Consider the following 115,343-nt stretch of genomic DNA (forward strand, 5'->3'; position numbering starts at 1 on the left):
CGGACAGCGGCTCAAGCAAAGCGCCCTCTTCAAAGGACATCTCATCCGGCAGACGGAACAGAAAGTCGCTGCGAACCGCCACGTATTCTGCCCAAGCCCCATCCACCGGAGGCGTGGCCATAAATACAACATCCGGACACAGGTTGTAGCGCCCGCTCTTACAATAGGAGCAGCGCCCGCATGTGACACCCGGCTCTACGGCCACACGGTCGCCGACGGCCACGTTTGTCACCTTTTCTCCTGTTTTTACAACAACTCCTGCAAGCTCATGTCCCAGAATCAACGGTTCTTTGACCTCATACCTGCCTATTCGTCCGTGCTCATAGTAATGCACATCCGAACCGCAAATGCCAATGCAATAAACCTGAATCAAGGCCTCATCCGGCTTCGGCTCCGGAATAGGGACCTGCTTCACCCCAATGGATAAAGGGCGATCAAGAACCGCTGCAGACATCATGTTAAGTTGTGACAAACTGCATTCACCTCTAATCTCAAGAAATCGCTTTCTTACTTAGTTTACACGATAAACTATCGCTTCATAAGGCTTTAGAGTGAATTGATTCAAACTTCGGTCAGAACGATCATAATTCGAGAGTACAACTTCCGGAAGAAGGTCACGCCATTCCGCTGGAAACTGAAAATCTGGCGTTCTGCCATAAAAGTTCAGCACGATCAGATAGCTTTCCTTCCCTAAGGTTCTGGAATAAGCGAATATTTCCGGATGCTCCTGAAGTAAAGCCTGATATTTACCGTAGATCAGCACTTCACTGGATTTGCGCAGACGAATCAATGCTTTATAGTAATTCAAAATGGAATCAGGATCCGTTAGCTGCTGCTCCACATTGATCTCGTGATAATTCGGATTGGAGCGGATCCAGGGCACAACGGTTGAGAAGCCGCCATAGAGCGTGTCATCCCACTGCATCGGCGTCCTTGCATTGTCCCGAGCCCGGTAAGCTATTCTGCGCATCGTCTCGGATACGTCCTTCCCGTCAAGAAGCCGCTCTCGATAATAATTGTAAATCTCGACATCCCTGTAATCACTCAGCTCGGCAAACTCCACATTCGTCATCCCGATTTCCTGCCCCTGGTAAATAAACGGCGTTCCCTGCATTAGCATAAAAAAGGTCGCCAGCATCTTGGACGATTCCTTGTGATAATGAACCGGATCGCCAAAGCGGGATACCGAGCGCGGTTGATCATGGTTTTCCAAATACAGGGCATTCCAGCCTACGCCCTCAAGACCGGTCTGCCATTTGTTCATGATGCGCTTCCATTCAGCCAAATCCCAGGTTGCATAATCCCAACGTCCTTCAGGACCAAAATCCAGATTGACGTGCTCAAACTGAAAAATCATGTTCAATGCTCCGCTCGTTTCCCCGATCCAGCGATCTGCTTCAGTTATCGGTATTCCGCTTGCTTCGCCAACCGTCATGATATCGTAGTCTGCAAAAGCTTCCCGTTTAAATTGCTGGAGAAACTCATGGATTCCCTCAATATTCCGGTGACCCGGGTTGGAGTCCACGTAACGGAGATTGTTCGGGTTTGGCATATCCGGTAATCCCGGAAGCTTCTTAATATGGGTAATCGCATCCACCCGAAAACCATCGATCCCTTTATCCAGCCACCAACGGATCATGCGAACCAGGTCATGCCTGACCATTGGATTCTCCATGTTTAAATCGGGCTGCTTTTTGGAATAGAGGTGGAGGTAATACTGCTCCGTATGTGCGTCATACTCCCAAGCGGAACCTGTAAACACCGACTCCCAGTTGTTTGGCTCCGCCCCGTTCCTGGCATCCCGCCAGATATAATAATCACGCTTCGGATTGCCACGGGAGGAACGGGACTCTATAAACCACGGATGCTCGTCCGAGGTATGGTTGATGACAAGATCCATAATAATACGCATGCCCCGCTTATGGATTTCTGTCATCAGCAGATCAAAGTCGGCCATCGACCCGAACTCCGTCATAATGTCCTGATAATCGCTGATATCATAACCGTTGTCGTCGTTAGAGGATCGATAGATGGGACAGATCCAGATGATATCAATCCCTAGATCCTTCAAGTAATCGAGACGGGACATAACCCCTTGCAAATCTCCGATGCCGTCTCCGTTTGAATCCATGAAACTGCGCGGATAAATTTCATAGGCAACGGCTTCCTTCCACCATACTTTATGCATTGTTATATCCCCCGTTTAAATAAAGCTCATAGCGCTAATTCTATTTGGATAAGCTGCTTCGTGGACCCATAATCATGACCTGCCTGCGCGCATCTGGAAAAGACTAGCCCACCTGCCTTTTCCTGCAGGCTGATGCAACATACAGTATTGCCTTATAGGATATCTTATAAGCCTAAGAACCATAGAATGGCTGGACCACGGGGAAACGGGGTCCAGCCATTCTATGGTTTACACTGCGGCTTCCTCCAAGTCCCTATTAGGGACTTGCACCGCTATAACAACGCGCCACTTCCTTGACGCGACTTCGTCCAGTTATCCCTTCACATACTTTCCTGTCAAGGAATGTTCCGCTGTAATCAGCTCAGCAGGGGTTCCCTCAAACACCACCCGGCCTCCTCCGCTGCCGCCCTCCGGTCCAAGGTCTATGATCCAATCCGCCTGGCGGATTACATCCAGATTATGTTCAATGACGATCACCGAGCTGCCGTTATCTACCAGTCGGTTCATCATATCAAGCAAATGTCCGACATCCGACATATGCAGCCCGGTTGTCGGCTCGTCCATAACATAGGTCTTCCCCTGCTTGTGCAGCTCGCTGGCCAACTTGATGCGCTGGCATTCGCCACCGGACAGGGTACTCAGCGGCTGTCCCAGCGTCAGGTAATGCAGGCCCACATCGTCCAGAGTCGCCAGACGCTGCCTGATCTCTTTTTTCTCGAAAAAATCGAGCGCCTTCAGCACCGTCATGTCCAGCACGTCCGTAATCATTTTTCCATGGAGTTTATACTCCAGCACGTCATCCTTAAAGCGCCTGCCGTCACAGGTATCGCACAGAGTCTTGATGCCTTCCATAAATGCCAGGTCGGTGTAAATGAAACCGAGTCCGTGGCAGTCGGGGCATGCCCCTTTTGAATTGAAGCTGAACAAGGACGGACTCTGATGGTTAGCCTTGGCAAACAGCCTTCGGATGTCATCCATAATACCCGTGTAGGTGGCAGGATTGGAACGAATCGAAGTGCTGACGGCGGACTGGTCGATGACAACAGCCTCAGGATGCTGGGACAGGAAAGCATGGTGAATCAGTGAACTTTTGCCGGATCCCGCTACCCCCGTTACCACTGTCAATACGCCTTCCGGAATATCCACGGTTACATTTTTCAAGTTATGCTGATTGGCATCGGTAATTCGCATCTGCCCGGTGGGCATCCGGAACTGTTCTTTCATCGGCATGCAGCGTCTCATATATTGCCCGGTTAACGTTGCCCCCTGACTATGCAGCTGCTCAACCGTACCCTCGAAGACAATTTCCCCTCCCCCGGTACCCGCATTCGGTCCCACGTCCACCACATGGTCGGCAATCCCGATCACATCACGGTCATGTTCCACCACCAGCACCGTATTGCCCTTGTCACGAAGTTTCATCAACATCCCGTTCAGACGGTGCACATCCCTTGGATGCAGACCGACACTCGGCTCATCAAAAATATACATCATATCCGTCAAACTGCTGCCCAGATGCCTGACCATCTTCACCCGCTGCGATTCTCCTCCGGACAGCGTGGTGGTCTCCCTGCTCAGCGTAAGATAGTCCAGTCCCATATCCACCAGGTGCTGCAGACGCTCCGATAAGCTTGCCACCATACCGGTGGCTACCGGAGCCGTAATCCCCATAATGACCTTTCTCAACTCTCCGATCTCCATGGCTGCACACTCGGCGATGTTATACCCATTAATTCTGCAGCTCAATGCTGCTTGGCTCAGCCGTGTTCCTTGGCATAACGGGCAGGTGCCGTGCGCAATAAAGTTCTTCACGTGATTCAAGGTTCTTTCGGACAACTCGCTGCTGTCGCGCTCGATATAGAGCCGATTGAATTTCAGCACAAGACCTTCAAAGTCAGACTCCACCGGTCCTCCCTTGGACGGAAACCTCACCTTACCCTCCTTGCCGTACAGGAGAAGATTCCACTCCGCTTCGGAATAGTCGGCCAGCTTCTTGTCATTATCAAAAAAACCGGACAGCGTGTAATTCTTCAAATACCAGCTATCCACCGAAAAAATGGGAAACCGCACCGCCCCCTCATTCAAGGATTTGGTCGTATCCAGCAGTTTATTGAAATCCAGTTCCACCTTCTTGCCAATTCCCTGACATTCCGGGCACATGCCCTGCGGGTCGTTAAAAGAAAAAACATTGGAGTACCCCACAAACGGCTGCCCCACCCTGGAAAACAACAGACGGAGTATGGCATACAGATCGGTAATCGTCCCCAGCGTTGAGCGCGAATTGCCACCCAGACGCTTCTGGTCAATGACAATGGCCGTAGACAGGTTCTCGATTGCATCAACATCAGGCTGGCTATACCGCGGGAGACGATTGCGGACAAAAGCGGTAAAGGTCTCATTGAGCAGTCTCTGAGCCTCTGAACTGATGGTATCAAACACGATCGAAGATTTGCCTGAACCGGATACCCCGGTAAATACTGTAATCTTCCGTTTTGGGATTTGCAGCGAAACATTCTTCAGATTATTCTCCCGGGCTCCACGAATCCGGATATATTCTTGCGGCATGGCGTTTCCTCCCACATCCCTGTAATACGCTAATTATAGAACGGCAATTATGACATGTACTGTCATAATGGATGAAAGAGTTTATGATTTATCGCGATATTCCCTGGGCAAGGAAATAACAAGAAGGTTGCAGGCTATATTAATGCTATACTTAAATAGTAATGTGTCAGGATTATACAAATCCCATATTGTTCCATTTATGATTTCGATTTGCCAATTCTGAGCTTGTCCATTACAATTACGGAAAATCATTGATTCCAGATTTCATGATTACAGGAGAGTAGTAATGATATGAGCAAAAAAATAGTAGCCATTGATATGGATGATACGATCTGCCATCTGATACCCAAGGCCATTCAGTATCACAATCTGCAGTACAAAAATCCTCAGCTTACGCTGGATCAGATTACCGATTACAACCTGAACGAGATTTGGCATCCAGAATGCTCGGAAGAATTCTTCTTCGGAAAGCCAGGTTTATATGAAGAACTTGAACTTTTTGATGAATATACGATTGACGAAGTCCACAGAATGACACATGATTATGACGTCATTGTTGTAACCGCAGCCCGCCCCTCCTCGGTGCCGGAGAAGTGGAGATGGCTGCAAATGCACATGCCTTTTATTCCATTCGAGAATTTTTTCGTAGCCAAACGCAAGGATTTGGTGGAGTTCGACCTGCTTATTGATGATGGACCCCATAATGCGATTGCCGCGAGAAAAGCCGGAAAACAAACCATTCTGATTCCGCGTCCCTGGAACGCCCGCATTCAGCATGAATTTATTCTGAAGGATTCCTGGAAGGGAATGCATGAATTAGTAGACCAAATTTTATCAGATTCTAACCATCAAGGGGATATGAAATGAATACAGACCGCAATAGCCGGTACCTATCACAGGACGTCCACTTTTTTGCTGCCGCCTTATCGGAAACACTGGTTTCCGTATGGGAGGAAGATCCCGCAAGCGTTTACGTGGAGATTGAACGAGGGTATATTGAATGCTACACACCGGATGTCGTCCGCATCCGCAATGAAGAAACAGGATATCTCACTCACTACAGCCGTGACACCGCTATGTTTCAGCGGATGTAATACGATAAGAGCCGCCTCCCGGGAGGCGGCTCTTTTATTGCCCAGTTATCTTTTCGCTGACAGGACAAGAAACAGGGTGGCGAGCGGCCCCAGCAGCAAAGACAGCAGGAACCAGTTTAATCCCGTTCTGTTTTTTCCTTGGGCCAGCCCGGCATTGATTAATGCCAGTATCCCCCATCCGACATAAAATTCGTTATTCATGGTATTCCCTCCGTCACCGTGTTCTGTTTATCCTGATTATTACGCACGGCAGCATAGATCGTTGCAGCAAATGGAAAGGACAGGGTATGCTCCCTGCCCAAGCGAGCCCTTACTTCTTCCTTGTCGCAATGGCCTCCGCCGTCTGTTTAACGGCCTGATGTCCGAATACGGCAAATGCTCCTGCGAGTATACCCTGAATGATATTTTCTACGCTCCAGCCAATCAGGCCGGCAGTAAACAGGATGGAGACCACAATAACTACGTATACAATGCTCCAGTTCGGAACCTTAGGCGTTTGCTTCAGCACATATCCGATCACCCAGCAGGCAGCAACAACCATGAACAGCCGCGGGTCAATCAATTGAAAAATGACACTCCATTCCATCGTAAACCCACCTTCCCTATTGATCTCCTACATCCTATTCCATCAGTCTATCGACCGGCTTGTATTTATATCCTTATTCTTGTGAGCAAAATAATAGAATCAGGGGATGGCGATTAACGGCAGCGATACACACGGCCCATCATGTTGCATACTCCCAAGACATACAGAAATGGCAGCTTCCGACGGACGGAAGCTGCCATAATCGATGCTTGCTCAATTCAAAAGTCCCCAATTCCAAATCTGCATTCCTGTGCGGTTATATCTTGCTTACCTCGACTTCATCTCCTGCCGCGGCTTCCACCTCGACAGCGGATTGTTCACCTTGCCATAACAGCTGCATCTCTTCGCTTGTGGCAAGCAGATCCGCCAGGCTGCCTTCAGCCTCGATCCTGCCATCCTTCATGACGATGATATGATCTGCCTTCGAGAGAGCCGCCCTGCGGTGCGATACCGCAATACAAGTAACGTCACGCTCCTTGAACAGTCCATCCCACACCAGCTGCTCCGTCTCCACATCGAGCGCGCTGGACAGATCATCAAAGATAAACAGATCCGCACCCGTCATCAGCATACGCGCCGTAGCCGCGCGCTGAATCTGTCCGCCGGACAGCATGACGCCCCTCGGGCCGACAAACGTCTCCAGTCCCTTATCCAGGTTCTCGATGTCCTTCTCCATGACGGCAAGACGAATGGCCCGTTCGAGAGATTCCTCTGCCCGATCCTTTTTCCCCTGCACAATATTCTCTCTTAGAGGATCGCTGAACAGTCGTGGAACCTGTGGTGTATACGCTGCGCGAGGCGGCATGAGGAAGGTGGCCGGATCGACCTCTTCTCCGTTCCAGCGGATCGAGCCCTCCTCTTTTGGCAGCAGTCCGAGCAATGTCCGAACCAGTGTCGATTTGCCAGCCCCGATTCGTCCGGTGACCACCAGAAATTTGCCGCGCTCCAGACGGAGATTAATATCCGATATTCCATTCTCCGAATTCGGATAATGATAGGATAGGTTCCTGACTTCAAGCTCTTTCAGCTTCTCCCCCGGTTCTCTGGTGATGACAGGCAGTTCCGGCGGATCTTCGTTCAGGTACGTTTCCCGAGCCTCAATAATCTGATCTTCCTCACCCGGGCGAAACAGTGACCGCATCCGGTCAAAGGAAACCTTAAGCCGCTTGTGCTGGAACACCATATAACCGAACAATGAAATACTGAAGCCGATATTCGCCAGATATGTCGTAAACAACGCAAAATCTCCGACGGTAAAATGTCCGGCCTGCATTTCAGCAGCGCACATCAACAGAATCAGACCCGTGCAGATGCTTAATACATGCTGGTTCAGGGATCTCATCCACTGTTTAAACAGATTATCCTTCAGCGCTGCCTGACGGCGGTCTTCATTCAGCTTCGTGAAGCGCTCATGAACATGATCTTCGGCCTGTCCCAGCTTCAAAGCTTGAACGGCACCAAAGGTTTCTGCGATGAAACTCGTAATCCGCCCCGTCGCTTCACGGTTCTTCAGCCCGTAGCGGCGGGCCCGGTTACCGGAGAGGTTGTTCAGCAGTGTCACCACCACGAGTGGCAGGACGGCTACCAGCATGATCTTCCAGTTGATGCTTGCCATGACTGCAACGGAGACAATCGCGAACACGAGTCGTCCCCAGAAGTCCACCCACGACTCCGCGTATTCTACAACCTCATCCACGTCATCGCGGAAGCGGCTCATCGCCTCCCCCGGCGATGCCGGCAGATTTCGTCCTGGCCAGCGCATGATGCCTGCCAGCATATTGGTTCGCAGAATAGCCTGAATGTGATAGATATACGTTACCCAGGCGTAGAACGCGGCGAAGAATGTGCCTACGCGGGAGAACCTGACAACCGCAATGAAGATGAGCGGCATGGCAAGCCACACGTAATCGGTGGAGTTCGCCGTTGCCCGATCAAAGAACCACTGCATGCCAAGCCCAATTAACAAAGGCAGTGAGTGAAAGATACACCATAGAATTCCGTTCACGATAAATAAAGATGGCCGGTAGCGAAACAAACGCCCGATAAATCCGGTAATCGTCATGCAAGCTCCTCCTCTCTGCCCGTAATCAGCAGTCTGGCATAATGTGAAGCCGGATCTTGTGCAAGTTCTTCCCTTGAGCCGAATTCCAGAATCCTTCCGTCACCCAGCACCATAATTTTATCCACCTGCTCCAGAGTGGCCAGCCGATGCGCAATAATGATGCCCGTACAACGGCTCATCAGCTGATCCACAGCTACCTGCAGCATTGTTTCCGTTGCGGCATCCAGGCGTGAAGAGGGTTCATCCAGAATCACCAGGCTCGGCTGCGTCAGGAATACCCGGGTTAAAGCGAACAGCTGTGCTTCCCCGGCAGACAGCGAGGATCCGCCTGTTGTCAGATGCGTTTCCAGGCCCTCCGGCTGCGCATCGATCCACTGACGAAGTCCAAGACGCTCCGTCGTTTCCAGAATGAACGCGTCGGATACACCCTTATCAAACAACGTCAGGTTGTCGCGCAGCGACCCATCAAACAGCTGCACGTCCTGCGTTACCATACCGACCCGGCGGTACAGCGCAGGCAGCTTCAGCTTCGTAATATCGGTACCTCCCACGCGGATTACCCCGCTGTCGATGTTGTACAGGCGCAGCAGAATTCGGCTTAGGCTTGACTTCCCGCTTCCGGTGCGCCCGATAATGCCAAGACGTTCACCCGGCTTAACGGTAAAATTAATGTCTTGCAGCACCGGTTTATCTTCGTTGTAGCTGAAGTTAACTCCCTCAAACTCCAATCCGAGCGCACCCTCGGGAAGCTCTTCTTGCTCTCCGTCCACAATCTCGCTCTTGTTGGACAGGAGTTCTCTGGAGCGGAGCATGCCGGATTTTGCCTTTTGAAACTCTTGCACCTGATCGCCCAGCATCTCAATCGGGTCGTTCAGCATCTGTGTATATTGATAGATCAGGAACAGGGTTCCCAGCGTAATCTCGCCAATCAGATAATAACGGACCCCCAGTAACAGCACAGCGGTAACGGCAAGGGCAAACAGAACAACCGTGGTATTCCAGGGAATGACCCGCAGCATCCAGGCTTTTCTCCCTTTCAGGAATACACTGCGCATCAAGCGGTGAAACCGATTCATTACGTACGGTACATTGCCGTTCGCCTGAACGTCCTCAATGCCTGCGATACGCTCTTCAATCAAGCCGAACAGCGAAGCACTGGCTTCCCGTTCGCTTTTGGATGAATTAACGCCCATGTTCCGGATGAACACCATAAACAGAATCGACAGCAGCGTGAAGACCGTCATGACGATGGCGATAGGCAGACTCACCGTGAACATGAACCCCAATATCCCGGCCAACAGCACAAAACTGCCGATGACCTGCACGATAAACATCGCAAAAAAATTCGAGATGCTGGTAACATCACCATCGACCCGCTCAATCATTTCGCCTGGCGTCTTGACGTTATGAAACCGCATATCCAGACGCAGGCAATGCTTCAAAAGATCGCCACGCAGCCGGTTCGTTGCGCGCCACGAAATATCGTTACCCAGATAACTGACAGCCACCGTAATCAGCTGGTTAATGACAGCCACAACCAGGAATAATCCCGCCAGCTGAATCAGGCTGGCCAGAACACCGCCACCAGCTGCCGTATCGATAAACCGTTTAATAATCTGCGGATTCAGCAGCTGCAAGCCCGTCGACGTCAACAGCATAATAAGCAGAAGCAGCAGTCGTCCTTTGACCGGCTTCAAATATCGCAGCAGCCACGACATAGAAACCTTTTCTTTTTTGGGCACAGTGCCCACCCCCATATGCAAGCAAGTATGTACGAACCTCCATCACCCAAAAAAACAAGGCATGGCGGCAGTAAATCATTACCAGTCTACATGAAAACCACAGCCATTCCTAGGTAAAGAATAATTATAATGGGATGTGCGTTTATTCAGGAATGCATGATACATAAGTGTCGCAGCCACGCGAAATTTCCCGGTTGGACATGACTATGAAGAAAGCTCATTTATTTTTTTATTCCTATATAAATCTTCCAAGTCAAGACCCGCTTCAAAAAAAATCGAATCCCATAATTCAGCATACTCGTATATGTATAATAGAGTGACGTGCAACTTTTTGGAGGTGGGCATAATGAATACTGGGATCAGTGGATTAGACGGACTGGATGAAGAGAAGCTATTGGAAATTCGAGAAAATGCCTTAAAGCTCTCAGATATGAAACAAGAGGTGCCCGTGGAAGAACTGTTCTCGGAATCATTTATTCAACGGCATACCAAGTTTTCTTCCATAGATCACTTGCTGAAAGCTGCTGGTTACGAGGGAAGCACGGATGAAGATTTTGACATATTCATACAAGGAAGTACGATTAACCCGTTTATCGTTGAACATACCCCATTTCGAAGCTGGAAGGATTTTCAGGAATTAGCCGTATCCGCCTATATCACGAAATGGCTGGGATTCTAAATAATGTTGGCAGAATATCAGGTCCACACTAAGGTCTAGTTGAGGATCGAAAGAGCAGAAGACCAAAGAAGCCCCTCTAACCGAAGTTAGAGGGGCTTCTGATATATTTTTTAAGGGGTGCTTTTATTATATGCTGCGAATCTTAATGGGAGATTAAATTTTAATTAAGGGGAACTAAAATGTGGCTGGACGATTGGCTCATGGGTTATGGGTTATCGTTGCTGTCTTTGTTTTATTGTCCCATCCCACGGTTGCACCCAGTGCCTCGGCAGTCGCCCGAAGCGGTACATAGGTCACCCCGTTAATCAGCTTGCCATCCTGAATTGGTTTGCCGTTTACAATAACATTCACCTTATCACTCACCTCACCAGCCGCCTCCTTCTTTTGCAACCCGAGATATTTTGCAATGCCGGCAACATGACCTTCGATGAGGGCACCCACGACATCCTCTCTCTTAAGCTTGGCTGCATCCGCGGCAACATCAACAAACAAATTTTCTGTCAGTACCGCAGGCATGTTCGATTCACGGACCATGTGCAGGTTCTTTGCCTTCTGCCCCCTGTCGATTACGTTAAAAGGCTTTAAGGCCGTCATAATCTCGGTATGAAGCACATTTTGCAAAGAGGCTGTTGCAGCCGACGTATGCGTGTACTTATAGGATTCGAAGCCACCGGCTCCTCCTCCTGCATTACAGTGGACGGAAACCAGGATATCTGCCCCAGCCTTGTTGGCCGCCTCGGTCCGCTCCATTAGCGTAGGAAAAACATCCGCAGATCTGGAGAGCAGCACCTGCACGCCATTGTACTCGGCCTCCAGCCGGTTTTTCACGCTCAGGGACACCGCTAGCACGATGTCCTTTTCCAACAGACCATGAGCAGCCGCTCCGGTATCTTTTCCACCGTGGCCTGGATCAATAAATACCTTCTTCATCTCCCTTCACCTCATCTTTCCGAGCCGCAGCCCGTTTCATCTTTTCGACAGCGAAGGCCACGAACAAACTCGAATAATATGAATCGCTTACTATGTAATATATGATATAAAATGCCGAATGATAGGGCGCTCTCTCCTTAACAGGAATAGCCCCCGGATCACCCAGGGGCACAAAAAACACGCCTTGCGGCGCCATTTTTATATCATTCCAGCCAGAAATCAGGATATGATCTCCTTGCAATGAACATGCTGGTGAAGGGAATTGAACCCCCGACCTACGCATTACGAGTGCGTTGCTCTACCCCTGAGCTACACCAGCATATGTGGTTCGAAAACAAGCCTCCACGAACAGCAAAATTATTATAATACTTTAGCAGCAAAATACAAGTCCCAGCCTAGCCCTTGCAATAAGCAAGATTATCCGCCTAATTTTTCCTGCACCGATTGAATCTTTTGCTTGCTGGAGGAGACTTGATCCCTGCGGTCGTCAATCTTGACCGAAGTCGATACGCGCTGGGCTCCGGATAGAAATGGCGCCTCATGCAGAGCTTCAATCGCTCGCCAGATCATATTCAGCTCGCCCTCTATGATGGTGCTCATCGAAGTCAGCTCATATGTAATCCCGTCCTGTTGTTTCAATATACGCTGCATCTCGGCCACATAAGAGCTTAAGCTCGTTGTTGCTGTTCCAATCGGAATCACCGTCACTTCCGCTATAGCCAATACCAAAACCTCCCTCGCAACATCTCATATAAAGAACTCTTCAATCTCCAGACACAGATATCATATCAATTCTGATCACTCATATCAAAGCCCTTGACTCGCTATTCACAATAAAAAATAGTCTGCTCCTTCCACCACAGATCCAGTACGCAACTATCGTATTTTGTCAAAACGATAATATACGTGGTATCTGTGCAGAAAAGGTCGCATTCGGTCACAATCCAGGAAATGTTATGGCCTTTTGACAGTTTCTTAGCTGGCACAATGACCGCTCGTTTGCTATAATTCTTTTTGCGTTCAATTTTAAGAATATGGTTTACAAACACAATATATTGGGTTAAATTAGATAAACAACAACCAAATATAGTGTGTATAGGTGCCGGAACAACCTATAAGGCGGTCCGGCTTAATAGGGAAGCATGGTGTAAATCCATCACGGTCCCGCCACTGTAAGGGCTCTCGGCTATTTATCCTATCTAGGCCGAACCAAATCATGGAATATTCTTCTGGAGGACCTCATCAAGGTCTTGGGGAAGGCTCCGATTTGTCAAAGTCCGAGTCAGGAGACCTGCCTGTACGCAGCCAACACCAACCTACGGGACATTAGGTAAGTGTTCGTTAAACTTGCGTCTGTACATAACATCATGCCCCTTCAAGGGCTTATGTCAAACGTCATTCACGAATCACAGCGCACGGACATTTTCAAGCCTGCGGGTTTTAGAAAATGTTTTTTTGATGTCCTTTTTCATATTTCCCCCTAAGAAAGCGAGGAATTATTCATGCCCCAGCTCGTAGTTAAACCGAACAACCGTCAGCTCGCCTTTGATGAAATACGCCTCTCTGTCTATGCCGACCGCAATCTGAAAGGATTGGACATGCTTGATAAAGAGCGCCTGCTTCGCGGCGTAAATGCTAAACTGCGCGGTGAGCAAGTCACCGGCGAAGAAATCAGCAGCGCCTTCACGATGTCCGCGCTTGAGCTTGTGACAAAAGAAGAGCCGAATTGGAAGTTTGCAGCTGCGCGTTCGTTTCTGACCTCTTTATATAAAAAAGCGGCCACCAACCGCCGATACAAAGCCTACCCGGAAGAGCCTTACGGTGCCTTCTACCCGCTCATCACAGAGCTTGTACAGAAGGGCATCTATCGCGAGGATCTTCTGACCAGCTACACCAAGGAGCAAATCGAAGAGCTCGGCGAATGCATCGATCCAAGCCGCGATCTGCTGTTTGATTACATTGGTCTTTTGACACTGGCTGAGCGTTATTTGGCAACCGACTTTGACGGTCGTGTCATGGAACTTCCGCAAGAACGCTACATGGTAATCGCAATGTTCCTCATGCACAACGAGCCAGCCGACAAACGTATTGACCTTGTAAAAGAAGCCTACTGGGCGATGAGCAACCTGTACATGACAGCTGCCACACCGACCATGTCCAATGCAGGCAAAAAAGTAGCAGGCCAGCTCTCCAGCTGCTTCATTGATACCGTTGACGACTCTCTGGAAGGCATCTTCGATTCCAACACCGATATTGCCCGTCTCAGCAAAATGGGTGGCGGCATTGGCGTGTACCTCGGTAAAGTCCGTGCACGCGGCTCGGATATCCGCGGTCACAAGAACACCAGCTCCGGCGTTATCCCTTGGATTCGCCAATTGAACAACACTGCCGTAAGCGTTGACCAATTGGGAACTCGTAAAGGAGCCATCGCGGTTTATCTGGATGTGTTCCACAAAGATATTCTGTCCTTCCTGGATCTGAAGCTGAACAACGGTGACGAGCGTATGAGAGCCCATGACGTGTTCCATGGCATCTGTCTACCTGACCTGTTTATGGAGGCTGTAGAGGCCCGTGAGGAGTGGAGCCTGTTCTGTCCTCATGAAGTGAAGAAGATCATGGGCTGGAAAGACGAGAACGGCCGTCCGCTTGGCCTGGAAGACTTCTATGATCAAGCTCAAGGCGATGGCGAGTTCCGTCAAAAATATGCACAAGCCGTGGCGAACCCGCAGTTGCCGCGTATTACGGTACAAGCGATCGACATTATGAAACGCGTGATGAAATCCCAGCTTGAAACGGGTACACCGTACATGTTCTACCGCGACACGGTAAACCGTGCGAACCCGAACTCTGCACATGGCATGATTTACTCATCCAACCTGTGCACCGAGATCATGCAGAACCAATCTCCAACCGTTGTCGAGCAAGAAGAGTTGGTAACAACGGATGGTCAAACCCGGATCGTTATTTCCAAAATCCCTGGCGATTTCGTTGTCTGCAACCTGAATTCCATCCACTTGGCTCGCGCTGTACCGGCCGGTGTGCTGGAGCGTCTCGTTCCTATCCAGGTTCGTATGCTGGATAACGTTATCGACATCAACAATATTGAAGTTCTGCAAGCCCAATATACCAACAGCCAATACCGTGCGGTCGGTCTTGGAACCTTCGGCCTGCATCACTTGCTGGCGCTGGAAGGTATCCGCTGGGAGTCCGACGAAGCCGTTGCCTATAATGACAACCTGTATGAACACATCAATTACCTGCTCGTGAAATCCAGCATGGAGCTGGCCAAGGAAAAAGGCCACTATCCGAAATTCAAAGGCTCCGACTGGGAGAGCGGCGAGTACTTCACGTTCCGCGGTTACACCGACGGCGAGCATGAAGGCAAATTCGTAACCACCGAACAGTGGCGTGAGCTGCAACAGGAAGTACAAGCCAATGGTGTCCGTAACGCATGGCTGTTTGCCATCGCACCGAACGGCTCCACATCGATTATCGCCGGTTCCACAGCGAGCATCGATCCATTGTACGAACTTCTGTCTTATGAAGAAAAAACCACCTACAAAGTGGCTAACCCGGCTCCGGATCTGTCTGAAAAAACAATCTGGTACTACAAGACCGCTTTCCTGATCGACCAGCATTGGTCCATCAAAATGGCGGCTGCGCGTCAACGTCACGTTGACCAGGCGCAAAGCTTTAACCTGTATGTTCGCCCTGATATCCGGGCTTCGGAATTCCTGGAGCTGCACCTGCATGCATGGAAAGCCGGCATCAAGTCCACGTATTATGTGCGCAGCCGTGCGTTGACGATTGAAGAGTGTGAGTCGTGCGCAAGCTAAGAGTTTAATGTAAACTATTTCGAACCCGCCCAAACCCTCCCTTCCAAGGGAGGGCCCCAAGGGCTCTGCCCTCTGGACACCCGCAAGGTGTGCAGGGAATGAATTAGGCGCTTCTATGTTACTTTTGGTGGCTAGGAGCGCTTTCTCCCTTCGGGAACGCTGGAATGTAGTGCGGGGACTATGGCGTTACTCGTGCGTTTATTGAGTTACTTCCTGCGTGGACCGCTCTCCCTTTGGGAGTCGCTTCTCATGTTGTGCATGGAATAAGAGCTGCTTCGTGCGTTTATTGAGTTACTTCCTGCGTGGACCGCTCTCCCTTGGGAGTCGCTTCTCATGTTGTGCATGGCATAAGAGCTGCTTCGTGCGTTTATTGAGTTACTTCCTGCTGGGATCGCTCTCCCTTTGGGAGTCGCTTCTCGTGCGGTGCAGGGAGGAAGAGCTGCTTCGTGCGTTTGTTGAGTTACATCCTGCTGGGATCGCTCTCCCTTTGGGAGTCGCTTCTCATGCGGGTGCTACAAGCATCGAACGGCTGTAAGCGGGATTGAATATACTTTCTAATACAAGACTACAAGGGTAAGGGTATCCAAGCGGAAGAGTTTACGTCCGCCTTTGGGAGCCCTTTGATACCATTAAATACATTCAAGCAAAGGGCGGACAACAGCGGCTGGAGAGTGGATACCCGTCCCTTCAACCCGCCCTACTATAGATATGCAAGGAGAGAGAATTGGCATGCAAATGCAAAAGATATTTAACACCGAAGCACCCAACCGCTCCACCCGTGTAATTGAAGGTGAGTGCTCCGGGATCTTGAACTGGAACGACATTCGGATGCCTCATATGTATAAATTGTACAAGGTGCTGCTGCTGAACCACTGGATCGCGGACGAAATCCCGATGTCCAAGGATGCGCAGCAGTTCCCTACACTGGACTCAGAGGAACAGCGCACCTTCAAAATCAACATCTCCCTGCTGGCTGTGCTGGATTCCATGCAGACGATGTTTGTCAGCGATGTGAAGCGTTATTTTACCGACTCGTCACTCGAAGCCATCTCGGCCATCATCGGTCAGCAAGAGGTCGTTCACAATCAATCCTATTCCTACGTGCTCTCTTCCATCGTTTCGGATCAAGAGCAGAAGGAAATCTTCGAATACTGGAAGCATGATCCGGTTCTGCTGGAGCGCAATCAGTTCATTTCAGATATTTATCAGAACTTCCGCGATAATCCGTCGCCGCAAACCTTCTTTGAAGCGATGGTGGCCGACCTGATCCTGGAAGGTATCTTCTTCTATAGCACGTTTGCCTTCTTCTACAACCTGGCTCGCGACCAGAAGATGATGGCAACCAGCCAGATGATCTCTTACATTCAGCGTGACGAGAACCAGCACTGCTACTTCTTCGCCGAAGTATTCAAACAGCTGCTCAAGGATTTCCCAGAGCTGAACTCCCAAGAGAACATCGACTACCTGTACCGCACCATCGACCGTGCTGTTGAGCTCGAGACCAACTGGGCACACTACACGCTCAGCAATGTACGCGGCATCGATCTGAACGAGTTGGGCGACTACATCAAGTACATCGCAAACCGTCGTATTACGATGATGGGTCTGGAAAAAGCTTACCAAGGCGTAGACGTCAACTGCATGCCATGGATCAAGCCTTTCTCGGATGAAGCTCTGAACGCAACCAAAACCGATTTCTTCGAAGCCAAATCCCGTAACTACGGCAAGGTTGGCGACGACAACGGTTTTGACGATCTATAACAGAGTCTTCAAAGTCCTTGGGACACCCGCAAGCTTTGCAATATTCTTAAAAGCGCTTCTAGGCTAATATAGCACTAGGAGCGCTTTTTCCCTTTGGGAATGCTGGAAGATTGACGTAGGGACGATGAAGCCATTGTGTACTGATATTGAGTCTCTGCCTACAGGGGGCCGGTCTTCTATCGGTCGGTTAAACTGAGCTACCTCAACAACATCTCACCACGAGACCATTAGGCAGGTCCCCAAAAAACGAACAAACCTCGGAGTCATTGTCTCCGAAAGTATGATGTGATTTTCTAAGGGGGGAATCGCTTTCTCGCTTAATAAAGAAATTCGCTCACTCAAATAATATTCAATTTATGGATATTTTCTAAATTCCATTAGAAAACTTTATATTCTAATGGGTTGTATTAATCTGTTTTGCTGTTCCGACAACAATGTGTTTTTTCACATAGAATATAAAGAATATTCCTAGGCCAACTTCTAACACACTGGTCAGTATAGGTACAGAGCGAATTCCAAAATAGTATATAAAGACTCCAGTTAGAAACGCCCCCACTTGTATAGAAGCTAAACTACAAGTGTTCCAAAGGCCAAACAATCTTCCTCGTAAATGAGCAGGCACGTCAGTTTGCATTATTTGTCGTTCAAAAGGTACGATAAATGCACCTACAAAAGCGAATAACATTAAACTAATCGCACCTTGATAGAGGTGCTCTGTAAAACCAAAGAGCGTCCAGGTCAGCCCCATCAATATATATACATAACCATACTGGGTTCTTAAACAAGAACTTGTTATTAGCTAACCAGTAGCCTACCAATACTGAGATAATACCTTCAGATATATAGAGTAAACTGATACCATAATGCTTTGTTTCATAGACATTGGATACAAATTGCTCTAACATCAAATTAAATGATCCAATGATTATTCCCCCTGATAGAGCTGCAAGTAGGACAAGTTTTACAAATTTTTGTTCTTTTATTACTTGTATTCCTACAACAAACTCCTTTTTGATGTTCTTGGAACTTACCATTTTCCTATTGTTTTTCATGGTAATTCTACTAATTATAATTGCTGAAACAAAAAATGAAAGCGAGGTAACCATCCAAGCAATATCCAGATCTAAGAAGGAAATTAAGGTTCCACCAGCTGCAGCGCCTAGTAATCTAATAGAACTTGTTATTGTGAAATTAAAGGAGTTAGCTACAATTAAATCATCCTCTTCAATTAAATCAGGTATGATCGTTTGACGTGCAATAGTTGCTAAAGAGTTTAGAAGTCCACCTAAGAACCTTAATAAACAGAATAAAATCCAAGCATACATACCACCTAGTAACGGAACAACGATATATCCTAGAAATAAAATTCCCCGAAATACTTCTGAAAAAACAATCACCTTCTTCGGATTAAATCGATCGACTAAGAAACCAACTAAAAAACTAAACATTAAAGGCGCAAGTCCACTTACAGCCCATAACATCCCTAGTTGAATTCCATTGTCTGTAATTTGATTAAGTAATACAAGCATCGCTATGAAGGAACCCCATGAGGTTAAACCTGTTAGAATGTTCGTATACGTTAAATATTTGTAACTGGGATATTTCCTCCAAATTAATGAAATCTGGTTCGTTTTTTTCAATTTAATCCCCATCCCCTCTCTTTAAGTAGGATTCGAATTCTTGCCAATCTATTTTATTAAGTATCTTAAGGCATTCTAAAGTCATTAACTCTCACAAATTATCATTTCTCCTCCTTCATTTTATGTGGAAATTTTAACAATATATTAAGAAAATGTATATTGAGAAATTATTCTCTGTTGATAGGTCTTATAAAATTCTTAACTTAAATATTGGAATAATATTAAAAAAAATATAAATACATTACGTCTGCCTGAATCCTTGATCCAATGATATTAAAATTGAAAAAATCAAAAAAACTCCTTCAACAAACACAAACCTCCGCGATATTCCTGCCAGGAATATCACGAAGGTTTTTTTAACGCGCTTGGATCGGCTGCATTCCAATCATCATCTTATCATCTTGCTATCTAGCGGGTTACCACTTGGCTGCCCATACCTCGATTTCTACCTGAATGGACGGCATCGCAAGTGCCGGCACGTAGGCCATCGTCATGGCCGGCGCCTTTCCGCCATGGAACTTTTCCCACACCTGATGGAAGTGAACCCAGTCCACCTGCTGTGCTGCCCAAATATTGATTTTGACGATATGATCCGCCGAGAGTGCTTCTGCTGCCAACAGGCGCTGAATGTTCGCCAGGGTATTCTCGACTTGTTCCTTCATATCATCCGGCAATCCCCCCTCCATATCGGTTCCCACCTGCCCGGACAAGACCAGCAGCTCGGCTCCCTTCGGAACCTTGGTAACATGGGTATAAGGCCCGATTGGCGGAGCGATGACAGAGGGATTGTACCGCTGAACTTGGGACTGAGACCGGTGATCCTCTTCATTCAGAATAGCCAGCGTCTGATGGTCCTCCCACTGTCCGTTGATGTTTACATTTTTTCTGGCAATGCCTTCCTGATGGAATCCGGCTTTACACAGCACTTTAATCGATCCCAGGTTATGCGGCATTACCCCCGCCTCAATCCGGTGGAACTTCAATTCCTGAAAAGCATGCTTCACCACCAGCTGAACGGCCTCCGTCATATAACCCTTTCCATTATGGCGTTGGTCCAGGAAATAACCGATCCAGCAGCTCTGCAGATTCCACCGCACCACTTCGGTCAGCATGATCTCCCCGATAACCTCTTCGGTGTCTCGCAGCCCAATCACATAGAGATATCCCTGATCCCCTTTACTTGATTCCAGAGCTTCTTGAATCCGTTCCAGCTGTCCCTGGGGGGTATAGAAGGCTTCTTCTCTTAAACCCGTGAACCGTTGAAAAAAATCCCGATTCTCCACCTCGAGTTTCAGCAGCGCATCCGCATCCGATTCCTCTACTGGCTTTACATAAATCTGTTTTCCTTGCAATAACATGGCGTACCTCTCCTCTACCGGAAAAATGAAAAACACAAAAACACCACAGAGCTCCTGTGGTGTGCATGCCGATCTATGCAGCCACAGGTAAGCGACCTGTGGTGTTTAATTCCACTGCATCCTCATTCGAACAACCGAATGGAAGGATCCTTGATCGCTGAATATCCGATTATGGACATACTTCTCCCGTCCTCGGATAGATCAAAGAAAACAGCGGTGGAGCATCCCATGCCTTTGGACAAAGACGCCAACGATCTTTTTTTCATGTGAACACCCCTCCGTTCCATCTCATGTTGTTCCTATATTCCAATCCTCTATATTCAGAACATACTCGTTCTCATCCTGCATCTTCAACGTAAGTCTATAGTTAACCATAGTTACCCGTGTTCTGCAAGCAGGATCCAATATCAACGGAGCCGCCTCACATGACCGTTCCCTTGGGATTGTCCTTGGACAGCCCTCTGCCCAGCTTAAGGTGCTTCAACTGAGCCACGATGATGACACTGATCACCACCAGCAGGAACCACGAGCTGATTTTGCCGATATGCACCAGACTCCATGTCCGCTCCTGACCCGGATAGGTCCAGGCCCCAAGGAAGGTTGAAATATTCTCCGCAATCCAGATGAAGAATCCAATCAGCAGAAACGACAGCACCAGTGGCATCCGCAGTGTTTTGCCGTCAACGTCAAAGTACACCACCGTTCTGCCGAACACCACGAATAATAGCGCCGTAAGGAGCCAACGGGCATCCCATACATAATGATGGGTGAAGAAATTGGCATAGATCGCGGCGCTCAGCAGTACGGTGAGCACAGGCAGCGGCCAGCCGGTAATACGCAGATTCATTCGCCGCCAAGCCTGACAGATATAACTCGCAACACTTGCATACATAAAGCCGCTGTACAGCGGCACCCCGCCGATTTTACTCCAGGCTTCCTCAGGGTAAGACCACGATCCCATATGGACCTTATACAGCTCCAGCATCAGGCCGATGACGTGAAAGACACAGATCACCTTCAGCTCATCCCACGTCTCCAGCTTACTTACAAGCATCCCGATTTGAGCCAGCACACATATAAGAAGAATAAGATCATAACGCGGGATTCCTGGAATTTCAATGATTTTGCTCAATGCGAGCGCTCCAAATATGATAACCGGAAAAATACAGGACAACGCCTGCTGATAACCGAATACCCATAACTTTCGTATAAAATCCATAAGTCCCTCCTGCATAGCAGCACATTACGTTCACCCTACCACAGACCCTGATTTGAATAAAAGAACAGCATTGTCATAATTGACCCAGGTTATCCTCGATAAAAAGTAAAAGAGAGAGCAGCTCCTTCTGCTGCTCTCTCTCCGTTCAATATCGTTCCAGACTATTTGTATTCGCGTGTCAGCACCCTCATGCAATACAACGCATAATCGTTTAATCGCTTGATTTATTAGAAATCATTTGCCATAGGTCATGCTTTAGCGATCAGATGAATGACCTTCCTCAAATACCCGATACCGGCGTGGTCAGACTGCGACATGCTGAACCGGTTTTTTCTTTTTGACTCGTAACAAAAATGTAAGAGGTATGGCCACGACAGCCACCATCGTCCCGATCAGAAATACGTCATCGATGCCCATCGTGGTGGCAACGCCCTTGGTCGTGGCACCCGCTCCCATATAGTATGAGGTTCTGGATACCACCAGCGCACTGAAAATGCCGATGGACAACGAGGCAAGCCCTTGACGAGCCCAATTCGTTATGGATGACGCATGGCCCGAATATTCACTGGACACCGCACTCATCGCTGCATTCGTTAACGGCATATTACACAGCGCGATACCGAGGCAGCGGATCAATTGCAGCAGTGAAATGTACAGCACCGAAGTATGAGTGCCGATTCCGCTAAAGGCCAGGGTGGCGGCCACAATGATCAGGACACCTGTAATCACCAGCCGGAACGGACCGATCCGATCATAAAATTTGCCGATAATCGGCGAGGCAGCCGCCATGACAATCGCTCCCGGCAGCATGATCAGCCCCGTATCCATTGGAGACAGCTTCAGCACAGTCTGCAAATACAGCGGCACCAGAAGCGTTCCGGTATAAAGCGATATCGTCACAATACAGTTCAGCATTAAGCTGTACCGAAACCGCGGAAACTTGAATACCTTGAGCTGCAGCAGCGGGGATTTGATGCGCAGCTCCCACCTAACAAAGAACAACAGCAGCAATATGCCGGAGAGGAGCAAAGACAGCGTCTTCCAGGAGCCCCATCCCCAGTCATTGCCGTGACTGAACGAGAGCAGGAGCAGGGAACTGCCCAGCACCACGGTCAAGAACCCGAGGAAATCAAACGTCTTTTTCTCCGTCAGTCTGTAGAAGGGTATGAATTTACTTACGATGACGATAGATATCAGGCCAATGGGAATATTCAGAACAAAGATCGATTTCCAGCCAAAATATTGAACCAGCCAACCTCCCAGGGTTGGTCCGATAACGGGTGCCAGCATGGAGGCAAGGCTCCACAGCCCCATCGCATAGGCCTGCCGCTCACGCGGGAATACCTGATAAATAATCGTCATCGTAATCGGGATGATCATCCCCCCGAATACGCCTTGCGTAATCCTGAACGCAATCAGGGTCTGGATATTCCAGGCGACAATGCATAGCAGCGACGATAGGGTAAAACCTATCAAAGCAAAAATGAACAGCCTTTTATAACTGAGCTGGTCCCCCATATAGCCTACGATGGGAGCCACAATTCCGGTTGCGAGCAGGTAGCCGGCCATCAGCCACTGGGTGGTGCTCAGCGTAGCATCGAACTGCTCCATCACAACCGGGAAAGCCACATTAATCGTGGTAATGCTCAGCACGGCCAGAAAATTGCCGAAAAACACAGCGCTCATAATAAGCCAAAATGAAGATTTCTCTTGTGTCTCTTGTGTATTCACATGAAGCCTCCTAAAACAAAATAAACCCGCCCAGGTCTGGTTAACAGAGCGGAGGCGGGATGCGAGAGCATCGACTTGAACGTTATGGAAATAATTTTTTGCCCAGCAATCGCAGCAAAATATACAGATGATCCGCCTCATCCTGATCCATCTGCTTGAAGGATTCCATGACGGCATAATCCCCCTCGCTGCGAGCATCAAGCACAAGCTGCCGGCCAGTCTCCGTAAAATTGACATAGTGGCTTCGTCCGTCGCTCGGATTGGGCGTTCGAGCCACCAGCCCCCGTTGCTCCAACGCATCCACCAAATACGTAATCGTCGCAGCTTTAAGCTCCATATGCTCAGCCAGTCGATTGGGAAGCCATGGCCCCTGCTGCTCAATCAAACTTAAGATCTTATACTGATTCATCGTCAAATCGTTCTTTCTCAGATGACTTAGAAAAGATACGACCCGATGCCTCGTCATTTTATCCGACAACTCACGATACATGTCCATGAGTCTCTCAACGCTTGCTTCTCTTTCGTTCTCCAGAGCAGTTCACCTCGGTTCTTATTTTAGTTCAACAATTCTAAGTTGTAAACACCATTTTCATGATTTTCATTCCTTAACACCCTTTAATATAGATGATATTCACTTAATTACTTAGAAAATTCAAAGTTTATTTCTCATGTTTGAAGTGGATTTCTTCCGAGAAAAAAGGGCGCCTCCGATCCATAAGATCTTACGGCACCCCTTGCTGTTATGTTAGCTATTCCTCATCGTCTGCAAACAATTCGCGAAGCATCGCTCCCCGATTGTTAACAAATTCCTTCGTGATCATATAATGGTCCGTTTCTTCCAGGCTCGATTCCTCCACCCCGTCGGAGGTCAGCTTATATATAATGGAATCCGGATAAGCCATGACGATAGGGGAATGGGTGGAAATAATAAACTGCGAATCCTTCTGCACCAGATCGTAAATCCGCCTCAGCAGCGCTAACTGACGGAACGGGGACAGCGCCGCTTCCGGCTCGTCCATAATATAGAGCCCGTTTCCCCAAAAGCGATGCAAAAAGGTGGCAAAAAACGATTCACCATGTGACTGCTGATGGAGCGATTTGCCGCCGTAGGAATCTTTAATGGGAGGGCCGATGCTCTCTTCGGCATCCAACCGGTCGATATTTGTCGCGACGTTATAATAACTCTCCGCCCGGAAGAAAAACCCGTCACGCGGTTTCCGCGCGCCCCGGACGGTTCGAATATATTCGTGCAGCTTGGAATGGGTCTCCTCGGTCGAGAATGAGAAATTTATCGTCCCCCCTTCCGGATTAAATCCGAGTGCCGTCGCAATCGCTTCCAGCAGCGTCGATTTCCCCATGCCGTTCTCCCCGACGATATAAGTAACCTTCGGATGAAAATCCAGCCCGTCCAAGCCCGCTACAGCCGGCAGATTAAAAGGATATTCATGAAATGAAGGAATCCGCTCCCTCATCAGCTTAACACTTCTCAGATAGGCAAGCATAATCGAACGATCCAACCCTTTCCCTCCTTGGTCTCCATAAGCAATTCCTGGATCTACTATATAACATTCCTGCCTCTGTTCCAATTCGGAGCGCGGTTGCTTGCCGCTACCCTTGCAGCCACAAAAAAAGCGCGCTATCACAGACAACGGATGGGAGCCTGTGACGGCGCGCTTCTTCTATATATGCCAAGCGAACTATTCGCGAACGATAAATTGATAGAGATCCTCGACCTTCTCTTCCGTTAAATCTCCACTGTTATCAAACACCTTGATTGATGCTTGCGGAATATCCCAGTTCACTTCCGGAACAAATTCGACGCGCTTCTTAAAGTCGTCCCAGTGATCAAGCTTCCACTGATCCCGCTCGGTCCGTCTGTCAATGATCCGCTCCTTCTGCAAATCCATATCCTGAAGCGCAACCACAATGACCTTCACATCCACATCCTTCTTCGTTAACCCCGCAGACGTAATAACCTCTTCGATCCATTCGCGGTTTTTGAGCTCGGCGGTAAACGGAGAAATCATGAACACGTTCTGTCCTGCATTCAAGTTCTCGATGCAAATATCCTTGGTTGTATCATACTCCAGATCACGCAGATTCTCTTTATAGAAAGAAGAGTCCCGATCGTTTGGATCATGGCCGTTACTTTCAAGGAACTTTTCAACAAAGCGTCCTCCAACCGTATCACGGTCGAGAAATGCAGCCGGCATGCGGACTGCCAGCTTTTTGGCTACTGTAGTTTTACCTGTACCTGCTACCCCAACAAAAAACACCAACTTTTGCAAAATGATACCCCTCCATATCCTATCTCCCATAACTAAACGCGTTCTGTCCGATAACGGGTTTCTTCAATAAGCTCCTCCATCGCGGAGGCCAGGCGTTCCTGCAGCACTTCCGCTACATCGAATCCGCCTTCCTCGGTACGGGCTACCTGAGCATCCACTGCATACACCCCGCCCAGAATATGCCGGGCACCGATGGATGAAAGCACCGGCTTCAGTGAATAGTCAATCGCCAGCAGATGTGCAAGACTGCCGCCAATGAACATCGGAAGCACAATCTTACCAGCCAAACCTTTTTCCGGAATAAGGTCTAGAAAGGTCTTCAGCACACCCGTGAACGAAGCTTTATAAACCGGACTTGCCACAATCACGGCATCCGCTTCGGCCACAAGACCGTTCGCTTTGACAATATGCTCGCTCTCAAACTTCGTATGAATCAAATCCTCCGGCGGCAGTCCCGCCACGTCGATCCGGCTTACTTGGAAATGGGCAGCAGCGAGCGCTTGCTCCGCTATATCCATAACCGCATTCAAGCGGGATCCGACTGTAGGACTCCCGTTAATGATAACAGCTTTCGCCATAACAATTCACCTCGGCTAACTTATAATGTCATCCTTATCCGTTCCATAAAACAGCTATTAATCTCAGAAAAAAAAGACTTCACATGGTACTGCAAAGTCTTCTGGTGATTGGCTTGCTTGATCCGACTTTAACAGATATAAATCAGGGCAAACTTGTCAGAATTAATATCATCGTATCAATGTGTCCGCGCTTTTGTCAATGCAGCAGGGAACGGTCGGAAAAACAAACCGCAGATGGCAGTAACCAGTGATAACGAATGAGGGAGATAGCCTGCTTGTGGATCCGATTGATGAACATACGTATCGATCGCTCAATGGGCAGATCAGGATGTAACGGTCCCCTTCTCAGGAAGCAGCGGCGAATACATCATAAGCGCATGATTCTCCGTGATCCACTCATCATGAATCAGCTCGCCTTCCCTGCTGAACACCTTGCGCCCGATGACATTATGCCTCGCATATCCGCCCCACGCTTCCTGGGTTATGCGATGATCTCGTTCATAAACTTCATAGCTATAGAGCGGGACGGCGGTGGAGCGCCATTCTCCAATCAGTGCCTCCTCTGACACATGTACCGCCAGCTGGTAGGTGTCGCTGGTTGGATTATAGATCTGAAGGTCCAAATAATTATAGGCACACGTAGCTCCGCTGCCAAACGGTTGGGTCCGATTCGAATCCGGAAAAACATCGTAGCTGTGCCGATGCCGCTCCCTCACTTCAAGCGGGGTGTGCAGGGTCATCCAGTAGATAAGGTTGGAGAGTTGGCACAGCCCTCCGCCCACACCGGCCTTAAAACCTCCATAAAACAAAACCATGCCGTCTACATACCCTTTCCTGCGGGTCGGACGTCCAATGGTCCTCCAATAGGACAGCGTCTCTCCCGGTCGGATCAGAAGTCCGTCCAAATGACGAACGGCAAGACGCAGGTTGATCGCCTTATTATGCTGATACCACATATCAACATTCTTCAACTGGCGTTTTAGCGGAGTTTGGTGCCCGAATACCGAATAGTCCAATGGCGCTGAAGCATGAGTACGCGCGAGTTTACTACTGCTCTTCATCCATTCCCAATAACGCCGGCAGGTAAAATACTGCTTGCCTGCCCATAAGCGGAATTTTGACCGTTTGACGGGTTTCATCAGGTGACCGTCCTCCCTTGGGTCATTCGATTTAAATTTTGGAAATATTTTACCACACTGCAACCAAAAGATCGTGTGAAAATTGGCAGGAGCTCCTCAGGCATACGATCTTTCTCCTATTTCGGCCGTAAACGGCACCCGGGACTGGGCGAATGCATAGAGATAAGTAATGCATCATCAATCCATGTCATTGATATACCAGAGGAGGAATGAAATGAAGCCCCAGCAGCCCATTCCATATGTAGGCTCCAAAACCGAATGCAAGGAGCAGCCGATCGCCTTCCCTCCCCAGCATCAAAACTGCCAGCCTGGTTTAGAGAGCCTGATGTCGCCGCGCCCGATCAGTGAGGACCCCGCCTACCGGGGCAGCGGTAAGCTGGATGGCAAAGTCGCCATTGTAACCGGGGGCGACAGCGGCATCGGCAAAGCGACGGCCATTGCTTTTGCCAAGGAAGGTGCCGATCTGGTCATTCCATACTTATATGAGACCTCGGATGCCGAAGTCACTAAACAACGAATCGAATCGCTTGGCAGACGCTGTCTTCTGATGAAAATCGATCTGCGGTACAAAAAGAACTGCGAGACCGTGGTTAGCGAGACATTAGCCTGCTTTGGCAAGGTGGATGTGCTTGTGAACAACCATGCCGTTCAATATGTACAGCACAGCATTTTGGATATTACGGAAGAACAGCTGTATCACACCTATCAGAGTAATATCTTTCCTTTTTTCTTCATGATTCAAGCCGCCCTGCCTCACATGAAATCCGGAGCCTCTATCATTAATACGGCCTCCATTACCGCTTATGAAGGATTTAAGGAGCTTATCGATTATTCCTCAACCAAAGGCGCCATCGTCTCCCTGACTCGATCCCTGGCCCTTTCGCTAGTGGATCAAGGCATCCGCGTCAATTCCGTCGCTCCGGGCTCAGTATGGACACCGCTCATACCTTCCAGCTTCTCTGCTGACGAGGTTGCCGTATTCGGAACGAATTCACCGATGAAGCGGGCCGCACAGCCCTATGAGTTGGCACCAGCCTATGTCTACCTGGCTTCGTCCATCACCTCCTCTTTTGTCACGGGTCAGGCCATTCACGTAAACGGCGGAGAGATGGTCACCAGCTAGTATGGATTCAGCAGGACGTTCGTGGAAATGAATATCAAGCAGAGGATGTGTATCATGAATACCGGTATTCCCAGACGGTCCGGCCGTATGGACATGGGGTTTTACGCGTTAAACAAGCTGGCAAGCGCCGGCATTGCCGTGTTATTGCTGAGCCTGCTCGACTGGGTGTGGCCTTCCAGCGCTGAAAGGGCCTCGGCATGGTTAGGACTTTACATGCCGCAGGAGCACTGGGTATACGGATATGCGTTGACGGCCTCTCTCGCGGCCGACGCTATCCTCTCGTTCCTGCCCACACTGCATAAAGGCAAACAAGCCGCCGTGTACGGAGCGGTCGGATTTCTGTTCTTCGCCCTGTTTACGGGCGGCAATCCGGAACATCTGTGGATCCGCGCAGCAGCTGGAACGCTTACACTTCTCCTATTCTTGTGGGGGAAGCATGCCTTCTCCAGCCAATCCCTGGCCACCCCTTTCTTTGCGTTGGCCGTCCCCGTGCTGTGCTGGGTGATCTGATCCGTCGTTTTTAACAAGAAGAAGGGCCTTCTGATGAAGGCCCTTTTAGTTCAAAGCATATCAATGACATCCCCGGCGATGACCGATGCGGGATGTCCCCGGTGCCGTGCGGCCCACTCACCGGCACGGCCATGCAGCCACACACCGAGCGCGGCTGCAGACGGACCGGCATAACCTTGCGCCAGCAGGCTGGCAATGATGCCGGTGAGCACGTCCCCGGTACCTCCGGTCGCCATGCCGGAGGTACCGGTTGTGTTGATGTAAGCCTGTCCGTCCGGCGAAGCCACGACGGTACGCGCCCCCTTGAGCACGAGGGTAACCCCGTGCTCGGCAGCAAACCCTGTAGCAGCACCGATCCGGTCCTGCTGCAGCTCCGCGGTCGGCGTGCCCAGCAGCCGGGACATTTCCCCCGGATGCGGAGTCAGCACCGTGGCCGCGGAACGCGGTCTCCAGGCGCTGAAATCGCCGGACGATGACAGCATATTAAGCGCGTCGGCATCCACCACCAGCGGTCCTTCCCACGCTTCCCACAGTCGCCGAAGCCATCTGGAGTCGCCGTCAAAGCGGCCGAGTCCAGGACCTACAGCCAGCACGTCCCGGGTCTTGGCGAGCTCCAGCACCCGCCCAGCGGAGGCTTCGTTCCAGTTGCCTCCACTCTCTTCATCTGTTGCCGGAGCGAGCATGATTTCCGGTGCAGCTCCGCTTAGCGGCAGCACCAGGCTTGCGGGCAGCGCCCAGGTCACGAGGCCGCAGCCCGCGCGAAGGGCCGCACGGGAAGCGAGCAAACCTGCGCCGCTCATCGTGCGGCTGCCGCCTACGGTCAGCACATGACCGTAGGTGCCTTTATGTCCTTCCGCCGTGCGATAACGCGTGACATCCGCATCCAGCTCCGTCCGAAGGACCTGCGGAGTGAGCAGGTGCGTGCGGACGCCCTGCTCCCGGCACAGCGATGCAGGGATGCCGATGGAGCGCACCACCACCCGGCCTGCCGACTCGGCGCCGGGGTACTGCACCAAGCCTCGCTTCAGGAAAGCGAGGCACACCGTCACCGCCGCCGAGATGCACGGCTCATGCCGCGCGCCGGTATCGGCGTCCAGTCCGCTCGGAATATCCGCGGACACGACCGGCAGGCCGCTGTCATTGGCGGCCTGGATCAACGCGGCGTAAGCGCCGCGTGGCGCGCCCGACGCGCCCGTGCCGAGCAGCGCGTCCACGATGCCGGTGAACGCGCCGTAGTCCACGGCGGCACGGCCGTGGACCAGAGCCGGGATGCCGAGCGCTGCCGCGGCATCCCGCTGCACCGCCGCCTCGCCAGTAAGCGAGGACGGCTCGGCGGCGTAGAGCAGCGTGACGCGTACGCCGGCGTCACGCAAGTGCCGGGCGGCGACCACGCCATCGCCGCCGTTATGGCCCTTGCCCACCAGAATGAGCCAGTGCTCCTGCGCAGAAAGCGCGGTGGGCAATCGCACGTCTCCGTCTAGGACAGGCGACGGACGGCTCATCTCCAGGGCAAGATCATTCGCGGCAAAAGGGGGGCCCATAGCAGTCGAATGATCCGTTAAGGCTTCGCCTCGCTCCTGTCCGCTTGCCTGCGCAGGCACGAAGGCAGTTCCGGCTGCTCCGCTCGTTCCGGAAGATGGTAAGCCGTTCCTTCTTCCCCGCTCGATCAGGCATAACTTCAAGACTTCCTCTGCGATCGCCTTGCCCGCATTTTCCATAAGTGCTGCCGCCGGAATACCGATCCTGTGAATCGCATGGTTGTCCAATGCCCTCATCTGTTCAGACGTCACAACATACATCCAAGCTCTCCCCTTTGCTTCGATATTCCTTACACCCTTGCGCCAATGACTGAGGCTGCATCTCCATTACAACTAATAAGCAACGGTAAAACGGGACTTTACAAACTGGGGGTCATCCAGCTCATCGATTATCGCAACGGCGTAATCCTCGGCCGAAATCCGGCTGCTACCGCTCTCATCCGTCACCAGGCGGTCCATGCCAATCCGAAACTGTCCGGTTCGTCTTCCGGGCTCGATGATGGCTGCCGGACTGACATAAGTCCACTCCAAATCACATTCCTTATAGATCTCGTAAGCATCCGCATGCGCGCGGGCGAGCGGTCGGATCTCCTCCGGAAATTCAGGTGTATCCATAAGAGGCACCCCGCTGTCCGCAATAAGACTTCCTGCACCCCCAGCAATCAGCAGACGGGATACGCCGCCGCGTCTCGTTCCCTCCACAATAGTGCGCGCAGCAGCAAGGAGTTCCTCTTCCTGCCCGAATTTGGGACCAAATGCGCTGATCACGGCGTCATGACCTTGAATAGCCTTCTCCAGCGATGAAGGATCCATCACGTCGGCCTCCGCTTTCTTCAACCGTTCATGCTCCGTATCCATCCGATTCGGATTACGCAGCACCGCCGTCACTTCATGACCCCGGCGCAGGGCTTCCTCTGTAATTCGTCTGCCTATCGTTCCACTTGCACCAATGATGGCTATATTCATGTTCATCGCTCCTTAGACTTAAAATTATACTATATCATCCTTCTTCATAAGCGGCATCTATTCTACAGTCCATAGCTTGTCCACCCCCAGCCTTGCTTAGGCAAGACTCTTCTCCTAATTAATTATCCGGTTATGTTCCTCTTCAAACTCCTATTATGCATCTTTACACCCATAATAAAGCCTAAAGACCTATAAAATACGGCAAAAGTAACTCCGATATATACGTAAGTGCTGCATAAATATGAATATAATTCTTTCACAATGACTTTAAGCGCAATCCTTACGTTGCATGCACCTGTCGATTCATGTCGTGTAAGATATCGAAAGGAGAACAACCCTTTATGAAAAAATTTAGTATTCGCTTGCTGACCCTTTGTCTATCCAGCAGTCTCTTGCTGCTTTGCAGTTTCTCCATGTATCCACCCGGCCCGGCCGAAGCCAAAGCCACCCAAAAATCTACCTGGTTCTGGGAAACTCCGCTGATTGAGAATGCTACACCGGAGATTCTGGATTTCGCCTCCGACCAAGGGGTCAATGTACTCTATCTGCAGATGAACCGTGATGTCCGTCCGGAACATTACCGCAAATTCATTCGCCTGGCCGGTCGGCAGGGCATTGAAGTGCATGTCCTTGGCGGTGCGCCGAACTGGGCGCTGGAATCCGAACGCCACCGTCTCGAAACCTTTATCCAGTGGACGGCCGAATATCAGGCTTCTGCTGCCCCGGATGAACGCTTTGCCGGTATTCACGTTGATATCGAGCCCCATGTGCTGGGCGAATGGAAAACCAATTATGATGCGGTCGTGAAGCAATGGCAAAACAACGTTCGCTATCTGGTAAAGGAAGCTCGCTCCTTAAACCTGCCGATTGCGGCAGATATGACCTTCTGGCTGCATACCTACAAGCTGCCCGATCAATCCATGACCCTCAGCAGCTGGATGATCCAGCAGTTTGATCAGATCGTCATTATGGCATACCGGGATTCCGCCCAGAACATTTACAACCTGGCGGCTGCCGAATTAGCCGAAGCCGACAAATATGGTAAGGAAGCGCTGGTCGCCGTTGAGACCAAATCGAGCAATGAAGGCAACTACGTTACCTTCTTCGAAGAAGGAACGGCCTTTATGGAAAAAGAGCTGTCCAAGGTCACTGCATTGGCAGGCGGCCACGCTTCGTTCTCGGGAACCGCTGTTCACGAATACAGATCCTGGAAGGAATTGCATGGCTTAAACCGCTAACATTGCAACGCACTCATCGTTATCATTCGAAAAAAGATGGCGTCTCAAGAGGCTCTTCCTCTGACGCCATCCTTTATGTTCAGTAGAAGGAATGAGTCCCCTCCATCGGGTAGATCCCTGATCAATCTCAAACGGCCAACATGAGAAGCAGTACGTAACCCACTGTCATCTTCGCTCGCTGAAACGGCGCTTTCTTTACCTGCAGTTCCGTGCTCATCCTGACCCCTCCCGCTCTTTCGATGCTACCGTCTTATTCATATACTATATGCGGGACGGTCTCTTATGTTGCCTTGAGGAAAAATTGTTTGCCAAGAAAAAAACGATTAGCCATGCAAACAGTAGAGTACGATTTAGGCTTCCTGCATAAGCAGCATAACCTTGGCTGCAATGCAGCTCATTCACGATCAGGATAGCGCTTCAAGACGTCCTGCAAATATTGTTCTGCTTCCATTACAAGCTGACGTTCTCCCGTGTTCCATTGATCCCGATTTCGATCGACTGCTAAGAAGGCAGCATGAATCCGTTCGTCGCCATATGTCACACGTTGAACCATCCGTTGCCATTCTTGGGCTAAGGTCCTGGCTAAACGGGATTCGATGGGAACCTTTGAGGCCTTATAAGCTGCAGCTTGCAGCGATATTTTTCTGAACGCATTGTAAAAATCCAATGCAGCCTGCTCAGAGTTAAATGCTTTTTGAAATAGCCGCGAGTCTTCCTCCGAAAATTGGTATTCTTTCCAAGCCGACATATCGACCTCATTCAACGAACGCATGAGATGGGCTAACAGCTCCCAGGGAACGTTGTAACCTTCTTTCATCATTTCCTTTGCGACATGCAATCCGTCAAGCTTGGCTTGGATACTCTCTTTCTGTGAATAGAGCACCGATTCCTGGTAATCTAGAATGTTCTCGATATCCTGCTCCTCGGTGCCCACGATCAATTGTTCTTTGATCTTTCTTAAAGAGAAACCGATGGCTCTATAGAACATAATCTGTTCAAGTACATACAACTGTTTATCATAATATACCCTATGCCCCAGCTCATCCCGCTCCGCCTTAAGAATCCCTTCATTATCGTAATACTGAATGGTTCGCGGAGTTATTCCCGACAATTGACTGATTTCTTTTACGGAATATTTTTTTCCCATGAACCCATTCCCTTCCTGTCCCTTACTCGATTTTCGCTAAAAAAGCTTCTATCGTTTCCAGTAACTCTTTAGGGTATTCCCCGTTAATTGCATGCGAGGCATCTTCAAATACGACCATCTCGCTATTAGGGTCTTTCAGGGAATCCATCCCCGTTTGATACGACTTTTCAGCATGATGCATCGTCGATTGTCCAGCTAAAATTCCGAGCACCGGTATCGTCAGCTCAGCTAGTCGTTCCGGCTTGATGGCTTCCGGCATGGGCAGCTTGCTCTTGAATGTCCGCATACCGGTTTCGATTAATTTGGCGGTCGGGTCGCTGTCATCAACTTCAGCCCCGCCGGATATATAGCTGAGCATTTTCTCCCGGATCGGTTTGGGCACCATGGGCACAGACGCCGGAATGGATACAAGTATCATTTTCAGTGGAATGGGGCCAAACACATAGACAGGGTCCAGCAATATGAGCGAGTGAATCTTCTCATGATGCTTGAGCGCCACATTCGCCGCACTCCACCCGCCGAACGACAGCCCTAATAGGTGGATCTCTGATTCCGGCAGCTGGTCCAGCACTTGCTCTAACCAAGCTGCTTGGTCCGCAGCGGTTTCGATCCGTCTGGTTTCTGTGCTTAAACCCGGCTCTCCTATCAAATCAAGGGTATATACAGGCCGGTGTTCTAAAAAGCCGCTTAGATTGGCCTCCCACATGGGTGTAGCAGATCCTTTTCCGGGAAGCAGCAACAAGGGTGTTTTATGCGGTGTATCGCTCTCCCGGAACTTGTAGAGCTGCACCACGCCAAAATCGGTATTAACCTTAATCGATTCAACCGGTTCTGGTAATTGATTCATCGCCTCATCATAAGCCGCCGCGTATTCCTTATGCCCATCCTCTGTAACAAAACCGCTTAACGACCCGTCATCTCTGAATAGAAAGCCTATTACCGTCAGTATAGCTAGTATAGCAATGAGAATGCTACCCAAGATCAACCATCCTTTTTTTCGTTTCAACTCAATCCCCTCCTAAGGTGACTATAGGATATGACGTAACGTTATACGCAACCCCCATGCTCTCCATAGCTGCCTGTTTCAGAATCGGCTTGAATTCCCTTCCTTCTTGTGCAATAGTGAAAGGTAGAATATTGAAGGAGGGATCGGCTTGTCCCTTACGGAATGGATGATTGATATCTTTGGCTCTCTGAACGCGCTGGTGGCTGTGCTTCTGGCCACAGCGGTATTTTCGGGCCTGTACATATACAGTGCATCCCGTCTCTTGGGTGCACGCAAGGATTCGCTTGCCCGTATTCGTCAGTCCTTGTCCATCTACACCAGGCTTGCGGGACCTCTCGGCACGGTAATCAATCGACCGACTCGAACGGCTATCCCGGAGGATCTCCTCATCCGACTGCTTCAGGAATGCAAATCCGCAGACCTGCTGATTCGGGAACTCCACGAACAGATTGATACCTTTCTAAGCGACCGCGATGAATCCCGGCTGACAACACTGCACAAACTGCTGAATCGCGAAATCGACCGGCTGATGAAGGAACGCGATGAGCTGGTTGGACGTCTTGAGAAACCCGGATGGGGGATGGGACTATGGCTGCTTCTGAAACCTGCCGTACCTGCACTGTCACTGGGAGCTGCGATCCTGTGGACTGCGATTCTCGTCCAGGAGCTCCGTCAGTCCTCTGCCTGGACAAACCCCGAGGTATGGTGTTTATGGCTCTCCAGTATGATTGCAACGGTCTCTTTTTACCGTCTGTTGATGGATTCCAGAAGAAGGTCTCATGGCGTTATCTATACCGTACTGCATCTGCTGATTCTCATCTCTGCATTGACTAATTTAATCTGGATTGAGGCCTCTCCTTACGTTCTGGCTACCCAGTGTTTGCTGTATCTGGCAGGTTTCCGGGTTACAGCCACGCGACAGCGGCGCAAGCGTCCCTACGCAGGTCACCCGGAGCTGATGGAGCAATTCCTGCACCCTACCGGAGAATATGATCCTCTAATTGACTCAGCTGGTCTAACTGAACCGGAGACCGTCAACAGCCCTTTGCGGTCAAGATAAAACAGAACGATGCAGCACATCCAGCCCGCGCCGATCAATACGGCCGGGCTGTTATTTATAATTCATGATCTTCAGATCGCAAGATTTTGCGTAAGTACGGATTAATAATCCACTTTCTTGTGCTTATACAAAAAAAAGAACTTCCAATTAGTCATGACATGCGCCTATCGTCTGCATCGGCTAACACTCCGATGTCTGCTCAATAGGCCGCATTTCATTATATCTGCGGAAGTTCTGTTTCTGCTTATCCTTAGGGATCATCTTGTGTTCGTTCTTCGCTGCTGGCCGGGCGCCCGGGCTGGTCCCGACGTCTTCACCGTGCCGGAGGCCGTATTCTCGAAACGCTTGCGCTCCGTTCGTTCCATCTGGACGATTTGACCCTCATGCACTACGATTTGCAGCGAACCGAATTCCATGTCGTTCAGCAGGCCTGCTATGCGTTCGAGCCACATTTCATCCACCTTTAACGGTTTAGCCATGGATACGCCTCCTTACCGGGCAAAGCCCCAAAATATATACTCATCGACACGACCTGAAATGATGGGTTACACTTGCTTGCACTCGTTAATCATTCTTTTCCAACCAACATAGTATGAATTTACATTAGCATGGGTTGGAAAGGACTGTCAATGAGCATTTTTTCGTGTAAACCAATTTTTAAGCAGCAGTGTAACCAGCGCTAATAACAGCAATAATGAGGCGACGGCGAACGATGCCGAAAATTGATACTCGTTATACAAAATTTCGACATGCAGCGGTAAGGTGTTGGTCTCGCCGCGGATATGGCCGGATACAACGGAGACCGCGCCAAACTCGCCCATCGCCCTGGCGTTGCACAGAATAATGCCATACAGCAGCCCCCACTTAATGTTGGGAAGGGTAACCCGCCAGAATATCTGCCAGCCCTTGGCGCCAAGCGTTACGGCTGCCTCCTCCTCCTTCGTCCCCTGCTCCTCCATGAGCGGAATCAGTTCCTTTGCCACAAACGGAAACGTAACGAATAACGTAGCAAGCACAATGCCGGGTACAGCGAATATAATCTTGATATCATGGGCGCCCAGCCATGGGCCGAACCACCCCTGCCGGCCGAATATGAGCACGAAGATCAGCCCCCCGATGACGGGCGATACCGCGAACGGCAAATCCAGCAGCGTGACAAGCAGATTCTTTCCTTTAAAAGGAAACTTCGTTATGGTCCAGGCTGCGATAACGCCAAAAATCGAGTTGAGCGGTACTGCAATTGCCGCTACCAACAATGTCAGCCGAAGTGCGGATAAAGCATCGGGATCGGATAAGGCAGCGATGTATACCTCCCATCCCTTCTTAAACGCCTCAGACATAACGGTAACAAGCGGCAATACGATTAGCCACAGAAGCACAAATCCAGCCAAGCTGATTAATGTCCATTTTACCCACGGTCTCTCCGCTGCTGCCGGAGAGGAGGGCGCGCTGCGTTTCGCTGCAGAAATAGCAGAAGGCACAGTTCCAGCCATTATGTAACCCTCCCCTTAGCGCGCGGTTTTCCGCGACCAATGCTGTAGAATGTTAATGCCCAAGAGCAGTACAAACGAGATGAGCAGCAGAATCAAGGCAACTGCCGTTGCACCGGCGTAATCAAACTGCTCCAGCTTGGTCATGATCAAGAGCGGTGCAATCTCCGTCTTCATAGGCATATTCCCCGATATGAACACCACGGATCCATATTCCCCTATTCCGCGGGCGAAAGCTAATGCAAAACCAGTCAGCAGCGGCGGGATCAGGGTAGGCAGGATTATGGTACGAAAAGTACGCCATCGACCTGCTCCGAGTGTCGCTGCCGCTTCTTCCGTATCCCGCTCCGCATCCTCCAGCACCGGCTGTACCGTCCGTACAACAAACGGTATGCCAATAAACATCAAGGCAAGCGTTATGCCCATGGGCGAGAAAGCCGCCTTGATGCCAAGAGGCTCAAGCAAAGATCCAATCCATCCGTTAGAGGAATAGATCGCAGTCAAGGCAACCCCCGCCACTGCGGTTGGCAGCGCGAAGGGTAAATCGATCAAGGCATCCCACAGTTTTTTACCAGGAAAGTCATACCGCACCAGCACCCATGCCAGCAGCAAACCCAGTAACGTATCGATCAGTGCCGCCATCGCCGCCGTCCCGAGACTCACTCGGTAAGAAGCAAGTACCCTCGGATCACTCGCAACAGACCAGAACTTCTCCCATGTAAGTCCGGTCTGGTTGAGAAGTAATGCAGACAAGGGCACCAGCACTACCAAACTCATATATAACACGGTGAGTCCCATTCCGATTCCAAAACCGGGGAGCACTCTGCGATTACCTCTGCCTTGTCTCTGTACTTGGATCAAAGCCATATCCTCTCATCCCCTTCTGCCTTCGGCTTGATGCCGATCAGCTGCCTGGCACGTAAATCTGATTAAAGATGCCGCCGTCATTGAAATGCTTGGTCTGTGTTTCTTCCCATGTTCCAAATACGTCCTTAAGCGTAAACAATTCGATAGTCGGGAATTTCTCTTTGTACTTGTCGGCTACGCTTGCAAGCGTCGGACGGTAATAGTTCTCAGCCGCAATCGTCTGCCCTTCTTCACTGTACAAATAATTCAAGTAAGCTTCCGCAACTTCACGGGTTCCCCGCTTGTCAACGTTCTTATCCACTACGGCGACCGGCGGTTCTGCCAAAATACTGACCGATGGATTCACGATTTCAAATTTATCCGGCCCGAGCTCGTTGATGGAGAGGTAGGCTTCATTCTCCCAAGCCAGCAGCACATCCCCAATCCCACGCTCAACAAACGTCGTTGTCGCACCACGGGCACCACTGTCGAGCACGGGCACATGGGTAAACAGCTCTTTAACGAATGCCTGCGCTTTCGCTTCATCGTTATTGTTCACTTTCAAGGCATATCCCCACGCCGCGAGATAGTTCCAGCGTGCACCGCCGGAGGTCTGCGGATTCGGCGTAATGACTTCCACGCCGTCCTTGATCAGATCCGGCCAATCCTTGATGCCTTTCGGGTTGCCCTTGCGAACGAGGAATACGATGGTCGAGGTGTAGGGAGCGCTGTTATGCTCAAACTTGCTCTCCCAGCCTTCATTGATCAAGCCTGCCTGACGGATCGCATCGATATCATAACCGAGGGCCAGCGTGACCACATCCGCCTCCAAACCGTCGATGACCGAGCGGCTTTGCTTCCCTGAACCCCCGTGCGATTGCTTGAACGTGACCTTCTGTCCCTGCTCCTTCTCCCAATGGGCTGCGAAGGCTTTGTTGTACTGGTCATATAACTCCCGAGTTGGATCGTAAGAAACATTGAGCAGTTCCACACTTGGCTTGCTGCTTGAACCCGAAGCCGGCGCTTCTCCATCGGCGGTTGCAACTGTCTCTGTTTTCTGTGCACCGCAAGCCGTAAGCGCCGCTGTCAACAGCACTGTCAAACCTACGAGTATCCCTTGCTTCAACACCTTTTTCATATGGATCACTCCCCCTACTAATCTCTACTAAACAGGCCTTATGGCAAAAAAAGACGGAGGAAAGCTCGACAGAACAGAGTCAAACCGGCTTCATGCCGTGCCTGCATTGTCTTCGAGCGTTCCTCCGTCGATACGGTGAGAACAATATAATATAATTCCTACCTGTTTAGTATGTTATGTAGCTATTGTAATAAGTCCTCCCCCAGCTGTCAAACCTTTTTTTCAAAAAATTTCAAGTTCGTCACAACTCGGTCCACAGAACCATTTTTGGTGCCACTAACGCAGTCACTGCGCGATTTTCCATTTACTGATGGTTGTATGAAGCTGTTTCCATCCTTATAATTCAACCCCAAAGGAGATGATCACCATACGAAAGCAATCATGGAAAATAATTTCTGCTCTTTTCCTGAGTATCCTTCTGTTCATGCCCGCATTTGCCCAAACAACAGAGGCAGCTCCGCTGTTAAAGCCGGGCAGCGAGAACGGGGATGTCTGGGACCTTCAATATCGTCTGAAAACACTGGACTTCTACACGCAACCGCTGGATGGCAAATATGGAGCTAACACAAAAGCAGCCGTTACGCGTTTCCAGAAGGAATACGGGGTGCCCGCTGATGGAATTACCGGTGCACAAACCTGGAGACAGCTGAAAAAATATACGTTAAATCAATCCGAGATGGATATCATGGCAAAAGTCATATACAGTGAAGCCCGCGGTGAGCCCTACAAAGGACAAGTTGCTGTGGGAGCCGTTGTTATGAACCGCATTCAATCCGGCGAGTTTCCGAATGATATTCGGGGCGTTGTTTTTCAAAAGGGCGCTTTTACAGCCGTCGATGACGGCCAATACTGGCTAACGCCGGACCGAACCGCTTATCTCGCTGCAATGGATGCCGTCCGCGGATGGGATCCGACGTACGAATCCCTTTATTACTTCAATCCAAAAACAGCGACCAGCCAATGGATCTGGTCCAGACCGCAAGTGGTGCAGATCGGCAATCACATCTTTGCTCATTAATCCACTGAATGATTAAACACCTGAATTGCTGCAAGCATCGCTCTGGCGAATGTGAACGCTGCGATTTGTAATCAGGTTATCAGGTATACAACAAGGGCTGCCACTCGGCAGCCCTTCTCGTCTTGTTCTATTGTTTGTCTGGTGCACAATTCATGCTAGCTTAGCAGCTCTTATGCCTTCGCTTTCTCAACGGGACAGATGCACACCGGACGTGTCACTTCTAATGTATAGCCTGTAGAGACCAGATTGCCAGTATCCGGATCGATCCGGTAACTTGCGATCAGGCCATTGTCCTGATTCGCCGCAAGCAGGAAGCCATCCGGCAGAATATTAAAATGGCGCGGCGTTTTACCGCCGGAAGACACCCAATTGACTGCACGAAGCGTACCGGCTTCCTGATCGATTACATACTGCACGATGCTGTCATGCCCCCGATTGGAAGCGTACAGATAACGACCGCAAGGAGACACCAGCAGATGCGAGGAGGTGTTGCTGTCCATCACAACGTCCTCCGGTAGGGTGGATATATGCTGCAATATTTTCAAATCCCCGAACGTTGCATCGTTGGCATAAGCCGTTACCGTACTGTTGAGCTCATTCGTGCCGTATACCCACTTGCCTGACGGATGAAAGGCAACATGCCGCGGCCCCGAGCCCGGCGGCAGACTGATCTCGCGGTGGGTCACGAGTTTGCCGTCCTCCAGACGGTACAGATTCACATCATCCATGCCCAGATCACTGACTACGATATATTGGTTCAGCGGGTCTTCAAATATCGAATGCGGATGCGCCTCCGATTGACGGTCATCCCGGAGCCCGCGTCCGCTGTGCTTGATTTTGGAAGTAATCTCCCCTACCCTGCCGTCTTTCTCCAAAGCAAGCACCGAAATATGTCCATCGCTGTACCCTGTCGTGAGCAGATACTTCCCGCTGGACGTACGAGAGACATGGCATGCCCCGGATGAACCGGTGGACTGAACATTCAGCAGGGTCAATTCACCGTTCACCAGATTGGCCGAATAAGCAGACACATCGCTTTCACCCTTCTCGCTGGCCGCATACAGCACGGAGATGGAGTCGTCAAAATCAAGATACGTCGGGTTCTCTATGCCAGCCGTTCCGCCCAATAGACGCAGCTCGCCCGTTCCCCGATCCATCGCCCCCCAATGAATTCGATTCTCTTCCTCTGAACCATAGGTTCCTATGTAAAATATCAGTTCCTGTCCTGCTGTCATGTGCTCCACTCCTTTGTTTAATGAATTGGGCCGGTTGACCCGGCCTGACTCTTACTATGTATTACCCAGCGGAGCCTCATGCTTACCCGACTTTTTACAAGTGGTTCCGGCAGGCAACCGTCTCCTGGTTACTACCAATAATTACTTGCAAAGAAATGTATTGCTACCGTTGGTTTTATCATGTACGATTACCACAATTACCTCTCTATTCTATCATTCGTTGAAGGAGATGACAGCAAATTGAAGAAAAAAATCAGCCTGCTGGCTATCGCATTCCTGTTCCTGTTCGCAAGTGCGGCACAAGCTGCTCCGGCGAAGAATCAGGGGAAAATCCGGGTCTACCTCGATAACCAGGAAATCAAGTTTCAGGCAGCGCCTATTATGAAGAACGGGGTCACCTTCGTTCAATTCCGTCCTTTGTTCCAGGCATTGGATTATAAGGTCAATTGGAACAGCGCCAACAAGCAGGTGACAGGTACATACCTCGATCAGAAGCTTCAAATGACCATCGGCCAGAAGACCGCGTATGTCAATGGAGTCAAAACCTCGCTCCAGATCGCACCCTTTACCGATGCCGGCAACACGCTGGTGCCCCTTCGTTTTGTAGCTGAAGCTACAGGGCTGCCAGTGAAGTGGGATGCCAAGGCGCGCACCATCAAGATTGACCGCGAAGGCGCAATCGACAAAGCCACCGATGAGGTGAAGAAGCTTTACCACGCACTTGAAGAGGCAGGAAATGCCAAGAAATTGGATGCCGCAATGGCCTTATTCCATTCGAAGTCTCCTGTTCTTGCGAAGACCAAAGAAGGCTATCAGAACCAATTCAAATACGACCTTCATGTATCGAGTGATGTATGGGAAGTAACGGTAGCGGGAACATCAATCCACGCATTCACCAGCGTTACCCTTGAGCGCAGCAGCGGCCCTTTTACATGGGATGTTACACTCCATTACGAGAATCTCCTGAAAAAGGATGCGTCGGGTGCCTGGAAAATCTATGATCTGAATCAATATGATACGGAATATCTGGCAGGGGATAATCTGCTCGATGCGAATCCGAAGGTGCCGGAAGCAGAACTGAAAGCCATCCGCGAATCCATTGACACGCAGTACAAGGGCTTCAATGAAGAGAATGGTCCCCTGCTCATGTCCGTTATTCATCCGGACTCGGCATTCTATGAGATGTTCCAGAACAGCATTGCTGAAGGCATCTTCGATGAAGTGAATTTCAACCTCACAGCTGAAGTTGTCCGTCCGGTCTTCTTCCAGGGAGAGGAAACCGTAGTCTACATCGAGGAAACCGACGATGCGGACGGGGATATCATCAACACAACTTCACTCTACTGGCTTAAAAAAGCAAACGGCCAATGGCTAATCTATGATGTGCTGGAGCTTGAATAGAATCTGAATGAACCAAACACTCACAATAACCGATGATCCTCGCAAGGGTCGTCGGTTTCTTTTTTTTGTTAAATCTTCCTCCATCCAGGTCTACTTCACCACAGGTGACATATATCATAGTAGTCATGCATTTAGGAGGGATTGTATGGGTGTCAAATTAATCAGGATTGCTGCGGTTTACTTTGTGCTCGGGGTGCTGCTTGGCATGTACATGTCTATATCCCACAGCTATGATTACGCCTCTGTTCACGCACACGTCAACCTGCTGGGCTGGGCGTCTCTGGCTCTTGCAGGCGTTATCTATCATCTGTTCCCTGCAGCCGGGGAATCGACCGTTGGCAAAGTGCATTTCTGGCTGCACAATATCGGTCTGCCTGTCATGATGATTGGTCTCGCACTACTGATGAGCGGTGTTGAATCCGTTGAACCGGTAATTGCGGTAGGTGGCGTTCTGGTAACGCTGGGCATTCTGGCTTTCCTCTATAATGTGCTGATCCACGTCAAGAGCAGCACGAAGTAGGATGAAGGTTAGGTATTGGACGATGTATTTGGAAGGATCACCCGAATAAGGGTGGTCCTTTTTCATGTTTTCTGGTGCTTCCCCGGCGGGAGATGGGTCATAGTTACCGAGTATTGGGTAAAAAGAGAATACCTTTCTCTTAGAAGGAGGCAACACACATGGAGACAAACACAAACACAGCAATTCAAGTCCAGTTCCACTGCCGTCAGTGTCAAACTGATATCCGGGTTGCGTTCGAATCAGAACAGTTTAACACGGTCCACTGCCCGCAGTGCGATTTCAGCTATTCACTCATGAAACCTACGATAGGTGAAGAAATATTGCTTGATTGGGAGAAAGAAGCCGTATTTCAAAAAATTCGGGCAGACCAAACCGAACATGACAAAATGGAGCTGATGCTCCTGGTCATTAAGGTAGTTGAGCTGCTGACCTGGCGGGATGAAGGGAATGGCCACATTCGGGCCATCGAGACGCTGCGTCAATGGCTGCTCCTTAACGGAGTACCCAAAGCTCTAATCGAGCTGCTCGATGCAAAGGGAACCGAAGGAAGCTCGCCTAACAAGCATAGGGAATAGCGCAATCAATCTACGATTTAGGATATAAAGAAACAAGAAAAGGAACTGCCCCCGTCATCAGGTCGGGCGGCAGTTCCTTTTGTGTCCAAGAGTCGTCCTTATAGCATGCTTGCAAATGTGGGACCATTCCAGATCATCATACGTAATTATGGTTAAAGGAGCTGATTATCCATGTTCAACTTCATGTTTACTGCGTTAATAGGCATTGCACTCATCGCGATTGGCATATATTCCATCCGACATCCGGATTCATGGTGGTTCAGAAGATCGAGAGATGACATTGAGCTCAGCGATTTGAGAATATGGTACTTAAAATTTGCTGGCAAAATGATCATCGCATTCGGTGCATTGGTTATTCTGATGAGCTTTCAGCATCTCTAATTTCATTGAATCGGCACCTCGAAGGCCTGCTCCATGACGCCAGGGTAGCTGCTTAGTGTGAACGTGAGCGGCTGAGGATATTCTTGCGGTTTAAGGTATATATACTGAGTAATCCTGCTTATTCCCGTATCGGAAGAAGAATGGGATGATGAGTTGACTCCCCCTGCATCCTCATTAATCATATGTTTGTTCCCCTCACCATCCACGAACTCGGGCTCAATCGATACACTGCCCATATGCCTGTCGGCCCGCTCTTCATATTCCAGTGTCAGCATATGCTTCGTATACTCTCCGAACTGAATGTCTCCATCCGGCGAACGGATTACTTTCCCCTTCTCCGTATCAACAACGAGCTGCATCGTGGAAGGGTCAACTGCCTGGAATCCGTCCGCCTTCAGCATGATTGATTCGGGTTTCTCCAATATATTGCTTTCGAAGAAATAAGTCATATCTCCTCCCCCGGCACCCGGCAAGAACGCGGAATCGCTGTTCAATCTGATCTTCTCACCGTTAACGACAGTCTCCAGATAAACACCCCACAGACCGGATACCTTCATGGTATTGCTTGACGGAATGTTGGCTTTCACAACAATTCCAGCCGGTGACAGAACGGCTTCCTTCAAGTAGAACCTCTGCTTCTCAATCTGCAGCATTTTGTTGATTGGAATCGTGGTGAGGTACTTCTGGGCAGTCTGTACATCAATGGAAACGTTAATATCGATCACCTGCTCGTTTTCCGCCGAGGATTCATAGACCGTATTCGTGGAATACGGGGCCAGGATAAAAGAGAAGGTCAGCTCCTGCGGCAGCGGGGTGTCCTCATTCGTCTGAACATCCAGTTGGGATCGGTGCAGCACACCGGGTGCCAGCTTGTTCCCTCCGGAAGAGCCCACACTGTAGGGCAGCGGATCGCTTGAGCCCGGATGCTTCAGTACGACCCTCTTCAAGTCGGCCGGATCCTCCGCCATATTCTGGACAGTATAAAATACGTCCATCCGCTGGGAGCCCACCAGCACCCCGTTCACGGTTACGGTGTAGTCTCCCTTTGTTACCGATTGATTAACCGGCTGAATCATTCCATATTTATTCGCCGTATTCAGCGTAATATCTTCGCCAAAATCAAACCCCGTCAGCGGCGGATACGGCCCTTGAGCCGCCATCTGCTCCTTCGGCTTCAATCCGCTCTCGTCCCCGCCCCAGACTGCCAGCAGCAGCGCGGCCGCTACGGTTACCATCACCGCGGAGAAGGAAACCAAACGGGCACGAAGCCGCCGGTGGCGCCGTCCTCTCCGCATCCCGCTTCGAACCGCCGCGTCCAGCGCTTCATCGGTGACAGCCTCTGTGCTGACCTCCGCGGATTTATTCATCTCTTTCAGCATGCGCTCTTCCTTCTCAAACATGGAATATGGCACCTCCTGGCTCGATTTTCTGCCGAAGCAGCTTTAATCCCTGATGAAGCCGGGTTTTGACGGTCCCCTCAGGACAATCCAGAATTTTCGCGATATCGGCGATCGTCATGTCCTGGTAATACTTCAGAATCAACACATGGCGGTATTTGGGTTTCATGCGGCTGAGTGCCTGCTCCAGATCCAGCTTGCTGTCACTGACCATCTCGGCAGCCATCTCCTGGCTTCGTACCTCCTCTATCGGCACCATGCGCTTTTTTCGTTTCTGCTCATCAACGCAGCAGTTAATCAATATCCGGATAAGCCAAGGAACAAACGCCTCCGGATGCTTCAGCTTCCCGCACTTCATCCACGCCCGGTATACCGTCTCCTGCAATACCTCCAGTGCGTCGCTCTCATTATGCAAATAACTGTACGCGATTGCGTATAAACGCCTGCGGTGCTCCGTTACGAGTGAATAGAATGCTTCTTCATCCCCTCTGCATGCCGCAGCGGCAAGCTCTTTATGATCCATCATGCGATATACCTTCCCCTCATCCGACCTGCCTCGTTATTCAATCACTGTATATAAGACTGCGGTGTGTTTCAAACGGTTTTTTTATTTTTCTCCAACCTCACTAGACAAGCAAACAAAAGGCATCGTCTGACAACAAGTTTCAAGCCCCAGCGCATGCTGTCCCGAACAGGCACAAAAAAAGCCCACCCGGATAGGGCAGACCTGTATTTCATTCTTCGTTTAACTTCGTCTTCTGCGTATCTTGAAAAAGTAGTGGTATCCCAGATAGGCGATGCCGCATAACAGCAGCATAAGCGCAGAAATCCAAATGACAGGAAGCAAATATGGCGTGTGCTGGCTGGCTATATATAACAGTACAGCGGAGAAGGCATACATCACCATCAAAATAACGATGCGTTTGAAAATATCCATGTCGTCCGCCCCTCATTCTTCATAGTAAAACAATCTACAATTTTTTCCGATTATCTATCATTATGGTAACGCAAAACGATGAATATTGCACTCAAAATTTGGTAAATTTATAAAAATTTTAGCGATTTAATTGACAAATTCATGAAAATGTTACAATTCAGGCTTAATTTTAGGCTTGATAAAACTAATTGTATTAGTTATAATACTAATATGATTAGTTTACGACGAAAGGGGAACTCTTTTTATGTTAAAAACTACGATAGAGCACGTGACCCAAATTTCTTTTCTTCCTCGTTTATTCCCGGTTAATGTCTACCTTGTTGAAGAAAACGACGGATTGACACTTATTGATGCCGGGATGTCTTTTTCCAAAAAAGGAATCCTTCAAGCTGCATCCGCTATAGGCAAACCCATAACCCGCATCGTATTGACCCATGCCCATGGTGATCATGTCGGAGCTCTCGACGGGTTAAAGAAGGAGCTTCCGGATGCCTCTGTTTACATCTCGCAGCGTGACGCCTTGCTCCTTAAAGGCAACGCCGAGCTCCTGCCTGGAGAGCAGCAAACTCCGATTCGTGGAGGGATCCCCAAGAACATAACCACGGTTCCCGATGTGCTGCTGAGCGGGGGCGATTCCATAGGCTCACTCAAAGCCATTGCATCCCCGGGTCATACACCTGGACATATGGCATTTCTCGATGAGCGCAGCGGTATCCTGATTGCGGGCGATGCTTGGCTAACCCGGGGCGGATTAGCTGTATCCGGCATGCTTAATCCCTTGTTTCCTTTCCCTGCCCTGGCTACATGGAGCAAAGAGCATTCGCTGCAAAGCGCCACATCATTGACTGCCCTGAAGCCCGCCGTTCTGGCTGTCGGCCATGGAAAAATGCTAACCAACCCAACCGCCAGCATGCAGCAGGCTGTTACGCAAGCGGAATCCGCTTTCAGGAGGAATACGAAATGAGCCCGAGACCCGGCATAGATCGACTCCAGCTGCTTCAATCCGCGGCCGAGCTCGCGGATCAGGGTGGGCTTCACGCTGTGACCTTGGCTGCACTTGCGGGTAAGCTTGGGGTTCGATCCCCTTCCCTGTATAATCATGTAGACGGACTTTCAGGTCTGCATGCCGCTCTGACGCTGCATGGACTGCAGACCCTCCACGAACAAATGCTGAAAGCTGTCGCCGGCCGCTCAGGTGAAGACGCGCTGCGTTTCGTATGCCTTACCTATGTTGACTTTGCAAGATCCCACCCCGGATTGTATGAAGCTGCGCTGCAGCCTCTACGCCCGGACCAGCAAGAGACGCAGCGCGTAGGGAATCAGATTGTGGAGCTGCTGCTGCGGATATTGACTCCTTACCAGCTTAGTGAGCCGGAGGCTCTGCATACGGTACGAACACTTCGCAGCCTTTGTCATGGCTTTTCCTCTCTGGAACGTTCCGGTCAATTCGCACTCGATCTGGATCTGGATGACAGCCTGAATTTCATGATCCGGATATTCATTGACGGGCTCCATCAACAGAACAGCCAGCGATGAAGCGCGGAACCTCTGCATTTGCCTGATTTTGCCTGGCATAAGAATGTGCTATAATCAGAAGAAGCACACTGTCGTGTCATCTTATTTATGGAAAGAGGTTCTGAATTGTGGTTGACTTCGATTCCCCAATTCTTCAAATAGGCTCTACGATCGCCATGCTGGTTATGGCCGTGACCGTGATTTTCATTCGGATGAAAGCGAGTCATCGTCCCGTAACCGTTAAGAAGATTATCATTCCGCCGGTTGCGATGAGCACCGGATTTCTGATGTTTGTAGAGCAGCAGGTCCGCATCCCCTTATGGTGGGCAGGAGCAGCCTTTTTGGTCGGCTGGTTCATCTTCTCCTATCCCCTGATCCGAAGCACGAAATTCGAGAAGGTCGAGGGGCAGATCTTCATGCAGAAGTCGAAAAGCTTCGTCTACATCCTGCTTGGTCTGCTGGCTGTCCGGCTCCTGCTACATGGATATATTGAGCAGCATATTTCCATCCCGCAGACAGCGGCGCTGTTCTTCATGCTGGCTTACGGGATGATTGTCCACTGGCGAATCTCCATGTATCGCCAGTATCAGCAATTCTCGACCCCGGAGGCTGCGATGTAACACGCTCTTCCAACACCATGACAGCAAAAAAAGAGTGCCGAATCACACTGAAGGAAGGCCAATGCCTTCTGGGCCCCAAACTCCGTCTTGAGGAGTTTCCTGCAGGCCCCATGTGAATCTGGCACTCTTTTATATTGTAAAACAGAGGTTCCTACTTCTGTTCTTCGCTTACTTTCACCAGCTGTTTTCCCAGGTTCTCGCCTGTGAATAGCCCCAGAAACGCCTCCAGGGTCTTATCAAAGCCATCGATCACATTTTCGGCGTGTTTGATTTTGCCGTCTCTCAGCCATTCGGCCAGCTCATGCAGTCCCTCATTGTACCGGCTGGCGTAATCGCCAACCAGGAACCCTTTCATCAGCGCGGTATTGGTAAGCAGCAAGCTCTGAATTCTCGGACCTGTGTCCGGTTTCTCCAGATTATAAAGTGCGATTTGCCCGCAGATCGGGATCCGCGCGTTTTTGTTAATCAAGCGCAGGACCTGATCGGAAACGTCACCACCTACATTGTCAAAATAAACGTCAACCCCTTCGGGACAAGCCTCGACTAGAGCTTGCTTCAGATCATCCGTCCGATAATTGATCGCCGCGTCGAATCCAAGCTCCTCGGTCAGATACGTTGTCTTCTCATCCGAACCGGCAATACCGACCACCCGGGCTCCCTTGATCTTGGCAATCTGCCCCACAATCATGCCAACGGCACCTGCACCGCCAGATACAACCACCGTTTCACCAGCCTGCGGCTGGCCGATATCGAGCAGTCCAAAGTAAGCTGTCAGCCCCGTCATCCCGAGTACACCGAGTGCTGTCGATACGGGTGCGAGATCCGGGTTGACCTTACGCAGCGTCCCGGTGCTCACAGCGGCAAAGCGCTGCCATCCCCAGCTGCCTGTGACAAAATCGCCCTCCCGATAGGTCGGATCCGTCGATTCCATCACCTGCCCTACTGCGCCGCCTGCAATCACCTGTCCGACCTCATAGGGTTTGGCATAACTTTTGGCATCACTCATTCTGCCCCGCATATATGGATCAACCGATAAGTATACGGTCCGTACGAGTACTTCTCCCGCCTGCGGGACAGGCAAAGGCTGTTCCTCAAACGCAAAATCAGACTCATCCGGCATACCTTGCGGCCGCTTGGCTAGAATAATTCGTTCATTTACCGACATTTGAGTACCCTCCTTAAAAAAGCCGTTATCATACCTTTACCCATTTTGCCCGTTCACAAATTACCTGCTCTTTACAAGCAAATTCACGGCCTCCAGCACAAGCTTCTCCGTATCCTCACCGTTCTCCTCGGCCTTGCGTACACAATCCACCAGATTTGAGCTCACAACAACGCCAATGGTCCGGTCAATCGCCGTGCGTGAAGCGGATAATTGTGTGATGACTTCCCGGCAATCCTTGTTCTCTTCCATCATCTTCAATATCCCGCGAAGCTGTCCTTCAATCCGCTTGATCCGGTTTTTCATCTGATCATCGTACTGCATTTAATTTCCTCCTAAAATACCTGTCTCCATGTTCAGGCCTGTCCTTGTCTCTCCATTATACAACAAACCTCCGCTCTTTCCCCACAAGCCTATCGCTCCAGCCGGACCTCCGGTATCATTCGTTGTCATTCTTCTTGAATGTCCTACGAGGGGCTTGTATACGCTCACAGCCCATGGTATATTTTTAAAGAGCAAATGAAATCATCGACACCTGAGATTCCAAATTCATAATCTAAAGGCAATGTTATCTTACAAAGGTACAACCTCGGCTATTCATAGTCCTGGCTGTGCCTTTTTTTATTTTACTTAATCTAAGGAGGAATTATCGATGTTCTTGGAAGCCATCTATCACCGTCCGCGCAAAAACTGGTCTTATGCTTACGACGGAACGACCATCCATCTCAGAATCCGCACCAAAAAAGATGATATTACCGAGGTGTACGCGCTTGCTGGCGACAAATATTTATGGGATCAGACGATGGAATACATTCCGATGACCAAGCTGTCCTCGGATGAGATGTTCGATTATTGGGAGTGCGAGGCAACCCCTCCCTATCGCCGCCTGAAATACGGCTTTCTGCTCCAGCAGGGCCAGGAAAAGCGCTGGATGACCGAATATGATTTTCTGACGGAGCCGCCGGCCAATCCGGACCGCCTGTTCGAGTATCCGTTCATCAATCCGGATGACGTTTTCCAGCCGCCGGCATGGGTGAAGGACGCCATTTTCTATCAAATTTTCCCGGAACGCTTCGCAAACGGCGACACGAGCAATGATCCGGAAGGCGCCTTGCCTTGGGGCAGCGCAGAGCCAACACCGAAGAACTTCTTCGGCGGTGACCTTCAGGGTGTAATCGACCACCTGGATTATATTAGTGAGCTTGGGGTTAACGCGATTTACTTCACGCCGCTGTTCACGGCAACCACAAACCATAAATACGATACCGAGGATTACCTCGAAATCGATCCGCAGTTCGGCGACAAGGACACACTGAAGAAACTCGTGGACCTGTGCCATGCGCGCGGAATCCGCGTCCTGCTGGATGCGGTATTCAATCATTCCGGCAAAACGTTTGCCCCATTCGTTGACGTGCAAAAGAACGGCATGAACTCCAAATATAAAGATTGGTTCTACGTTCGTTCCTTGCCGCTGGAAGTCGTGGACGGCATTCCGACTTATGATACCTTTGCATTCGAACCGCTGATGCCGAAGCTGAATACGGAGAATCCGGAAGTCCGAGCTTATCTGCTGAAGGCGGCAGAGTACTGGATTAAGGAAACCGGCATTGACGGCTGGCGCCTGGACGTGGCCAACGAGGTGGGACACAGCTTCTGGCGCGAATTCCGTCAGGTTGTCAAGAAGGCCAACCCGGATGCTTACATCCTAGGCGAGGTATGGCATGAATCCTCGATCTGGCTCGAAGGCGACCAGTTTGACGCTGTCATGAACTATCCGTTCACCAACGCTGTTCTGGACTTCTTCATCAACCGCACCGCAGATGCGGAGAAGTTCTCCTTCATGCTTGGCAAGCAGCTTGCGGGATATCCAAGACAAGCCAGCGAAGTGATGTTCAACCTGCTGGACAGTCATGACACCGCCAGACTGTTAACGCAAGCCAGCGGCGACAAACGTCTGATGAAACTCGCCGCCATGTTCCAGTTCACGTATTTCGGCACGCCATGCATCTATTACGGCGACGAAATCGGCATGGACGGCGGGCACGACCCGGGCTGCCGCAAATGCATGGAATGGGATGAGACGAAACACGACAAGGACCTGTTTACGTTCTACCAAACGCTCATCAAGCTGCGCAAAGAGCATTCTGCCCTTCGGACCGGCAGCTTTAAATTCTTGCATGCCGAGAAGAACGGCGGCAAAATCGCTTACCTGCGTGAGGACGACAACGAAACGATCCTCATTGCCATCAACAACGATAAGGCCGGCAACACGATTACCGTCCCTGTACTGGATCCATCCTGGACCAACCTGTGGAACGGCGAGAGCCTTAATGCGAAGCAAGGCCAGCTGACCGTCAAGCTGCCAGCTTTCGGCTTCGCTATTCTGAAAGCCGGGAAGTAATAACAAAACTCCCTTTGATGCCATAACCCGATGTACGGGCTGGCAGTCAAAGGGAGTTTTTTTACTATCACAGCAGAAACTGATCAGCCAATGTAAAGAACAGAATCGTCATACTGATCACCTGATTCAGGTTGTAGGAGGCCAGATTCATCACCTTGCGGCTGGAGGGCTTTATGATACGATGCTCCGTGGCAAGCAGCAGCATGGAGATGATAATTCCTGTCAGATAGAGCCAGCCCAAGCCTTGGATAACATAAAGAGAGACCAGCAGCATAACCATAATGCCATGCAGCGACCTGGAAATGAGGAGAGCCCCTTTTAATCCAAACACGCCAGGGATACTGAACAAACCTGTATTACGATCGAACTCGATATCCTGTGTCGCGTAAATAATGTCAAAGCCTGCAATCCACAGCATCACAACCGTACCGATGATGAACGGGATTATGGCGAATTGCCCCGTTACGGCAAACCATGCCCCGATCGGAGCCGAAGCAATCGTAAAGCCCAGGTACAGATGGCACAACCACGTAAAGCGTTTTGTGTACGAATACGAGCAGATCAGTACAACCGCTACCGGCGACAGCACCAGACACAGCAGATTCAGCATGCCTGCTGCAAGGATGAAGATTGCAAAGTTAACGATGACAAACACATGAACCTCACGAGACAACAGGAGTTTTCTTGGCATGTGGCGGTTAGCCGTTCTCGGATTCGCAGCATCAAACTTCAAGTCGGCGATGCGGTTGAAGGCATTGGCCCCATTACGGGCAGCAACGAGTGCAACGAGTGACCACAGCATGACGCGCCAAGACGGGATGCCACCCGCTGCCCAGATCATGGAAATGATCGCAAAAGGCAGCGAGAACAGCGTATGGGAGAACATCACCAGCTCTCCGAACATTTTAGTCTTATGAACGAACTTATTGATCATCTGCATTAGGATATCACCCTCATCTGTTCACTTCTGGGATAACCCTGCAAGCGCGCTATCCAAGGAGATCAGCATCGCTTCGATTTCCTTCTCCGGGGTAACCATCGCCGGCTGAAAAGCAAGTACGTTTCGGCCCACGCCATTTTTGCCGATGATAAATCCTTCCTCCTTCATACGCTCCAGAAGCATATCCGTCCATGCTGCACTTTCCTGGTCCGACGCGCCGTGGATTTCGGCTCCCGCCATAAGACCCTTGCCTCGAACATCAGCGATAACGCCATATTTGTTCTGTAAGTCCTTCAAACCTTCGATGAGCCGGCTGCCGACTCGGCCGGACCGTTCAACCAAACCCTCCTGCTCGATGTAATCCAAGACAGCAAGCGCTGTTGCGGATGACACCGGATTGCCTCCGAAGGTCGATGCAGAAGGCCGATTCAGACTGGCGGCGATCTCATCCGTTGTGGAGAAGGCGCCGATAGGCACGCCATTGCCCAATGCCTTCGCCATGGTGAGAATGTCAGGCACAATGCCATAATGCTCGATCCCGAACATCCGTCCCGTACGACCGCAGCCTGTCTGAATCTCATCGGCAATCAGCAGAATGCCGTGCTGCTCCAGCATCGCCTTCAACTCGCGGAAATACCAATCCGGCGGCACGATCATTCCCCCGTTGCCTTGGATCGGCTCCACGATCATTGCCGCGAACGTGCCCCCCTTCTCCGCCAATACACTCGCTAATGTATCCAGAGAACGGCGTGCGGCAGCTTCCTGATCCATGTCAGGATCATAGGGACGCGGAATAAACGTAGTCACATCTCCATCCAGGAAGTCGTCGGTACGCCACATGGGGATACCTGTCACATTCATGGTCAGGAAGGTGCGGCCATGAAGGCCGTATTCCAGTGCCAGGAAGTGGCGACGCTTCGTATGCAAACGTGCGACAAGCAGGGCGCCTTCATTCGCCTCGGACCCGCTGTTCACGAAGAACGTTCGCTTCAGATTCCCAGGCAAAATGCCGTCTGCCAACCGCTCCGCCAGCTCCACCATGGGCTGGGTCAGGTAGATGGTTGACGTATGCTGCAGCTTCTGGAGCTGCTCGATCGTACGGGCGGTAATGGCTTCATTGCAGTGACCGCAAGCAACCACCGACACCCCCGTAAAGAAGTCGACATACGATTTGCCATCATGACCGTAGAGCATATGCATTTTGCCACCGACAATCTGAGGCGGCTCCTTGTAGAAATTAGCGGTGCACGGGTAGCCGTACTGCCGACGCTTCGCCACGATAGCTTCCGGGCCGATATATGCTTGGTCCTCATGCGCCATGGAAACTCACCTCTTCGGATGGTTTCCGTTCTCCCTCACGCTGCATAACCGTGCCGAATTGCAGCGAACCCAGGGTATATCCGGCATAGATCGGCGTCATGCCTTCGAACAGCTTGCCGCATAAATTCAGATTCCGCGCAGCCTGGCAATACAACCGCACCAGACCGCGAAGCTGCTCTGTCGTATACGTCTTCCCTTCAATGCGGAAATGATTCACACCTGCTTCATGCAGTTCCTGCAGGAATGGCATGTAGCACAGCTCCTTCGCCATAGCCAAGTGGTTCCGACCAGCGGCATCGCGGTATACAGGATTCTCTCCTTTATCGGTAAGCAGCACGAGATGATTGTTATCGACATACTTGTTATCTTCTTCCGCAATATACTCCATCTCTTCCGCATTAGCGTATAGATCATGCTCAAGATACATCACGATGGGCGATCCGTGAACGATGATCTCGGTTGTAAATTCCGGATGCCGGAGCAGTTTCGTCAGATCGTTAAGCTGAAGCTCCAGCGACGGATGGATTCTGGTGATGCCAAAATGCTTCTGATAGAACGAAGCCGCCATATGGTTGTAAATGTTCAAGCTGAAATCGGCCATCATCGGCAGCTCCAGGGATTGGAACTTGTGCATGGCACCGATGTTGGAGACAAGCAAACCATCCAGCCCATAATGATTGTGCTCTTTGCCCTGCTTCAGAAAATGAGCATACTGCTCCATATGCAGCTCATCCATCATACGGGGCATGCCAAGGATAATCTTGGCGCTGCCTTTGTCCGCCGTTAAGGCTTCGATATCCTCACGGCCAAATGGAATATCCGGCTGGAACACATCGCCTGCCAGGTAAATGGAACTTGCTCCTTCTTCCAATGCCGCGCGAGCCTGCTCCATATTGTTCACATGCACTGTAATTTCCGGAATCGCGGCGCTCTGCCGTTCCCGCTTCGCATATCGAAGCGATTCCTTCACTTGGATCAACCGCTCCTCCTTCATCTCACGTTCGGCGGTTGGCGTACTGAAAACCTTCCCCGTGCTGTAGAACTTGCCTGTCCCCTCATAACGGCGATTAATGAAATCGAGCCCCGGCTTGCCGAAGGCATATGCCGTCGTGAAATCGCGCTTTCGGTTCTTATGCAGCGTATCCGATCCCTCCTCGCGGTTGTAGCCCAGCGGATCCGCAATATAGCGATCGATTGCATCTCCGTAGGAATTAACGACCATTAGCAAGAAATCAATATCTCTCATCCGACCTTCAATCTTGAAGGACGTAATGCCGGACTTGATCAGCTCCGGAATATGCTCGTACATGTACATATCCTTCGCTGCAAGCGGATATTCAGTTGGATAGACGTAACCATCCTTCTTCACCCGGTAATCCCAGCGGCATGGCTTCATGCAGCGTCCGCGGCTGGAGCTGTTGCCGAACAGCATCGAGCTGTACAAGCAGTTCGCACCGTGGACCGTGCACATATCGCCGTGAATAAAATATTCGAATTCCATCCCGCTCTTGGCATGCAGCACTTCCGCTGTCTTCAGATCCATCTCCCGGGAAGCAACGATACGTGAAACCCCCAACGCTTTAACGGCTTCGATCATGTCCAGATTATGAACGTTCATCATCACTGAAGAATGAACCGGAATATTCGCATAGTTCATCTCTTGAATCAGAGGAAACACGGCCAGGTCCTGTGCAATGATTGCATCGGGGCCGATCTCGTTCAGGAAAGCAAAATAACGCTTCGCTTCCTCCAAATCCTCTTCATCCAACAGGTTATTCACGGTGATATAGGCACGCTTCCCGCGATCATGAGCCATTTGGACAGCTTCTCTGACCTCTTCGTAACTCAGGTTATATCCCTTGCGCATCATGCGCATGTTCAGGGAGGGTCCCCCGAAATAAACAGCGTCACAGTTTGCGTCAATGACGGTCTTGAATATCTCGAATGTTCCGGCAGGTGCCAACAGTTCCACTTCTTTACCGCTAAAATATCGAGCCACAGTCCGTTCCCCCTTAGGCTTTACATTTAATTTTCTCGATTGTAACATAATTCACATTCCATATAAGTGAATTAATTCACAGCGATATTCCATACTCAATGCTTCCTGAGCAGCACCTGAATCGGGTGCGTAACTCCTGATTATGTATTTCCATTTTTATATTGACCGACCGTTCATTCAATAATAAAATAAACCTATCAAGACAGTAGAATAAATGTAAATCTTCAACTGGAGGATATTCTAATGGATCTGCATTACGAAGTGTATGGAAATGGAAAGCCTGTCGTCCTTATTCACAGCGGTGGAGCGGATATGAGGGATTGGAGCTCGGTTGTGCCTCTATTATCGGAGGACTTTCATGTTATTGCCTTTGACGGTCGCGGAGCCGGCCGATCTCCTTCCCCCATCGAACCTACCAATTACGTGCAGGATTTGTTATCTCTCCTTGATCACCTGAATATTCCTCAAGCTGCGGTTGTTGGTCATTCCATGGGCGGGCAGATTGCAACAGAGTTCGCGATCCAATATCCTGAAAGAGTGTCGGAACTGATTCTCATTGCACCTGCCCTGTCCGGTTTTCCCTACTCTGAGGAAATGCAAGCTTACATGCTGCGGGTAAGCGCAGCCGCCCCAGATATCGAGAAAATGATCGAACTGTGCATAGAGCCCCCTTCCTATGAGATAACGAGAAACCATGCCGAGCGGGGGCTTATGATCCAGATGCTGCGCCACCATTTTGAGCATACCTTTACCTGGGCTACCTTTGACTCGGTTTGGCCGGAACCGCCGGCGATGGAGCGTTTAGAAGATATCTCTGCCAAAACGCTCTTTATCATAGGCGATCATGAAATGCCCGATAACCGGCAGGTAGGAGAACAATTTCGGAGGGTTCCGGGCGCTCGCTTTGTCACTATCTCAGAGGCCGACCATATGCTCACACTAACGCATCCGAATGAATTATCCCGACATATCATCCAATTTGTGAAGGACTGAAGGTTTCATGCCACGTACACCAAGCGAGAACGAACGCATACGCCAGATCGCGAAGGATAAGATTCAGGAAGCCGCCATGGATTTATTCATACATCAAGGCTACCATGCGACTTCCATCAGCGATGTAGCCAAACATGCGGCAATATCCAAGGGACTGCTCTATAACTATTTTTCAGGAAAGGAAGCGCTGCTGGCCGCCATGGTTGAGGATCGCGTTGCAGGTGTGGCCAAGGTTATGGAGGATGCCGCTTCGCTTAAAACTCCTGCAGAACAGCTGAGGTTCATCATTGAGCATGCGATCGACAACGTCTATCAGCAGCCGGAAGTCTTCCGATTCTACCTGCATCTTCAAACCCAGCCCGAGGCCGACCAAGAGTTGATACCTTACGGCAAGCGTCTTGTGGAAGAAGCCGCCCGGCAATTTGAGATTCAATGCGGAATCTTCCAGATGCTAAGGGTCCCCGAGCCGCGTAAACGTTCCATGTATTTTTCTTCTACACTTCAAGGCATTATGCTCATGATATCCACCTATCCCCAGCAATTCCCTATAGAAGAAGTGAAGGAGCAGATGCTGAAGGAGTTTTGCTCTTAAAGGAAAAGAGCCGCGGATTTCCCGTATTTTTGGAATCCGGGCTCTTTATCATGAAGCTATAGCTCCTCATCTACTTTCGCCAGCCCACACTTTCTCAAAATCCTCATCGTATCCTCACCTCTAAACATTCAGACGCATCACTCTGACCACAGGAATCCGCTAACTTTTTCAACTTTTCCTCTTCCTTCATGTAATGAATCAGTTATGCTATGAATAACAGGATCTTACACGAGCGCGGGGAGGGAACGAATCATGGCTATTCACTGGCTGGAACCGGATATCGCCGAATGTACCCGGCAAGGTATCGCCTACTTTACATCGGAGCTGGAAATGACAAACGGCCTGCCTTGCAAAATGTACCGAATTACCGAGAAGTTCGGGAGTTTGTCCGATCATATGCACGATTATCTCCAAATCTGGTATGTCAGCAAAGGTGAATTCATCCACACCCTCTATGGACAGAAATACCGAATGGTCCAGGGAAACATATTCGTTCTTCCTCCATATAGCGTCCATCGCGTGGAGATGATACCGGGGAAAGAGCTGGAGGTGCTCGGCTGCGAATTCATGCCTGCCTTCATTAATGAACGACTCGACGGGAAGCCAGCTGAGCCGAATCTGTTTGACCTCTCCTTCATCGAGCGTTTTATAACTACGGAAGACAGCGTTCCGCTCAAGATTACCTTGACCGGCAGCAGCGATCTGGCCGTGAAGGAACTGCTTACCGAAATGCTGGCCGAGTACGGAAGCCGGGGTCCATTCTTTGATATTTTGCTAAAAGCCAATCTGCTGAAGCTGCTGGCGATCTTGAACCGCGAGCATGCCGACCAGGGCAAGCTTAAATCGTCAAGCTCGAGCAGCGACTCGTACCGGGAGCCCATCCTGGAATCGGTCCAGTATATTCATGACCATTATGACCAGCCCCTGTGGCTGGAGGAACTGTGTGCCCGGACGATGATGTCCCGGACGAATTTTTGTCGCCGGTTCAAGGAAGTTACCGGCCGGACCTTCAGTCAGTACCTGGCCAATTACCGGATACGAATGGCGATGCGGCTGCTGACGGAGCCCGAACTGACGATAACCGATGTATGTTTCAAGGTCGGTTTTAACGAGCTTTCCTACTTCTGCCGCATTTTCAAGAAGTATACGGGAACGACTCCTGCTTACTACAAAAAGAACGCATTTAAAACCGTTGACTAACGCCCTCGGTACGATAATCCAATAAATAAACACGATAGTGAAATCGAATAGATCGTTCCCATGCTATACTCTGGGCAAGCAAGAACGAAGAATCGAGTGACAAGTCCCTGTAATCACTGCATCATCAATCCACGATTTTGGAGGAGAACCGATGAACAAAATTACAATTGCCGTGATTGGCTGCGGTACGATTGCAAACAGCGCCCATATTCCCGCCTACATAGCCAACAAAGACGCCGAAATCAAGTATTTCTGCGATATCGTGAAGGAACGGGCCGATGCTGCCGTAACGAAATACGAGTGCGGCCAGGCCATTGAGGATTACAACCAGATCCTAAATGATCCCGAAGTGGATGCCGTATCGATCTGTACGCCGAATGATGTGCATGCATCCATCGCCATGGATTGTCTGCGAGCAGGCAAACATGTGTTATGCGAAAAGCCCGCCGCCCGTACCTACAACGAAGCTCTGGAAATGCAAAAGGTTCAGCACGAAACCGGCAAAACCCTCAATATTGGGGTGGTCAACCGCTACAATGAAAGCGTAAACAGAATCAAGAAAATGATTCAGAACGGTGATCTCGGCGAGCTGTATCACGTATATGCCAGCTTCCGCTCCCACCGCTCGATTCCGGGTCTCGGCGGGGCCTTCACAACCAAGGCCATCGCCGGCGGCGGCGCGCTGATCGATTGGGGCGTTCACTTCCTCGATGTCGTGATGTACTGCACAGGCGACCCGAAGCCGAAGACCGTGTCCGGGCAGGCTTACTGCAAGCTGGGCAAGGATATGGAGAACTACACCTTCCTTAAAATGTGGGCAGGTCCTCCGAAATATGAAGGCACCTATGATGTCGACGATTTTGTCACCGCTCTGGTCCGCACCGAGGGCCCAACCATTTCCCTGAACGGCGCATGGGCGCAAAACATCGGCGCCGAAGAGATGTTCATCGACTTCCTCGGGGACAAAGGCGGCATACGGCTGAAGTATGGCGCAGACTTTACCTTCTACACTACGGAGGACGGTGCCTTGATTGAGACAACGCCAAAATTCAACCTCGGCAGCATGTTCCAGAATGAGATCGATAGCTTCATTCAGTGCATTCAAACCGGGGAAAAACAGCCGTCGCATATCGATACCGTCATCCTGTCCTCCCAGATTATCCAGGCGATCTACGATTCGTCCGACCAAGGGGCGGAAGTTTCGCTGCAACCCGTAGCCCAGAACAGCCATTAACCTATAGTTCGAAGCCAGGGAGGCCTATTTTACCATGAAAAAAATCGGATTCATCGACCTGCATCTGGACCAATTCCATGCGAATAAATATCCTGGATGGATCGATCAGGCTACAGGAAGTGCCATGAAGGTCGTTTACGCTTACGGCAAAAGAGATAAAGAGAACGGGCTCACAAACGCAGCCTGGTGCAAGGAGAATGAAATTGAGCTGCTGCCCGCTATCGAGGACGTGGTGGAGCGCAGTGATTACCTGATCGTGCTGTCCCCGGATAACCCGGAGTTCCATGAGGAGCTGTCCCGGCTTCCGCTGCAATCCGGCAAACCGACCTATATCGATAAAACGTTCGCTCCTGACCGAGAGACAGCGATCCGAATGTTCGATCTGGCCACAGCCCACGGAACGCCGATGTATTCAACGTCTGCCCTTCGTTTTGCCAGTGAGTACACGGAGCTGGACCGGAGCGGCATTCAGACCATTAGCAGCTGGGGGCCCGGCGGATTCGCCAACTATTCGATCCATCAAATCGAACCCGTGGTCCGTTTGATGGGAGCAGATCCGAAGAGGGTCATGTTCGTTGGTACACCGGACTCTCCTGCCCTGCTCATCGATTACGGTAACGGACGACAAGCTGCCGTGAATCATCTTGGGGAGAATTGCCCTTTTACTCTAGGCATTAAAAATGAAGATGGCAGCTTCAAGCAGGTTACCGCCCATTCAAATTTCTTTGCCTTGTTCATCGAGAATCTGGTGAATTTCTTCGAAACGGGCAAGCCTGCCGTTGACCCGGCTGAAACCATTGCCGTCATTACCATCATCGAATACGGATTAAAGGCAGCCGCCACCCCTTATGCGTGGGTAGAGCTGCCGAATTAGCAAGGGTTCGCTTCAACCATAGCAAGATAGCGTAAAGAGCTGCTCCAGCAGGCCATCAAGGACCTGGGGCAGCTCTTTTATCATTGGTGAACGCTTCTTCTCGGAATGCATCCGCTGCACTCCGGTTAGGAGTAATCACACTTCCTTGCGCTGAAAATAGATGAATCCTCCGAGGAAAAATAACAGAAACCCGCCAACAATCACGATCATAAGGCTCTCAAACGGAATATTGAAGGCGCCGAAATCGGCTTGACCCGCTGGCATCATCGCAAGAAACGGCTGCGTCCACGGATAATAAGGGGCATACGTCTGCGAGTTAGCCACCAAGATGTTCGGAATGGTGAATACAACGTTTAGTGCCAGCGGTGCGGCAAAGCTGCTCCAGGCCGTGGAAACACCAAGCTGAAGCGCGGCAAGCGGCAGACAAGCAACCCAGCCACCCACCAGGCTGCGCAGCAGCATCTCCCAAGGAATCGGAGCCTCGATCCTATGGAACCATCCAGCTCCCATGACAGCACCCAGGAACAGCACTTGCACAGCAGCAAGCAAGATAGCCACCACCGTGAATTTGGCAGAATAGACGACACCACGCGACACCGGCAGGACCAGCAGCTGCTTCCATCCCCCACCGGTATGCTCGTAGCGACACACCATTGCACTGAAAATCCCGGTCATGATCGGGAGCAGCAGCATCGCATGCAGAAAACACATCATGGATAGCAAATACTCCCATGGGGCTCCCTGGATCGGATTGCCACCTAGAATCCCCAGCATCAAAACCAGTACCCCATTCAGCAGAATCTGCGGCCATAATTTGGACTTCGACAGCTTGAGCCACTCTGCGGATATTGCTCTTGTATAAGACGCCATCTCTAGTCCACGTCCTTCCGGTTGAAATGTATGAGTCCAGCTGCAGCAATGACGGCCCCAAGCAGTAAACCCGCTCCTATAAATGTCGCTTTTTCAGGACCGATGTAAGCGAGCAGCGGCCATTTCAGCGGCACCCAATCCGGAAACTCCATGGCAAACATGGATACTACCGAAGCGGTGATGCCTATCGCCGAGGATATCCCTTGATTCTTGAGTGTCAGGCTTAGCCATAACTGAAAAGCCAAGACCGGCAGCGCGGCGAACATAGGCAAGAACCCAATACGTATCAGATCCATATACGGCATGCGATCCGCACCCATTCCTAGCAGCGTGCCAAGTACGGTGACACATACCGTCAGCAGGATACAGGATACGCAGAGTATCAAGAAGGCCTGCACGAATTTTGCACTGAATACAGCGGTTCTTGAAATGGGCAATGCCAGCAGCTGCTTCCACGAGCTGAGCTGATGCTCCACGTTGGCCATCAGCGAGCAGATCAGCGTAATGCCCAAGAACAGGGCGATGGGAACAAAAAACGTAACATTCTCCAGCAGCCCGCCCCAGGGATCTGCCGCATACGTTTTCATCAGATAATCATACCGAAGTCCAAAGTTCAGCCCTTGCATCGCCGCCAGTCCGATGGGACCGAGCGCCGCGAGAAACCAGATGCCTTTGCCCCTTATTTTCAGCCAATCGGCGGACAGCGCACGGAACATCATATCCGGCTTCCCTCCCTTACGATCTGCATGAAAATATCCTCGAGTGACCTCCGCTGCTCCTCGACACGGTACACGGCATGCTGATTCTCAACGAGCCGCTTCACGAGCAGGGCGACCTTGGCATCCTGCATACTTTCCAGCTCCAGCATATGGTCTCGCAGCACCCCTTGGCAGCCCAGGTCCAGCGCCAGTCCGAGCGCAGCCTCCGGCTCCGATACCGACAATCGGAACCCGCTGGATGCGGTGGATACCAGATGGTCAATGGTATCCTGGAACACTATCCGGCCGTCACGGATGATGCCGACTTTATCGGCCATCTGCTCCACCTCGCCCAGCAGGTGACTGGATACCAGCACGGTAATGCCGTATTGACGCGGCATGTTTTTGATCAGCTCCCGGATTTCATGAATGCCGGATGGATCAAGACCGTTGGTCGGCTCATCCAGGATAAGCAGCTCCGGATTGTTGAACAAGGCGGCTGCAATGCCAAGACGCTGCTTCATCCCAAGGGAGTATCCCTTGACCGGTCGCTTGGCTTCCTTCGTCAGGGAGACAATCTCCAGTACTTCCGCGATGCGGGACTTCGGCCCGCCGGTGATCCGGCGAATCGCCTCCAGATTCTCAATGGCCGTCAGATGACCGTAATAGGATGGGTATTCCACGAGAGATCCTGTACGCTGCAAAATGTTCATTTTCTCGCGCTTCAAATCCTTGCCGAACAAATGAATCGCCCCGCGCGTGGGCTGGATCAGTCCAAGCAGCATGCGAATGGTCGTTGTTTTCCCTGCTCCATTCGGTCCCAGGAAGCCGTAGATATCGCCGCGGGCAATCTCCAGGTTCAAATCCACGACTGCCGCGCGTTTTTTATATATCTTATACAAGCCTTTCGTTTGAATGACGAGTTCCGTCACGTTCATCACCTCAGGTATACATCCTACATGGCCAAGGTTAAATGCCGGTCGACCTGAAGTTTAAATTTAATTTAAAAAAAGTTATGCATGAGTGATTGCGTGCTGTTCAAACCGCTGCGGGACCGGACCGCTGTTAAATCCGGGAAGCTGAATCTATCCAGAGGTAGTTTACCGGATTTAAAGGCGAACGCTTCGCTTCTCCAGCAACAATTCCGTTCCCTACGCCGATGCTTTTGCGCTTTTGCACGAATACAAGAGGCACTTCACTAAGCAGCGCTCATTAGTAATCCTGCATCCATGCCCATCGACTCGGAAATACTATCAGCGAGTGCCCGAATATGATATAATCACTTTGCCGAAACGCTGATTGCGTCCGTACAGGGGGGCTACCTGACGCTGATGATGGCATGCCAATCACTCTGCTCTCTCATAGGTAGATTAATCGTTACGATGGGGGCGTGGTTAACTATGGATATGAATGTACTGGTACATGTGGATCTCAAAATGGACTTCTCTCTCAGTCTAGCAACTGTAGCCTGCCTTGCTTATGAACCAAGTTCACTGACGAGCTCGTGAAACTCGAGCGAAAAGCAATTGTGCGAAGACACCCTGGAAGGGTGTCTTTCTTGTTAGTAACGCAAAAAAAGAACCAGCCAACACGCCGGTTCCCCATTTTCAATTTGCCTACACCCTTTCACCATCCGAGCACGATTCTTATATCCTCGATACCTGAAACCTCACCGCCTCCAGATGCTGATCCTCGTGCCTTCATCCGAGCTTTCCACATGGCAGCCCAGGCCCATTTCCCTTGTCAAGTGATCCACGATAGCCAGGCCAATGCCCGTGCCTTTGTTCTGTGAGTCGCTTCCGACTCCCGGTCCGCGATCCGAAATGACAAGCATGCCCTCAAGCCCTTCTCTCTCTTCCGTATGAATACCGATATACTGTCCTGACTTGGCGTGACGGACGACATTTTGGAACAGATTATCCAGAAGCCTGCGGAACCACAGCACATCCACATTCCAATTGAGCGGCTCGTCGCGCACTTGGATATCGGGCTCGATTCCCGCCTTCTCCCATACCGGATACCAAGCAGCTGCACTTTCCTTGACCGTCCGCAGAACGTCCGTCGGTTCCATGTTCAGTTTCACTTTGCCGCTGGCCAGCAGATTGTAGGACAACATATTATCGATCAGTCCGCCCAAGTCCGCGATTTTCGACTCGATGAGGGACAATGATTCCTTCCCTTTCTCACTCAGCGGCTCCCGCTCCATGGAGAAAATATGGCTTCGAATCACCGTCAGCGGCGTTCTCAGATCATGTGACAGATTAGCAATCAGCGACTTGCGCAGCTCCTCCTCCTCACGCTGCCGGCGCTGCCCCTCCTCTAACTGGATGACCATATGGTTATAGCCCTCTTCCAGCTGCCCGATCTCGTCAAGCTTGGTTAAGGCGACCGGCTGCGGTAAACCTGTCACAGTGTGAGGGGAGGTCATAGCAGAACGAAGTCGCAGCAGCCGCTTGCGGATGCGCACGAAGAACAGCCAGGAGACCACAATAAACAGAACCGACATCAAGGTTATAAAGAGGCCATACATCGCCGTTTCGCTGGCGATTGGCTGCTGGACACTGATATATTTTCTCGGTATTTGCATCACTATGAAGCCTTCCCCCGATGCCTCTCCACCGATAAAGGCCACCGAAGTGAACGGGTCTCCGTCCACGGCATTCTTCATGAATTGAACGGTGTAGGGTGCGCTCCATACCTCGGGGAGGCTTGGCTGCACCGGCATCTGCAGCCTCGTCTCATTGCTGCCGTCCACCCAGAACATCGAGATCTCCGGATACTCCAGCTGAATTGCATGCAGCCTTCGCTCTATGGCTTCTGGCGAAGCCCCGCTTAATGTTGCTGCCTCCTCGTGCCACATCTTCTCTAACACAGCACCGCTTGTATACTTCTCGACAGGTACAGCCGGTTTCTCCGAGAACGTATCGTTCACGAACCAGTAGAGAATCGAGGCTAACGGAAACATAATCGGCATGAAAATCATGGCCAGCGAGATTAACAGCAAATACCGGTTGGTCAACGATTTGCGGAACCTTCCTCTGTTCCTTCTCCATCTCATGCTCTCACCCGATAGCCCAGCCCGCGCACAGTCTCAATAATCTCCGGTGTGGCGGGGTCCCGCTCCAGCTTCTCGCGAAGATAGCGGATGTGAACCATCAGCGTTTTATCCCCTTCGATATAGGACTCGCCCCAGACCGATTCATAAATCTGCTCCTTGGTCATCACACGCCCCTGATGCTGGAGCAGGTACATAAATATCTGATACTGTTTACCGGTCAGGAGTGTCTCCTCGCCGGTATCCTCGTTCACAATCCGATTCTCGGCCTCATACACGGATAAGTGCTTCACTCTCAAAGGCTCTGCAGACTTGACGACGGACCGCCGAAGCAGCACCTCAAGACGGGCAGCCAGCTCGTCCGGATGGAAAGGCTTCGTCAGATAGTCATCGGCAAATTCCAGCCCCTGCAGCTTATCGTCAATGGCAGTTCTGGCCGAGAGCATCAGGATAGGCAGACCGGGATATGCCTTCTTGATTCGCTGTCCGATCGTAAAGCCGTCAAGTCCCGGAAGCATGACGTCCAGAATGACGACGGCACATGCCACCGCTTCCTCTACAGCCTTCTCCCCGCTGAGCTGCCACCGCACCTCATAACCCTTGTCTTTAAGAAATTCACTGACCCAACCGCCGATTTCATGGTCGTCCTCGATATATAGAATGCTTGCGCTCATCGTAATCTTCCTTTCGATGCAAATGTTCAATGTCTGCCAGGTGCTGCAACAGCCGCAAAAAGTGATTGCAGTCCATTGTATGCATGCACTGTGCTCCATCATTTGTCATTCATTGTAACACGGGATATCCGAAGTTCGGATAACGGATTGGGTATCCTCGTTCCAGTCAGCATCCTGCCTCATCACCATAAGGCACCTGTCCCCGCTCATGAAAGTCCCTTCCCCAAAAAAGGACCCCGAGCACGCCTCCTTCCAGGGGCTCGGGGTCCTTGTTATGTTTCACTATAGGAATGAACGCAGCCTACTCCATTACAACGGTTGTATACGGCGGCAGCGTTAAGCTGCTGCCGTTTAATGCCGCACTGTCGTCTGTTGTTCTCGACAGTGATGAGAACCCGCTCTCTCCGTTCTTCGATGCCACATCCACCGTCTGTTCCTTGCCGGACAGATTATGGACCACAAGCGCTTGGTTGTCGTTGGTACGGCGGAAGTAAGCCATGACCTGCGCATTTCCGGAAGCATAGGATTCAATGGTTCCGTTCTGAAGCGCAGGCATTTCATTGCGCCAGCTGATTAGCGTGCGGTAACGGGACAGCAGGGAATTCGCATCCCCCATCTGCTGCTCCACACCCTGCACGGCATCCCCCCGGTTATGCTTCAAGGGCTCCCATGTCGTCTGCCCCTTATCACTGCCCGTGTTGGACCAGATCATCGGCTCCCGGATCTGCTCATCCGGCTTCGCCCCCTTCATGCCGATCTCTTCCCCATAATAGATAAATGGATTGCCCGGCATCGTCAGCAGGATGCCAGCAGCCATTTTGGCATGATTCTCATCATTGTTCAGCTGAGACATCACACGATTCATATCATGGTTTGTCAGGAATGTCGCATCCGTGAACTTGCCACCGGATACTTGACTGAATAAGCCGTACATCCGCTCCAGCGTGAAGGCAAGGTTGTTATCCTTCTCGTTGAGCGCTGCACCCACGATGCTCTCGCCCAATCCAAAGTTGAAGCCGGAATCGAAGGCGTTATCCAGGTACGGCGCAATAACGGCAGCGGAGTTATCCCAAATCTCACCCACGATATAAGCGTCCGGGTCCACCTCATTCATGCTGGTGCGGAATTCCTGCCACCAGGCCGTATTCTTTGCCGTGGTTGCCTCACCCTTGTCAGACATCAGATCCTCGTAGATATGCTTGGCGGCATCAATCCGGAAACCATCCACGCCGAGCTCCAGCCAGAACTTGCCGATATCCTTCATCTCCTCGCGTACCTTGGGGTTATCGAAGTTCAGATCCGGCATTCCGCCCCAGAATGTGCCCATGTAATGGGCACCGTTCATCTCGTGCCACGGGGAGCCGCTCCCGGCTGCGCTGGAACCGGAAGGTGCTTTACCCTGATCCTCAGCCCAGATATACCAATCCCGGATCGTGGAAGCTTGATCAGCCGCGGACTCTTTGAACCACGGGTGCTCCGTGCTTGTGTGATTGACAACCAAATCCATGATAATCTTGATTCCACGCTTATCCGCTTCCGCAAGCAGCGTCTTAAAGTCCTCCAGCGTCCCGTAATCCGGATGTATGGAGCGATAGTCCGTTACATCATAGCCATGATAGCTTGGTGAAGGATTAATGGGCATCAGCCAAATACCGGTCACGCCAAGATCATCCGATGTATCCGGATTTCCGTCATTCAGGTAATCCAGCTTCTCGATGACACCCTTCAAATCACCGATTCCATCTCCATCGGAATCATAGAATGAACGTACAAAGATTTCGTAATAAACATCGGATGGCTGCTCATCCACCTTGTTTTCCTGCGGAGCAGGTGCCGGGATGTCAGGCTGCTTGGTTTCCTGTGTGGCCTTCGGCACAGCTTCCTCTTGAGGTGGAGTCGCGCCGCCGCTGCAGCCGGCAAGTAAACCTCCCGCAAGCGCGAAACTTGCCAGCCATAGAGGCACAGCCTTACGTGTACTCCTTTTTTTATGCACCATACCTATTTCCCCCTGTTGGATATATATTAAGTTCACTGAAATCCGCCTTGCTATGCTTGTAATTCGCCATCATCAGCGCAAACGTTTGAATAATATTAAACGAAATTTAGAAATAAAACGGTTACATAATACAGCATGTCTTGAATTCCATCTCAGATTCCCGGTATCCCTGGTTATTTAACCCAACTATATCATAACCCACTCTTCCATTTTGTTAAATCGTTTGCACAAGGCCGTATTAAGTTATTTTCCGGTTTTTTCACGTGATAATACCCGCCTTTCTCCTGATTTCTAATCCTTTCTTCTTTTTTAGTGCATTTGTGAATAATTGCGCTCAGCTGACTTGGATACGTATTTACAAGCATTTCGATAAACGTTAATATAGCAGTGTGAAACCGTTTAACATACTGTACCTATATAGCTTTAGATCTGCCTGTATCAAGTATACTCGGGGCCTGACAGACCCACAATTAAATAAAGAACAACGGACCGCGCTCTAGCGGAAGTTATTCTTGTGAAATAAGGGAGACTCCAGTAGTCGCTTTCTTATTTTCAAAAAAACGCAAACGGTTCCACTGGAGGTCCTACTATGTCTGTAACGATTAAAGATGTCGCAAAACGAGCGGGCGTATCCCCCTCCACCGTCTCACGGGTGCTTTCCAATCATCCGAGAATCAGCCGCGAAACCTCGCGCAAAGTGAAAGAGATTATGGAGGAAATGGGCTACCATCCCAATATTATGGCCAAGAGCCTGGTTTCCAAAACGACAGAAAGCATATGCGTCATCCTGCCAAAACCAGCGGAAGAGCTGTTCCTCAACTTGTTCTTCATGGAGCTGATCCGCGGTATTGTCACACAGGCGAACCGTTCCGGATACGATGTGTTAATCAGCTCGGGCGGCAACGAGAAGGAAGAGGTCGAAGCCGTATCCAGGCTTCTTAACGGTCGGCGTGTCGATGGTGCAATCTTGCTGTACTCCAGGCAGGATGACCAGGTCGTCGATTTTCTCAAGTCTAACAACTACCCGTTCGTGCTTGTCGGCCGAAGTGAGAAATATCCTGACTTGTTATCCGTCGATACCGATAATGTGCAGGCAGCCTATGACGCAACCAAGCATTTGATCTCCCTCGGGCATAAACGAATCGGCTTTGTCAGCGGTCCGCCTAACCTGATCGTGTCTCAGGACCGGATGAAGGGTTATGGAAAAGCACTCGCCGATGCGGGGCTTGAGATGAGAAAAGAATGGATCGTCGAAGGTGAATTCCTTCAGGAAAGCGGCTATCGCGCCATGTCCTTTTTCATGAACCTGCCCGAGCGCCCGACTGCACTCGTCATTGTAGATGATATTGTATCCTTCGGCGTGCTGCGCGGACTTCACGAGCTCGGTTACAAGGTACCCGAAGACGTATCTATTATCAGCTTCAACAACATCTCGCTGACCGAACTGTCGACCCCGCCGCTGAGCAGTGTGGACATCGGCATTTACAACCTGGGTTACACTGCTTCCCAAGCACTGATCCAGACTGTTCGTAACGATGACAAGACGGTACTGCCGCACCGTTACATCATTCCGCACCGGTTGATGATCCGCGAATCCTCGATGTATTCGCTGCCCAAATCCTAGACTCGCCTGGTGGAATGGAAATGATAACGACGCAAAGTACTTCAAAATAAAGAAGCATCGTGGTGCTTCCTTTATTTTTGCTGCTTGGTTCAAACGTTTGCACTAATATTCTTAAGGAGGATTATCATGTCATCCATAACTGCTTGTTTATTCGATCTTGACGGCGTTCTGGTGGATACCGCCAAGTATCACTACATTGCATGGAAGCGTCTTGCCGGGGAGCTTGGTTTTGATTTCACCGAGCAGGATAATGAACGCTTGAAGGGAGTCAGCCGGATGGCTTCCCTCGATATTCTGCTTGAAATCGGCGGAATGACGCTTGATGAAGACGCGAAGCTGGCACTTGCGGAGAAGAAAAACGCCTGGTACGTCGAGTATATTTCCAAAATGGATGAATCCGAGATTTTGCCCGGAGCCCTCGACTTTATCCAGGCTCTCAAAGCCCGCGGTATTAAGGTTGCTCTGGGCTCGGCCAGCAAGAACGCCATGCTGATCTTGAACAATACCGGCCTCACCCCTTATTTCGATGCCATTATCGACGGAACGAAGACCAGCCAAGCGAAGCCGGATCCGGAGGTTTTCACCATGGGGGCCCATGAACTTGGCGTTCAGCCTGATACCTGTGTCGTATTCGAGGATGCAGAAGCCGGAATCGAAGCTGCCACTCGCGCCGGTATGCGCAGTGTCGGCATTGGATCCCCTGAAACCTTGGGACGCGCCAGCATCGTTCTATCCTCCCTGGAAGAGTTCACGGTGGACCGTCTGCTGGAATTGTAGAAGCATGAGCTCATACGCTTTGGGCAACTCTAGCAGCATCATCCCATATAGATATGCAACCATTTTCCCTACTTATAAAGGAGCCGATGATTGTGAAACAATATTTAAAGCTAGATGAATGGTCAATTATTGAAGAGGGCTTTGATCCTCATACGCATGAAATCTCGGAAAGTGTATTCAGTATCGGTAACGGATTTATGGGCCAGCGTGCCAACTTTGAGGAAGCCTACAGCGGTTCATCGCTGCAAGGCAGCTACATGGCCGGTGTCTACTATCCGGACAAAACCCGTGTAGGCTGGTGGAAGAACGGTTACCCTGAATATTTTGCCAAAGTGCTGAACAGCACCAACTGGATTGGCATTGGCATCGAAATCAACGGTGCGCCGCTTGATTTGGCGAAATGCACAGTGAAGAACTTTGTCCGTGAGCTGAATATGAAGGAAGGTTATCTCTCTCGCAGCTTTACCGCTGTCATGGAAGACGGCAAGGAGCTTAAAGTCGAAGCCATCCGCTTTGTGAGCATTGTGCGCCATGAGATCGGAGCCATCCGTTATGCTGTGACCCCGCTTAATTTTGCTGGTGAGCTGACCATCACGCCTTATCTTGATGGCGATGTGAAGAACAAAGACTCCAACTATGACGAGAAGTTCTGGCTGGAAGTGTTCAAGGAAGCGGCTCAAGGATCAGCTTCCTTAACTGTAAAAACCAAGAAACTCGATTTTCATGTGACGTCCGTGATGTCCTACAACATCGTGAAGAACGGCGAAAAGCTTGATGTGCAAGCAGAGCTGATAGAACAAGAGAAATATGCCGCCAACCGTGCAAGTGTATCCGTATCAGAAGGTGAGGTCATCACCGTCTATAAATATGTCGCCAACGTCACTTCCCGCAATCATGGCTTGGGCGAACTGGTGAACGCAGCGCGTGCGGTGCTGGAGCCGGCCGTCGAAACCGGATTTGAGCTGCTCTTGAAGGAGCAAGCTGCAGCTTGGGGCGACAAATGGAAGGAAAGCGATATCGTTATCGAAGGCGATGTGGCAGCCCAGCAGGCGATCCGCTTCAACATTTTCCAGCTCAACCAGACTTACAGCGGCGAGGACGACCGCTTGAACATCGGACCGAAGGGCTTTACCGGGGAGAAATACGGCGGCAGCACCTATTGGGACACCGAGGCTTACTGCTTGCCATTCTACCTGAGCACCGCGGATGCCAGCATCTCCCGCAACCTGCTCATCTACCGCTATAAACACCTGGAAAAAGCGAAGGAAAATGCCAGGAAGCTTGGTTTCACCAAAGGTGCTCTCTACCCTATGGTGACGATGAACGGTGAGGAATGCCATAACGAATGGGAAATTACGTTCGAAGAAATTCACCGTAACGGCGCCATTGCGTACGCCATCTATAACTATGTTAACTATACCGGCGATTTCTCTTATCTTGGTCAATACGGACTGGAAGTGCTCGTGGAAATTTCCCGTTTCTGGGAAGAGCGCGTGAATTATGTCCCCGCGAAGGATCAGTATATGATGCTGGGTGTAACCGGACCGAACGAGTACGAGAACAATGTGAACAATAACTGGTATACCAACCGGATTGCCAGCTGGACGATGGAATACACCCTTGATGTGCTGGAATATTTGAAAGAGAACGAGGATTCCCGCTATGCAGAGCTTACGGCGAAGCTCGAGCTGCAAGAGGTAGAAACGGACAAGTGGCAGGATATCATCAGCAAAATGTACTATCCGGAAGATGCGGAGCTCGGCGTATTCCTGCAGCAGGATGGTTTCCTCAACAAGGAACTTGTTCCCGTTAAGGAATTGGACCCTGTACATCTGCCGCTGAATCAGAACTGGTCCTGGGACCGCATTCTGCGTTCGGTATATATCAAACAGGCTGACGTATTGCAAGGATTGTTCTTCCTGGGCGACCAGTACGATCTGGCAACGAAAAAACGCAACTTCGACTTCTATGAACCGTTCACGGTACATGAGTCCTCCCTCTCTCCTTGCGTACACTCCATTCTCGCATGCGAGCTTGGATATCAGGAGAAAGCGTACGAGATGTACCTTCGTACAGCTCGCCTGGACCTCGACAACTATAACAACGATACCGAGGACGGCTGTCATACAACCAGCATGGCAGGAACCTGGATGTCCGTTGTGCACGGCTTCGGCGGCCTTCGTGTAAAAGACGGCGTATTGCACCTGAATCCGTTCATTCCGGGTCACTGGTCTTCCTTCTCCTTCAAGGTCATGTTCCGTGGATCCCGACTGAAGGTCAACGTGAAAGGCAGCGAGACCATCATCGTGAACGAGACGGATACACCTGCTGTCCTGAACGTGAACGGCAAAGAATACAGCATTAGCGGACTTGGAGAGGTAAAAGCTGCAAGATAAGCGGTACGGGGACAACGGGGACATCATGTCCCTTCCCCTCCCATAAACAAGAGCCCTGGATATTATTCCAGGGCTCTTGTTTGTATATAGAGAATGGGCCCCTCAAGCATCCCTTCTCATTATGAAGGGGCCCATTCTCATCCTTGGCAGGTATCTGTATTTGCAGGGTCCAAGCCAAGGCTTCACCAATCAGCTGCGAGCTTCATTCTCACTTTGGCAGGTATTTACCGATTATGTAGGCTATGAATAGATCAGTTGAGAATGCGGATCACGCGGAGGGCGCTCGGATGGTTTACCGAACAGATACCCCTGCGAGAGCTCGATCCCGATATCTCGGCAAAAATGAAACTCCTCCCGTCTCTCAATGCCTTCAGCCAGCACCATAGCCCCGAAATCATGAGCCATGTTCGTGATCATTTCAAGCTGCTTCTACTGGGCGGCATTTCGATCGCAATGGTCGATAAGACTCCGGTCGATCTTCACATAATCCGGCTTAAGCCTGATCATCTGCTCCAACGTGGAATAGCCCGCCCCTACGTCGTCCATGGCTACCGAGATCCCGTGACTGCGATAAACCTCGAATATCGATTGGAGGTGCTTCACATCATCGATCTTCTCGGTCTCCACAACCTCAAACACGAAATCCCTCGGATCCAAATGGAGCCTGTCGATGGTATTAAAAGTATGACTGAGACACATCTGAGGATCATATATCGACGATGGCAGGAAGTTTACGAAACGTTTCACACCTAAAGGAAGCCACTCTGCGCTGGTTTCAATTGCACAGGTTCGTGCCGCTCGGTCCAGAAAAGAATGCAGTCCGGTTTTTCGGGCGGTCTCAAACAGCTCATACGGTTGGAACGCGACTCCCCCCTCTATCGGACGAAGCAAAAACTCATATGCAACGATCTGCTCAAAGTGATCTACAATGGGCTGCATATAGCTCGTAAACTGCTTATGTAAAATGACATTGACCATATCGTAATGCTCCATCTGCAGCTCGAACTTCTGCATAGGGGTCCACGTATGCCGGATCTGTGGAGCTTCTCCACCGGTAACACAGAAGGACAGCTCTTGACGAATCTTCAGCGGAAGGGGTTGCAGACACTTTATCATGGAGATTAGTTCCGCAAGTTCCTTATAGTTCACAGCACAACCCTCATTGTTCTCTTGTACCGTGTAGCCGTTCAGTGCAAGCAAGCCAATAAGCTCACCGCTTGCAGGCTTCATATGAACGGTCCCCTGGTCCTCAATCGGTTCAAAGGTGCTGCAATTGTCGCAAATCATGTTCGTCCTCCTTGGCAAGCTAGCTCTCACTATGCTTCTTATCGGCATTTTGAATATGATTTCTTTGCATTTTATGGATTTTATATCGAAGTTATGACCTGTTTTATGAGAAATGCGCAAGATTCGTGCAATGATAGGGTTTTAATCTACAAAAATCGACTTATATTGCTTTTAACAACGCATTGTCGATATTTCTGGTTATCCATCCCTTATTCAATCTTCTGATCCAAAAGCTGCAGCTGCATCGTCCGGTCCACATCGAAGTGCCAGCGGGCATTCCGCTCCTTCGCGGCATACATCGCTGCATCCGCACGGCCAATGAGCTCCTGATCGTTCCGGGCATGATCGGGATACACGGCAATGCCGATACTCGGCGACGTTCTAACTTCATATCCCTCCAGTTCATAAGGCTCGCTGAGCAGCATCCAAATCTCCTCCGCCATCCAGATCAGCTCCTGATCCTCCCCGGCCGACTGGATCATCACGGTGAATTCATCTCCCCCTAGACGGGACACCAGAATCCCTTTGGATTCCAGCGACTGAAGGCGGCATGCAACCTTGCGGATCAACAGATCTCCGGCACGGTGGCCATAACGATCATTCACCTTTTTGAAACGATTCATGTCCATGTAGAGAAGCCCTACCCGCGATCCTGTCCGATCGGCCTCTAACAAGGAGCTGGACAGTCTTGCGTTGAAGTAACGACGATTATACAATCCCGTCAGATCATCCCGGTGAGCAAGCGATTCGCTCTGCCTCAGACTTTCATGCAGTCGATGTAACAAGCGGTCATTCTCATACTGGATCAGGATCTGGCGGAACAGAATCAGAATGACGCACAGGGATAGACCGGTAAACAGACCGTTCCAGCCACCGAACCGCTGCGCCATGAGGGCAAACATTCCGCCCAGCACGCCATATGGAAGCAAATATCTGACAATCAAGGTTCCTACAGGACGCGGTTCCCTCTCTTTCACCGTTTGATTTCCGGTATCGGGAGCGGGCTGTGCACCTGCAGAAGCAATGAAAAACACAGATAACGTATGTAAAGGATCAAGATATGCACGAACTTCGAGATTCACGAAATGGACGAGATAAAAGTGCAGAGCATCACCCATAATATAAGCGCTTCCGCCAAGACTTAATGAAATGACCGCCCATTTCCCTAATTGCCTGGTATTAAAATACAACACCACGGTAAAGAAAATAAGTACCATTCCGCACAGCGGAAACAGCATATCCACCCATACGCTTCCAGTCCCCCCCGAATACGTACTGTCCTGAAGTTCGGGCTTGATTAAATACTCCCAGCCCACCGTCATGAACGTTACGCCAACGATGACGATATCCAGCATAAACCGCAGCCCCCTTAGCGGGCCTTGAACATGCCGGAACAAATAGATGAGGCAGCTGGCGAACAGGATCACTTCCAGTCCCCAGAAATAGCTGGATATCTGGAAAGCGCTCTCTTTCCCGAACCCGAAAAAAAAGGAGGAGACGATCCGGGCCGCTGCATCGGCCATCAGTCCGATACTTACCATAAACCAAAACCTGCGAAGATGTGCCTTATAACGCCGGCTGACCCGGATTAAATACACGGAGGCGGCCATAGGAGCAATAATGACTAGCACACGCTGAAGCGATAAAGCATCAGGCATCCACAGAACAGTCATTATCTGAATAAATGCATATATAATGGCGAGTCGAATCCACAGATGATCTGCTGGAGTTGGACTCATAAGCACTCCCCCTTGGCAAAAAGGTAAGCTTGTACACGATGGATGATTTAGGTCTTTTGAATTAAGCTCTCTATTCCTCATGATACTTTTTACCCATCCAAAAGTAAAGACGAGGAAATCAAAGAAAAATCATCTATCCGGCACATCGCTAGAAGATCTATATAATGAAGTTTTTCTACTGGACGGGTGTACTTCAAATGCAAGGACTACACTCAATTAAACACGTGAAAACCTGAAAAGTTACTATATCAATCACCTACTTGACGTATAGGAATCATATGATATTATTCTTCATATCTTATACGAACCGGAAAGGGTGTATGGCAGTGTCACAGAAACGATTGGATCATGTTGGTATTGTAGTCCGAAACCTGGAAGCCACGATAGCGTTTTACACGTCGGTAGTCGGCCTTGAACTAAAGAATCGCCTGACTCATACCAATGGGGTCATTCAACTCGCGTTCCTCGGATTTAATGGAAGTGACGAAACGGAAGTCGAACTTATCCAGGGTTACAGCGACTCGCTGCCTTCGGAAGGAACGGTGCACCATTTTGCAGTCAGTACGGATGATATTGAAGAAGAGTATGCACGCGTCCAAGGACTTGAAGTTCCTCATCTGGACGAGGAAATCGTCACTCTCCCGAACGGCTACCGTTATTTCTTCGTGCATGGTCCCGAAGGGGAATGGATCGAGTTCTTCCAGCGTTAACCCGCACGCAGCACGGTATCCAACATTTCATCTCTTAAAATGTTCATATGCTGAACTCTTGGGCTGCCTAAACGCGGTTCCCTACATAAGGCCTGTCCTGTTCATGACCTTTTTCGAAAACTAGACAGGTCTTGGTGTTAGGACTATAATAACGGATGTACTGATCGAAACTTCATAAATATCGGGGGAGCTGGAATTTAGCCGGCTGAGAGTGTATCCGCTTTGATACTGACCCTTACACCTGATCTGGGTAATGCCAGCGTAGGAAGCCAATGTTTGCGGCAGCCATATTTGCCGTACTATACACTTACGCCGTCATGCGTCCTGAGATTATCGGGGCGTTTTTTTTGTGGAGTTACGAGGTAATAGAAATAGAACTCATAAGGAGAGAAGACACGATGAAGAAGGGAAGATGGGTCCCCCTGCTTCTCGCTTGTGTCCTGCTGATGGTTGCGGCCGGATGCGGTACAGGCGGACAGAACAAGAACACAGGCGCTGAAGGAGAAGACGCCAAGAGTCCTGGGAAACTCCGTGACGTGCAGCTGATGCTCGATTGGTCCGCCAATACCAATCACACGGGTCTGTATGCAGCGAAGGAGCTCGGATATTATGAGGAGGAAGGGCTCAACGTCCAGATCGTCCAGCCGGGAGCCGGTGGAACGGATACGCTGGTCGCATCCGGTAACGTGCCGTTCGGCATCAGCTATCAGGAAGGGGTAACCCTCGCCAGAACGCAAGGCTTGCCGCTCGTCTCCATTGCGGCGATCATTCAGCATAATACATCCGGCTTTGCCGCTCCCAAGGACAAAGGGATCGTGAAGGCTGGAGATTTCGAAGGTAAATCCTATGGCGGCTGGGGCTCCCCCGTTGAGGAAGCTGTCATGAAATCCATCATGGAGATCGACGGTGCCGATGTCAGCAAAGTTAATATGGTCAACATGGGCGATGCCGATTATTTTACTGCCGTCAAACGCGACATTGATTTCGCCTGGATATTCTACGCCTGGACGGGCATCGAAGCCGAGCTCCGCAATGAGCCGCTTGATATGATCTATGTGAAGGACTACTCTGACCAGCTCGATTATTACACGCCGGTCATCGTGACCAACGAGAAGCTGATCCAAGAGGACCCTGAGCTTGTCAAAGCCTTCATGCGGGCTACTTCCAAAGGATACAACCATGCTATTGAGCATCCTGAGGATGCAGCAGCGCTGCTCTCGAAGGCCGTGCCTGATCTGGATGCCGAGCTGGTTCTGGCCAGCCAGAAATGGCTGAGTCCCCGCTATCAGGATGATGCGCCTCGTTGGGGTGAACAGAAAGCCGAAGTATGGTCGGGGTATGCCGACTGGATGTTTGAGCGCAAACTGCTGGAGAAAGAGCTTGATGCAGACCGCGCGTTCACCAATGATTTTTTACCGGAACAACCATAAGGTCTTTTTCTATCAAGAAGAGAGTCGGCCTGACAGCAGGCTGTCTCTCTTTCATAATCATATCGCTGCACGAAAGGATGGATTATATATGGCGAACACCCTCTTGAGCATTCAAGTGATACCCCGGACGCCGGGTGGACGGGACAGCATCCCTTATGTGGATGAAGCGATCAAGGTTATTGAGGATTCGGGTGTGAAGTACGAGGTCCATGCACTGGAGACAACCATGGAAGGAGAACTCTCCGAGCTGCTAAAGATCGTCGAGCGCATGCATGAGGCGCTGGTGAATGCGGGAAGTCCCAGCATCATATCCCAGGTCAAAATCGCACATCATCCGAGCGGCATCAGCATGGATAAGCTGACTGAGAAATATCGTCCATGAGAAGCTGGTGGAGCTCCGTCTGGCCGCCTGTTGTGGCGGTCCTCTTCTTTTTGCTGGTATGGCAGGCGGCGGTATCGATCTTCGATATCGAAAAATTTATTCTGCCTGCGCCAACGGCGATCGGATCCGAGGCAGTTACCGGTGCTGCCGGTCTTTTCCAGCATACATTAGCCACCCTGCAGCTAACCTTGATCGGGTTTATCATCGGAACAACAATCGGACTTGTGATTTCACTGGCTCTGCATATGGTGCCTTTTCTCAAAACAGCTCTTTATCCGCTTCTGATTCTTAGCCAGAATGTACCGACTATCGCCCTTGCGCCGCTCCTCATGATCTGGTTCGGCTTCGGCATGCTGCCCAAGGTTATTGTGATTACCCTGGTCTGCTTCTTCCCGGTGGCCGTTGCGGCTCTGGACGGGCTCGCCCGAACCGATCGCACCATGATGAATTACATGCAGATGGCGGGGGCTACATCATGGCAAATCTTTACCAAGCTGGAGCTGCCTCATGCCCTTCCCTCCATCTTCTCCGGGATTCGGATCGCGGCCACCTATTCCGTCATGGGTGCGGTCATCGGAGAATGGATCGGCTCCGACCGGGGAATCGGTTACTACATGATGCTGCAAAAATCCGGCTACCGCACGGATCGGGTATTCGTTGCGATTCTGGTCATCGTCCTGCTCAGCCTGCTGATGGTTCTGCTTATCACCCTGCTGGAGAAACGGCTGATCCGTTGGAACCGAAAAAGCTAATGCCCAGCAGTCATGGGCCAATACACGATCATCCTTAATGAAGGAGGTATTTCGCGATATGACACAACAAGTTGCTCCGCCGGTCCAGGGTGGGCTTAATCCCCCCTCCGTGGAAGCCTCTCGAACGCCTGCGCTGGAGGTACGAAACCTTCGGAAAACCTTCCGCGACCGACGCAGCGAGGTTCATGTGCTGGATGACCTTGCGCTTCAGGTACAGCCCGGTGAATTCGTCTCGATTATCGGGCCGTCAGGCAGCGGAAAAAGCACACTTTTCCACATCATCGGTGGCTTAACGGCTCCTGATTCCGGCTCAGTCTTCATGGATGGTCGTGACGTAACGGGAAAAAAAGGGCTCATTGCCTACATGCCTCAGCAGCCTGCCCTGTTCCCTTGGCGAACGGTGGAGGACAACGTGCTGCTTCCCGAGGAGCTCAGAGGAACCCAGAAGGCCGTCGCCAGGGCAAATGCCCGGCGCTGGATGGAACGGGCCGGACTTGCCGGCTTCGAGAAGGCGTATCCGCATACCCTCTCAGGAGGGATGCAGCAGCGGGCCGCCTTCCTGCGCGCATTGATGAGCCCGCAGGAAGTGATGTGCCTGGATGAGCCCTTCAGCGCACTCGATGCACTGACACGCAGTGATATGCAGCGCTGGCTGCTCGATATATGGGAGGAGACGCGCCGTTCGGTGCTGATGATTACCCATCATATTGAGGAAGCACTTCTGCTCTCCGACAGCATCTATATTCTGTCGGCGCGGCCTGGGGCCATTTTAAAACGAATCGAGGTCCCGTTCCCCCGTCCACGCCGTGAGGAAATTCTGCTGGATCCATCCTTCATCACGCTGAAAACCGAAATATCCGCCATGATGCGGGAGGAGCAGCAAGAACGCGGACAGTAACAACGTGAACCGTAAACAGAATAATCATTCATCATCCAGCTTCCATCACATCAATGCCACAGAGCTTCGAGAAAGCTTGGTAGAAAGGGTATGTAACGATGAAATCACTAACGCAAACAGGGGCCGGAGCTCCACTGTTAGACACCCACATTCATCTGGACCGTTATTCGTTATCCGATCAGGAAGCGATTGTGGCGGATATCCGGCATAGCGAGGTTCAGAGCATCATCTCTGTCTCTATGGATCTGGCTTCCTGCAAACGGAATCTGGAGCTGTCCCGGCTGTACGGAACAATGGTACGGGCTGCATTCGGTTATCATCCGGAGCAGCCTGTCCCCTCCTCTGCTGAAACGAAGGCGCTGCTGGACTGGATGGAAGAACATGCCGATGACATGATTGCCGTCGGTGAGGTGGGTCTCCCCTATTATGCAAAATTAGAAGCTGAATCCGAGGGCCGTTCGTGGGATAACCGTCCATATGAATATCTACTGGAACAATTTATTCTTTTTGCGAAAAAGCATCATAAACCTGTGATTCTGCATGCTGTATATGAAGATGCGGAAACCGCATGTCGCTTGCTCGAAAAATATGGCGTCACCCGTGCCCATTTCCATTGGTTTAAGGGCTCTCGTGACACCTTGCTGCGGATGGCGGGTAACGGATATTATATCTCCTTTACGCCTGATATCCTGTATGAAGATGAAATTCGTGAAATTGCTCGCCTGTACCCCGATCATCTTGTTATGACCGAGACCGATGGACCTTGGCCGTTCGAAGGTCCCTTTGCCGGGCAGATGACCCACCCTCGGATGACCTCCGCCGTTGCCGCTGCCTGGGCAGAGCTTCAAGGGGTATCCGTGCTTGCGGCGCGGGAGCGGTTATACGAGAATGCCGTTCGCTTATACGGACTATAAGAAAAGCTATCCATACGCCAAGTCGATTGTTCAAGCAATCGGCTTGTTCTCTCTAAGGACTCGATTATATTGATTAATCAGTTCGTCGAGCACAATCGATTGTCTGAGGACTTTGGGATGATTAAAATCACGATACCGCTGCTTTATCTTGTGAAGCTTGTGCCGCTCTCGCTCGATATCAAACTTTATGCCTTCCTTCGTTTCCATGACTTTATGTCCTCCCCTCATGTAATATTTTATACTTTAATGTAAAATTATAGGATGTATGATATTAGACATCAAAGACTTAACATGAGGGGCTGTTTTCGATATTCATGCCTCTAGAAAAACACCCGCGAAAAACCCCGCAATGCGTGAATTCACACGCATTGCGGGGTTTGGGATCACTCCATTATTTTGCAAACTTCTCTTGATATACCTTCGTCATCTCTTCCGTAATTTCCGCCATTTTCGGATCATTTTTTATCGTCTCAATCAATTTATCGTACGACTCAACCGGTTCTTTCCCGGTGATGACCATGACACGCATATCCTCCACTTTCTTGGAGATTTCTGGATAGTATTTGTTATAGGCTTCCGAATACAACTCTCCCGAAGGATTCGGAACCTGCACCGTCTTGCGCTCCGTGACGATGTCTACGTTCCGTGTGTATACTTCATCCGGCATCCCTACCGCGTTGATGGCCATGTCGTCACTTACAAGGTGAATGAAATTGTTCAGGTTGCCGTCACCTGTCTTATCCTTGACGGCCTGCGGCGTTGCAACCTTCTTCCCGTTCTCGACCGTGTAATGGACGCCTTCAATCCCGTAGGTCAGCATCTCATTTCCTTCCGGGCTGTAGCCATAGTCGAAGAGCTCCAGAATTTTTTTCACTTTTGCCTCCGGCACTTTCTTCGGAATCAGGTACACTCCATAGTACGGAGATCCTGAAGGCGTATACTTCACTCCGTTTGGATTCTCCAAGTAGGCAAGCGGCATCAAATCAGCCTTGGGATCCACATTTTTCACCGCTTCGCCAGTTACCCACGCATGGTTCATGGACATGCCGCCTACCCCTGCCTTGGCACTTCGCATCGTATCCATCACCTGCGAGAACTTCATGATCGCAAAATCTTTGGGGAACAATCCTTCTTCATAGGCCTTTTTGATCCACAACATGGCCTCCTTGGACTCGTCCGACGTAAGGATAGGAGACAGCGTATTATCGGCCTCCAGCTTCCATGCCCCTTGTGTTTCATTAAAGAGATTATAAATGTAAGCAAGTGCGCCGGGATTCGCCGCATATGGAATTTCATCAGCCTGTCCGTTACCATTCGGGTCCTGCTCTTTGAAAGCTTTTAACACATTATGAAACTCATCCAGAGTCTTGGGCGTTTCCAGCTCAAGGGCATCCAGCCAGTCCTTGCGGATCATCGGGAACACACCGCCGCCATAGCTTGGATAGTATCGCGGAATGACAATGTTCTTGCCGTCCACCTTGGTGATCTCCCACATGTCCTTCAACTCTTCGCGATTTAAATTCGGGTAGTCTTTAAGAAAAGGCGTCAAATCCCAGAACACCCCCTGCTTCAGCATCTTCTGAAGCTGAGGGTTCTGCATCGTTTCCACAAAAGTAACCTCTGGAAGATCACCGGATGCGAGCATGACATTGATCTTCTCTTCAGCCGTGGATGGGGACAGCCACGTAATGTTCAGTTTGGTATTGGTGTGTTTCTCCAGCTCCTTCCAAAGCGGATTGGTGTTGTCAATAAATTCGGTGGCATAGTTCAAGGTCTGGATCGTAATGCTGGTAGGTTCACTGCTGTCTGTTCCTCCCACGTTATCGCTCGAGGCGCTACCAGCCCCGCTGCCGCAAGCACTAAGCAAGAGCGAACTTGCCAAGAGCAGCAGCCCTGTCATTTTTAAAAACGGCTTACCTGACTTTGGTTCCATGTTGTTCATCATTAGACCTTCTCCCTTATTTAGAATTATTCGACCTGACTGATCATGGTGGCAAAAACAGACCGTATATCGACTCATTCCTTGACGGAGCCCACCATCGCCCCTTTCGCGAAGTGTTTCTGCAGGAATGGATACACTAACATGATTGGAACGGTTGCAATAACAACCGCTGCCATCTTCAACGTTTCCGTTGGAACGGGGCGGTTCACTTGGAAGGCGAATCCTCCGCCACTGCCCGAACCCATTGTGGTTGGATCTACAAGCATATTCTGCAGCAGCACCTGCAGCGGCCACATTTTCTGGTCATTAATAAACATCAGTGCGTTGAAGTAGGTGTTCCAATAACCGACCGCAAAGAACAACCCGAAGGCTACCAGCGCAGGCAGCGACAACGGCAGGATAATCCGCCAAAATACCCCGATATCATTGGAGCCGTCGATCATCGCGGCTTCCTCCAGACTTTCCGGGATGCTGTCGAAGAATCCCTTCATGAGCAGCACATACCACGCACTGGTCAAGCTGGGCAGGATAAGCGACCAAATGCTGTCAATGAGTCCCACGTTACGGACGACCAGGTACAGCGGAACCAGCCCTGGCGTAAAGAGAAAGGTGATTAACACCATAACCATCATGGCCTTGCGAAACCGAAGGCGTTTACGGGACACCGCGTAAGCCAGGCCCCCGGTCACGAGCAGGCTGAGCAGCGTGCCCACCGTAGCCAGAAACACGCTAACGGAGATCGAAGTGACAAACAAGCCGTTGGACAGCAGATGCTTATAAGCATCCAGCGTCCAAACGCGCGGCCACAGAATCAGGCTTCGTTGATAATACTCCACGGGATCGGTAAACGACAAAATAACGGTATAGTAAATGGGAAATATCGTTGCCAAACCGATGATCAGCAGCAGACTGTTATTTACAAGACCAAACAGCCTTGTTTTCCATCCTTTTTCATGCATGCTTTTCTCCTCCTTGTCTTCGCCGATCTGTTGTTAGTACAAGCTTTCTTGACCGTATCGCCTTGCCAATCGGTTGGCCGTAACCACCATAATGACACCGACAATCGATTTGAATAATCCGATAGCTGTACTGTAACTGAACTCACCCTGACGAATCCCGACCCGGTACACATAAGTATCGAACACTTCGGCTACATTGGTGACAGGTGCATTCATCATCAGATAGATCTGTTCGAATCCCGTATCGAGGATCGTGCCCAGGCGCAGAATCAACAGAATCAGGATCACGTTACGCATCGCGGGCAGGGTAATGTGCCACATCCGTCTCATCCGTCCCGCACCGTCCATGACCGACGCTTCATATAATTGCGGATCCACTCCGGCAATGGCGGCGAGGAAGATGATCGTTCCCCATCCAATCTCCTTCCAGATGGACTGCGCCGTCAGCATGCCCCAGAAGTAGTTCGGGTTGGAGAGAATATCAACCGTCTGCCAGTCCATGGAGATTAACCACTTATTGAACAGGCCCTCCGATTGCGAGAACATCAGGTAGGTCAGGCCATAGATCAATACCCACGACAAAAAGTGGGGGATATACACCAGAGATTGAATGGTCCTCTTATAGATGGAGCTTCGTACTTCGTTCAGCATCAAGGATAGAATGATCGGTGCCGGAAAAAAGAAAATCAGGCTCAGGAAGCTGATCGCTAACGTATTTCGCAGCAGCATCCAGAAGTCATGATTGGAGAAAAACCGGGTGAAATGCTCAAACCCTACCCAAGGGCTTCCGAACACCCCAAAGTAGGGAGAATACTCTTGGAAGGCTATGACGAGATTCGTAATCGGAATATATTTGAAAATGATAAAAAAGATAAGGCCCGGCAAAGCCAGCACATACAAATACTTGTCACGCGCAACATCCGACCATATTCGTCCCCATTTTGTTTTGGATTTCAATGGAATGGGCGGCCTCCTGTTTCCTTTTGCCGACCGAACGGTTTCTTGTGCTTTCATCGTTACTCCCTCACTTTCAGCCTTGTCGTGTCGTCCAACATACCGTTCTCGGAACGTAACCTTAATGTAAACGGTTGCAAAATTACCTGCAATTCTACTTTTTTTCCGCAGGGCCTTGAATCCGGCTCCGGTCGATACAGTGCACGGCGAGTGCTGATTCTGCAAGGCATCTCTTATGTTCCATTTCCTTGGATTGCACTTTTTTTCCTGGGTGAATAAACAGCTTCTCACCAACACCAATAGGAAAATATGATCTTTTCAACCAATCCGCTCATTCGCTATGATAGTATTTAATCATTTCCGGCTTTCTACGATTTAGCCTTGAATTGTCTATGCCAACAGGGGGTTAAAGTAATGAGGCAGCAGAATCTTGAATCCGGTTTCAAAGGTATTATGTATTGGAGAAGCATCGCGCTTGCCGTGCTGTTGACATGCCTCCCCATCTCAGCCATAACCGCCGTTTACCTGTATGTGGGGAACCAGCATATGATCAACCAGTATCAGCAGCGCAACGAGGAAGCTCTGGTTGACGCCGCGAGACAAGTGGACGAGCAATTCACCCAGTTGGTCCATTATGCGCTCAATATGGTCGTGAAGCCGCATTTTAAGCCCTCCTTGTCCGACATGGACTTTGTATCGAATATCGAGGAGACAAACGAGCTGTTTAATACACTGAACCTTGTGGAAAACGCCGATCCCCTGGTGGATCAGGTCTATCTCTACATCAAAAAACAAAATAAAATCATGGAGCCCGACCTCGGGCTTCGAACGCTGGATCAGGCTCAGGATGCGTTAAACTTTAACAAACTCATGGAAGGGGATTCGGATATGTTCTGGGTCCATGACCTGGAGCGGCCTTTCAATAAGGAGAGGTCCTCACACGCACTCGTCATGAGACTTCCGTTCAACGGTCATACACCCTACGGCGCGATTGTCATCTACATCGATCCGTCGAAGCTGCATGTGATCCGCAATAGCGAGAATCTCTCGTTCCTGCTGGATGACCAGGGCCATATCATCGGGGAATCCGGAATGAGCCGCAATATGCCAAAGGCGATGAGCGCGATTCTGGAACAGCTGAAGCTGCCTCAGAATGCCCAACACACAAATCATTTGCGGATGAAGGTGCCAGTCGATCAGGATGTACTGCTGGTGAATACCGTTCAATTTGAAAAAATGCAGCAGAATTGGACCTATGTGTCCGGAACGCCGCAATCCAACATCATCGCTCCCACGAAGCCTTATACCCATATCATTCTGATCTGTTTTGCCTTTGCGCTTGCGGCTTCCCTGGGCGCAAGCTGGTTCGCCTCCAAGAGCATGTACCGTCCGATCCGCAAGATGCTGAATATCATTGGCGGCGATCAGAGCAAGCAGAACTCGCGATACAATGAACTGGATTATATTGAACACGAGTGGAAACAGTACCGATTCTCGCATGATACACTGCAAAATCAATGGAAGCGATCCTTGCCCTCGATCAGAGAGGCTTATATCAATCAATTTCTGAGCGGACAAGCCTCTCACCTGACGGAGCCCGAGTATGTGGTCAAGCTGCAAGAGATGGAGCTTGATATTACCCATAAACATTTCTCCGCGATGGTGCTGCAGCAGCATACTCACGGGGAGGACCGCGCGCCTTTAACGGAAAACGATCAGCATCTACTTACCTATGCCGCATTGAACGTCATCCAAGAGCTGGCCGAGGACATAAGCGCGTATATGCATCCCATCAATTTCTTCGACGGCTCCTTCGGTGTCATCTTGATCGTTCCAGACTCCCACACAGCCGACGAGCAGATGCACAGGATGAAGCTGCTGTGCGATCAGATCATACGGGCACTGCGCGATACACTCCGCATGTCGGCAACCATCGTATTAGGGGGACCGAGCTCAACCTGGACCGATGTTCCTCATATTCTCGAGCAGGCCAAAAGGGCGCTGCATTACCGCTCCTTCGATGCAGGCAGCCAGCTGCTGGAAGCAGACACGGTGCTTTCCCAGAAAAATGACTGGATCGACTATCCGCTGGAATTGGAGCAGGATTTCATTCATGCCTTGAATCTCGGACTTCAGAGGGATGCGCTTCGATCCCTAAGCCGCTTCGTAACGTCGCTTCAGGCCGGAGGAGGCTCGGAGTGGCATGTCCATCATGGGCTCATGCGTTTAATCACAAGCGTTCACCGGTCTATGCTGCAGGCCGGTTTAAATCCGTATCAGGTGTATAATTTCTCCAATCTGCAGGAACAGATGTCCCTGCTTCGGGACCCGAAGGCCTGTGTGGACTGGTTCCAACGCGAAATCATCGAGCCCTACCTCGAGCAGCTGACCAAGAACTTCAGCAGCTCCATGAAATCGCTAGTCGAAAACGTGCTGGAGCAAATCGAGCAGAACGGGATGCAGGACCTCTCCCTGGATGTCATGGCGATGGAGGCCGGCGTCAGCGCATCCCAATTGAGCAAAGCATTCAAGCAGATGACGGGCACCAATTATATCGACTATCTGACAACGTTCCGAATGAACCGCTGCAAAGAGCTGCTGCTGACCACGGATCTTCGCATTCATGAGATTGCGGAAGCCGCGGGGTATCAGCCCCCTTATTTCAATCGGATGTTCAAAAAACTCGAAGGAATCACGCCCGGCCAATACCGTCAGCAGGGAATTGGCAAATGATATGGCACAGGCATTATGAAGAACCGCTCTCCATATAGAGAAACATTGAAAAAGCCGCTTTAAGGTTGCGGGAAGCAACCCTAAAGCGGCTCTGTTCATTATATTAACGCTTCATAAAACCCTTCCTGTTCAGAAAGTCCTTCATGTGCAGTCTTACCGGCTCCGCCAAGCGTTTGGCCATAAGTTCAGACCACGGCGTGCTGTTCTTGCCTGCTGTCCGCTTGGATAGATAATCCGCGGAAACCTGATCATAACTTCTTACTTCCTCAATGGCTCCCGGATTGTAGCTGTCCCGGTGCAGGACCGCTTCTACCGGAAGGCGTGGACGAAGCCCCGGATCCTGGTCCGGGTAGCCGAGGCACATGCCAAATACCGGATAGACCAGGTCCGGCAGCTCCAATGCCTCGGAGAAATCAGCTATCGAGTTGCGGACCCCTCCGATGTACACAATGCCAAGACCCAGCGATTCCGCAGCAATCGCGGCATTCTGCGCAGCCAAAGCGGCATCCACGGTGGCCACAATGAAATTCTCGGTGGAATCTTCATACGTCTCCTTGTCACCCGAATGCGCCTCAGTACTTTTTTTCAAACGATACAGATCTGCGCACCACACAAGGAATACGGGGCACTCTATAATATAAGCCTGATTACCGGCCAAGCCGGCCAGCCGCCGCTTCTTCTCCTGATCGGTAACCGCAATGATGCTGTAGGCTTGAACATTACTAGATGTGGATGCCATCTGGCCTGCTGCCACAACGGCCCTAAGCTGCTCCTCCGACACCGGCTTGTCCAAGTATTTGCGAACCGATCGATGATTCATCAGCAGTGACAATGTATCGTTCATCGGGTACTCACTCCTTCATGTTCTATAAGAATGGTTCCATTTATTATGAAACTTCAAATCTGGCTGCGCAAGCTCACACAGCCTGTGACTTTACAGCAAAAAAAACCGGAATGCCAGTATCCGGCATCCGGTTTCATATTCAGCCAAGGCTCTCAGCTTTGGAATTTAATGGGCTCCATCAGGATACGATATCATACCCTTGCTCTTCAATCGCTTCTTTCAGTGCTTCAAGGCTAATCTTGCTCTCGTCATATTCGACAGCCACTGTATTGGATGCAAGATCGACCTTGCCTGACGCTCCCGCACTCTTCAGCGCGCCTTCAACCGAGTTCACGCAATGATTGCAAGACATGCCCTCCACTGTCAATGTCACCTGTTTCATGATGTTGTCCTCCTATTTACATGATATTCGTTACACTTTAACTGTACTATACCCCCCATAGGTATGTAAAGTTCATGAATTTGCTTCTTTCTGCAATAGAAACACGAAAAAAGTAGGAAGATTTATCCTTTTAATCTGTTATAATGTATATAAACTCTTAGATTCAAACATAAAGGGACAAGCTTTTTAAATGATTCTCCGAAATTTTTCCATAAAATTTGAATCTGGTTGCAGGAATTACCACTTCGCTGTCGAATTATCTTATTACAGAGATACTGAACTATGAAAGTAGGAATTCTATCATGGTATTTGACGGCATTATACTAGGGTTAATTGTCGGACTGATACGAGGCGGACTCCGCCACGGACTGCTGCAATTCAGCAAGATACGTCTGAAGGGCGGCTTAATCTTCCCAATTCTCCTGATCGTACAGCTGCTCATATTCCGTTTTCAAGAGAATTCTGATTGGCTGGCAGCCGCAAGTGGATATATTTTTATGCTCATCTATGTTGCCGGCATGATCTTCCTCTGGATGAACCGGGATCAGAAAGGTTTCGGCAGTATATTAGCCGGTGTCTTCCTCAACTTTCTCGTCATGGCGGTCAATGGTGGCAGAATGCCCGTATCCATGAGTGCCGCTTCTGTTCTTGATCCAATATACGTGGACATGCTCATGGATGCGACAGCTACAACCAAACATTATTTAATGGATGCTTCCACTCGCCTGTCTCTTCTTGGTGATATCATACCGTTATCCCCACCCTATCCAAGAACGCAGGTAATCAGTATCGGCGATATTATTATGAACATTGGTATTTTTCTCTACATCGTGCATCTCATGACTTCCGGCAAGAATACCACCGTTCAAAATATAATTCGAAAATCCGATACTACTGAACAAGTTGAACCACAAAATTAATAATACATCATACCATCTGGAAAGGAGGGAGAACTATGAAGAAAACTGATAAAATCAAGTATAACCGCATCGTTTTGAATGCAATCATCGTTGCTTCCGTTGTTGTCGCTCTGACTTCCGGTTATAGATTGGGATAATAAGACTTATTTCAAAAAAACAGGCTGAGAACTCCAGCCTGTTTTTTTATATCTTTTTCGTTGTTTTGCGACGCATTATATCTTAAAATGTGGAGAATACACCATGCTTTTTTTGAGGAGAAACCGTTATGTCCATATTTAAGCGTCCTAAGATTTCTCGAGAACTTCCAGGACAGCTGTATTTTGTGTTTATTTCACTTATGGGCTGTTTAACCTTTCTACTAGTACATCGAGGAGAATTTTTATATTACTCCCCTTCACAGTGGGTATGGGTTTATGCAATGTTAGGTGCCGCCCTAATATTAAATTACTTCACCTTTCAGCTACCGCCTGAGGGTAATTTGCAATCCATGGATTCGTCCGTTTATTTGGCTTGCATTTTCATATACGGAGCACCATTCGCTCTTTCTGTCATTCTGTTTAACACTCTGGCAATAGCACTATATGACAGAAAAATCCCATTCTGGAAGCATTTCGTAAACTTCTCTATATATACACTTATGATCGTCGGATCCTCCCTTGTGTTCAACGCCGCAGGAGGTCAGACAGGACCTATTCTAAACAATCATTTTGGAGCTTACCTCGGCGCCTTGCTCGTATATTTTATAATTAACGTGTTTCTCCTTGGTTTCTACTATTATTTGCTATATCGGGGATCTTTATATGACATCCTTAAATCCTTCATAAAAGACACCCTGCTTGTCTATTTAAGCACGCTCATCCTGTCCATGGTTCTTTCCGTTCTTATCGTTCATAATGGCGTGTTCGGCTTAACTTTGTTCATAGGTTTGAGTATTATGCTCTCCTATTCCTTCAAACAATTATTCTCCATGTACAATGAAGTTCAAGAAAAAGCAATCAAAGATCAGCGAACAGGATTATATAATCACAGCTATTTCGAAAATTTGCTTGAAGACGAAATCAAGAAAGCCAAGGCAAATGATACACCACTGTCTTTGGCCATGATTGATATTGACGATTTCAAGAAGTACAACGATCAGTTCGGGCATTTGAAGGGAGACATGCTCCTTGGGTTCCTTGGCAATTACCTAAAGGTGGAATCCGAAGTGGCAGAGGTAGTAGCCTCTCGCTTCGGCGGTGAAGAATTCACCATCCTCATGCCAGGCTATGATGAGAACAAAGCCCGTTCCTTCATTAACAGGCTCCGCAAAAAGCTGAACGATACCTATTTCGAAGGGGTCGAAATTTTCCCGTCCGGGTGTCTCTCCTACTCTGCCGGCATTGCCACGTACCGGATTGACATCCATGACAAGTCACAGCTTGTCGAGCTTGCCGATCAGGCGCTGTACTACGCCAAGAAGCAGGGTAAAAACAACGTGCATGTATACGGCAGCGGTGCCAATAAAGAATCCGAGATTGACTTCGCGGATGACGTCCGCGATATCGAGCAGCAGCTTAAACTCTTTTTGTATAAAGACGTGGATACATTCAAGCACTCCAAGCGCGTCTTCCGCTACGCCATGGATATGAGTGAAGTGCTCGGACTCGATAGTGTGGAGCGGCGCAATTTCGTACTCGGCGCACTTATTCACGATATTGGCAAGCTTGAAATCCCTTGGGGTATTTTAAACAAACGGGACAAGCTCTCTGCCGGGGAATGGGAAACCGTAAAACGACATGTCAGCTGGGGGAAACGGATTGCGGAAACCAACGAGAAGTTCAAGGAACTGGTTCCTTATATTGAATTGCATCATGAACGTTACGACGGCGGCGGATATCCGCACGGGTTCAAGGGCATTCAAATCCCCAAGCTGTGCCGCATGCTGACTATTATTGATTCTTTTGATGCGATGACAACGGAACGCCCATACCAGAAAACCAAAACCTTCGAAGAAGGGATTGAGGAACTGCACCGATGCTCCGGCACACAATTTGATCCGGAACTTGTTGAACTGTTTGTTCATTATCTCAGGCTTAAAGCCGAAACACAGCAGCAGCCCGCAGCTGGTTTGGAGACATCATGAAGTGGATACTTTGAGTGATCTCCTGTGATCTCCTGAGTGGACCATCCCCCTCCCTCCGTCATTTCGATGTTTGATGCTTCCTCAAATAAGGTATAAAGGTAGTATCACAATGATAGTGAGGTGAGATCAGTGGCTGATAAAAAGAAGGATCTACCGCTTGATAACGGTCCCGGCAACATGGATCACCCTGAACAATATCCAACGGAAAAAGAAAGCCTGTTCGATAAATTTGAGAGCGAGCAGCATGTGGACCCGATTCCGATGGAAGATGCCAGGCTGGAGCGTCAGGAAGAGAAGCAGCGGGACGGCACATCGAAGAAACGATCTTCCAGCGCCGATAAATATCACAGCGGCTTCTAGAATGGGACAGATCCTGGTTAAATCGAACGTCATTTGAACTTATGGCTCCGTTTTTTGCGGAGCCTTTTTATTTCCTTGAATTTTCTTTAATATATAAGGGTATGTATGTGATTAACCTACAGATTATATAAAGAGTGGAGTGGAGCCTTTGTTTTCCATATGGACGTTAAACCGTGTGCAGCGAAGGTTGCTGCTGATACTGATTGCAGCGGTTCTGGTGATGTCCTGTCTGCTGGTGCTGACTGGCCGACATGAACCCTCACCGAGCATTAGCAGTGTAATCGAAGAACGATATATCCAAAGTGCGGCCATGATCAGCCACCCCGGTGGAGACCTTGAAGACCATTCCTCCAGCGTCATGCCCGGTGTGCCGCTTATGATTGCCGGACTTGCTGCCCTATTCGGCAGCATGGATGCTGCTCTGGTCGCGTACCAGCTGCTCCAATGCATCTTTCATGCCTTTTCCGTTTACTTGGTATTTGTGCTGTCCCGCTACATGTTCAATACGCGAATCGCCTTTCTGTCGTGCTTCATCTATGCTCTGTTCTGGCCGGCTTACGGCGCAGTGCGTCTGATCCTGCCGGATATTACGATGCAAACCTTAATGCTGCTTCTGGCCTGCGCTGTAATTGGAGCGCTTGAATTGAGGCAGGCTGGCTGGTATGCCGCTGCCGGTGCACTTACCGCTCTTATGGCTTGTTACAATCTGCAGGCACTGCTGTACCCGGTATTGTTCATTCCCTTCTGGATCAAGTACCGTAGCCCGGTCAAAATCGTAACCGGAGGCATTATTCTGATTAGTGCCGGTTACTTGCTCATCCTGTCTCCATGGTGGCTGAACATCCCGCTTTTTAATCGGTTGAGGTATATGTCCGGGCCGTGGAACCTCGCCTCACTGTGGCTGGAATCCCGATACATTGAAGGCAACCCCTTGGTTCACCTCTTCCGAAGCATATTTGCCGGCCGCACCTCCAAGTATGCGGCTGCCATAGGTAATGAGGAAGCAAGAAGAGTCGTACAATCCGCATTGGATGCCGTACGCCTCGTTATGCTGTTCGCCGGGGTTGCCGGCGTGATCTGGTCTGTGTGGAAATACCGCCTGAAACGGCAGCTGCCGGTGCTGCTGACACTGCTGTATTTCATTGCCGCCGAATGGTTCGTTCCAAGCCTGGACGGAACCGGCTTTCCTTATTCGGTCTTTCTGCTTCTATACGCTGCATTTCTGGCAGACAAAGCGATCATATACGCGCATAGATCCCGCCTGCTCCGCAAATAGGCATCAATACGAAGCCGATCCTATCACAGCGGCCACCTACGCCTGAAAGCACTTTTGATTTCGTGCCTTCAGGCGTTTTTCCATAGTTTTGCATAACCTTTCAGGTCGATGAAACGTCTATATTAGTATTAAAACTGCTATTTATTCATGCCAGGAAGATTGACAGCATGAAATTAAACCGTAAATTCATCACCATTCTCAGTGTCGCCGTAGCAAGCGTTCTGACGATAAGCACCATCCTGTGCTTTACCGATGCTTCCGATCACTCCGGCCAGAAACATCGCATGCGCGAAGATCTGAATGGACAGGCGTTGATTCAAGTCGGCTCCACCTACATCACGCTTATCCGCCTATAAGAATAACCTCACACAGAGCGACACGCCGCTGCCTGATGACTCCACACTCCTCAAAGAGATGGCAACAAAGGAATTGATGCTGCAGCTGGCTGACGACGAGGGCGTTGCAGCAAGCCTTCAGGATGGAGTAAAAAGACCAAGGCAGCTTCGAAAGACGCTTGAGAGCCAGCCGCGGCAGGTGCAAGAGCAGCACTTGCGCATGCTGGATACGATGGGCATCAGCGAAGATCAATACTGGGAAGACTACTCCCCGCCTGAATATCGGGATATGTTATCAATCGAACGATTAGTGAATAAACTGACGACGGAGATGAAGACAAACCAGCCTGACACCATTACCAGTAAGGAGCAGTTGAAGGCTGATCTGTTGACAATTGGCTTTGGATGAACAGAGAACCGTCGTCTTTGATCCAGACATTCAATTGAGATAATACTGGATTGGTATATAATGGTGTAAAAGTCCATAAACCACCGTGGGAGGATATTATGAAAAAACGTTTCTCTTCTGTTCCTGCTTTTGCACTCGGCGCGATTGTCGGTGTGACGCTGACAGCGGGTACCGCCGTTGGCGCTGCTGTATATCTGAAAGCCGTCCCATCCCCTGCTAAAATTGTCGTGAACAGCTCGGAGGTCAAGCTGTCCGAACCTCCCGTTGTCATTCAGAACAAGCTGTATGTCCCTGTGCGGGACTTCTCGGAAGCGCTTGGGTATCAGGTCGGCTCTGTCGGTACCGAGGGGGTACAAATTATTCCAAAATCCTCGATCGGAGAGGCCATCCCGGTCGGCCCAACTGCACCTTCCGAGTCTGAAGGAGCACCTGCCCAAGAACGCCATTTGGTGAAAAATCTCGGGAAGCTGATCCAGGTCAACGGCGAATTGAATATGCAAAAGATTTATATTGTTATTGCTGCCGGGGAAGCCAGACTGTATTCCCAGGATGAAACAACCGGCAACGGGCTGCTGCACTATTTGATCGTAGACGGCGATTCCTCCCTATACGACCCGTTTGTTCAGATGGATGGGAAAGCCGGAGAGCTTGATTATAACCTGCGAAATTTCGACAGTCAGACACCGCTTCACCTGGCCGTCATCAACAAAAATGACTTTTACATCGACAAGCTGCTGAACCAGCACCATGTGGATGCCTCAATCCAAGATGCGTCCGGTAAAACGGCGCTGGACTATGCCGAAAAGGACAGCAAGCAGTACAAAGCGCTGACAGCTTACCTAGACAAGAACAGTAAGTGATACAAGGCGCTAATTGCTTGCCTAATGATACATGGATGCTGAATATCGCTTGCTTGAGCCCACTGCTTCTGGTGCTCAGGCACACTCCCTTGTCGTACCTATAGTTTTATACAAAGAGCCCGCTCAACTTGGCGGGCTTTTGCTTTTGCTTTTGCTCTTTTGCTTTTACTTTTGCCTTTGCGCTTTTCGAGCTTGGGCCTGCCTCCATTTTTATATCCCTTGTAACTTTTTGCTCCGGTTATACGTGTTTCATATAGAGAGGAGGACATGAAACTGAACAGTCTGGAGTCGATTTATCAACATTATGTGAAAGACGTTTACCGTTACTTGTACTCCCTCTCTTATGACCACCATACGGCAGAGGACCTGGTTCAGGAAACCTTCTACCGGGCTTATCTGTATCTGGAGGATTGGAAGGAAGAACGAATCAAGCCATGGCTATTTCGGGTTGCCCATAATGCTTATGTGGATTACCAACGCAAAGCCAGCCGCAGTACCGTGAAGGAAGCTGTTTTTTTCGAACAGGTGGCTGACCGTGATACGCCGGAGAACACCCTGCTTCAGCAAGAAGTCCGGCATGAAATCGGCCAGATGCTGACGGCTATTCCGGAGAATCAGCGCCAGGCGATTATCTTGGTGGATTTTCATCAATTCACCTACCAGGAGGCGGCGGATATTATGGGCATCACCTTATCCCATATCAAGATTTTGCTATTTCGGGCCAGACAGCGGCTGCGAGACATGAAACGAAAGGAAGAGACGTTATGAGCGAAGAATTCAAGCAGCGACTGAAGGATTACGCAGACGGCCGTTTGAGTGACGAGGAAAAATTCGAAGTCGAGCGGGAAATGGAAAAGCTGGAAGAATACCAGGCTTTCCTGGATGAATGGATGGATAACACAGGCTCTAATAATGTTATGCCCAAGCGCCCCGACGATCAAAGCACCCTCTCCCCCAAAAAAGAAAAACGGATCGTCCGCCGAGGCAAATGGAGAGCACGGGTCTCTAACACGCTGACGGTTATATCCCTGCTTCTAATTGTTACGGTCATTAGTTCCATTGTAACGGCGCTATTCTATGGTACTGGAAACCCGAGCCGGAACGATAAATACCGGGATGCCATTGCTTCCGCCATCTCGATCTCCAAACCTAACATAGATGTTTCGCTAAGCAGTCAGGGCAAAACCTTCTTCAGTCAGGAAATGTCCGGGGACATGCTCAAACAAGTGGGGAGTGAACGGGTTCCAGTGGGTCAATACACCGTCAACTTCCTGTTTGGACTACCGTCGGTCGAAATGGATTGGAGAGATGGCAGCTCGGGTTCGTCACAGATGTTCTATCGTCCAAAAGATAGCTCAGAGACTTCTTCTGCAGGCGAAGAGGAAGCTGAACGAGAAAAGCTTGAGGAACCAAAGAGCGGTGACTCTTCCACCAAGAGCGGTGACTGGTCCCGGCTTGAAAAACTGCCGGAGGGTACTGTAGCCGAGGCCTATGTTTCATTTAACCGTTTCTTCACAACCGACGAGCTGCTGAAGCAATTTGAGAACCGGAATATGGAGTCCGTCTGGTTTGCGGTTGACAACGGACCGGATACCCGATTCGGTGGGGAAGACGAAGTAATCTCGAATCCCATCGGCTTCCCGGCTTACCCTGTCTGGCATCATGACGACTTGACCGTGACCTCCTATAAGGAAGAAAAAAGAGGCTGGTTCGGCAAAGTCGTGTCCAGTGGCGGACACTACCCTTCAGTAGAAACCTACGGGGACGGGGAGCTTCGGAATGAGCATTTCAAGAAATCGCTGCGGCTTCTGCAGGAGTACGAACTGATTGCCGAGCGGGTTGCTCCGTTCGTAGACGTAGACGCTTCCTTAGCTTATGTGGAGCAAAACGGCGTTCACCTCTATGGCGCTGTCATAACCGGCCCCGTCAAGGAACTGCTCACCCTCCGGGAGGTCTCCTGGGTGCGTGACCTGCGGGTCGGGGAAGTACAGCTGTGGAATTGGAGCGATGCACAGTGAATGATGACTATCCTGTTACAGGAATTAGGATGAAATGACAGATCATATATCATCGTTACCTCATCCCGGGTCTCCCGCTTCTGAGAGGAATCCGGGATTTTTTTATTATTCATATAAATAATTCAGATCATAAAGGATCTTCGCCCTTATCGCTGCTCTCATGCGACAATGCCTCCATTCGCTGCTGTTTCTCCCGCTCCTCCCGCACTTTACGATCCCTCTCCATCGCTTCAGTTATGTAATCGCGCGGTTTAAGCTTGCCGTTTATGTTCAGAAGAATGCCGATGATAATGAGCTGTAATAATACAATAACAACCAGCATGTGGCCCCTCCTTTAGATTTCGCATGTTAAAATTTCTCCATCAATATAACACTTTCCGATCTATAAAGTTAGTCCTATTCACAGTATCAAGCTCCCTTTCAATGGCTGCCAGCCCATGTCTCATCCATATCCTGCGCTTTGCCAGACTTGCGAGAATCCGGTAAACTGGTTAAGACTATAACCGAAATACGAAATGATTGGTGAATTTCATGAAATCCATACCCTTTTATAAACGCCCGTACGGCGGTGAGCGTCAGGATATTCCGTTTGCCAAGCTGGCTTCCTTCGAGAACAGCCAGGACCTGATCAGCGATGACGCGCCGGATGCGGCTTTTTTTCGCGGCTTGGAATCGCAGGGGCTGCTGCTGAACCGAGCCCAGATCCAGGCCGTACGACATACGCAAGGACCGCTGCTCACGCTTGCCGGAGCCGGCTCCGGCAAGACTTCCGTGCTGGTAAGCCGGACAGGCTACCTCATCGCTGCCCAGAGGGTCGATCCTGCTTCCATCCTGCTGGTCACCTTCTCATCCAAGGCAGCAGCCGAGATGAAGGAGCGTATTATGGCGCTTCCCGGCCTAAGAGCTAATGAAACCGCCAAGGTAACGGCAAGAACTTTTCACTCCTTCTTCCTGTACCTGCTGCGAACGCGAGGTTACAAACAAGAAATTCTCAGCAACTCCAGGCATCAGCAATTCATTATGAAGCGAATCCTGCGGGAAATGGGATTACAGGACAGCTACGAGGCGGAAACCCTGCTCTCGCTGTGGTCCGCTTACAGGATGAGTTTGACCGGTCTTGACGACTTGTCCGTGAAAACCCCTGCCGAAGTGGAGCAAAGACAAATCTTCGCCCGATATGAAGCATGGAAGGAAGATCATGGCCAGATGGATTTTGACGATATTCTGGTCTTGTCCTACCGTCTGCTGTCTAATGACCCCGGACTTCTTGCCTCCCTTCAGCGGCGGTATCGTTATGTCATGGTCGACGAGTTTCAGGATACAGGACTGCTGCCTTATGAGCTGCTGAAGAAAATCGTCGCTCCCCACCGCAACCTGATGGTGGTCGGTGACGATGACCAGACCATATACGGCTTCAACGGCGCGCGCAACGAATTCATTCTGGAATTCGACCAGACGTTCCCCGGGGCCAAGGTGGTGACGCTGGATATTAATTATCGCTCCCTCTCCTCGATTGTCGGGCTCGGGAATGAAATAATTCGCGTCAATGAACGCCGCCGGCCCAAGCAGCTTCAGTCCACCCGCAAGAGCAGCGGCGTGCCGCTGTATCTTCGTCCCGGCGATCCCGACCAAGAAGCGGAGCTGCTCCTGACCCATATCACCGCGCAGGTTCAGGAGCATGGGACGCCATATCGTGATCATGCGATTCTGTACCGGACCGCGAATAACAGCCGAGCGATCTTCGAGCAGCTCGTGATGCGGGAGATTCCGTTCATTCATTACGAGAACGGAGATCTGTTCTATGAGCAGTGGATTGTCAAACCGCTCATGGACCATCTGCGGCTGTCGCTGGACCGCCGCAATTTCACGGCGATGGAGGGTATGCTCCACACCCTTTACATCAACCGGGACAAGGGCATGGCCTTCATCCGGCAGCAGGATGCTCCGCGTCCCAAGAAAGGTCCTCTTTCCCACCTGCTCACGTTTCCCGGTCTTAAGGATTTTCAGATCGAGAATATAAGGACGCGCTCCAAGCTCATCAAGGGACTTAAGGCGATGGAGCCCCTTCAAGCCGTGCAGGAAATGAGGCGGCAATTCTACGACAAATTTCTGGAGGCGGACGAGCGTCAGGAGATGACCCTCCATAAGGAATTTATACAGGAGGGACTCGATGAACTGGAGGCTTCGGCAAAGCGCTTCAGCGAAATCAGCGAATTCGTCGAGTTTGTCGACCGGCTGATCATCGTTCATAAGGAAATGGCGGCTATGAAACGGGACGAGCACGCAGATGCGGTCCGGTTAATGACCATCCATAAATCCAAGGGGCTGGAGTTTCCCTCGGTCTGTCTCATCGGGGCAAGCGAAGGCATCCTCCCGCATACGTCGGCTCTGGATGCTGAGCGCAGGGACGATCAGCGCCCTCTATCGGGCAAAGAGGATAAGGCGCTTGACGCGCTGGAAGAAGAGCGGAGATTGGCTTATGTAGCCATCACAAGAGCACGGGATGAATTGATTATCAGTTCACCCGGCTTTTATCGGGGACGGAAAGCGGAGGTTTCCCGCTTCTTCCGGGATGTGTTCCTCACAGATGAACAGAGCAAGCAAGGCAATAGCATACCTGGCAAGGTCGGTGGATCGATGGCCCGCCCATCCTTTACGGCTAAACGGACGATTAGCATAGAAGCCTCGGCCAAGCACTCATCCCTATCCCCTTCTACCAGACCAGCCCTTGCGAGTGCTGCTGGCCATAGAAACCAGAGCTCGCGCTCGGTTTCGGCTTCCAGCTCGCTCAGTCAGACTGCCAGCGTTGCTACAGAGATCGTTGATGTGTGGCTGTGCACCAGCACAAACTGTAAGGGCTGGCAGCGGGTCAGCCCCCCTACCTCTGCTGACATACGAGACCAGGAGAACAAAGCCTGTCCCTTATGCCAATCGCCTATGAAACGGGGGCAAAAAGAGGTCCCGGTGCATCAAAGGCGCCCAAATTCGTAATGTTGGAAAAACATCATGATCAAAAAAGACTGAGCCTTCCCCGTTCTTCATCGAACGGTCAGGTTCAGTCCTTTATTCTACTTTCTCTATTTCTGAAACGGCTCGATATAGGCATCAATTCGAGCCATGACATCTTGAGTAAGCGCAGCGATCCTCGCCTGTGCCTCCTCATTGGTGCTTCCCTGAGCTGCAAAATACATCTTGATCTTCGGTTCCGTGCCGGATGGGCGAAGACAGAACCAGCTTCCATCTGCGAGACGGAACTTCAGCACATTCTCTTGCGGCAGATCATACAGTCCCAGGCTGAAATCCTCGATTTGACTAAGCTCGATACCCCCTACTTCATTTGGTGCCGATTCGCGCCAAGCGCTCATGATGCCCCCAATCAGCTGTACGCCTTGAATGCCCTTAAGCGTTCTGGTCTCCAGCTTCTCGGCAAAATAGCCATAGGTATCGTAGAGTTCCTGGAGCACTTCATATAAGGACTTGCCCTGCGCTTTATAATAAGCGCCAGCCTCCGCAATGAGCATTGCGGCAACGACAGCGTCCTTGTCACGGGCATAATTACCGGCAAGATAGCCGTAACTCTCCTCATAGCCAAAAATACATTCAAATTCTCCGGTTTTCTCAAACTGCGTCATTTTCTCACCAATATATTTAAACCCGGTCAGCGTATTAAATACGGACATTCCATAAGCTGCTGCTATGGCAGCTCCCATCTCACTGGTTACAATCGTTTTGATGATAGCACCGTTCTCCGGCAGCGTTCCTTTTTGCTTCATGGATTCTAGCAAGTAGTGCAACATGATAGCGCCCGACTGATTACCGCTGAGGATAAAATACTCCTCTTGATCGTCTTGAATCACAGCGCCCATACGGTCGGCATCCGGATCGGTACCGAGGATGAGGTCGGCGCCGCACGCCTTAGCCTGGGTGATGGCCAACTCAAACGCGGCATGCTCTTCCGGATTAGGCGATTGTACGGTTGAGAAATCGGCATCCGGCTGCTCTTGTTCGGGCACGATATCCACATGCTGAAATCCAAGATGCTGCAGCACTGCACGTACGGGAACATTACCAGTTCCGTGCAGGGGCGTAAATACAATCCGGTAATCGCCGCTCGCTTCACGAATGATTTCGGGATTTTGGCTCACACCTGCAACAGCAAGGGTATACGCATCATCAATCTCTTGGCCGAGCCATACGAGCAAGCCCTGGGCTTCGGCCTCTACCCGATCCAGCTTAACGATCTCCTCGAAAGAGCCGATGCGTCCGATCGCTTCGATTACCCTGGAGGCCGTATCGGGTGTGATCTGCCCGCCATCCGCACCGAACACTTTATATCCGTTGTATTCCGGTGGATTGTGGCTGGCCGTAATGACTATTCCCGCCTCCGCATTCAGATGCCGAACCGCATACGACAGCTCAGGTGTCGGACGAAGTGAATCGAATACATAAGCCTTAACGCCATTCCCGGCAAACACCAAAGCGGCTTCAAGCGCAAACTCCGGTGAGAAATGCCGGGAGTCGTAAGCGATTACTGCTGAAGGCGATTCATACTCCTCTTGCAGCACAGCAGCAAGTCCTTGCGTCGCTTTTCCCACGGTATAAATGTTGATTCGATTAGTGCCTGCGCCGATGACTCCCCGGAGTCCCCCGGTTCCGAATTCCAGATCCTTATAGAAACGATCTACGATTTCATTCTCGTTATGCGTTAATTCGCGAAGCTCGTCCTTGGACCCTTCGTCAATTACCCGGCTGCTCAGCCATTGTTCGTAAGCCTGTATCGCTCGTTCTTGAGTTTGAATGGTCATGCTAAACTCAGCCTCCATCTTGGGAATCATCCGTTCATTATAGTCAATCGCGCGGGGCTGCCGTTGAATCGCGCTCAATGAGTGTTGTCGGCAGCAGCAGCTCCATGTGCGGCGCATCGGGCTGCTTCATTCGCCAGAACAGCTGCCGGATCGCTGTTTTACCGAACAGACCGAGATCTACCCCCATGGTGGTGGTCTTCGGCGTAGCCAATCTGGATAGCTGGCCATTATCAAAGCTGATAATCGAAATATCGGCCGGAATATGATAACCCATATTACGAATGGTGGAATTCACGATAAAACCAAGACCGTCATTCACACAGAACCATGCGGTTGGCTGTTCATCCAGCTCCTGCAGCCGCTTCTCCATAAACTCCTGATCTTCCTGCGCATCGCTAAGAATCCAATTCGGTTGGAGTTCCATCCCAAGTTCATAGTGGGCAAGTCTGAATCCTTCAAGGCGTTCGTAATAGCTTGGAGAGAAGGACGTATTTCCAACAAAACCAATGTCTCTATGTCCGAGCTCGTAGAGATGTTTAACGACATGATAGGCACTGAACCGGTTGTTCGTAAGAATAGCATCGGCCTGCACTTCGGGATGGTGATGATCGATAAGCACGGTAGGAATCCCCGTGTCGATTAGCGTGTTCATATATTCGGTACTGAGATGCGAGAGGATCAGAATCCCGTCCACTTCTCTTCCCTCAATAAAAGGGGGGAGCGTCTGATCCTTCATCATCTGCTGGGAAATGGATTGAATGAGCAGCTTCTTCCCTCTCTTCTGCACTTCATTTTCTATCGTAAGGTAGATTTCCCCGAAAAAGCCCCGCATCGAGAAGGCAAAATCCGTTGCTACAAGAGCAATACTGCCTGTAGATTCTTCCTTGTCCTCCTGGTCCGGGAATCGTTTGCGATTACCCGTATAGACATAGCCTAACTCATCCGCCGCTTGAATGATGAGCTTGCGCGTCTCCTCGCTGACACCGCCTTTACCTGATAGTGCTTGCGAAACCGAGTTCTTGGAGATTTGCAAGTGGTCTGCGATATCCTGCATCGTAATTTTTGGCTTAGTCAAGGATAACGTTCCTTTCTCTTTATAGTAAGAATAGTTGTATAGGGTGAATGGATTCTCATCATACTATACCGAAAACCATCAGAGATTTGAAAGCTTCTTGGCTTAACATTACAAACATTATTTTAACATTACAAGTTTAATGTGTAAAGTGATATATTTGTGTAATTTACCTCACAGGAATTAATTGTTTGTTGTATTCTACATGATAAAGCGTTGACAAAAGCATGATTCATGAATAATAATGTTGATATAACGCTTTCAGTAATGAGTAATTATATTTTGTAACGTTACAAAGATAGCGATTTAAACTTCCGTTAATGGAAGACACATTGCATTTGGGAGGAAGGGTCAACATGAAAAAATCAAGAGTTTCTTTGCTTCTGGCAATTACATTGGTAGGTGGAACGGTCCTCGCAGCTTGTGGTAATGGCGGCGGCAGCGGGGGGCAAAGCGCTGATGGTGTAACTACCGTTGAGTTCTGGGCCGCTCCTAACCCGCCGCAGCAAGCATTTTGGCAAGAGATGGCCAAAGAATACGAAGCTGTGAATCCGGACGTAAAGGTTAACGTTAGCGCCATTAAAGAATCACCAAGTTCCGAAGCGAGTATTCAGGCTGCCATTGCTGGCGGGAATGCACCGACGGTAGCAGAGAATATCAATCGTGGATTCGCTGCGCAGCTATCCAACAGTAAAGCGCTGGTCGCTCTTGATGAACTGCCGCAATTTAAAGAGATGGTAGAGTCCCGTAACATGGCGGAAACGATTGCCCCTTGGGAATTTGCAGACGGCCATCAATATGTACTGCCGATCTACTCTAACCCGATGCTCATTGGCTGGCGTACCGATTTCCTCAAAGAAATCGGATATAATGAGCCGCCTCAAACCTACAGTGAGGTTCTGGAAGCAACAGCGAAGCTGAAAGCAAAATATCCGGATAAATATATGTGGGCCAAAGGCGCTGACCTTGCGGACCCTACAGCTTGGAAACGCTGGTTTGACTTCTTCCTGCTCTACAATGCAGCTTCAGACGGCAACAAATTCATTGAAGGCCAAAACCTGGTTGCTGACGATAAAGCCGGCGTTGAAATGCTGACTTTTGTCGATGATCTTCGCAAGGCTGGCGGCATATTGGCCCAGAATGCAACCGATCCATTCGAAACCGGCGCCGGTGTGTTCACTGATATCGGTCCTTGGACATTCGATATGTGGGCAACGAAGTATCCTGAACTTAAATATGGAGAGAACTTCACCCTAACCCTGCCTCCGGTTCCGGATCATATGGATCCGGCCAATGCCAAAACCTATGCGGATGCAAAAGGCCTCGTGATTTTCTCCGGTGCTCCTGAAGCGTCGCAGCAAGCTGCTGCCGAATTCTTGAAATGGGTTTATGCCAATGAAGAAAATGACGTGAAATGGTTTAAGCAAACCAACCTGCCGCCGGCACGTGATGATCTGAATGAAGTGGAAGGCTTCAAGCAGATCCTCGCTGAAAAACCGGAGCTGGCTCTGTATGCGGAAGCGGTATCCAAAGGCGTTCCTGCCATGGATAATCCAAAATTCAATGAACTGCAAACTTTAATTGGACAAGAGGCCTTCAATAAGGTCATTCGCGGCGAAATCGATCCGCAAACCGGTTGGAATAACATGAAGAAAGCGATTGAAGGTGAACTTTAATCATGATTAATAAGCAAAATAATAAGTTGGGCTGGCTTTTCGCCAGTCCCTACATTATTTTCGGACTGGTATTTTTTCTGGGACCACTGCTTTGGTCCTTGTACCTTTCTTTTACGAATTGGGATCTTATCGCCCCCGAATTTGATTTTGTGGGACTGGACAATTTCCGAAAAGCCATGGCAGCGCCCGGTGTGCAATCCGCCTTCTGGGTGACTTACAAATTCATGATGCTGTTTGTTCCACTGGTAACCGCCATGTCGCTGGCCGTAGCCGTTGTTATTCAGGGATTGCCTAAATTCAAAAGCGTATACCTGATCGGGTTCTTCCTGCCGTATCTATCCTCAGGAGTTGTTGCATCCCTGATCGTACAAGGCTTTCTATCTTACAACAGCCCGGTCAACGAGTTCTTAAGAGGCACCTTCGGGATTAATATCGACTGGCTCGGCTCACCTTTCTCTGCACTGTTTATCGTCGGTTTGATTCTGGCCTGGAAGTTCACAGGTTATTATGCGTTGATCCTGACGTCGGGTCTTGAAAGCATTGACAAAGAAGTTTATGAAGCAGCTGCCATTGATGGGGTAAGCGACAGACAGCGCTTCTGGAAAATCACACTGCCGCTCTTGTACCCTGCCCTGTATACAACACTCATTCTTTCGTTCGGCGTAACCTTCGGCATCTTTACAGAAGTTTACCAGCTGACGGGTGGCGGACCGAACTTCGCAACCAATACATGGCAGATGGAAATCTTTAATCAAGCCTTTACGAATCTGCAAGCAGGATATGCATCCGCGATTGCCATTATGGCATCGATTGTCACGTTCATCTCGATCTTCGTGATTCGTAAACTGCTGGAAAGCTGGGGGAAACGAAATGGTTGGGTCTAAGAAAAATAGTAAACGTCGTCTCGCGAGCCGCTATGTACTGGCCACCCTTCTGCTTCTCGTCATGGTGTACCCCTACTTGTACATGGTGCTCAACTCGTTTGCGGATTGGGCACAAGTGGACAGGCAGCTCGTTCCAAGCAAATTTTCTTTAAAATCCTATGAATGGCTCCTGACCGGCGGCGAGGTCGGCATTGCCCGTCCCTGGATGAATGCATTCTTCAACAGCGTCATCGTTTCAGTTGCCTCCACCTTCCTTATGATGTTGTTCGGAATCATGGTAGCCTATGCGCTGTCCAAATTGAAATTCCGCGGACGCGATACCGTGAATAACTTCGTGTTATTCCATATGTTCTTCCCGGCGATCATTCTGCTGATTCCAAACTTCCTCATCATCCAGAAGGTAGGACTTTACGATACGTACTGGGCCATGATCATTCCTAAGGCCGTCAGTTTATGGGCGATTTTCATGTACACCAACTTCTTTAAAGCTGTTCCGGATGCCTTTATTGAAGCAGCGAAGCTGGATGGCGCATCGGATTTTAAAATTTTGTACAAAATCATGCTGCCCATGTCCAAGTCCATAACCGCGGTTATCTTCCTGTTCTTGCTAATGGAGCGCTGGACAGAGCTTCTATGGGATATGATCGTTGTTCGCAGCGACAACATGCTGACACTCAACGTTCTCTTGTCCCAGATGTTCGGACCGTATGGCAGTTATCCTGGTCCGCTGTATGCTGCATCCGTCCTACTCACCGTGCCGATTATTATCATGTTTGCAATCTTCGGCAAAAAGTTCAAGGAAGGCATGCAGTTCAGTCTCAAATAAAAACAGGATATTTTCGAAATAACGTCCGATGGCTGCAGGAAGCTCGTTTAAGAGGTCTGTACTTTACATTACAACCTGCTATTCGGGCTTCTTCTTAAATAAAGGGTGAAAACAGAAAACACCTTTCATCCGGGAGTGGAGAACGTATGGATCGATATCCAAAAAAGTGGTGGCAGGAAACCGTCTTTTATGAAATTTATATGCCCAGCTTCTGTGATGGCAATGGGGATGGCATCGGAGATTTCCCCGGAATCACATCCAAGCTGGATTACCTGGAGGAGCTAGGAATCGGCGGGATATGGCTGACTCCCTTCTATCTGTCTCCCAAGATCGATAACGGCTACGATATTTCAGACTATTACGCGGTCGATCCGCAATATGGGACGATGGCAGACTTCGATTATTTCATTCATGAGGCTCATCAGCGGGGCATCCGGGTCATTGTGGATCTTGTGCTGAATCATACTTCATCTGCCCATGCCTGGTTTCAGGAATCCAGATCCTCTCGCCTCTCTCCGAAACGCGACTGGTATATTTGGAAGTCTCCTGATGAACAAGGCGCACTGAATAACTGGGAATCCTTTTTCGGCGGAAGCGCCTGGGAATGGGATGAAGGCACGGGGCAGTATTACTACCATGCCTTTGCGAAGGAACAGGCTGATCTGAACTGGGCCAACCCGGAAGTCCGCCGGGCGATGAAGGATGTTATGGGATTTTGGCTGGAGAAGGGAATCGACGGCTTCCGGCTTGATGTCATCAATTTTCTTAAAGTCTCGGGCGAATTCCTGGATAATCCGGTAGATGAGAAAGGCAGACAGGTCCATCGATACGATCAGAACCAGGATGGGATCCTGGAGGCGATCGGCGACATTTGCGGCTATGTGCATGAACGGGAAGGCATTTTTATGGTAGGTGAAGTCGGCTCTGAGGATATGGACATCCTGCGCCGATACAGCGGCAGCGGTCTGCTCGATGTGGTGTTTAATTTCAATCTGGGCAGCCAGGAACGATTCCGGCCAGCGGATTTATATCGAGAGCTCCAATTGATGGAAGACCAACATACATCTGACCAGCTTCCAACCTTGTTCTTCAGCAGCCATGATAGGCAGCGCCACATTTCGAGATTCGGCGAAGGTAATACGGAGCTGGAAGAACAGAGAGCCAAGCTGATGGGAGCCCTTATGTTAACCGCGAAGGGTATCCCCTTCCTCTATTATGGCGATGAGATCGGGATGAGAAACCATATCGCGCACCGAATCCAGGATATGCGGGATATTCAAGGCATCAGCCATTATGAGATCGCCCTTAAGAATGGAAAAACGGAAGAAGAAGCATTAAGCATCGCCCGGGCCAAGAGCCGCGATTATTCCCGTTCCCCCATGCAGTGGAATGGAAGCCGTTACGGCGGTTTCTCGGAAGCGGCACCCTGGATCGGGATGGGTCCCGGGCACGAACGGATTCATACGGAAGCGCAGCGGGAGCAGCCAGATTCCATTTATTCTTTTTATAAAAAGCTGCTCTCGCTCCGAAGCCGATATCCGGCCATCGCGGCCGGTGAATACGTTAAACTCGAACGATTGACAGGTGACGCAATCGCATATACCAAACGCTCCGGTAGCGATGAAGCCGTCATCGTGCTCCAGTTCGGGAGCGAGCCGCTTAGGCTGGACCTCTCCTATTGGTCCGATAAGAAGCTGGAGATGGCAGCGGCTAGTGACGAGATTGTACCGATCGGCAGGTCTCTTATCGAAATCCCCCCTCATACGGCAGTGGTCTGGCTTTCCTAGGACGCAATTATTATATGGTTTATATAAGGAGGCTGCATGACAGTGGCAATGAATAAATCCGCAGTGAAAACATGCAAAGTGCTGTTGCAAGAATATCAAGACAGGAAGTCTAACGTTCAAAACCCGGTTAAACTGCATTTTACCGGCGTAGGCGACAAAGACGTTTATAACATCACGGCTCCATTCCGGATCGATGGGGTCACCGTGATTGCAGGCCGGGTGGAATCGCGGGACAGCGAGCATTCGGAAATTCACTTTTTTATGGAAAAGGACGGGGCCTGGATGCCCCTGGGGGGCGCACCTGTCCTCACGCTGCAGGATCCGTTCTTTACCTTCATCCAAGGCGAACTGGTGCTGGGGGGCGTTGAGATCTTCCCGCATCCTGCGATGGAGAATGCGCTGATGTGGAGAACCGTGTTCCGGAAAGGCAAAACGCTGAATGAGCTCTCCCCTTTCTTCACAGGCCCCGATGCAATGAAGGATCTACGCCTCGCGGAGCTGGTAAGCGGTGAGATTGGCGTGTTCACCCGTCCTCAAGGTGAAAAAGGCGGCCGGGGTAAAATCGGGTTCACCAAGGTAAAGTCGCTGGATGATGTGACGGTAGAGCTTGTGAACGATGCTCCTCTCTTGCCAGATCAATTTATCGATTCAGAATGGGGCGGGGCTAACGAACTGCACATTCTGAGAAATGGGCTTGTCGGCGTACTCGGTCATGTGGCCAGCTTCGATGAAGCCGGTGATCGCCACTATTATCCCATGGTGTTTGCCCTCGACCCGCAGACTGGCGAATTCAGTGATATGGAATTGATTGCTGTACGTGCCGAATTCCTGTCGGGGGAAACCAAGCGTCCGGATCTGGCTGACGTCGTATTCAGCGGAGGTCTCGTTCGCCATTCGAACGGAACCGCCGATCTCTATGCCGGAATCAGCGATGCCGAAGCACATCGCATCACCATTCAGGACCCATTCCTCAAGTTCGAACAGTAACATTACAGCCGTTCTCATATAAAAAAAACGCTTATTTGGATAGGGGTAAACAACCATGAATATATACAGATATGAGGAGAACCCTCTCATTACACCGGCTGATGTGAAGCCGTATCATGAAGGTTTTGAAGTAATTGGCGCTTTTAACGCAGGCGTAGCCGAATATAACGGTGAGGTGCTGTTGCTGCTCCGCGTTGCGGAACGTCCGGTCAGTGCTGACCCGATTATTGTCAAAGCGCCTGTATTCAACGCAGCAACGCAGAAGCTGGATATTTTGGAATTCCGTACCGATGATCCGCGTTATGACTTCTCAGACCCTCGCGTCATTCGCAATGTGAATCACAGCGCCACCTTCGAATATCTGACATCCTTGTCTTATATTCGAGTGGCTCGCAGCAAAGATGGACATCGATTTACCATAGATGACAAGCCGCTGGTCTATCCAGCGCAGTCGCTGGAATCCTTCGGTATCGAAGATCCACGCGTCACGCAAATTGGGGATACGTATTATATCTACTTCTCCGCCGTGTCCCCGGTCGGTGTCGGTGAATCGATGGTATCCACACAGGATTTCGTGAACTTCACGCATCACGGGATGATATTCGGACCGGACAACAAGGACGTGCTGATCTTCCCCGAGAAGATAGGCGGCAAATACTATGCGCTGCACCGCCCGACCACAAAGAGTACGGGTAATCCGGAAATGTGGATTGCAGAATCCGATAACCTCTTGTACTGGGGCAACCATAAACATCTTGCCGGACTCCGTGACGGCATGTGGGACAGCGGCCGTATGGGCGGCGGAGCCGTGCCATTCCGCACGGAAAAGGGCTGGCTGGAGCTCTACCATGGCGCAACGCTCGATCACCGCTACTGCATGGGCGCCCTGCTGCTGGATCTGAACGATCCATCCAAAGTAATTGCCCGCTCCAATCATCCGATCATGGAGCCGGAAGCCGATTATGAGAAGAACGGTTTCTTCGGAGACGTGGTCTTCTCCTGCGGCGCGCTGGTGGATGGCGATGTCGTGAAGATGTATTACGGCGTAGCCGATACGTCCATGGCTTGCGCTGAGCTGAGCGTGAAGGGAATTTTGGATAGCCTGACTTACGAATAAGATGTCTGCCTGTCCAACAGGCCCTGCTGATAGCAGTACCGCATCATGATTGTTGACACAGCAGCATGAAGATAACACCACTGCGTGATGTTGACACCCAAACCAAGGCCAGCTTTAGCAGGTCTTGGTTTTTTGGCATCTGCATATGATGGTATATTGATATCACACTACACGGGATGCCGAAATGACTTAGCCTGAAGAAGCACAGCTGCTGATCCCCAAGGATAACATCCGGGTTTATTTCTCCGATTTTGCAAATATATATATGGAAGCGTATACAAAATGGGCTACAATAGTCTTATGAAATCATCTGATCTCAAGCTTATATTCATACCGAGGAGGAATGCCGTCATGATTAAAGGAATCGCCCATCTGGCGTTTGATGTTGCCGATATGGAGAAGTCCCTGCATTTTTACTGCGACGTTCTTGGCTTTACCCGCGCTTTTGATATCCCGAACGATCAGGGCGAGCCATGGATTGAGTACATTAAGGTGTGTGATGGACAGTTTATCGAGTTGTTTTACGGTGGTCAAAATAAACCGGCACATGTACAGCGGCCTGTCGGGTTCTCCCATCTCTGTCTTGAGGTTCAAGATATCGACAGCTTGGCGGAGCATCTTCGCAAGCAGGGCATAACACTCGACGTTGAACCCGTTCAAGGGAAAGACTTCAATATGCAGTGCTGGGCCAGGGACCCGGACGGTAACCGGATCGAATTCATGCAGCTAGACGCCAGATCCCCGCAGATGAACAGCTGAATACACTCGCTCTCATCCTGTTATCACACGAAATACCGCATAGGAATAACAAAATTTCTGCTAGGCAGCTTGATGTAAAGATACGCTCTGGCAGCTGCTTGATTGCGTTACAAGGTCATCCCGCAATTAGGGGGTTGGCCTTGTTTTTTCTTGTCCAGAATGTAAGGACAGGCAGTGCCATTAAACATCTTGCCAACATCTGCTAATCCGGCTACAATATAACCACCGAATTATTCAAATTTGAATAATATATACATAGTTGAATATGGAAAAGGAGTATTCTTAACATGAATGCACAACAAAGCAACATCAAATTGGTCGTGGCCGGTCTGCTGCTGGGCATCTTCATGGCCGCCATCGATAACACGATTGTAGCCACGGCTTTATCGACGATTATCCGCGATCTTCAGGGCTTCGACCAAGTCGTCTGGGTAACCTCGATCTACATGGTTGCCGTAATGGCCGGCACACCGATCTTCGGCAAGCTGTCCGATATGTACGGGCGGAAACGGTTCTTTATATTCGGGCTGGTTGTCTTCCTGATCGGTTCCGCCCTCTGCGGGATGGCCAACAACATGACAGAGCTTATTATTTACCGGGCGATTCAAGGAATCGGCGGCGGTGCTCTTATGCCGATTGCGTTTACCATCGTGTTTGACCTGTTCCCGCCGGAGAAGCGCGGTAAAATGACGGGTTTGCTCGGTGCCGTATTCGGTACCTCCAGCATTATGGGACCGCTGCTGGGTGCTTTTATTACCGATAGCGTTGGCTGGGAATGGATATTCTACGTCAACGTTCCAATCGGGATCGTATCCTTTATTTTCATCATGACTTCCTATAAGGAGACCCGTTCCCATGCCAAGCAGAAGATTGACTGGACGGGAGCCGCAACACTTGTAGGTGCCATCATCTGCCTAATGTTCGGTCTGGAGCTGGGCGGGCAAACCTTTGCATGGGACTCACCGCAAATTTTGGGCTTATTCGGGGGATTCATTGCCCTGTTCGTTGTGTTTCTCTTCGCGGAGACCCGGGCAGCTGAGCCGATCATTTCGTTCCAGATGTTCCGCAAGCGCCTGTTTGCCTCGAGCAATATCGTGGCCTTGTTCTATGGCGCAACCTTTATCGTGGCAACCATCTACATTCCGATCTTTGTTAGCGGAGTGTATGGCGGAACCGCAACCAATTCCGGCCTCATTCTGATGCCGATGATGCTCGGCAGCGTTGCCGGCAGCCAAGGCGGCGGTATGCTCACAACTCGAACTTCGTTCAGGAACATTATGATCCTGTCGGTGTTTTGCTTTATTGCGGGTATTTTCTGCCTGAGCACGATAAATCCTGATACGCCTCGCTACCTGTTGACGATCTTCATGGTCCTGACCGGCTTTGGCGTCGGGTTCTCGTTCTCCACCCTGAGCATGGCCTCCATCCATAACTTCGATGCCAGACAGCGTGGTGCAGCCACTTCGACGAACTCCTTCCTCCGCTCGTTCGGCATGACGGTCGGGATCACCATTTTCGGTATCATTCAGCGCAATGGCCTGAACAGCCGACTTGCTGAAGCCGCAGGGAATGCACCGGCCGGTGTCCCGCTGAATGCGGATGTGGTGCTTTCGCCCGAGGTGATGGGCCAGCTTCCTCCGAACGTACGCGAGCAAGTCACGGTTTCATTGGCCGATTCCATCGCAAATACGTTTATGTGGGCGCTTGTGCCAGCGGTGCTGGCTCTGGTGTTTGTGCTCATGATGGGCAACGAACGGGTGGCCGTTCCTAGTAAGGCCAAGGGAGCCTAGTGGAATGTCGATGAAACTAGCCATTCTGGGTTTGCTGCTGGAGGGTGACTATCATCCGTACGAGATCCGGATCAAGATGAAGGATCGCGGGATGGATCAGTATACCAAACTTCAGATGGGCTCTCTCTATTACGCAGTAGACCGGCTCGCCGAGGACAGATGCATTGAGGCGGTCGAAACCATACACAGCGACAGCCGGCCGGACAAAACCATCTACCGGATCACGGATGCCGGACGCAAGCTTTTTGAACAGCTGCTGCTCAAGAAATTCAGGGACATCGAGCCTGTGCACCACCCGCTCTATATCGCCCTGCCTTTCTCACGCCACGCAGACCCAGCCGTACTTGCCCCTATCCTGCAATCCCGTATCCGGGATGCGGAGCATCGGGTGAATCATGCGTACCAACTGTATGAGGAACACAAACATATCGTTCCCCGCAGCGCCCAGCACCTCATGATCGGGCTGTATGAACACGCCAGGACCGACTTGAACTGGCTAAAAAGACTGCATGAAGACCTCGTGCAAGGAAAGCTTGGCACGATAGGCGAACCGCTGTTTCCGGAGGATGCCTCCGATGAGGAGGATCGCGGAGCCGATTCATCCCTGTAGGTCCTATCTCGGAATATGCAAAAAAAGAGCGAGAACTTCCCGTCAAAAGGGTTGTACTCGCTCTTTTTATAAGATAGAGGCAGATTCTAGAACAGGAATTCGTCCGGATTGGAGCCAAAACGTTTGTTTTGGTTCAAACCGTCAATGGCCGCCATATCCGCTGCAGAAAGCTCGAAATCAAAAATGCCGGCATTCTCACGGATACGATGGTCTTTAATCGATTTTGGAATGACAATAATGCCATTCTGAATATCCCAGCGCAGAATGACTTGCGCCGTTGTTTTTCCGTATTTCTCCGCGATCTGGGCCAGCACCGGTTGATCCAGGTTGCCTTGCATCAATGGACTCCATGCTTCCAGAACGATATGATTCTCGCGCGCGTACCCCAGGAGCTCCTTCTGGGAGAGCAGCGGGTGCAATTCCACCTGGTTCACAACCGGAACAACGCCGGTGTCCTCCATGATATGCTGCAAGTGGCGGATTTGGAAGTTGCTGACGCCGATGGAACGGACAAGTCCTTCCCTTTGCAGATGAATCAAGGCCTTCCACGTATCGAGGTATTTATCTTTTCCCGGCCAGTGCACGAGGTACAGATCAATGAAATCCAGTCCCAGCTTCTTGCGGCTCGTCTCAAAAGCTTGCAGGGTCTTCTCATAACCCTGGTCTTCATTCCATACCTTGGTTGTGATGAACAGCTCGTCCCGCGAAACGCCGGATTCGCGAATAGCTTGCCCCACGCCCTCTTCATTGCCATAGACAGCTGCGGTATCGATGCTGCGGTATCCTGCAGCGATTGCTGATTTTACGGATTGAATAACCTCTTCGCCTTCTTTGGTCTTCCATACGCCGAGGCCCAGCCACGGCATTTTGACGCCGTCATTTAAAGTAGGTCCATCGGTAAAAGTTTGATTGGCCATTGAAGAAATCCCTCCCTGATGTGTA

At 50.2% G+C, this 115,343-nt stretch carries 106 protein-coding genes, 1 tRNA gene, 1 pseudogene and 2 riboswitches (1 of these 110 running past the window's edge); of the genes and pseudogenes, 53 read left to right on the top strand and 55 right to left on the bottom strand.

What is annotated here, in order from left to right:
* From B9D94_RS25300 to B9D94_RS25310, 3 genes are all read right to left on the bottom strand, one after another.
* Positions 1-472, bottom strand: the beginning of a protein-coding gene (locus B9D94_RS25300) for an NAD(P)-dependent alcohol dehydrogenase (RefSeq protein ID WP_148248273.1). 590 nt of this gene lie to the left of the window's left edge; only the first 472 of its 1,062 coding nucleotides appear in the window; the start codon lies at positions 470-472; the stop codon falls past the left edge of the window.
* Positions 473-511: 39 nt separating this feature from the next.
* Positions 512-2,188, bottom strand: coding sequence for a glycoside hydrolase family 13 protein (locus B9D94_RS25305; RefSeq protein ID WP_036643730.1), 1,677 nt, complete (start codon positions 2,186-2,188; stop codon positions 512-514).
* A 312-nt stretch (positions 2,189-2,500) separates the two neighbouring features.
* Positions 2,501-4,753 carry an ATP-binding cassette domain-containing protein gene (locus tag B9D94_RS25310; RefSeq protein ID WP_148248275.1) on the bottom strand — a complete coding sequence of 751 codons (2,253 nt, stop codon included), beginning with the start codon at positions 4,751-4,753 and terminating at the stop codon, positions 2,501-2,503.
* A 291-nt stretch (positions 4,754-5,044) separates the two neighbouring features.
* Between B9D94_RS25310 and B9D94_RS25315 the strand changes: the two genes are divergently transcribed.
* Both B9D94_RS25315 and B9D94_RS25320 read left to right on the top strand, forming a co-directional pair.
* The gene (locus B9D94_RS25315; RefSeq protein ID WP_006208029.1) at positions 5,045-5,620 is read left to right on the top strand and encodes a 5' nucleotidase, NT5C type; all 576 of its coding nucleotides are present in this window, start codon (positions 5,045-5,047) and stop codon (positions 5,618-5,620) included.
* The gene (locus B9D94_RS25320) at positions 5,617-5,847 is read left to right on the top strand and encodes a hypothetical protein (protein WP_006208028.1); all 231 of its coding nucleotides are present in this window, start codon (positions 5,617-5,619) and stop codon (positions 5,845-5,847) included. The genes B9D94_RS25315 and B9D94_RS25320 overlap by 4 nt, the downstream gene beginning before the upstream one ends.
* Before the next feature lie 45 nt (positions 5,848-5,892).
* Here B9D94_RS25320 and B9D94_RS31165 read toward each other — a convergent pair whose 3' ends face one another.
* From B9D94_RS31165 to B9D94_RS25335, 4 genes are all read right to left on the bottom strand, one after another.
* Positions 5,893-6,048 (bottom strand): hypothetical protein, encoded by a 156-nt coding sequence (locus B9D94_RS31165; RefSeq protein WP_172963997.1) that lies wholly within the window; start codon positions 6,046-6,048, stop codon positions 5,893-5,895.
* 109 nt (positions 6,049-6,157) lie between these two features.
* Positions 6,158-6,433: a phage holin family protein gene (locus B9D94_RS25325; protein WP_006208025.1), complete on the bottom strand. Its 276-nt coding sequence runs from the start codon at positions 6,431-6,433 to the stop codon at positions 6,158-6,160.
* Positions 6,434-6,689: 256 nt separating this feature from the next.
* A complete protein-coding gene (locus B9D94_RS25330) occupies positions 6,690-8,495 on the bottom strand; it encodes an ABC transporter ATP-binding protein (RefSeq protein WP_006208024.1) in 1,806 nt (601 codons plus the stop codon).
* A complete protein-coding gene (locus B9D94_RS25335; protein ID WP_148248277.1) occupies positions 8,492-10,237 on the bottom strand; it encodes an ABC transporter ATP-binding protein in 1,746 nt (581 codons plus the stop codon). Before B9D94_RS25335 ends, B9D94_RS25330 begins: the two co-directional genes overlap by 4 nt.
* Positions 10,238-10,583: 346 nt before the next feature.
* On the opposite strand from B9D94_RS25335, the gene B9D94_RS25340 reads away from it, so the two are divergent.
* A complete protein-coding gene (locus tag B9D94_RS25340; protein ID WP_148248280.1) occupies positions 10,584-10,916 on the top strand; it encodes a hypothetical protein in 333 nt (110 codons plus the stop codon).
* 198 nt (positions 10,917-11,114) lie between these two features.
* Here the strand turns inward: B9D94_RS25340 and B9D94_RS25345 are convergent, their stop codons facing one another.
* From B9D94_RS25345 to B9D94_RS25355, 3 genes are all read right to left on the bottom strand, one after another.
* The gene (locus B9D94_RS25345; RefSeq protein ID WP_148248281.1) at positions 11,115-11,846 is read right to left on the bottom strand and encodes an N-acetylmuramoyl-L-alanine amidase; all 732 of its coding nucleotides are present in this window, start codon (positions 11,844-11,846) and stop codon (positions 11,115-11,117) included.
* 247 nt (positions 11,847-12,093) lie between these two features.
* Positions 12,094-12,165, bottom strand: a tRNA-Thr gene (locus B9D94_RS25350).
* A gap of 98 nt (positions 12,166-12,263) precedes the next feature.
* Complete coding sequence (locus B9D94_RS25355; RefSeq protein WP_006208019.1) at positions 12,264-12,569, bottom strand: MTH1187 family thiamine-binding protein; 306 nt, start codon at positions 12,567-12,569, stop codon at positions 12,264-12,266.
* A 357-nt stretch (positions 12,570-12,926) separates the two neighbouring features.
* A riboswitch (cobalamin riboswitch) is annotated at positions 12,927-13,160 on the top strand.
* Between the two features lie 188 nt (positions 13,161-13,348).
* Here B9D94_RS25355 and B9D94_RS25360 point away from each other — a divergent pair.
* From B9D94_RS25360 to B9D94_RS25365, 3 genes are all read left to right on the top strand, one after another.
* The gene (locus tag B9D94_RS25360) at positions 13,349-15,682 is read left to right on the top strand and encodes a ribonucleoside-diphosphate reductase subunit alpha (RefSeq protein ID WP_148248283.1); all 2,334 of its coding nucleotides are present in this window, start codon (positions 13,349-13,351) and stop codon (positions 15,680-15,682) included.
* 361 nt (positions 15,683-16,043) lie between these two features.
* The gene (locus tag B9D94_RS31170) at positions 16,044-16,217 is read left to right on the top strand and encodes a hypothetical protein (RefSeq protein ID WP_172963998.1); all 174 of its coding nucleotides are present in this window, start codon (positions 16,044-16,046) and stop codon (positions 16,215-16,217) included.
* 194 nt (positions 16,218-16,411) lie between these two features.
* Positions 16,412-17,443 carry a ribonucleotide-diphosphate reductase subunit beta gene (locus tag B9D94_RS25365; protein ID WP_006208017.1) on the top strand — a complete coding sequence of 344 codons (1,032 nt, stop codon included), beginning with the start codon at positions 16,412-16,414 and terminating at the stop codon, positions 17,441-17,443.
* Positions 17,444-18,132: 689 nt separating this feature from the next.
* Here the strand turns inward: B9D94_RS25365 and B9D94_RS25375 are convergent.
* From B9D94_RS25375 to B9D94_RS25415, 10 genes are all read right to left on the bottom strand, one after another.
* Positions 18,133-18,972 carry an MFS transporter gene (locus B9D94_RS25375; protein ID WP_172963999.1) on the bottom strand — a complete coding sequence of 280 codons (840 nt, stop codon included), beginning with the start codon at positions 18,970-18,972 and terminating at the stop codon, positions 18,133-18,135.
* Positions 18,973-19,499: 527 nt separating this feature from the next.
* Positions 19,500-20,441, bottom strand: coding sequence for a GNAT family N-acetyltransferase (locus tag B9D94_RS25380; RefSeq protein WP_148248289.1), 942 nt, complete (start codon positions 20,439-20,441; stop codon positions 19,500-19,502).
* A 122-nt stretch (positions 20,442-20,563) separates the two neighbouring features.
* Positions 20,564-20,707 (bottom strand): hypothetical protein, encoded by a 144-nt coding sequence (locus B9D94_RS31175; RefSeq protein WP_162158349.1) that lies wholly within the window; start codon positions 20,705-20,707, stop codon positions 20,564-20,566.
* 155 nt (positions 20,708-20,862) lie between these two features.
* The gene (locus B9D94_RS25385; RefSeq protein WP_148248291.1) at positions 20,863-21,660 is read right to left on the bottom strand and encodes a DUF817 domain-containing protein; all 798 of its coding nucleotides are present in this window, start codon (positions 21,658-21,660) and stop codon (positions 20,863-20,865) included.
* 303 nt (positions 21,661-21,963) lie between these two features.
* A complete protein-coding gene (locus tag B9D94_RS25390; protein WP_253806041.1) occupies positions 21,964-23,391 on the bottom strand; it encodes an MDR family MFS transporter in 1,428 nt (475 codons plus the stop codon).
* 82 nt (positions 23,392-23,473) lie between these two features.
* A complete protein-coding gene (locus tag B9D94_RS25395) occupies positions 23,474-23,881 on the bottom strand; it encodes a MarR family winged helix-turn-helix transcriptional regulator (protein ID WP_253806042.1) in 408 nt (135 codons plus the stop codon).
* 259 nt (positions 23,882-24,140) lie between these two features.
* Entirely contained in the window at positions 24,141-24,908 is a 768-nt protein-coding gene (locus B9D94_RS25400; RefSeq protein WP_172964000.1) for an AAA family ATPase, read from the bottom strand.
* A 180-nt stretch (positions 24,909-25,088) separates the two neighbouring features.
* Complete coding sequence (locus B9D94_RS25405; RefSeq protein ID WP_036643755.1) at positions 25,089-25,679, bottom strand: P-loop nucleotide/nucleoside kinase family protein; 591 nt, start codon at positions 25,677-25,679, stop codon at positions 25,089-25,091.
* Positions 25,680-25,711: 32 nt separating this feature from the next.
* Entirely contained in the window at positions 25,712-26,257 is a 546-nt protein-coding gene (gene ssuE / locus B9D94_RS25410) for an NADPH-dependent FMN reductase (RefSeq protein WP_006208007.1), read from the bottom strand.
* A gap of 323 nt (positions 26,258-26,580) precedes the next feature.
* Entirely contained in the window at positions 26,581-27,396 is an 816-nt protein-coding gene (locus B9D94_RS25415; protein ID WP_006208006.1) for a VanW family protein, read from the bottom strand.
* Between the two features lie 214 nt (positions 27,397-27,610).
* On the opposite strand from B9D94_RS25415, the gene B9D94_RS25420 reads away from it, so the two are divergent.
* Together B9D94_RS25420 and B9D94_RS25425 are read left to right on the top strand one after the other, a co-directional pair.
* Positions 27,611-28,519 (top strand): SDR family oxidoreductase, encoded by a 909-nt coding sequence (locus B9D94_RS25420; protein ID WP_006208005.1) that lies wholly within the window; start codon positions 27,611-27,613, stop codon positions 28,517-28,519.
* Positions 28,520-28,546: 27 nt separating this feature from the next.
* Positions 28,547-29,029: a hypothetical protein gene (locus tag B9D94_RS25425; protein WP_006208004.1), complete on the top strand. Its 483-nt coding sequence runs from the start codon at positions 28,547-28,549 to the stop codon at positions 29,027-29,029.
* Positions 29,030-29,079: 50 nt separating this feature from the next.
* On the opposite strand, the gene B9D94_RS25430 is transcribed toward B9D94_RS25425, so the two are convergent.
* Both B9D94_RS25430 and B9D94_RS25435 read right to left on the bottom strand, forming a co-directional pair.
* Positions 29,080-30,828, bottom strand: a complete 1,749-nt coding sequence (locus tag B9D94_RS25430) for an NAD(P)H-hydrate dehydratase (protein ID WP_148248292.1) — start codon at positions 30,826-30,828, stop codon at positions 29,080-29,082.
* Positions 30,829-30,900: 72 nt separating this feature from the next.
* Positions 30,901-31,533, bottom strand: a complete 633-nt coding sequence (locus tag B9D94_RS25435) for an NAD(P)-dependent oxidoreductase (protein ID WP_006208002.1) — start codon at positions 31,531-31,533, stop codon at positions 30,901-30,903.
* Between the two features lie 341 nt (positions 31,534-31,874).
* On the opposite strand from B9D94_RS25435, the gene B9D94_RS25440 reads away from it, so the two are divergent.
* Positions 31,875-32,771 carry a hypothetical protein gene (locus B9D94_RS25440; RefSeq protein WP_148248294.1) on the top strand — a complete coding sequence of 299 codons (897 nt, stop codon included), beginning with the start codon at positions 31,875-31,877 and terminating at the stop codon, positions 32,769-32,771.
* Between the two features lie 394 nt (positions 32,772-33,165).
* On the opposite strand, the gene B9D94_RS25445 is transcribed toward B9D94_RS25440, so the two are convergent.
* Positions 33,166-33,918, bottom strand: a complete 753-nt coding sequence (locus B9D94_RS25445; protein WP_006208000.1) for a MerR family transcriptional regulator — start codon at positions 33,916-33,918, stop codon at positions 33,166-33,168.
* A gap of 22 nt (positions 33,919-33,940) precedes the next feature.
* The gene (locus B9D94_RS25450; protein ID WP_148248296.1) at positions 33,941-34,924 is read right to left on the bottom strand and encodes an alpha/beta fold hydrolase; all 984 of its coding nucleotides are present in this window, start codon (positions 34,922-34,924) and stop codon (positions 33,941-33,943) included.
* A gap of 148 nt (positions 34,925-35,072) precedes the next feature.
* On the opposite strand from B9D94_RS25450, the gene B9D94_RS25455 reads away from it, so the two are divergent.
* Complete coding sequence (locus B9D94_RS25455) at positions 35,073-35,984, top strand: hypothetical protein (protein WP_148248298.1); 912 nt, start codon at positions 35,073-35,075, stop codon at positions 35,982-35,984.
* Between the two features lie 257 nt (positions 35,985-36,241).
* Here the strand turns inward: B9D94_RS25455 and B9D94_RS25460 are convergent, their stop codons facing one another.
* The 4 genes from B9D94_RS25460 to B9D94_RS25475 form a co-directional block, all read right to left on the bottom strand.
* Positions 36,242-36,463: a YezD family protein gene (locus B9D94_RS25460; protein WP_006207997.1), complete on the bottom strand. Its 222-nt coding sequence runs from the start codon at positions 36,461-36,463 to the stop codon at positions 36,242-36,244.
* A gap of 147 nt (positions 36,464-36,610) precedes the next feature.
* Positions 36,611-37,477 (bottom strand): sulfate ABC transporter permease subunit CysW, encoded by an 867-nt coding sequence (gene cysW, locus B9D94_RS25465; protein WP_148248299.1) that lies wholly within the window; start codon positions 37,475-37,477, stop codon positions 36,611-36,613.
* A gap of 15 nt (positions 37,478-37,492) precedes the next feature.
* Entirely contained in the window at positions 37,493-38,341 is an 849-nt protein-coding gene (cysT, locus tag B9D94_RS25470) for a sulfate ABC transporter permease subunit CysT (RefSeq protein ID WP_006207995.1), read from the bottom strand.
* A gap of 37 nt (positions 38,342-38,378) precedes the next feature.
* Positions 38,379-39,458, bottom strand: coding sequence for a sulfate ABC transporter substrate-binding protein (locus tag B9D94_RS25475; protein WP_006207994.1), 1,080 nt, complete (start codon positions 39,456-39,458; stop codon positions 38,379-38,381).
* Positions 39,459-39,816: 358 nt separating this feature from the next.
* On the opposite strand from B9D94_RS25475, the gene sleB reads away from it, so the two are divergent.
* Positions 39,817-40,476, top strand: coding sequence for a spore cortex-lytic enzyme (sleB, locus tag B9D94_RS25480; protein WP_036643777.1), 660 nt, complete (start codon positions 39,817-39,819; stop codon positions 40,474-40,476).
* A 170-nt stretch (positions 40,477-40,646) separates the two neighbouring features.
* Here sleB and B9D94_RS25485 read toward each other — a convergent pair whose 3' ends face one another.
* A complete protein-coding gene (locus B9D94_RS25485) occupies positions 40,647-41,711 on the bottom strand; it encodes a lactonase family protein (RefSeq protein WP_006207992.1) in 1,065 nt (354 codons plus the stop codon).
* A gap of 240 nt (positions 41,712-41,951) precedes the next feature.
* On the opposite strand from B9D94_RS25485, the gene B9D94_RS25490 reads away from it, so the two are divergent.
* The 4 genes from B9D94_RS25490 to B9D94_RS25505 all read left to right on the top strand — a co-directional run bounded on the left by B9D94_RS25490 (position 41,952) and on the right by B9D94_RS25505 (position 44,588).
* Positions 41,952-43,112 carry a copper amine oxidase N-terminal domain-containing protein gene (locus B9D94_RS25490; RefSeq protein WP_148248302.1) on the top strand — a complete coding sequence of 387 codons (1,161 nt, stop codon included), beginning with the start codon at positions 41,952-41,954 and terminating at the stop codon, positions 43,110-43,112.
* A 145-nt stretch (positions 43,113-43,257) separates the two neighbouring features.
* A complete protein-coding gene (locus B9D94_RS25495; protein ID WP_006207990.1) occupies positions 43,258-43,632 on the top strand; it encodes a hypothetical protein in 375 nt (124 codons plus the stop codon).
* 158 nt (positions 43,633-43,790) lie between these two features.
* On the top strand, positions 43,791-44,207 hold the full coding sequence (locus B9D94_RS25500; protein ID WP_006207989.1) for a hypothetical protein: 417 nt from the start codon (positions 43,791-43,793) through the stop codon (positions 44,205-44,207).
* 171 nt (positions 44,208-44,378) lie between these two features.
* Positions 44,379-44,588 carry a DUF6199 family natural product biosynthesis protein gene (locus B9D94_RS25505; protein ID WP_006207988.1) on the top strand — a complete coding sequence of 70 codons (210 nt, stop codon included), beginning with the start codon at positions 44,379-44,381 and terminating at the stop codon, positions 44,586-44,588.
* A 2-nt stretch (positions 44,589-44,590) separates the two neighbouring features.
* Here the strand turns inward: B9D94_RS25505 and B9D94_RS25510 are convergent, their stop codons facing one another.
* The 3 genes from B9D94_RS25510 to B9D94_RS25520 form a co-directional block, all read right to left on the bottom strand.
* Positions 44,591-45,988 (bottom strand): DUF4179 domain-containing protein, encoded by a 1,398-nt coding sequence (locus B9D94_RS25510; RefSeq protein WP_006207987.1) that lies wholly within the window; start codon positions 45,986-45,988, stop codon positions 44,591-44,593.
* A complete protein-coding gene (locus tag B9D94_RS25515; RefSeq protein ID WP_148248304.1) occupies positions 45,981-46,511 on the bottom strand; it encodes a sigma-70 family RNA polymerase sigma factor in 531 nt (176 codons plus the stop codon). Before B9D94_RS25515 ends, B9D94_RS25510 begins: the two co-directional genes overlap by 8 nt.
* 219 nt (positions 46,512-46,730) lie before the next feature.
* Complete coding sequence (locus B9D94_RS25520) at positions 46,731-46,922, bottom strand: hypothetical protein (RefSeq protein ID WP_006207985.1); 192 nt, start codon at positions 46,920-46,922, stop codon at positions 46,731-46,733.
* A 244-nt stretch (positions 46,923-47,166) separates the two neighbouring features.
* On the opposite strand from B9D94_RS25520, the gene B9D94_RS25525 reads away from it, so the two are divergent.
* The 3 genes from B9D94_RS25525 (at position 47,167) to B9D94_RS25535 (ending at position 49,057) form a co-directional block, all read left to right on the top strand.
* A complete protein-coding gene (locus tag B9D94_RS25525) occupies positions 47,167-47,886 on the top strand; it encodes an MBL fold metallo-hydrolase (RefSeq protein ID WP_006207984.1) in 720 nt (239 codons plus the stop codon).
* Positions 47,883-48,458: a TetR/AcrR family transcriptional regulator gene (locus B9D94_RS25530; RefSeq protein ID WP_036643796.1), complete on the top strand. Its 576-nt coding sequence runs from the start codon at positions 47,883-47,885 to the stop codon at positions 48,456-48,458. The genes B9D94_RS25525 and B9D94_RS25530 overlap by 4 nt, the downstream gene beginning before the upstream one ends.
* A gap of 107 nt (positions 48,459-48,565) precedes the next feature.
* Positions 48,566-49,057 carry a cytochrome c biogenesis protein CcdC gene (locus B9D94_RS25535; protein WP_006207982.1) on the top strand — a complete coding sequence of 164 codons (492 nt, stop codon included), beginning with the start codon at positions 48,566-48,568 and terminating at the stop codon, positions 49,055-49,057.
* A 151-nt stretch (positions 49,058-49,208) separates the two neighbouring features.
* Here B9D94_RS25535 and B9D94_RS25540 read toward each other — a convergent pair whose 3' ends face one another.
* Both B9D94_RS25540 and B9D94_RS25545 read right to left on the bottom strand, forming a co-directional pair.
* The gene (locus B9D94_RS25540) at positions 49,209-50,222 is read right to left on the bottom strand and encodes an NADP-dependent oxidoreductase (RefSeq protein ID WP_148248306.1); all 1,014 of its coding nucleotides are present in this window, start codon (positions 50,220-50,222) and stop codon (positions 49,209-49,211) included.
* A gap of 60 nt (positions 50,223-50,282) precedes the next feature.
* Positions 50,283-50,543: a metal-sensitive transcriptional regulator gene (locus B9D94_RS25545; RefSeq protein ID WP_036643802.1), complete on the bottom strand. Its 261-nt coding sequence runs from the start codon at positions 50,541-50,543 to the stop codon at positions 50,283-50,285.
* Between the two features lie 328 nt (positions 50,544-50,871).
* On the opposite strand from B9D94_RS25545, the gene B9D94_RS25550 reads away from it, so the two are divergent.
* The gene (locus B9D94_RS25550; protein WP_006207979.1) at positions 50,872-52,620 is read left to right on the top strand and encodes an alpha-glycosidase; all 1,749 of its coding nucleotides are present in this window, start codon (positions 50,872-50,874) and stop codon (positions 52,618-52,620) included.
* 67 nt (positions 52,621-52,687) lie between these two features.
* Here B9D94_RS25550 and B9D94_RS25555 read toward each other — a convergent pair whose 3' ends face one another.
* The 3 genes from B9D94_RS25555 to B9D94_RS25565 are packed head-to-tail and all read right to left on the bottom strand — an operon-like array spanning position 52,688 to position 56,879.
* Positions 52,688-53,560 carry a UbiA-like polyprenyltransferase gene (locus tag B9D94_RS25555; protein WP_006207978.1) on the bottom strand — a complete coding sequence of 291 codons (873 nt, stop codon included), beginning with the start codon at positions 53,558-53,560 and terminating at the stop codon, positions 52,688-52,690.
* Positions 53,561-53,581: 21 nt separating this feature from the next.
* Entirely contained in the window at positions 53,582-54,880 is a 1,299-nt protein-coding gene (locus B9D94_RS25560; protein WP_036643805.1) for an aspartate aminotransferase family protein, read from the bottom strand.
* Positions 54,870-56,879: a peptidase U32 family protein gene (locus tag B9D94_RS25565; RefSeq protein ID WP_148248308.1), complete on the bottom strand. Its 2,010-nt coding sequence runs from the start codon at positions 56,877-56,879 to the stop codon at positions 54,870-54,872. Before B9D94_RS25565 ends, B9D94_RS25560 begins: the two co-directional genes overlap by 11 nt.
* A gap of 243 nt (positions 56,880-57,122) precedes the next feature.
* Between B9D94_RS25565 and B9D94_RS25570 the strand changes: the two genes are divergently transcribed.
* The 5 genes from B9D94_RS25570 to B9D94_RS25590 all read left to right on the top strand — a co-directional run bounded on the left by B9D94_RS25570 (position 57,123) and on the right by B9D94_RS25590 (position 61,772).
* Positions 57,123-57,872 (top strand): alpha/beta fold hydrolase, encoded by a 750-nt coding sequence (locus B9D94_RS25570; protein WP_148248310.1) that lies wholly within the window; start codon positions 57,123-57,125, stop codon positions 57,870-57,872.
* A gap of 7 nt (positions 57,873-57,879) precedes the next feature.
* Positions 57,880-58,464, top strand: a complete 585-nt coding sequence (locus tag B9D94_RS25575; protein ID WP_148248312.1) for a TetR/AcrR family transcriptional regulator — start codon at positions 57,880-57,882, stop codon at positions 58,462-58,464.
* Between the two features lie 252 nt (positions 58,465-58,716).
* Positions 58,717-59,664, top strand: coding sequence for a helix-turn-helix domain-containing protein (locus B9D94_RS25580; protein ID WP_148248314.1), 948 nt, complete (start codon positions 58,717-58,719; stop codon positions 59,662-59,664).
* Positions 59,665-59,815: 151 nt separating this feature from the next.
* Complete coding sequence (locus tag B9D94_RS25585; protein WP_006207972.1) at positions 59,816-60,898, top strand: Gfo/Idh/MocA family protein; 1,083 nt, start codon at positions 59,816-59,818, stop codon at positions 60,896-60,898.
* A gap of 34 nt (positions 60,899-60,932) precedes the next feature.
* A complete protein-coding gene (locus B9D94_RS25590; RefSeq protein WP_006207971.1) occupies positions 60,933-61,772 on the top strand; it encodes a Gfo/Idh/MocA family oxidoreductase in 840 nt (279 codons plus the stop codon).
* A 135-nt stretch (positions 61,773-61,907) separates the two neighbouring features.
* Here the strand turns inward: B9D94_RS25590 and B9D94_RS25595 are convergent, their stop codons facing one another.
* The 6 genes from B9D94_RS25595 to B9D94_RS25620 form a co-directional block, all read right to left on the bottom strand.
* The gene (locus B9D94_RS25595) at positions 61,908-62,642 is read right to left on the bottom strand and encodes an ABC transporter permease (RefSeq protein ID WP_148248316.1); all 735 of its coding nucleotides are present in this window, start codon (positions 62,640-62,642) and stop codon (positions 61,908-61,910) included.
* Positions 62,643-62,644: 2 nt separating this feature from the next.
* Positions 62,645-63,361 carry an ABC transporter permease gene (locus B9D94_RS25600; RefSeq protein WP_148248317.1) on the bottom strand — a complete coding sequence of 239 codons (717 nt, stop codon included), beginning with the start codon at positions 63,359-63,361 and terminating at the stop codon, positions 62,645-62,647.
* Positions 63,358-64,272 (bottom strand): ABC transporter ATP-binding protein, encoded by a 915-nt coding sequence (locus tag B9D94_RS25605; RefSeq protein WP_148248866.1) that lies wholly within the window; start codon positions 64,270-64,272, stop codon positions 63,358-63,360. The genes B9D94_RS25600 and B9D94_RS25605 overlap by 4 nt, the downstream gene beginning before the upstream one ends.
* 737 nt (positions 64,273-65,009) lie before the next feature.
* Entirely contained in the window at positions 65,010-66,398 is a 1,389-nt protein-coding gene (locus tag B9D94_RS25610; RefSeq protein WP_148248319.1) for a sensor histidine kinase, read from the bottom strand.
* The gene (locus B9D94_RS25615; RefSeq protein ID WP_006207966.1) at positions 66,395-67,069 is read right to left on the bottom strand and encodes a response regulator transcription factor; all 675 of its coding nucleotides are present in this window, start codon (positions 67,067-67,069) and stop codon (positions 66,395-66,397) included. The genes B9D94_RS25610 and B9D94_RS25615 overlap by 4 nt, the downstream gene beginning before the upstream one ends.
* Positions 67,070-67,370: 301 nt before the next feature.
* Positions 67,371-69,065: an alpha-amylase family glycosyl hydrolase gene (locus tag B9D94_RS25620; protein ID WP_148248320.1), complete on the bottom strand. Its 1,695-nt coding sequence runs from the start codon at positions 69,063-69,065 to the stop codon at positions 67,371-67,373.
* Between the two features lie 589 nt (positions 69,066-69,654).
* Between B9D94_RS25620 and B9D94_RS25625 the strand changes: the two genes are divergently transcribed.
* From B9D94_RS25625 to B9D94_RS25635, 3 genes are all read left to right on the top strand, one after another.
* Positions 69,655-70,689 carry a LacI family DNA-binding transcriptional regulator gene (locus tag B9D94_RS25625; protein ID WP_006207964.1) on the top strand — a complete coding sequence of 345 codons (1,035 nt, stop codon included), beginning with the start codon at positions 69,655-69,657 and terminating at the stop codon, positions 70,687-70,689.
* A gap of 126 nt (positions 70,690-70,815) precedes the next feature.
* Positions 70,816-71,466, top strand: coding sequence for a beta-phosphoglucomutase (gene pgmB, locus B9D94_RS25630; protein WP_076151177.1), 651 nt, complete (start codon positions 70,816-70,818; stop codon positions 71,464-71,466).
* 92 nt (positions 71,467-71,558) lie between these two features.
* A complete protein-coding gene (locus B9D94_RS25635; protein WP_076151178.1) occupies positions 71,559-73,862 on the top strand; it encodes a glycoside hydrolase family 65 protein in 2,304 nt (767 codons plus the stop codon).
* A gap of 240 nt (positions 73,863-74,102) precedes the next feature.
* On the opposite strand, the pseudogene B9D94_RS31980 reads toward B9D94_RS25635, so the two are convergent.
* Positions 74,103-75,197, bottom strand: a pseudogene (locus tag B9D94_RS31980) (EAL domain-containing protein).
* Positions 75,198-75,358: 161 nt separating this feature from the next.
* Positions 75,359-76,888 carry a GGDEF domain-containing protein gene (locus B9D94_RS25645; protein ID WP_006207959.1) on the bottom strand — a complete coding sequence of 510 codons (1,530 nt, stop codon included), beginning with the start codon at positions 76,886-76,888 and terminating at the stop codon, positions 75,359-75,361.
* 320 nt (positions 76,889-77,208) lie between these two features.
* Between B9D94_RS25645 and B9D94_RS25650 the strand changes: the two genes are divergently transcribed.
* The 6 genes from B9D94_RS25650 to B9D94_RS25675 all read left to right on the top strand — a co-directional run bounded on the left by B9D94_RS25650 (position 77,209) and on the right by B9D94_RS25675 (position 81,974).
* On the top strand, positions 77,209-77,598 hold the full coding sequence (locus B9D94_RS25650) for a VOC family protein (RefSeq protein WP_036644123.1): 390 nt from the start codon (positions 77,209-77,211) through the stop codon (positions 77,596-77,598).
* 173 nt (positions 77,599-77,771) lie between these two features.
* Positions 77,772-77,883, top strand: a riboswitch (TPP riboswitch).
* Positions 77,884-77,996: 113 nt separating this feature from the next.
* Complete coding sequence (locus tag B9D94_RS25655) at positions 77,997-79,028, top strand: ABC transporter substrate-binding protein (RefSeq protein WP_006207957.1); 1,032 nt, start codon at positions 77,997-77,999, stop codon at positions 79,026-79,028.
* Between the two features lie 88 nt (positions 79,029-79,116).
* Entirely contained in the window at positions 79,117-79,410 is a 294-nt protein-coding gene (locus tag B9D94_RS25660) for a thiamine-binding protein (protein ID WP_006207956.1), read from the top strand.
* Positions 79,407-80,162 (top strand): ABC transporter permease, encoded by a 756-nt coding sequence (locus B9D94_RS25665; protein WP_063478476.1) that lies wholly within the window; start codon positions 79,407-79,409, stop codon positions 80,160-80,162. The genes B9D94_RS25660 and B9D94_RS25665 overlap by 4 nt, the downstream gene beginning before the upstream one ends.
* Before the next feature lie 58 nt (positions 80,163-80,220).
* Complete coding sequence (locus B9D94_RS25670; protein WP_006207954.1) at positions 80,221-81,060, top strand: ABC transporter ATP-binding protein; 840 nt, start codon at positions 80,221-80,223, stop codon at positions 81,058-81,060.
* A gap of 98 nt (positions 81,061-81,158) precedes the next feature.
* Positions 81,159-81,974 (top strand): TatD family hydrolase, encoded by an 816-nt coding sequence (locus B9D94_RS25675; RefSeq protein WP_006207953.1) that lies wholly within the window; start codon positions 81,159-81,161, stop codon positions 81,972-81,974.
* A gap of 30 nt (positions 81,975-82,004) precedes the next feature.
* Here B9D94_RS25675 and B9D94_RS25680 read toward each other — a convergent pair whose 3' ends face one another.
* The 4 genes from B9D94_RS25680 to B9D94_RS25695 all read right to left on the bottom strand — a co-directional run bounded on the left by B9D94_RS25680 (position 82,005) and on the right by B9D94_RS25695 (position 85,889).
* Complete coding sequence (locus B9D94_RS25680) at positions 82,005-82,181, bottom strand: aspartyl-phosphate phosphatase Spo0E family protein (RefSeq protein WP_006207952.1); 177 nt, start codon at positions 82,179-82,181, stop codon at positions 82,005-82,007.
* 184 nt (positions 82,182-82,365) lie between these two features.
* A complete protein-coding gene (locus B9D94_RS25685; RefSeq protein ID WP_148248321.1) occupies positions 82,366-83,919 on the bottom strand; it encodes an extracellular solute-binding protein in 1,554 nt (517 codons plus the stop codon).
* Positions 83,920-83,990: 71 nt separating this feature from the next.
* Positions 83,991-84,875, bottom strand: a complete 885-nt coding sequence (locus B9D94_RS25690; RefSeq protein WP_006207950.1) for a carbohydrate ABC transporter permease — start codon at positions 84,873-84,875, stop codon at positions 83,991-83,993.
* 33 nt (positions 84,876-84,908) lie between these two features.
* Entirely contained in the window at positions 84,909-85,889 is a 981-nt protein-coding gene (locus B9D94_RS25695; RefSeq protein WP_036643842.1) for an ABC transporter permease, read from the bottom strand.
* 354 nt (positions 85,890-86,243) lie between these two features.
* Here B9D94_RS25695 and B9D94_RS25700 point away from each other — a divergent pair, with 354 nt between their 5' ends.
* Positions 86,244-88,562 (top strand): helix-turn-helix domain-containing protein, encoded by a 2,319-nt coding sequence (locus B9D94_RS25700; RefSeq protein ID WP_148248322.1) that lies wholly within the window; start codon positions 86,244-86,246, stop codon positions 88,560-88,562.
* A gap of 103 nt (positions 88,563-88,665) precedes the next feature.
* Here B9D94_RS25700 and nfsA read toward each other — a convergent pair whose 3' ends face one another.
* A complete protein-coding gene (gene nfsA, locus B9D94_RS25705) occupies positions 88,666-89,406 on the bottom strand; it encodes an oxygen-insensitive NADPH nitroreductase (RefSeq protein WP_148248323.1) in 741 nt (246 codons plus the stop codon).
* Between the two features lie 178 nt (positions 89,407-89,584).
* Positions 89,585-89,788, bottom strand: coding sequence for a cation transporter (locus tag B9D94_RS25710; RefSeq protein ID WP_006207945.1), 204 nt, complete (start codon positions 89,786-89,788; stop codon positions 89,585-89,587).
* 302 nt (positions 89,789-90,090) lie between these two features.
* On the opposite strand from B9D94_RS25710, the gene B9D94_RS25715 reads away from it, so the two are divergent.
* From B9D94_RS25715 to B9D94_RS25750, 9 genes are all read left to right on the top strand, one after another.
* Positions 90,091-90,708 (top strand): DUF5317 domain-containing protein, encoded by a 618-nt coding sequence (locus B9D94_RS25715; protein WP_006207944.1) that lies wholly within the window; start codon positions 90,091-90,093, stop codon positions 90,706-90,708.
* A 265-nt stretch (positions 90,709-90,973) separates the two neighbouring features.
* Positions 90,974-92,830, top strand: coding sequence for a bifunctional diguanylate cyclase/phosphohydrolase (locus B9D94_RS25720; protein WP_036643851.1), 1,857 nt, complete (start codon positions 90,974-90,976; stop codon positions 92,828-92,830).
* A 129-nt stretch (positions 92,831-92,959) separates the two neighbouring features.
* Positions 92,960-93,190 carry a hypothetical protein gene (locus B9D94_RS25725; RefSeq protein WP_006207941.1) on the top strand — a complete coding sequence of 77 codons (231 nt, stop codon included), beginning with the start codon at positions 92,960-92,962 and terminating at the stop codon, positions 93,188-93,190.
* Between the two features lie 139 nt (positions 93,191-93,329).
* Positions 93,330-94,466, top strand: coding sequence for an ArnT family glycosyltransferase (locus tag B9D94_RS25730; protein WP_235187488.1), 1,137 nt, complete (start codon positions 93,330-93,332; stop codon positions 94,464-94,466).
* A 167-nt stretch (positions 94,467-94,633) separates the two neighbouring features.
* Complete coding sequence (locus B9D94_RS31670; RefSeq protein ID WP_253806043.1) at positions 94,634-94,822, top strand: hypothetical protein; 189 nt, start codon at positions 94,634-94,636, stop codon at positions 94,820-94,822.
* 73 nt (positions 94,823-94,895) lie between these two features.
* Complete coding sequence (locus tag B9D94_RS31675; protein ID WP_253806044.1) at positions 94,896-95,210, top strand: hypothetical protein; 315 nt, start codon at positions 94,896-94,898, stop codon at positions 95,208-95,210.
* A gap of 98 nt (positions 95,211-95,308) precedes the next feature.
* Complete coding sequence (locus B9D94_RS25740; protein WP_148248324.1) at positions 95,309-96,070, top strand: stalk domain-containing protein; 762 nt, start codon at positions 95,309-95,311, stop codon at positions 96,068-96,070.
* 267 nt (positions 96,071-96,337) lie between these two features.
* Positions 96,338-96,838 (top strand): sigma-70 family RNA polymerase sigma factor, encoded by a 501-nt coding sequence (locus B9D94_RS25745; protein WP_148248325.1) that lies wholly within the window; start codon positions 96,338-96,340, stop codon positions 96,836-96,838.
* Positions 96,835-98,088, top strand: coding sequence for an anti-sigma factor (locus tag B9D94_RS25750; RefSeq protein WP_148248326.1), 1,254 nt, complete (start codon positions 96,835-96,837; stop codon positions 98,086-98,088). Before B9D94_RS25745 ends, B9D94_RS25750 begins: the two co-directional genes overlap by 4 nt.
* A 127-nt stretch (positions 98,089-98,215) precedes the next feature.
* Here B9D94_RS25750 and B9D94_RS25755 read toward each other — a convergent pair whose 3' ends face one another.
* Positions 98,216-98,410, bottom strand: a complete 195-nt coding sequence (locus tag B9D94_RS25755; protein ID WP_148248327.1) for a hypothetical protein — start codon at positions 98,408-98,410, stop codon at positions 98,216-98,218.
* 209 nt (positions 98,411-98,619) lie between these two features.
* Here B9D94_RS25755 and B9D94_RS25760 point away from each other — a divergent pair, with 209 nt between their 5' ends.
* Positions 98,620-101,079 (top strand): UvrD-helicase domain-containing protein, encoded by a 2,460-nt coding sequence (locus B9D94_RS25760; protein WP_148248328.1) that lies wholly within the window; start codon positions 98,620-98,622, stop codon positions 101,077-101,079.
* Between the two features lie 86 nt (positions 101,080-101,165).
* Here the strand turns inward: B9D94_RS25760 and B9D94_RS25765 are convergent, their stop codons facing one another.
* Both B9D94_RS25765 and B9D94_RS25770 read right to left on the bottom strand, forming a co-directional pair.
* Positions 101,166-102,893 (bottom strand): phospho-sugar mutase, encoded by a 1,728-nt coding sequence (locus B9D94_RS25765; RefSeq protein ID WP_051449343.1) that lies wholly within the window; start codon positions 102,891-102,893, stop codon positions 101,166-101,168.
* A 43-nt stretch (positions 102,894-102,936) separates the two neighbouring features.
* Positions 102,937-103,968 carry a LacI family DNA-binding transcriptional regulator gene (locus B9D94_RS25770; RefSeq protein ID WP_228029888.1) on the bottom strand — a complete coding sequence of 344 codons (1,032 nt, stop codon included), beginning with the start codon at positions 103,966-103,968 and terminating at the stop codon, positions 102,937-102,939.
* A 353-nt stretch (positions 103,969-104,321) separates the two neighbouring features.
* Here B9D94_RS25770 and B9D94_RS25775 point away from each other — a divergent pair, with 353 nt between their 5' ends.
* The 9 genes from B9D94_RS25775 to B9D94_RS25815 all read left to right on the top strand — a co-directional run bounded on the left by B9D94_RS25775 (position 104,322) and on the right by B9D94_RS25815 (position 114,401).
* Positions 104,322-105,641, top strand: coding sequence for an ABC transporter substrate-binding protein (locus B9D94_RS25775; protein WP_006207933.1), 1,320 nt, complete (start codon positions 104,322-104,324; stop codon positions 105,639-105,641).
* Positions 105,642-105,646: 5 nt separating this feature from the next.
* Entirely contained in the window at positions 105,647-106,525 is an 879-nt protein-coding gene (locus B9D94_RS25780) for a carbohydrate ABC transporter permease (protein WP_234972779.1), read from the top strand.
* A complete protein-coding gene (locus B9D94_RS25785) occupies positions 106,512-107,351 on the top strand; it encodes a carbohydrate ABC transporter permease (protein ID WP_006207931.1) in 840 nt (279 codons plus the stop codon). The genes B9D94_RS25780 and B9D94_RS25785 overlap by 14 nt, the downstream gene beginning before the upstream one ends.
* A gap of 146 nt (positions 107,352-107,497) precedes the next feature.
* Complete coding sequence (locus B9D94_RS25790; RefSeq protein ID WP_148248329.1) at positions 107,498-109,138, top strand: glycoside hydrolase family 13 protein; 1,641 nt, start codon at positions 107,498-107,500, stop codon at positions 109,136-109,138.
* Between the two features lie 36 nt (positions 109,139-109,174).
* The gene (locus B9D94_RS25795) at positions 109,175-110,125 is read left to right on the top strand and encodes an MTP-1 family protein (protein WP_152824835.1); all 951 of its coding nucleotides are present in this window, start codon (positions 109,175-109,177) and stop codon (positions 110,123-110,125) included.
* A 55-nt stretch (positions 110,126-110,180) separates the two neighbouring features.
* The gene (locus B9D94_RS25800) at positions 110,181-111,242 is read left to right on the top strand and encodes a BtaManbiosPhlase (protein WP_148248330.1); all 1,062 of its coding nucleotides are present in this window, start codon (positions 110,181-110,183) and stop codon (positions 111,240-111,242) included.
* Between the two features lie 351 nt (positions 111,243-111,593).
* Positions 111,594-112,001: a VOC family protein gene (locus B9D94_RS25805; RefSeq protein WP_006207927.1), complete on the top strand. Its 408-nt coding sequence runs from the start codon at positions 111,594-111,596 to the stop codon at positions 111,999-112,001.
* 287 nt (positions 112,002-112,288) lie between these two features.
* Positions 112,289-113,791: an MDR family MFS transporter gene (locus tag B9D94_RS25810; RefSeq protein WP_036643867.1), complete on the top strand. Its 1,503-nt coding sequence runs from the start codon at positions 112,289-112,291 to the stop codon at positions 113,789-113,791.
* A gap of 4 nt (positions 113,792-113,795) precedes the next feature.
* Positions 113,796-114,401, top strand: coding sequence for a PadR family transcriptional regulator (locus B9D94_RS25815; protein WP_036643869.1), 606 nt, complete (start codon positions 113,796-113,798; stop codon positions 114,399-114,401).
* Positions 114,402-114,487: 86 nt separating this feature from the next.
* On the opposite strand, the gene B9D94_RS25820 is transcribed toward B9D94_RS25815, so the two are convergent.
* Positions 114,488-115,318, bottom strand: coding sequence for an aldo/keto reductase (locus B9D94_RS25820; protein WP_006207924.1), 831 nt, complete (start codon positions 115,316-115,318; stop codon positions 114,488-114,490).
* Positions 115,319-115,343 lie beyond the last annotated feature (25 nt).

The organism is Paenibacillus sp. Cedars, from assembly GCF_003184205.1.
GTDB lineage: Bacteria > Bacillota > Bacilli > Paenibacillales > Paenibacillaceae > Paenibacillus_AQ > Paenibacillus_AQ glucanolyticus.

Bases quoted from the DNA above. Each gene is read 5' to 3' on its own strand.
- B9D94_RS25790 (WP_148248329.1), top strand. From the start codon at position 107,498: ATGGATCGATATCCAAAAAAGTGGTGGCAGGAAACCGTCTTTTATGAA.
- B9D94_RS25330 (WP_006208024.1), bottom strand. From the start codon at position 8,495: ATGACGATTACCGGATTTATCGGGCGTTTGTTTCGCTACCGGCCATCT.
- B9D94_RS25365 (WP_006208017.1), top strand. From the start codon at position 16,412: ATGCAAATGCAAAAGATATTTAACACCGAAGCACCCAACCGCTCCACC.
- B9D94_RS25555 (WP_006207978.1), bottom strand. From the start codon at position 53,560: ATGCAGATGATCAATAAGTTCGTTCATAAGACTAAAATGTTCGGAGAG.
- B9D94_RS25515 (WP_148248304.1), bottom strand. From the start codon at position 46,511: ATGATGGATCATAAAGAGCTTGCCGCTGCGGCATGCAGAGGGGATGAA.
- B9D94_RS25645 (WP_006207959.1), bottom strand. From the start codon at position 76,888: ATGAGTCCAACTCCAGCAGATCATCTGTGGATTCGACTCGCCATTATA.
- B9D94_RS25430 (WP_148248292.1), bottom strand. From the start codon at position 30,828: ATGTATGTTGTGACGTCTGAACAGATGAGGGCATTGGACAACCATGCG.
- B9D94_RS25625 (WP_006207964.1), top strand. From the start codon at position 69,655: ATGTCTGTAACGATTAAAGATGTCGCAAAACGAGCGGGCGTATCCCCC.
- B9D94_RS25655 (WP_006207957.1), top strand. From the start codon at position 77,997: ATGAAGAAGGGAAGATGGGTCCCCCTGCTTCTCGCTTGTGTCCTGCTG.
- B9D94_RS25385 (WP_148248291.1), bottom strand. From the start codon at position 21,660: ATGGATTTTATACGAAAGTTATGGGTATTCGGTTATCAGCAGGCGTTG.
- B9D94_RS25520 (WP_006207985.1), bottom strand. From the start codon at position 46,922: ATGGATATTTTCAAACGCATCGTTATTTTGATGGTGATGTATGCCTTC.
- B9D94_RS25310 (WP_148248275.1), bottom strand. From the start codon at position 4,753: ATGCCGCAAGAATATATCCGGATTCGTGGAGCCCGGGAGAATAATCTG.
- B9D94_RS25315 (WP_006208029.1), top strand. From the start codon at position 5,045: ATGAGCAAAAAAATAGTAGCCATTGATATGGATGATACGATCTGCCAT.
- B9D94_RS25340 (WP_148248280.1), top strand. From the start codon at position 10,584: ATGAATACTGGGATCAGTGGATTAGACGGACTGGATGAAGAGAAGCTA.
- cysW (WP_148248299.1), bottom strand. From the start codon at position 37,477: ATGGCTGGAACTGTGCCTTCTGCTATTTCTGCAGCGAAACGCAGCGCG.
- B9D94_RS25720 (WP_036643851.1), top strand. From the start codon at position 90,974: ATGTCCATATTTAAGCGTCCTAAGATTTCTCGAGAACTTCCAGGACAG.
- B9D94_RS25660 (WP_006207956.1), top strand. From the start codon at position 79,117: ATGGCGAACACCCTCTTGAGCATTCAAGTGATACCCCGGACGCCGGGT.
- B9D94_RS25610 (WP_148248319.1), bottom strand. From the start codon at position 66,398: ATGAGATGGAGAAGGAACAGAGGAAGGTTCCGCAAATCGTTGACCAAC.
- B9D94_RS25805 (WP_006207927.1), top strand. From the start codon at position 111,594: ATGATTAAAGGAATCGCCCATCTGGCGTTTGATGTTGCCGATATGGAG.
- B9D94_RS25690 (WP_006207950.1), bottom strand. From the start codon at position 84,875: ATGCATGAAAAAGGATGGAAAACAAGGCTGTTTGGTCTTGTAAATAAC.
- B9D94_RS25795 (WP_152824835.1), top strand. From the start codon at position 109,175: ATGACAGTGGCAATGAATAAATCCGCAGTGAAAACATGCAAAGTGCTG.
- B9D94_RS25395 (WP_253806042.1), bottom strand. From the start codon at position 23,881: ATGTATCGTGAGTTGTCGGATAAAATGACGAGGCATCGGGTCGTATCT.
- B9D94_RS25685 (WP_148248321.1), bottom strand. From the start codon at position 83,919: ATGATGAACAACATGGAACCAAAGTCAGGTAAGCCGTTTTTAAAAATG.
- B9D94_RS25650 (WP_036644123.1), top strand. From the start codon at position 77,209: ATGGCAGTGTCACAGAAACGATTGGATCATGTTGGTATTGTAGTCCGA.
- B9D94_RS25785 (WP_006207931.1), top strand. From the start codon at position 106,512: ATGGTTGGGTCTAAGAAAAATAGTAAACGTCGTCTCGCGAGCCGCTAT.
- B9D94_RS25590 (WP_006207971.1), top strand. From the start codon at position 60,933: ATGAAAAAAATCGGATTCATCGACCTGCATCTGGACCAATTCCATGCG.
- B9D94_RS25755 (WP_148248327.1), bottom strand. From the start codon at position 98,410: ATGCTGGTTGTTATTGTATTATTACAGCTCATTATCATCGGCATTCTT.
- B9D94_RS25715 (WP_006207944.1), top strand. From the start codon at position 90,091: ATGGTATTTGACGGCATTATACTAGGGTTAATTGTCGGACTGATACGA.
- B9D94_RS25750 (WP_148248326.1), top strand. From the start codon at position 96,835: ATGAGCGAAGAATTCAAGCAGCGACTGAAGGATTACGCAGACGGCCGT.
- B9D94_RS31670 (WP_253806043.1), top strand. From the start codon at position 94,634: ATGAAATTAAACCGTAAATTCATCACCATTCTCAGTGTCGCCGTAGCA.
- B9D94_RS25560 (WP_036643805.1), bottom strand. From the start codon at position 54,880: ATGGCGCATGAGGACCAAGCATATATCGGCCCGGAAGCTATCGTGGCG.
- ssuE (WP_006208007.1), bottom strand. From the start codon at position 26,257: ATGGCGAAAGCTGTTATCATTAACGGGAGTCCTACAGTCGGATCCCGC.
- B9D94_RS25460 (WP_006207997.1), bottom strand. From the start codon at position 36,463: ATGGCTAAACCGTTAAAGGTGGATGAAATGTGGCTCGAACGCATAGCA.
- B9D94_RS25800 (WP_148248330.1), top strand. From the start codon at position 110,181: ATGAATATATACAGATATGAGGAGAACCCTCTCATTACACCGGCTGAT.
- B9D94_RS25570 (WP_148248310.1), top strand. From the start codon at position 57,123: ATGGATCTGCATTACGAAGTGTATGGAAATGGAAAGCCTGTCGTCCTT.
- B9D94_RS31165 (WP_172963997.1), bottom strand. From the start codon at position 6,048: ATGAATAACGAATTTTATGTCGGATGGGGGATACTGGCATTAATCAAT.
- B9D94_RS25585 (WP_006207972.1), top strand. From the start codon at position 59,816: ATGAACAAAATTACAATTGCCGTGATTGGCTGCGGTACGATTGCAAAC.
- B9D94_RS25425 (WP_006208004.1), top strand. From the start codon at position 28,547: ATGAATATCAAGCAGAGGATGTGTATCATGAATACCGGTATTCCCAGA.
- B9D94_RS25760 (WP_148248328.1), top strand. From the start codon at position 98,620: ATGAAATCCATACCCTTTTATAAACGCCCGTACGGCGGTGAGCGTCAG.
- B9D94_RS25495 (WP_006207990.1), top strand. From the start codon at position 43,258: ATGGGTGTCAAATTAATCAGGATTGCTGCGGTTTACTTTGTGCTCGGG.
- B9D94_RS25500 (WP_006207989.1), top strand. From the start codon at position 43,791: ATGGAGACAAACACAAACACAGCAATTCAAGTCCAGTTCCACTGCCGT.
- B9D94_RS25445 (WP_006208000.1), bottom strand. From the start codon at position 33,918: ATGGGAAAAAAATATTCCGTAAAAGAAATCAGTCAATTGTCGGGAATA.
- B9D94_RS25775 (WP_006207933.1), top strand. From the start codon at position 104,322: ATGAAAAAATCAAGAGTTTCTTTGCTTCTGGCAATTACATTGGTAGGT.
- B9D94_RS25740 (WP_148248324.1), top strand. From the start codon at position 95,309: ATGAAAAAACGTTTCTCTTCTGTTCCTGCTTTTGCACTCGGCGCGATT.
- B9D94_RS25680 (WP_006207952.1), bottom strand. From the start codon at position 82,181: ATGGAAACGAAGGAAGGCATAAAGTTTGATATCGAGCGAGAGCGGCAC.
- B9D94_RS25810 (WP_036643867.1), top strand. From the start codon at position 112,289: ATGAATGCACAACAAAGCAACATCAAATTGGTCGTGGCCGGTCTGCTG.
- B9D94_RS25620 (WP_148248320.1), bottom strand. From the start codon at position 69,065: ATGGTGCATAAAAAAAGGAGTACACGTAAGGCTGTGCCTCTATGGCTG.
- B9D94_RS25665 (WP_063478476.1), top strand. From the start codon at position 79,407: ATGAGAAGCTGGTGGAGCTCCGTCTGGCCGCCTGTTGTGGCGGTCCTC.
- B9D94_RS31175 (WP_162158349.1), bottom strand. From the start codon at position 20,707: ATGAAAAAAAGATCGTTGGCGTCTTTGTCCAAAGGCATGGGATGCTCC.
- B9D94_RS25540 (WP_148248306.1), bottom strand. From the start codon at position 50,222: ATGTCGGTAAATGAACGAATTATTCTAGCCAAGCGGCCGCAAGGTATG.
- B9D94_RS25485 (WP_006207992.1), bottom strand. From the start codon at position 41,711: ATGACAGCAGGACAGGAACTGATATTTTACATAGGAACCTATGGTTCA.
- B9D94_RS25820 (WP_006207924.1), bottom strand. From the start codon at position 115,318: ATGGCCAATCAAACTTTTACCGATGGACCTACTTTAAATGACGGCGTC.
- B9D94_RS25325 (WP_006208025.1), bottom strand. From the start codon at position 6,433: ATGGAATGGAGTGTCATTTTTCAATTGATTGACCCGCGGCTGTTCATG.
- B9D94_RS25345 (WP_148248281.1), bottom strand. From the start codon at position 11,846: ATGAAGAAGGTATTTATTGATCCAGGCCACGGTGGAAAAGATACCGGA.
- B9D94_RS25475 (WP_006207994.1), bottom strand. From the start codon at position 39,458: ATGAAAAAGGTGTTGAAGCAAGGGATACTCGTAGGTTTGACAGTGCTG.
- pgmB (WP_076151177.1), top strand. From the start codon at position 70,816: ATGTCATCCATAACTGCTTGTTTATTCGATCTTGACGGCGTTCTGGTG.
- B9D94_RS25765 (WP_051449343.1), bottom strand. From the start codon at position 102,893: ATGACCATTCAAACTCAAGAACGAGCGATACAGGCTTACGAACAATGG.
- B9D94_RS25595 (WP_148248316.1), bottom strand. From the start codon at position 62,642: ATGGCGTCTTATACAAGAGCAATATCCGCAGAGTGGCTCAAGCTGTCG.
- B9D94_RS25420 (WP_006208005.1), top strand. From the start codon at position 27,611: ATGAAGCCCCAGCAGCCCATTCCATATGTAGGCTCCAAAACCGAATGC.
- B9D94_RS25815 (WP_036643869.1), top strand. From the start codon at position 113,796: ATGTCGATGAAACTAGCCATTCTGGGTTTGCTGCTGGAGGGTGACTAT.
- B9D94_RS25440 (WP_148248294.1), top strand. From the start codon at position 31,875: ATGAAAAAATTTAGTATTCGCTTGCTGACCCTTTGTCTATCCAGCAGT.
- B9D94_RS25670 (WP_006207954.1), top strand. From the start codon at position 80,221: ATGACACAACAAGTTGCTCCGCCGGTCCAGGGTGGGCTTAATCCCCCC.
- B9D94_RS25510 (WP_006207987.1), bottom strand. From the start codon at position 45,988: ATGTTTGAGAAGGAAGAGCGCATGCTGAAAGAGATGAATAAATCCGCG.
- B9D94_RS25415 (WP_006208006.1), bottom strand. From the start codon at position 27,396: ATGAAACCCGTCAAACGGTCAAAATTCCGCTTATGGGCAGGCAAGCAG.
- B9D94_RS25675 (WP_006207953.1), top strand. From the start codon at position 81,159: ATGAAATCACTAACGCAAACAGGGGCCGGAGCTCCACTGTTAGACACC.
- B9D94_RS25695 (WP_036643842.1), bottom strand. From the start codon at position 85,889: ATGAAAGCACAAGAAACCGTTCGGTCGGCAAAAGGAAACAGGAGGCCG.
- sleB (WP_036643777.1), top strand. From the start codon at position 39,817: ATGATCACCATACGAAAGCAATCATGGAAAATAATTTCTGCTCTTTTC.
- nfsA (WP_148248323.1), bottom strand. From the start codon at position 89,406: ATGAACGATACATTGTCACTGCTGATGAATCATCGATCGGTTCGCAAA.
- B9D94_RS25525 (WP_006207984.1), top strand. From the start codon at position 47,167: ATGTTAAAAACTACGATAGAGCACGTGACCCAAATTTCTTTTCTTCCT.
- B9D94_RS25575 (WP_148248312.1), top strand. From the start codon at position 57,880: ATGCCACGTACACCAAGCGAGAACGAACGCATACGCCAGATCGCGAAG.
- B9D94_RS25745 (WP_148248325.1), top strand. From the start codon at position 96,338: ATGAAACTGAACAGTCTGGAGTCGATTTATCAACATTATGTGAAAGAC.
- B9D94_RS25435 (WP_006208002.1), bottom strand. From the start codon at position 31,533: ATGAATATAGCCATCATTGGTGCAAGTGGAACGATAGGCAGACGAATT.
- B9D94_RS25530 (WP_036643796.1), top strand. From the start codon at position 47,883: ATGAGCCCGAGACCCGGCATAGATCGACTCCAGCTGCTTCAATCCGCG.
- B9D94_RS25380 (WP_148248289.1), bottom strand. From the start codon at position 20,441: ATGTTATTGCAAGGAAAACAGATTTATGTAAAGCCAGTAGAGGAATCG.
- B9D94_RS25505 (WP_006207988.1), top strand. From the start codon at position 44,379: ATGTTCAACTTCATGTTTACTGCGTTAATAGGCATTGCACTCATCGCG.
- B9D94_RS25320 (WP_006208028.1), top strand. From the start codon at position 5,617: ATGAATACAGACCGCAATAGCCGGTACCTATCACAGGACGTCCACTTT.
- B9D94_RS25580 (WP_148248314.1), top strand. From the start codon at position 58,717: ATGGCTATTCACTGGCTGGAACCGGATATCGCCGAATGTACCCGGCAA.
- B9D94_RS25710 (WP_006207945.1), bottom strand. From the start codon at position 89,788: ATGAAACAGGTGACATTGACAGTGGAGGGCATGTCTTGCAATCATTGC.
- B9D94_RS25545 (WP_036643802.1), bottom strand. From the start codon at position 50,543: ATGCAGTACGATGATCAGATGAAAAACCGGATCAAGCGGATTGAAGGA.
- cysT (WP_006207995.1), bottom strand. From the start codon at position 38,341: ATGGCTTTGATCCAAGTACAGAGACAAGGCAGAGGTAATCGCAGAGTG.
- B9D94_RS25375 (WP_172963999.1), bottom strand. From the start codon at position 18,972: ATGCTTGTATTACTTAATCAAATTACAGACAATGGAATTCAACTAGGG.
- B9D94_RS25360 (WP_148248283.1), top strand. From the start codon at position 13,349: ATGCCCCAGCTCGTAGTTAAACCGAACAACCGTCAGCTCGCCTTTGAT.
- B9D94_RS25305 (WP_036643730.1), bottom strand. From the start codon at position 2,188: ATGCATAAAGTATGGTGGAAGGAAGCCGTTGCCTATGAAATTTATCCG.
- B9D94_RS25600 (WP_148248317.1), bottom strand. From the start codon at position 63,361: ATGATGTTCCGTGCGCTGTCCGCCGATTGGCTGAAAATAAGGGGCAAA.
- B9D94_RS25550 (WP_006207979.1), top strand. From the start codon at position 50,872: ATGTTCTTGGAAGCCATCTATCACCGTCCGCGCAAAAACTGGTCTTAT.
- B9D94_RS25700 (WP_148248322.1), top strand. From the start codon at position 86,244: ATGAGGCAGCAGAATCTTGAATCCGGTTTCAAAGGTATTATGTATTGG.
- B9D94_RS25615 (WP_006207966.1), bottom strand. From the start codon at position 67,069: ATGAGCGCAAGCATTCTATATATCGAGGACGACCATGAAATCGGCGGT.